This window comes from Spirillospora albida, from assembly GCF_000718255.1.
Classification (GTDB): domain Bacteria; phylum Actinomycetota; class Actinomycetes; order Streptosporangiales; family Streptosporangiaceae; genus Spirillospora; species Spirillospora albida.
In genome coordinates this window covers 341,265-454,835 of sequence record NZ_JOFJ01000005.1, presented here as the reverse complement: position 1 = coordinate 454,835, position 113,571 = coordinate 341,265, and the positions used below count along the sequence as shown (strand labels likewise).

Genomic DNA, 113,571 nt, shown 5'->3' with positions numbered 1-113,571 from the left:
GCCATCGCGCTCCTGCTGTCCCTCTTCGCCCCCTACACGGCCGAGGAGGCGTGGGAGGTGCTGGGCCGCACCGCCCCGGTCATCACCGCGGGCTGGCCGTCCGCCGACCCGGCCCTCCTGGTCGAGGAGTCGGTCACGTGCGTCGTCCAGGTCGCCGGCAAGGTCCGCGACCGCCTGGACGTGCCCCCGTCCGTCGCGGCGGACGAACTGGAGCGCCTCGCCCTGGCGTCCCCCAAGGTCCAGGAGGCCCTGGGCGGCGCCGGCATCGCCAAGGTGATCGTCCGGGCCCCCAAGATCGTCAACATCGTCCCGCAGCGCTGACCGGGCCCTGAACGGCGTCAGGCCGCGTCCCGGACGGGACGCGGCCTGACGGGGACCCGGAGGTCACATCTTGCGGAGCACGGCCACCACGCGGCCCAGGATGGACGCCTCGTCGCCGGGGATGGGCTCGTAGGCCGGGTTCTGCGGCATCAGCCAGATGTGCCCGTCCTTGTGCTTCAGCGTCTTCACCGTGGCGTCGCCGTCGATCATCGCGGCCACGATGTCGCCCTGCTCGGCGACCGGCTGCTGGCGGACCACGACCCAGTCGCCGTCCGCGATCGCGGCCTCGATCATCGAGTCGCCGGTGACCTTGAGCAGGAAGTGGGTGCCCTCACCGACGAGCTGCTTCGGAAGCGTGAAGACGTCCTCCACGGCCTCCTCGGCCAGGATCGGGCCACCGGCCGCGATACGGCCGACCAGGGGCACGTACGCGGGCGCGGGGCGGCCCGGGGCCTCGGGGACGCCGGGCTCGTAGCCGTCGCCGTCCGTGCGGACCGGGGTCGCCCCCGGCACGCGCACCTCGACCGCGCGCGGACGGTTCGGGTCGCGCCGCAGGTAGCCCTTGCGCTGCAGAGCCCGGAGCTGGTGCGACACGCTGGAGGTGCTGGTCAGGCCGACCGCCTCTCCGATCTCGCGCATCGAGGGCGGGTACCCGCGGCGCTGGACCGAGTCCCGGATCACCTCCAGCACCATGCGCTGCCGCTGTGTCAGGCCCGCCTCGTCATGGGGACCGTCGGGCAGCTCCCGGACCTTGCTCATCGCTCGTCGCCTCCCGGGCGCCTCGATCCGTCACTCCTTGTCATGGCACGATATCGCGTTCCGTCCCGATGATCAAACAATTGTTCGAAGATGCGCCCCGTGTATTCGCCGCCGCCGGATCCCATCGTACATGCGTTCGATCGAAAATTCGTTCGCCCAGGCGAACGTGGGTGAGTTGTCATGAATTGCCCCGCGTGACCGGGTTTTGCCGCAGCGTGCCGGGGCGACACGCCGGGCCGGTGCGCCGGACGTCCGATGTGACCTGGCTCTACGCGAGGGGCCTGCGATCCGGGTTGCGCAGCCCTCCGCCGAGCCCTACGGTTGGACCACAACATCTAGTAGTTACACCGGTGGGATTATCCACAAGTTGTGTGTGACGGGATTTTGACCGGGGAGAGGTGAAGCGTGCACTGTCCGTTCTGCCGCAACCCCGACACCAAAGTGATCGACAGTCGCTCGACCGATGACGGCAGCGCCATTCGCCGCCGCCGGTCGTGCGCCGAATGCGGCAAGCGATTCACCACGCAGGAGAATGTGCTCGTCATGGTCGCCAAGCGCAGCGGCGTCACCGAGCCGTTCTCCCGGGAGAAGATCATCGCCGGGGTCCGCAGGGCCTGCCAGGGCCGTCCGGTCGACGAGGACGCGCTCGCGAAACTGGGGCAGCAGGTCGAGGAGGCCATCCGGGCCTCCGGCTCCGCCGAGATCCCCTCGCACGAGGTCGGCCTCGCGATCCTCGGACCGCTCGGCGAACTCGACGAGGTCGCCTATCTGCGATTCGCATCCGTCTACCGGAGCTTCGAGTCGCTCGACGATTTCGCGCGGGAGATCGAGGCATTGCGGTCGTCGGGGGCACATGGCGCGTCCACCTGAGGCGCGCGAAAAAGCACAAAGAAGAAGAACGCCACCGCGCGGGCAGCGCCCGTGCGGCGGCGGAGTCGTTCCTGGAGAGGGCCCCGCACGGGGGCGGAGAGAGGGAAGGTCATGACGGAGACGGTGAGTGGCTCGGCGGCCCGGCGCGGCAAGGGGAGCCGCAAGGGCCTGAAGATGGAGCGGATCTTCACCACGCCCGGCGTGCATCCGTACGACGAGATGCGCTGGGAGCGTCGTGACGTCGTCATGACCAACTGGCGCGACGGCTCCATCAACTTCGAGCAGCGCGGCGTCGAGTTCCCCGACTTCTGGTCGGTGAACGCCGGCAACATCGTCACCTCGAAGTACTTCCGCGGCGCCGTGGGCACCCCGCAGCGCGAGTGGAGCCTGAAGCAGCTCATCGACCGCGTCGTGAACGTCTACACCGAGACGGGCGTCAAGGAGGGCTACTTCGCCTCCGACGCCGACGCCGAGATCTTCGACCACGAACTGAAGTACGCCCTCGCCCACCAGCTGTTCAGCTTCAACTCCCCGGTCTGGTTCAACGTCGGCACCAAGTCCCCCCAGCAGGTGAGCGCGTGCCAGCCCTACGACGCGCTGGTCAGCACGCCCGCCGGGCTGATCCCGATCGGCAAGCTGGTCGAGGACGACGCCGTCGGAACCAAGGTGTACGACGCTCAGGGGCTCACCCGGGTCGTCGCCACCAAGGCCAATGGCGTGAAGGACGTCCTGCGCCTCCACACCAAGGCCGGCTACACGCTCGACGTGACCGCCGACCACCTCGTCTGGAAGGCCACCGGCATGGGCACCGGGCGTTTCGTGCCCGCCGGTGAGCTGAAGACGGGCGACCGGCTCGAATGGCACCGGCGCGACGCTTTCGGCGAGGCTGAGATCACCTCCCGCGAGATGGCGGAGGCGGCGCTGGCGGGCTGGCTGCAGTCCGACGGCTTCGTGGGGCGGTACGACACCGGCACCAACCGCTCGCTGACCATTGAGGCCATGACGGTCACCGACGCCGAACTCGAGTGGGTCGGACGCCAGCTGAACACCGTCTTCCCGGACGTCCACCGGCACGAGCGCACGGTGGAGACGCAGGACCCCGCACTCGACTGCCGTCGAACCCGGCTGTACGGCAAGGTCCTGGAGCAGTACGTCGAGGACTGGGGCCTGATGGCCCGCGGCGTCGATATGGACGTCCCGGCGCGGCTCTTCACTGCGCCGCTGCCCGTCGTCGCGGCCTACCTGCGGAGCGTATTCCAGGCCGAGGGGTTCGTTTCGGTCCGCGAGTCGTCCACCCTCGTCGAGGTCGACATGATCTCGGAGAAGCTGATCCGCGGCATGCAGCGCCTGCTGCTGCGTTTCGGCATCTTCTCGCGGGTCGGCTTCAAGGCCGACGCCCGCCCCGACCGCCACGGATGCTGGACGCTGCGCATCCAGAATGCCGGGGACCGCCGCATCTTCGCCGATGAGATCGGCTTCATCGACCGGGTCAAGGCGGAGAAGCTGCACAAGGGCTTCGAGACGGCCGGTCGCGGCGCGCACGCCACCAAGCAGCTCGAGATCTCGCGCATCGAGGCACTCGGTGCCATGGAGGTCTACGACATCCAGACCGAGAGCGGGGAATACCTCTCCGGCAACCTCCGCGTGCACAACTGCTTCATCCTGTCGGTGGACGACACGATGGAGTCGATCCTGGACTGGTACAAGGAGGAGGGGGTCATCTTCAAGGGCGGCTCCGGTGCCGGCCTGAACCTCTCCCGGATCCGGTCCAGCAAGGAGCTGCTGTCGTCCGGTGGCACGGCCAGCGGGCCGGTCTCCTTCATGCGCGGCGCCGACGCGTCCGCCGGGACGATCAAGTCGGGCGGCGCCACGCGGCGGGCCGCGAAGATGGTCGTCCTCGACGTCGACCACCCGGACGTCGCCGAGTTCATCCAGACCAAGGCGCGCGAAGAGGACAAGATCCGCGCGCTGCGGGACGCGGGCTTCGACATGGACCTCGGCGGCAAGGACATCGCCAGCGTCCAGTACCAGAACGCGAACAACTCCGTCCGCGTCTCCGACGAGTTCATGCGCGCGGTGGAGCAGGACGGCGAGTTCGGCCTGCGCGGCCGGATGACCGGCGAGGTCATCGAGACCGTCAAGGCCAAGGACCTGTTCCGCCTGATGGCGAAGGCCGCCTGGGAGTGCGCCGACCCGGGCATCCAGTACGACGACACGATCAACGACTGGCACACCAACCCGGAGAGCGGACGCATCACCGCGTCCAACCCGTGTTTCCCCGCCGACCAGCGGGTCGTGACCGACAAGGGTCTGGTCCGCATCGGGGACATGGTGCGGCGCGCCGCGGGCGGTGAGACCTACGGGATCTACACCAACGACGTGACGTCCGAGTCGGACGCGCAGGACCGGATCGTCGCGACCGACCCCGTCCGGTACATGGTGACCGGCACCAACGAGATCCTCGAGCTCCGTTTCTCGGACGGTTCCCGGCTGCGGTGCACACCGGGCCACCGGGTGTGGACGGCCAACCGGGGCTGGGTCCACGCGGAGGAGCTGACCGGGGACGACCGCGTCGTGCGGTCGTTCCACCGCGCGAGCCGCGGCGCCGTGACCGGCGAGATGCCGATGGCCGCCCACCACGCGGCGCAGGCGGCGGTGTCCCGTCACGAGCTGGAACTGCCGGAGAAGTGGGACGAGGAGTTCGCCCACTACCTGGGCTGGCTGATCGGTGACGGCTGCGTCACCGACGCCAGTGCGGTGACCGTCTACGGGACGGCGGTGGAGCAGGCGACCGTGATGCCGCGGCACGAGGCTCTCCTGCGGCGCATCACGGGGACCGACCGCAAGCCCAGCGTCCAGGCGAACGGCACGCAGCAGCTCCGGGTCGGCCACGAGGCCTTCCGGGCCTTCCTGAGCGGCCTGGGCGTCTCCACGGGGCGGGCTCCGGAGAAGACCGTTCCGGCCGCCGTCTACGAGGCTCCGGAAGCGGAGCTCGTGGCGTTCCTGCAGGGCCTGTTCGACGCGGACGGCTGTGTCGCCGACCTGTCGAACGGCACCCGCTACGTGGGCCTGGCCGGCCGTTCGGAAGAGCTGCTCCTCGGCGTCCAGGAACTCCTCGCCTCGCTGGGCATCGCGGGTCGGATCTACCGCTCGGAGGCCAAGAGGGAGTCCTTCCACCACACCCGCAAGGACGGCACGGAGGTCACTTACGGGTCGGACGGGCCGAGCTTCGACCTGCGGATCAGCGGCCAGTCGATGGTCGCGTTCGCTGCGGAGGTCGGTTTCACCCTGTCCGCCAAGCAGGAGGCGCTGCTCCGCCTCCTCGACACGACCAAGCGGTACCAGAAGGACCTCTCGGTCACCCTTGTATCGCGGGAGTCGAAAGGCTTCGAGACGACTTACAATCTGACCGAGCCGCGGAACCACTCCTACATCGTCAGCGGGTTCGTGGTCGCGAACTGCTCGGAGTACATGAGTCTGGACAATTCGTCCTGCAACCTGGCGAGCATCAACCTGCTCAAGTTCCTCACGGACGCGGGCACGTTCGATGTCGAGCGGTTCGTCAAGCTGACCGAGCTCATCATCACGGCGATGGACATCTCCATCACCTTCGCCGACTTCCCCACGGAGAAGATCGCCCGGACGACGCGCGACTACCGCCAGCTGGGCATCGGGTACGCGAACCTGGGCGCGCTCCTGATGGCGACGGGGCACGCGTACGACTCGGACGGGGGCCGGTCCCTCGCGGCGACCATCACGTCCCTGATGACGGGCGTCGCCTACCGGCGCTCCGCGGAGCTCGCCGGCGTCGTCGGCCCGTACGAGGGGTACGCGCGCAACGCGGACGCCCACAAGCGGGTCATGCGCAAGCACGCCGCCGCGAACGACGAGGTCCGCACCCTCGACGACATGGGCAAGTCGGTCCACGTGGCCGCGACGAAGCAGTGGCAGGAGTGCCTGAAGGCCGGCGAGAAGAACGGCTACCGAAACGCTCAAAGCAGCCTATTGGCCCCCACTGGGACAATTGGGCTGATGATGGACTGCGACACGACAGGCATCGAGCCCGACCTGGCGCTGGTCAAGTTCAAGAAGCTCGTCGGCGGCGGGTCGATGCAGATCGTCAACCACACGGTCCCGCGCGCCCTGGAGCAGCTCGGCTACCAGCAGGAGCGGATCGAGGCGATCGTCGAGTACATCTCCGAGAACGGGCATGTCGTGGACGCGCCCGGGCTGCGCCCGGAGCACTACGAGGTGTTCGACTGCGCGATGGGCGAGCGGTCCATCAGCGCCATGGGGCACGTCCGGATGATGGCGGCCGTCCAGCCGTTCCTCAGCGGGGCCATCAGCAAGACGGTCAACATGCCGGAGAAGGCCACCATCGAGGACATCGAGCGGGTGTACTTCGAAGGGTGGAAGCTGGGGCTCAAGGCCCTGGCGATCTACCGGGACAACTGCAAGGTGGGCCAGCCGCTCTCCGCCGCGGGCAAGAAGGAGGAGCCCAAGGCGGAGGCCGCGCCGGTGGAGGTCGTGAAGCGGCCCGTCCGCAAGCGGCTGCCGAAGCAGCGCCCCGCGACCGTGACGCGGTTCTCCGTCGCCGGTGCCGAGGGGTACATGACGGCGTCGTCGTACCCGGACGACGGCCTCGGCGAGGTCTTCCTCAAGCTGGGCAAGCAGGGCTCCACGCTCGCGGGTGTCATGGACGCGTTCTCCATGGCCATCTCCATCAGCCTCCAGTACGGGGTGCCGCTGGAGACGTGGGTGGAGAAGTTCACCAACATGCGGTTCGAGCCGGCCGGCATGACGGACGACCCGGACATCCGCATGGCGACGTCGGTGATGGACTACATCTTCCGCCGTCTCGCCCTGGACCACCTGCCCTACGAGGAGCGCGCGGGCCTCGGCATCTTCACCGCCGACGAGCGGGCGATGCAGGCCAACGGCGAGGACCCGGCGTCGCTGCACGGCGATGAGGAGATCGAGCACGAGACCCTCGCCCAGTCCGCCGCGATCACGAAGCCGGTGGCGCCCGCCGCGGTGCCGGCCCCGGCGCGGGCGCAGGAGGCGCACTCGTCGATGGAGGTCATCGAGAGCCGGCAGGGCCGCACGGCGGACGCGCCGCTGTGCCTCACCTGCGGCACGAAGATGCGTCCGGCGGGCAGCTGCTACGTCTGCGAGGGCTGCGGCTCCACCAGCGGCTGCAGCTGACGGGAGAAGCGGGCAGCGGGGGGCGCCGGGGCGCCCCCCGCTTTCGTTCCCGGTCGGAACCTCTCGTGTGCGTCGCGCGTCCTCCTCTCGGAGCGTGCGCTTAGGTTGGTGGGACGTCCGACGATGAGGAGCGGTCATGTCGATGCAGAAGGGCGCCAACACGGGGGTGCCCGTCCCGTCGGTCCGGGTCGAGCTCGGCTGGCGGGGAGGTATGGGGGTGCCGGACGCCGACGCGTCGGCGCTGCTGGTGACGGAGGCGGGGCGCGTCCGCTCGGATGGCGACTTCGTGTTCTACAACCAGCCCGCGCACGCCTCCGGGGCGGTCCGTCACGAGGGCAAGCAGCGGGGGCCGACCATCGTGGACGTCCTGTCGGTGGATCTGGCCCGCGTGGAGCCGGACATCGACAAGGTCGTGATCGCGGCGTCGGCGGACGGGGGGAACTTCGGGGAGTTCCAGGGCCTCTACGTCCGGGTGGTGGACGCGGCGGCCGGGACGGAGGTCGCGCGGTTCGACAGCGTGGGCGCGACCACGGAGACGGCGTTCGTGCTGGGGGAGCTGTACCGGCGCCAGGGCGCGTGGAAGTTCCGCGCCGTCGGGCAGGGGTACGACTCTGGCCTGGCGGGGCTCGCGACCGACTTCGGGATCTCGGTGGATGAGCCCGCGCCGGCTCCGCCCCAGGCGCCGCCCGCGCAGCAGTACACGCCGCCTCCGCCCGCGCAGCAGTACGCTCCGCCGCCGCCCGCGCAGCAGTACGCTCCGCCGCCGCCCCCGCCCGCGGCGCAGTACGCGCCGCCCCCGCCCCCGCCCCCGCCCCCGCCTCCCGCGCAGCCCGCCGCGCCGCAGGGCGGGATGATCTCGCTGACGAAGAGCTCGCCGTCGGTCTCGCTCACGAAGCACGGCGCGACCAAGGGGAACATGCGCGTCAACCTGAACTGGACGGCGCGCGAGGGGGTCGCCAAGGGGCTGCTGGGCAAGCGCAGACGGGGCGTGGACCTCGACCTCGACCTGTGCTGCCTCTGGGAGCTGCGGGACGGCCGCAAGGGCATCATCCACGCGATCGGCGACATGGGCGCGCTCGACCGTCCGCCCTACGTCAAGCTCGACAAGGACGACCGGACGGGCGCGGTCGCGACGGGCGAGAACCTGACGATCAACCTGGACCACACCGCGGAGTTCAGGCGCATCCTCGTGTTCGCGGAGATCTACGAGGGGGCGGACGACTTTCGCGGGCTGGACGCGACCGCGACGCTGTTCCCGCTGGGGTCCGCGCCGATCGAGATGCGGATGGACGACTGTGTGGACGCGTCCCGGGACGCGGTGCTCGCGCTGATCGAGAACGTCGGCGGCGAGCTGGTGGTGCACCGCGAGGGACGGTTCGTGCCGCCGCCTCCGGGGCGTCCGCGCTGGGGGAAGATGGCGGTCGACCAGGCGTACGGGTGGAACCTGGAGTGGGTCGCCTCGCGCGGGAAGGACTAGAGCAGGCTGAGCTGCCCCTCTCCCGCGAGGGGGTCGCGGTGCCTCTTCATGTGCCGCCAGCGGGGCAGGTCGTCGAGGTAGGACCACGACAGCCGGTGGTGGGGCGTCGGCCCGTGCTCCTGCAGGGCCGCCTGGTGGACGGGTGACGGGTAGCCGGCGCTGTCGGCGAACCCGTACCCCGGGTGGTCCCCGTCGAGGGCGGCCATGAGGCGGTCGCGGTGGACCTTCGCCAGGACGGACGCGGCCGCGACCGTCACCGACCGCTGGTCCGCCTTGATCTCGCACCGGACGCGCCAGGGGCTGCGCAGGAAGTCGTGCTTGCCGTCCAGGATCACGATGTCGGGCGGGTGGGGGAGCGCCTCCAGGGCGCGGACGGCGGCACGCCGCAGCGCCTGCGTCATCCCCAGTTCGTCGATCTCGGCGGGGGCGGCGGCTCCGATCGCGTGCCCGGCGAGCCGGCCGGGGAGGAGGGCGGCGAACGCCTCCCGGTGGGCCGCGGTGAGGAGCTTGGAGTCGGTGAGCGCGATCGTCCGCCCGCCGCGGCCCGGGAGGACGGGCGGGGCGCCGAGGTCGGTGACGGCGGCGCAGACGACGACGGGTCCGGCCCAGGCGCCGCGGCCGACCTCGTCCACTCCCGCGATCCGGATGGGGCGTCCCCGGACGGGGACGGCGGCGCGGAGCTCGTCCTCGATCTCGTAGCCGGCGGCCCGGCGGGGCGCGTTGGGCGCGGCCGGGTCCAGGCCGGGCAGGGCGCCGGTCGGGTCCGTCAAGGATGCTCCCTCAGGATGGCGGCGATGGCATGGCCGAGGCGTTGCCACGCGTCCTTCCGCGGGCAGACCCGGCCCCTTCGATCGTAGGGTGCGCGCCGCGCCACAGCGCCGCGTTCCGGGCGGGCCGGGACCCGGGAATGGTCGGGGTGGTCCCGTTCGGGCGGGTCCTGCGCTTTACTCGCTCTTGATGGCTCTGTTCGGCAGATCCCGCTCCCGTCCGGTGAGGACCGCCGCCGCACGGGATCTCTTCGAGCGCTCGCGCTGGCGGTACTTCCAGGTCGCGGCCGGGTTGCGCTTCCTGGGCGGGGTGCTGGCGGTCGCCCTCGTGCTGGCCGTGACGGTCGTGCTGGACGGCCCGGTCCTCGCGGCCGGCGCGTTCGCGGTCCTCTTCCTGGTCGTCGTCCACCTCACATTGCGGTCACCCACGGGTATGGCGGTCGTCGCCCTGGTGGCGGCTTGGCTCGGCGTGTCGGTGCCCCTCGGGCGGCTCTATCCGGACGGCGGCCACCCTTTCTGGCTGCGGCCGGAGGCTCTGCTGGCGGCGCTCGCGCTGCCGGTGCCGACGGCGGCGTTCTGGTTGCGCGGCTACGCGCCGTGGCGGACGACCGCACTCGCGTTGGGCGGTGCCGGGGTGGTGACGGCCGCCGCCGCGCACACCGTCCCCGGACTGAGCGTCACGCCGGGATGGGCGGCGGCGTTCGGCGTCCTCGCGTACCGCTGGGTGCAGGCGAGGCGTACCGTCCCCGCGGAGGAGTACGAGACCGGGTGGGTGCAGGAACAGCCGGGAGCGAAGGACGTCCCGTCCGGTGGGGGCGACCCTGCGCCGGCGGGGGTGGAGGCGGGCGCGGAGCAGCGCGCCGCCGTGCGGGACACCGCGCCGCCCGTTCCGGTGCAGAAGGCGGAGCCGGTGCGGAGATCCACCGCACCGGGCATCTCGGTCGCGGAGGCTCTCGCGGAGCTGGAGGCGATGATCGGGCTGGAGCCGGTGAAGCGCCAGGTCCGCTCCGTTGCGGCCTCGATCGAGGCGGCGCATCTGCGCGCCGCCGCCGGGGTGCCGACGGAGAAGCCCATGCGGCACTTCGTGTTCGTGGGCCCGCCGGGGACGGGCAAGACGACGGTGGCCCGCGTCCTGGCCAAGATCTTCCACGCGTTCGGGCTGCTGCCGGAGCCGGCGGTCGTGGAGGCCCACCGGGCGGACCTCGTCGGGGAGTTCCTGGGCGCCACCGCGGTGAAGACGAACCGTCTCGTCGACTCCGCCTTGGGCGGGGTCCTGTTCATCGACGAGGCGTACGGGCTGGTCAACTCGGCCGAGGGGCAGCCGGACCGGTTCGGGGACGAGGCGGTGCAGACGCTCCTGAAACGGGCCGAGGACGACCGCGAGGACCTCGTCATCATCCTCGCCGGGTACGACGCGCAGATGGCGGAGTTCCTGGACTCCAATCCCGGCCTCGCGTCCCGTTTCGGGACGCGGGTGCGCTTCCCGTCCTACAGCCCGGACGAGCTCCTGCGGATGGCCGAGTACCACACCGGGCTGCGCGAGGACCGTCTCGAACCGGAGGCGCGCAGCCGTCTCGCGGCCCGGTTCGAGGAGGTCGTGCGGCGCGGCATCGTCGACGAACTCGGCAACGGGAGGTTCGTCCGGTCGCTGATGGAGGCGGCGGCCCGCGCGCGGGACATGCGGGTCGTGGACGCGGCCTCGCAGTCGTCGCCGGGGCCCACCGCCGACGACCTGGTCACCCTGCGGACCGCCGATGTCGAGGCGGCGTTCGCCGAGGTCACCGAGCGGTTCCGCGGGTACGCGGAGACGCCGACGCTGGACGAGGCGCTCGGTTCGCTGGACGCGCTGATCGGGCTGGAGCCGGTGAAGCGGCAGGTCCGGGAGATCGCTGCGCAGCTGCAGGTCGCGCGGATGCGGGCCGAGCAGGGCCTCGTCACCCGCCCGCCGACCAGGCATTTCGTGTTCACCGGCCCGCCGGGGACCGGGAAGACGACGGTGGCGCGCGTGCTCGGCGGCATCTTCGCGGCGTTCGGGCTGCTCGCCCGCCCGGAGGTGGTCGAGGCGCAGCGCGCGGACCTGGTCGGCGAGCATCTGGGCGCGACCGCGCTGAAGACGAACAAGGCGGTCGATTCCGCGCTCGGCGGGGTCCTGTTCGTGGACGAGGCGTACGCGCTGAGCAATCCGGGCTATTCCGGAGGGGACGCGTTCGGGGCGGAGGCCGTCCAGGTGCTGCTGAAGCGCGCGGAGGACGACAGGGACCGCCTCGTCATCGTCCTCGCCGGCTACGAGGCTGACATGGACCGCTTCCTCGGGTCCAACCCGGGGCTGGCGTCGCGGTTCGACGTCCGCGTCGACTTCCCCTCCTACGGGCCGGACGAGCTCCTCCGCATCGCGCAGCTCATCGCCGAGCAGGGCGGCGACCAGTGGGAGGAGGAGGCGCTCGACGACCTCGCCCTGCTCTTCCAGAGGGCGTGCGGGACGAGCCGGATAGACGAACTGGGCAACGGGCGGTTCGCGCGGTCGGTCTACGAGAAGGCGTGCGCCCGCCGCGCGCTGCGGGCCGCCGGCCTCGGGGCGTCCGCGACGGCGGCGGACCTGACGGTGCTCACGAAGGAGGACGTCCGCGAAGCGGTGGCGGAGCTGGCGCACAGGCTGCCGTGAGAATGTCGGCGGCATCGGCTGTAATCGGGGGCATGGTCTCGGTCACGTGGGCGCAGGTCCTGTCCTGGCGGATGCGGCGGCAGTTCATCGATCCCGTGGGCGCGGGGTCGGCGGTGGACGTGGTGCGGCGGCTGGCGGGGGTCCAGGCGCAGGTCGCGTCGGCGGCGGAGCTCGCGGTCGCGGTGCGCCGGTCCGCTGCTGTTGCCGGGGACGTGGCGAGGGCGCTGCTGGACGACCGGACGCTCGTCAAGACCTGGAGCATGCGGGGCACGCTGCACCTCCTGCCCGCCGACGAGGCCGCCGCGTACCTCGTGCTGTGCGGGGCGGTCCGCACCTGGGAGAAGCCGAGCTGGCAGAAGGCGTTCGGGGCCACCCCCGCCGATCTGGAGGCGATCGCGGAGGCGGCGGCGGAGGCGCTCGCGGGCGGGGCGGCCCTGACCCGTGAGGAGCTGGTGGCGGCCGTCATCGACGCGACCGGGTCGCGGCATCTCGCCGAGGTCCTCGGCTCCGGCTGGGGAACGCTGCTGAAGCCGCTGGCCTGGTGGGGCGTCCTCTGCCACGGCCCCGCGCAGGGCACCCGCGTCACGTTCACGTCGCCCGCGGCGTGGCTGCCCTCCTGGACGGGGCTGCCGCCCGCCGACGAGGCCGCCCGGACGGTCGTGCACGCCTACCTCGGGGCGCACGGCCCGGCGACGCTCGACGCGTTCGACACGTGGCTGATGCGCAAGGGGAACCGCAAGGGAGACCTGCGCAGCTGGTTCGCGGCGGCGGAGGACGGGATGGCGACGGTCGAGGTGGAGGGCGTGCCCATGTACGTCCTGGAGGAGCATCTGGACGAGCTGGCGGACACGGAGCCGAGCGGGGCCGTCCGGCTGCTCGGGGCGTTCGACCAGTACGTCCTGGGCGCGGGCACGGGGGCGGGCTACCTCGTCCCGCAGGAGCATCGCGGTGACGTCAGCCGCAAGGCGGGCTGGATCTCCCCGGTCGTCCTGCACGAGGGCCGGGTGGCGGGTGTCTGGGAGGCCGTGGACGGTGACCTCGCCGTCACCTCGTTCGCCGACCTTCCTGAGGGGCCGCTCGAGGACGCGGTCGCGCGCGTCCGGCCGCTGGTGACGGGCGCGGCGCGCTAGACGCGGAACCGGATCCGCCCGCCCGGCCTCAGCTGGGCGGCGGCGGGGACGTCGGCGGAGTGGAGGACGCCGATGACCGGGTAGCCGCCGGTGGTGGGGTGGTCGGCGAGGAAGATGATGGGCTGTCCGCTCGGCGGCACCTGCAGCGCGCCCGTGACCATGCCCTCGCTGCCGAGCTCGCCGGTGCGGGCGCGTTCCAGGCGCGGCCCGCTGAGGCGGACGCCGACGCGGTTTCCGTCGGCCGTCACCTCGTAGGGCGCGGACGTGAGGACGGCGAGGGCGCCGTCGGCGAACCAGTCGTGACGCGGCCCCGGCAGGACGCGCAGCACCGGCGGGTCGGGAGCGACGGGCGCGACGTCCACGAGGATGTCGCCGAGCCCCTCGGCCGGGCCCACGGGGAGCCGGTCGCCGGATGCCAGGGGAGCGGGACCGAGGCCGGACAGCAGATCGGTGGAGCGGCTGCCCAGCACCGCTTCCGCGTCCACGCCCCCGCGCACCGCGAGATAGCTGCGGAGGCCCGTCGACGGTGCGCCGAGTTCGACCACCGCACCCGGAGCGATATGGCAGGGGGCGTTGATCCCGTGCCCGCGTCCCCCGACGCTCAGGGGGACGGGTGCGCCGGTGACGGCGATCCAGGCGGGGCCCGCGAACCGCAGCGCGCCGCCGCCGAGCGTGAACTCGATGCCCGCCGCGCCTTCGGGGTTGCCCACGAGGCGGTTGGCCAGGCGCAGGGCGCGCTCGTCCGCCGCGCCGGAACGCGGGACGCCCAGATGGGCGAGCCCGGGACGGCCGAGATCCTGGACGGTCGCGAGCGGCCCGGGGCGGACGACCTCGATCACCGCGTCCCTCCGGGCGTGAAACGGACCCTCGTGCCGGGGCGCAGAAGCGATGGCGGGTCGCGCGCGACGTCCCAAAGGACCAGGTCGCTGTGCCCGAGCAGCCGCCAGCCGCCCGGCGACGGCGACGGGTAGACCGCCGCGTAGGGGCCCGCGATCGCGACCGACCCGGCCGGGACGGTGGTCCGGGGCGACTCGCGGCGCGGCACGTGCAGGACCGGGTCGAGACCCGTGAGGTAGCCGAAACCGGGAGAGAACCCGAGATACGCGACCGTGTAGGACGCGGCGCAGTGGCGGGCGGCGACGGCCTCGCGGGAGAGGCCGGTGAGGGCGGCGACCTCGTCGAGGTCCGCGCCGTCGTACACGACGGGGATCTCGACCGGGCCGGCGCCGGCCTCGGCCTCCGCCGGGAGCGGCAGCCCCGGGATGCGGGCGGCCAGCGCGCCGAGGTCGGTGCCGGGATCCGCGACGACGAGGACGGTCCGCTCCCCGGGAACGACGTCGACCACGCCGGGCGGGTCCGCGTCGCGCAGGGCGGCGTCCAGCCGGTGCGCGGTCGCCAGGTCGCCGGTCTCCACGAGCAGCGCCGCGTCGCCGGCGCGGAGCACCCTCACGCGAACGCCTCCAGCGCGACGCCGGCCGCCGACAGCGCCGACCGGACGGCCCGCGCCAGCGTCACCGCGCCCGGCGTGTCTCCGTGCACGCACAGGGAACGCGCGTTCAGGACGACCTCGCCGCCGTCCACCGCCTCGACCGTGCCCTCCACCGCCATCCGCACCGCCCGCTTCACCACGGCGGCTGGATCGTGGACGACGGCCCCCGGCCGCCGACGGGACACCAGAGCGCCGGACGGCGTGTAGGCGCGGTCGGCGAAGCACTCGGCGACCACGGTGAGCCCGTCCGCGACGTCATGGACGGCGGACCCGGGAAGGGTCAGCAGCGGCAGCGCGGGATCGTAGGCGCGCACCGCCGCGGCGACGGCGGCCGCCTGCTCCGGGTCGCGGGCGACGCGGTTGTAGAGCGCCCCGTGCGGCTTCACGTACGCGACCCGCCCGCCCTCCGTCCGCGCGATCCCGTCGAGCGCGGCGAGCTGGTAGAGGACCTCCGCGGTCAGCTCGGGCGCCGCGACGTCCATCTCCCGGCGGCCGAATCCGGCCAGATCCCGGTAGGACACCTGCGCGCCGATCGTCACCCCGCGCGCCACCGCCGCCGCGCACACCCGCCGCATGATCAGCGGGTCGCCCGCGTGGAACCCGCACGCCACGTTCGCGCTCGTGATGACGTCCAGCAGGGCCAGGTCGTCGCCCAGCTCCCAGATCCCGAAGCCCTCGCCCAGATCGGCGTTGATGTCGATGACCGCCATGGTCAAGGACTACCACCGCGCGCGGCGGACGGTCATCAGGCGCTCTCCTCGCGGACGTCCCGCAGCTCCGCGCGCGGCGCCCACGCCTGGTACACGCCCCGGTCGAACTGCTCGAGGCCGAGCTCCTCCGCGACGGGGACCCTACCGCCGGTGTACTCCACCCGCGCCCAGCCGTCGTGCTCGCCGAGCACCACGAACGGCTCACCGCGCCATGTGCAGTGCGTGCTGACGTAGGTGAGGCGCTCGACGTCCGCCAGGGGCACGACGCGGACGTACCGGTCCGGCGTCGCCTGGTGGAACCCGTCGGCCGGCCGGGCGGCGTACAGGCGGACGCCGTCCCCGTCGGGGCTCGCCTCGTACTCGGCACCGCGCCAGCCCGCGTAGTAGCCGTGCCGGATGGTCATCCCCGCCCTCCCGGGAGCTTCACGCGCCAGGCCCGCAGGTCGGCGTCGTACACGGCCACGAGGGCCTCCGCGCCTTCCGCGTCGAGCCGGTACAGCTCCGCCCCGTGCGGGAGGCGCTGGCTGTCGATCTTGTACTCCGGGATGGCGGGCCCGTCGCCGGGCGCGTACCCCGACCCCGGGAACGGCGCCTTCTCGATGACCCAGCCGCCCGGGATGATGCCCATGCTCCACTCGTCGATCCCGCCGAGCGGCCGCCGGAACAGCGCGGGCTTCGCCGCCGCCCACCGGATGACGAAGATCTCGTGGGCGGCCGCCGTGAACGGCGACGCCTCGTAGACGAGGCCGAGCGCGCGCACGAGCGCGGCGGGGGTGGTCAGCGTCCGCACGTCCTCGAACCGGTGCACGTAACCGGAGACGAGGTCGTACCCGCCTTCCAGGTAGTGCTGGACGTGCGAGGGCCGCAGGACCTTCTGCATCACGACCGCCGCTCCCGGCGGCTCGGGCCGCGGGTCGTGCTCGGCGGCCTGCGCGATCGGGGTGTCCGGGGGTGTGGGCGAGACCGGGCGCGCCGGTGCCCTTCGCCGGTCCGACGGGGGCTGCGGGGGCTTCAGGTGCTTCGCGACGATCTGCTCGGCGGCCGGGTTCGACGGTGCCGGTGGCGCGGCGCGGCGCGGCGCGCGGGGCGGCTCCGAGGCGCTCCGTGGACGGTCGGGAGCCGTGCGCGCGCGGCCCGCTCCGGCGGCGGGCCCGCCCGGCGCCCTCGGAGGCGCGGGAACCGTCCGAGGCGCGGCGGGTGGTGCGGCGGACGGTGCGGTGGGCGGAACGACGCCGGCCGCCGCTGCCGGCGGGGTGCGCGGTGCCGCGGGCGGCGGGCCGGGCGGCACGGCCGACCGGGCCGCCGGTGGGGAGGCGGGGGCCTTGGCGCGGGGCGGTGCCGGCCGTTCGGCGGCCGGGCGGCGGGACGGGCGCTCGGGAGCGGGAGGGGCGGGCGCCTTCCGGGCGCCCGCGACGCGCACGTCGTCCGGATCCGGCGGGGCCGTCTCCCGGTCGGGCTCGAAGAGCGCGTTGGCGTCGAGGTAGGAGGCGCTCGGCAGCCCGGGGTTGATCGCCAGCTGCCACTCGGGGTTCGGCCAGCGCCGCGACAGCTCGGCGAGCGTCGCCCGGCGGTGGTGGACGGCCTGCCCTTGCAGGGAGCGGTCCATCGCCTCGGGGGAGGTGAACGCCAGGATGAACGTGCCGTCCCCGAACCGGGCCGTGGCGTACCGCTGCCCGGCCGCCGCCGGATCGCCCGGCGAGGGCAGGTAAAGGACGGCGCGCGCGAGCAGCCGCAGGTACGCCTGCTGGTCGCCGCCCTCCCTGGCCTCCGCGAGCGCCCGCTCCAGAGCCGAGCCCGACGGCTGCGCGGGACGGGACGGCTCGGCCGGGCCGCCGCGCTCGCTCTCGGGGATCGCGAGCGGGATCCCGAGTCCGGGCAGCGCCAGCGGGCCGCCCTCGGGACCCGCCTGGCTGGCCTGGTAGACCAGTTCGAGCGGCGAGTCCATCCCGTACACGTCGCGGAACGCGCCCACCATCAGCCCGGCGAGAAGGGCGGCGGCCTCGAGGTGCTCGGCGGCGGCGCGGTGCCCGCCCCGGTCCCGGAGGGGGAACCGGCGCCACCAGTTCTGGCGCTCCTCCTCGTCCGGCGGCTCCCAGCCGATGGACCGCAGCCGCCGTTCCTGGCGCGGCGCCAGCGGGCGGGGCAGGAACGCGCTGCCGACGGCCTCGGCGTCGAGCAGCCCTTCGGACCGCATCGCCTGGACGTAGGGGAGGCCGCTCGGCCCCTGCACGATGAGGAACGACCTGACCGGGAGCCGGGAGAGCTCCAAGGTCAGACGTTTGGCGAAGTCGTTCCAGTCCAATCCGGATCCACTTTCACGTCCGCGGGGCGGGGGTGTACTCGACGGTAGCCGACGAGCGGGGGGCGGGGCAGGGGAGGTCAGTCCGATCCGCGGACCGGGATCGCCTCCGCTCCGGCCGGAGTCCAGAAGCCGCCCTCGGCGTCGTACACGGCGAGGGGGAGTTCCCGCCCGTCGTCGGTCACCTGCCACAGGCGGGTCCCGTGCACCGGCCGGATCGCCGGTCCGGCCGGCCGCGGCGCCGGAACCGGCGGAGGGACGGGCGCGGCGGCCACCGGCGGCGCGGGCGGCACCGTCGGCGGGGGCGGCGGCGGGAGCTGCGCGGGGGGCAGGCGCGGCTCGGGCGGTACGGGCTCGGGCCGAATGAGATCGGGCTGTGCGCTCTCGTGCCTGACCGGCTCGGGCCGTGGCGGTTCCGGCAGTGCGGGCTCGGGGAGCGCGGGCTCGGGGAGCGCGGGGTCCTGCGCCAGGGGGTCGGGCTGGACGGGCTCGGGCCGGGACGGATCCGGCAGGCCCACGCCGCCCGCCCTCAGCGCCGCTTCCAGCTCGTCCGTGGTGAAGGCGTCGACGGCCGTGTGCGCGTCGTCGTACGGGAGCCCGTGCGGGACGGATCCGTTGACGAGCCCGTTCCCCGCGGGGAGGGCGCCGCCCGCCACCGGGTTCGGCCCCGCCAGCGCGTTGGGGTCGACGGTCCCGTACGGGTTCGTGACGTCCTCCACGGGGAGTTCCGGCCGGGAGGCCGACCGGCGGTGGGCGATCCGGGACGGGTCCGCGTTCTCGATCCCGAAGTCGAGCAGCTCGATCAGGCCGGTGCCCTGCCGGTGGAACGACTCGTACACGAGGTCGGAGGGGCGCCGGACGCCCTGCACGTCGCGGAGCGCGGTGACCATCACCTCCGCCAGGCGCGCGTAGTCGGCGGGGGGCACGGCGTGGATCCCGCCGGGCGCGCCGGAGTGCGGCAGCTCGGTCCACCAGTTGAGGGGCGCGGGGTCGTGCGGCGGACGCCAGCCCGCGTCGCTCATGACCTCCTCGTCCGCCGGGGTGAGCAGCAGCGGTCCTTCGAGGAAGTTGTTGCTGACCGCCTCGGCATAGAGCCGGTCGGGCTCCCGCATGGCCTGGACGTAGTGCCGGCTCTCGTCGCGCTCGCGCACGATGAGGATGGTGTCCCGTTCGAGAACCGCCAGCTCACGTCCCAGCCGGCGCGTGAACTCGGACCACTCCAACACGATCACTCCCTACATCCGGGGCGCGGCCCCCGGCCCCCGCGAGACCGCGTCGGGGACCGATGATTGCCGCCGCCGTCGCCGCGCGCAAACCGGGAGTTCACCCGGGCGGAGGTTCATGACGCAGCGCACGCAGGGCCTCGCGGAGGGCCTCCGCGCCGTCGCCGCAGTGGTCGAGGACGCTGATCAGGCGGTGCAGGATGTCGTGGCGCTCGTGCCCGGCGTCCAGCATCGCCTGCGCGGTCTCCCACAGCTCGGGCGGGTCGCCGTCCCAGAGCCGCGCCGTGAGCCGCTCGTGCGCGTCCAGGTGCTCCCCGTCCGCGCCGGGGTGCTCGAACTCCAGCATCGCCCGGCGGTCGGCGGGGTCGGACGGGTCCAGCCCGGAGAGGTCGACGGACTCGGCCCGCCCCGGCACGCGGTGGGTGCCGGACAGGAACGGCAGCGCGAACGCCCGGCGGGGGAGCGCGTCCAGCTCTCCGTCCGGAAGGAGCCGGGCGACGAGGGCGCGGTCGAGGCCGAAGGAGGACGGGTCGCGGTAGGCGTCGGCGAACTCGGCCGTGGCGTCCCAGACGGCGTCCAGGGTGGCCCTGACGCCTTCGTCGGGGAGGCTGGTCCGCTTCCCGGCCCAGCGCACCCAGGCGGCGAGGACGTGGGGGACCGCCTCCTGCTCGGCGGGGGACAGCAGTACCTTGCGGGGCAGCCAGTCGAGCAGGAACATCTCGCACTTGATGGGGCTGACCCGGAGCGGCCGCCCGAAGTCGTGGGCGCATCCGTAGTCGATGATGCGGTCGACGCACGTGCTGGCGGCGGACCGGTCGGACAGCTCCTCCGCCTCGTCCGACGCCAGGAAGCGCGCGGCGATCGTGGCGCGCCGGTCCCGCCCGTAGACCGGCGGCTGCGGGAGCCGCCCGCCCGGCGGCAGGATCCCGACGCGCGCGCGGACGAACGCGTGGTAGGAGCCGAAGTTCTCGTTCACCGGCGGGTCGCCGGTCTCGTCGGTGAGCTCCAGTGCGCTCCGCAGCAGCGCCCGGGTGTCACGGGGGTCGACCTGCTCGAACCGCATCAGCGGGTTGTCGCGCCCCTCCCGGCGGCAGTGGTCCATGAGCTTGTCGACCTGGGAGGAGACCCAGGCGTCGCGGACCATCCCGCACGCGGGCGGGCGACCGGTCGCCGCGTCCGGCACGGCGCCCGCCTTGTTGCGGTCGACCAGGACGACGAGCGCGTGCCGATCCGCCCCGCCATAGGAATAGGTGCAGACGAGGGACTCCTGGTCGCCGTAGACGTCCCGGGAGACGAAGCACTCCTCGGCGGTGACCATGCCCACGCGGTCGGCCCATCCGGGTCGCGCCACGCCGTTCTCCATCAGCTCCAGGGCGGCCCGCTCCGCCCTGGACGCCTGCCGCAGGGTGCCCAGATGGGCGATCCCCGTGAGCAGCGCCAGCGCGGCGGGCGTTCCGGCGCGTCTCGCGTAGCCGACCAGGGCCTCGCCGATGACCTCCTCGACGTCGCCGCCCGGGACCCGGTGGCCCCACCAGGAGCCGAGGATCTCGCTGACGATCAGTTCGGCGTCGAGGGGGCTGCGCACGGCGAGGAGCTCGCGGGCGTGCCGCAGCATCCCGTCGAAGATCGCGGAAACCTCCGCGGAGACGTCGTCGGGGCGCTGCGCTCCGTCCCGGGCCGGTTCCCCGGAGGAGCGGTGACGGCTGCGGGGGCTCACGCCTCTAGCTTCTCAGATGCGGCGCGTGCCCCGTCCAGGAGACGGCAGGTCCGGGCGTCCGGTTCAGCCCTCGCGGACGTACGCGGACGGCGGCCTCGATTTCTCCATCCCCACGAGATGCTCGCGGGCCATCCGCTCGACGAGCGCGGGCGTGGCGTCCAGCCCCAGGTGGGTCGCGCACGCCAGGACGTCGGCCACGCAACGGTGCACCGTCGCCGAGGGGACCGCCGTGAACTCGCCCGAGAGCCGCCGCGTGACGACCTCGCGCGTGTCGCTCCGCTGATCGGTCAAAACCGGCATCTGACCCATCCCTCCGCTCGGATGACGCCTCGATGTCATTTCAGCCGTTTTACGCAGAGAGTCAAGACATTTAACGACGATGTTGCATAAATTTGGGCCCCGGCTCACCGTCCGTCCCCGGCGCGGCGCCGGGACGCTCGCGCGGCTCCGCCGCCCAGCCCGCGTGGTGGCGTGCCGCCCAGTCCGGATCGACCTCTCCGGTGAGCATCCCCGTGAGCGCCCCGCGGTCCCTGAACGCCTCCCACAGATGCCCCATGGTCACCACGAGGACGAGGAGGAACAGCCAGTCGTGGACGAACGTGGCGCCCGTCCGCCACCGGTCCGGCCACGGACCGGGGAACGTCAGGATCTCCCCGGTCGCGAGCATGACCAGGATCGCGCCCAGGGTGAACGCGGCGTTCAGCTTCTGGCCGCCGTTGAACTTGCCGACCGGCAGGATCCCGCGCCCGTTCCGCACCGCCCTGCGGTCCCGCCGCCGGAGCCACTCCCAGTCGGACGGCGCGAACCTGTTCAGGCGCCGCACGTCCGCGCGGAACGCGCGCGACGCGAACCCCAGGAGGATCGGGACGGGCAGCCCGAAACCGCACCAGACATGGACCGTCTTGACCAGCTCCCTGCGCCCCACCAGCGTCGCGAGGGCGGGCAGGTACAGCAGCGCGGCCGTCACCAGGCACGCCAGCATCAGCACGGCGGTCGCATGGTGGACCGCGCGCTCCGCGGCCGTGAAGCGCCGCAGGCGCGCGCCCGCGCGATCAGGCGATCGGCGCATCGTCCCGGCCGTTCGACCGCCCCACCCAGGCGTCCACGTCGTAGCCCCGGCGCTCCCAGTACCCCGGGCGGACCTGCTCGGTGAGCTCGATGCCGCCGAGCCACTTCAGCGACTTGTAGCCGTACATGGGGGCCACGCAGAGGCGCACCGGCCCGCCGTGGTCGTGGGTGACCGGGACGTCCTCCATCCGGGTCGCGATCAGGACGTCCCGGCGCCGCGCCTGCCCCAGCGTGAGCGACTCGGTGTAGACGCCGTCGAACGAGGTGAACCGGACGGCCCGCGCCCGCGGGGACACCCCGATCACGTCCAGCAGATCGGGCAGGGCCACCCCCGCCCACCGGACATCGGGCACCCGCCACCCGGTGACGCACTGGAAGTCCTTGTCGAGCACCGTCTGCGGGAGCCGCGCGAGGTCGTCCACGCCGATCTGCCGGGGGCGCTCCACCAGCCCGCCGACCGTCATGCGCCATTCCCGCGGGCTCCGCCGCCGTACGCTTCCGGTGACCGTGTAGTAACGGAACCCTCCCGCCGCGGGAAGGACGTTCCCGAGACCCCCGACCGGCGCCAGGACCTCACCGACCTCGCGCTGGAGGGAGGCCCCCACGGCCACCCCCGCGGCGCCGAGGCCGAGCATCCCGAGCACGATCCGGCGCCCCACCGGGGCGCCTTCCGCGCGTCCGTTCTGTTCCACCCCTCCATTCGAGCACCGCGCCGCACCGTCCGCCAGGGGACCGGGCGCCGCCGTAAGGGTTCCGTCAGATCTAAGCTGGCCCCATGCCCACGAAGGTTCATCTCGCACAGCGGCCCGAGGCCGACGAGCTGCTGGGACGCAGCCCGCTCGCCGCGCTGATCGGCATGCTGCTCGACCAGCAGATCCCGATGGAGTGGGCCTTCTCCGGCCCGTACACGATCTGCCGGCGCATGGGCACGGACGACCTGGACGCGCACGAGATCGCCGCCTACGACCCCGAGCGGTTCGCGGCCCTGCTGTCGGAGAAGCCGGCGGTGCACCGCTACCCCGGTTCGATGGCCAAGCGCGTCCAGCAGCTGTGCCGGTACCTGGTGGACAACCACGACGGGGACGCGGAGAAGCTCTGGAAGGGCGTGGACGACGGCAAGGAGCTGTTCAAGCGCCTCAACGCCCTCCCCGGGTTCGGCAGGCAGAAGGCGCAGATCTTCGTCGCCCTGCTCGGCAAGCAGTACGGGGTGCGGCCGGACGGCTGGCGCGAGGCCGCCGGGGACTACGGCGAGGAGGGGTCCCACCGCTCCGTGGCCGACATCACCGGGCCGGAGTCGCTCGCCAAGGTGCGGGCGTTCAAGCAAGAGATGAAGGCGGCGGCGAAGGCGGGCGGGTGACCCGGCGGGCGGGCGGAACTCGCCGAACGCGGCGGAGTTCACAGTGCGGGACGCCGCGACGCCGTAATATCTCCAACTCGCACGGCCCGAGGAGTGCCGCCGGGGCCGCCGGGACAAGGATGTCCGGCGGGGGTTCCGTAGGCGGCGAACCCTCGGGATGATGAGAACCTGACTCGGACCGGTGTTGTGATGGAGGCGGGAGCGCTAGCCTGCTCCCATTCACTCATAGTGATGAAAACTTGCCGCGCGGTACGGGACCTTCTGGGGCGGAGGTGGTGTCCTTGAGCACCGAGACGTCCGTTCCGCATCCTCGCGTCTCAGGGGTGGAGGGGCAGCCCATGGATGCATCCGACGCCGCGTTGTACGCGACCTTGCTGAGGGAGGCGCCCGGCGGGCTGGCGTTCTTCGACACCGAGCTGCGCTGCCGAAGGGCCAACGACGCCCTCGCCGCGCTGCTCGGCGTGCCCGTGGCCGAGCTGCAGCGGGGACGCCCCGCCGAGGTGCTGCCGGACGCCCTGGCCGCCGCGTTCGAGAGCGCCCTGCGCACGGTGCTGGCCGAGGACCGCCCGATCAGCGACCTCGACCTGGTCGTCCCGCGCGGGACCGGGCCCGACGACGGCGATGTCGCCGTCGCGCTGGAGGAGCGGATCCTGGCGTGCACGTGGCTGCCCGCCAGGGGCGCCGACGGCGCGTCCCAGGGGGTGGTCCTCACCGCCCTGGACGTGACCGAGCGGCGCCGGGCCGAGGAGGTCATCCGCCGCAAGGAGCAGCGCTACCGCTCCCTCGTGGAGGCCAGCGCCCAGGTCGTGTGGGTCGCCGCCGCCGACGGGGGCGTGATCGACGACGCGCCGGAGTGGCGCGCGATCACGGGCCAGACGCCCGACGACTACGCGACCGGCGGCTGGCTGGCGGTCGTGCACCCCGAGGACCGGCCCCGCATCGAGAGCGCCTGGCGGGAGTGCGTCCAGGACGACCGCGTCTTCGAGAGCAACTACCGCGTCCGCACCAAGTCCGGCACGTACCGGCACTACGACGTCCGCGCCGTGCCCATCTGGCAGGGCGACGCGGTGATCGAGTGGGTGGGCGCCAACACCGACGTCACCGGTCAGCGCGAGGCCGAGGAGATGCGCGGCCGGCTGACCGAGCAGCTGTCGGCGGCGGCGCTGCGCACGGCCCGGCTCCAGCAGGCCACGTCGATGCTCGCGGAGGCGCTCACCGTCTCCCAGGTCGTCCAGGTGATCACCGAGGTCGGCCGGTCGGCGATCGGCGCCGACCACTCCGCCGTCGCGCTGCTGGACGACGACAAGCTGCGGCTGAGCGTCGTGGCCCCGTCCCAGCCGGGGGCGGACGCCGAGATCCGGCCGGGCTCGCGGGACGGCATCAAGGTCAGCGACCAGACGGTCATGTCCGTCGCGGTCCGCGAGAGCCGGCCGTTCCTGGCCGAGCACCCCGACAGCCTCCGCCTCCAGCTCGGCGGCGACGAGCACGGCGTGTTCGCCCGGCACACCGAGGAGCGCGCGTGGGTGGGCCTGCCCCTCCTCGCGGCGGGCGCCCCGATCGGCGCGCTCCGCTTCTCCTTCACCCGCCCCAGGGAGATCACGGAGGAGGAGCGAGTCTTCCTGGAGGCCCTCGCCGGCCAGTGCGCCCTCGCCGTGGAGCGCGCCCTGCTGTTCGAGCGGGAGCACAAGACCGCCGAGGAGCTCCAGCGCAGCCTCCTGCCGAGCGACCTGCCGCAGCTGCCCGGGATGGTCCTGGCCGCCCGCTACAACCCCGCCACCCGGCACGTCCAGGTGGGCGGCGACTGGTACGACGTGTTCCGGCTCCCGGACGACCGGCTCGCCGTCGCGGCGGGCGACGTCATGGGCAAGGGCGTCCTCGCCGCGGCCGGAATGGGACGCGTCCGCAACGCCCTGCGCGCCCTCGCGCTCAACGACCCGCGGCCCGCCGCGGTCCTCGCGGGGCTGGACCGGTTGTTCAGCGCCACCGAGGATGAGGAACAATTCACCACGGTCGCGTACGCGGTGATCGATCCCGAGACCGGCCGCGGCGCGTTCAGCAACGCCGGCCACCCGCCGCCGCTGCTGATCGCGCCGGACGCGTCCCCGCGCGTCAGCGACCGCGAGCCGGGGACCCCGCTCGGCTGGCCGAGCCAGCGTCAGCAGACAAGTTTTTCCATCGAGACCGGCAACACTGTGGTCTTCTATTCCGATGGACTTGTGGAGAACCGTAGGCGTGGGGTGGACGCCGGGCTCGAGGAGCTGGTCGCCGTGGCCGCGGACGCCCCACCTGAAGTGGTAGGAGATCCCGAGAGACTCGTCGACTTCCTGGTCGATCGGATGCTTGCCGGGTACGAGCAGGTAGACGATGTGACCGTGCTCGCCCTGCACGTCCCGCCCAAGCCCGCGTGATCCCTCCACGGGAGGGCGCGAAGTCGGTCTGACGCGTACGAAGGACCGCTCCGCTCCCTCTAAGGTGGAGTGTTACCGGGCAGGACTCCAGAGCGGAATGCGCAGCTGTGCCAGAATGCTTGACCCTAGTGAGAGCGGGTACGCTGCGGTGTCGCACCTGGAGGACCCGCCCAGTGTGAGGTCCCACCCGGAGTGAGGCCGGGCCCGTCAGGGCACTTGGGTCAACCAAGCCACACGTTCGTTCGAGAGGTATTTGTGTCGCCTGCTAGCTCGACCTCGAAAGCGTCAGATCTGCACGAGCACGTCATCGCGCAACTGATCGAGCGTGGACGGTCCCAGGGTTACCTCGAAGCCGACGACGTACGACGTACGTTCGAGGAGGCCGACATCCCTGTGTCGAAGGCCTCCAGCATCCTGCGGAGCCTCAGCGAGAAGGGTGTGACCGTCATGGTGAGCGCTGCCGACTCTGCGGCGCCGAAGCGTCCGCGCAAACGCGCGGCGCCCCCGGCGCGCAGGCCCAGGACGGCCGCCGCTGCGAAGGAGCAGCCCGACACGGTGACCGCCGTCGTGAGCGACGACGAGATCACCGGGGAGACCGTCGCGGAGGCCGTCGCCGCCCCGGCGCCCGCCCCGCGCAAGCCCGCGGCCAAGCCGGCCGCGGCGAAGACCGCCAAGCCGAAGAAGGCCGCCGCGAAGAAGCCGGCCGCACCGAAGACCGCCGCCAAGAAGGCCGCTCCAGGGAAGGCCGGGGACGACCCCGAGCTCGAGGACGAGGTCGACGTCGACCTCGAAGCGGACCTGACCGACCTCGAGGTCGACCTCGCGGACGACACGGCCGCCGAGGCGGACGAGACGCCCGAGGCGCCCGAGACCGAGGACGAGGAGGAGGCCGCCGCGCCCGCGGCGAAGGCCCCCGCCCCGGTGCCCGGCAAGCCGGGCGCCACCACGTCCGAGGAGGAGTCGTTCACCCTCGGCGACGATGACGAGGACGCGCCCGCGCAGCAGATCGCGGCCGCCGGCGCCACCGCCGACCCCGTCAAGGACTACCTGAAGCAGATCGGCAAGGTCCCCCTGCTCAACGCCGAGCAGGAGGTCGAGCTCGCCAAGCGCATCGAGGCGGGCCTGTTCGCCGAGGAGCGCCTGGCGGTCGACGGCCCGGCGATGTCCGAGGAGGACCTCGAGGACTTCGAGTGGATCGCCGAGGACGGCCGCCGCGCCAAGAACCACCTGCTGGAGGCCAACCTCCGGCTCGTGGTCTCGCTGGCCAAGCGCTACACCGGACGCGGCATGCTCTTCCTGGACCTGATCCAGGAGGGCAACCTCGGCCTGATCCGCGCGGTCGAGAAGTTCGACTACACCAAGGGCTACAAGTTCTCCACGTACGCCACCTGGTGGATCCGGCAGGCGATCACCCGCGCGATGGCCGACCAGGCCCGGACGATCCGCATCCCCGTCCACATGGTCGAGGTCATCAACAAGCTGGCGCGCGTCCAGCGGCAGATGCTCCAGGACCTGGGCCGCGAGCCCACCCCGGAGGAGCTGGCCAAGGAACTCGACATGACCCCGGAGAAGGTCGTCGAGGTCCAGAAGTACGGCCGCGAGCCCATCTCGCTGCACACCCCGCTGGGTGAGGACGGCGACAGCGAGTTCGGCGACCTCATCGAGGACTCCGAGGCGATCGTCCCGGCCGACGCGGTGAGCTTCACGCTCCTGCAGGAGCAGCTGCACTCCGTGCTCGACACGCTCAGCGAGCGGGAGGCGGGCGTGGTGTCGATGCGCTTCGGCCTGACCGACGGCCAGCCGAAGACCCTGGACGAGATCGGCAAGGTGTACGGGGTCACCCGCGAGCGCATCCGGCAGATCGAGTCCAAGACGATGTCGAAGCTGCGGCACCCGTCGCGCTCCCAGGTCCTCCGCGACTACCTCGACTGATCGGCGAGCACTCTCGACAGGTCGAACGCAGAGGCGGTCCGTCCGGTTCCCGGGCGGGCCGCCTCTCGCGTGCCGGCCTCCCTGATCAGCCGGGGAGGACGATGTCCAGGTTCGGTCCGTTGAGCTCGGCCGCGTACCCCAGGCCGGCGACGGTCTTGAGGAGCTGCTCAGGCGTGCGGGGGCGGGCGCCCGACGCGATCAGCGCGTGCGCGATCTCGCCCCGGGTCGCCTTGGCCATGTGGCTGACTACCGTCCGCTTCGCGACGCCGGCGACGACGCGCTCGCGGAAGACGCGGACGGCCACGGCGCCGGGGGCCTTCCAGGCGGCGGCGTAGGGCCCGGAGCGCATGTCGACGATCAGGCCGTCCGGGCGCAGGGCCTCCGTCAGGGCGGGGCGCCACAGGGTGGAGAGGCGCCCGTGCCTCGGGAGGGACGCCGCCATCGACAGGCGGTAGGGCGGGATCCGGTCGGTGAGGCGGAGCGCGCCCCAGAGACCGGAGAACACGAGGATCCGCTCGCCCGCGGCCGCGGGGTCCAGGGACGGCAGGTCGAGGTTGTCGTAGAGCACGCCGGTGTAGAGCTCCGCCGCGGGCAGGGTGGGTGCTTCACGGAGAGCGAGGTTGCGTCGCAGAGCCTCCTCCGCCTGGCCGGCGGGCAGCGCCAGGACGTCTCGCGCGTCGGGGCGGCGGCTCGTCTCCTGGAGCGCGGCCAGGACCCGCTCGCGGGTGGCGGTCAGCTCCGGATGACCGAGCGCGGCCAGGTCGAGGGCCGGGCCTTCCGTCGCGGTGGCCTTCTTCTCCGAAGGGGGCAGCAGAATGAGCACGGTCCAGAATTTTCGACTACGAATAGTGGTCGGTCAATTACGTTCCGACGTTTCACGGGAAAGGGAGCGGCGGCCACCGTCTCCGGTGGCCGCCGCTCGCCGATCTATTCCGATCCCTACCGCTCGTCGTCCATGGCGGGGGTGGGGGTTTCGTGAAGCCTGTCGGTCTCGTCGTGGATGTCGGCCCCGTTGGCACGGAGGGCCTCTGCGTACCTGCGGCCGTGGTGGGCGCAGAACAGAAGGTCGCCGCCGCCTACAAGGACTGCTCGGACGTAGGCCTGGGCGCCGCAGCGGTCGCAACGGTCGGCGACGGTCAGCGGCTTGGTCGGGGCAAGGGCTCCGGTCACGGCACCTTCCTCATTGCTCGGGGTCGGTACTTAGGACAACATCTAACCCGACCAGGACGTTCCCAACCTGTTTCCGCGTACGCCCTCAGCGGAATGGCCTCGATTAGTGACCGAGGTCACACATTCGAGCGGCCCGCGCGGAGGGTCCGGAGACGGGCGCGAAGTGGTCAGGTGACGTCCCAGCGGAACAGGCGGGCGGCGATCAAAGCTCCGACCACGGCGACGCCGAGAAGGATGCCGATCTGCGGGAGTGCGGACATCGGGCCCAGGCCGCGCCCCATCACGTTCAGCATCGCCTCGTTGAGGTAGCGCAGAGGGAACACGTAGGAGACCACCTCCATCCAGCGCGGCATCGCGTCCAGGGGGAAGAACGAGCCCCCGAGGAACGCCATCGGCAGGACGATGATCTGCGTGGCCGCCTGGGCCGTCTCCTGCGACTTGGCCCACGCGCCGACCACCATGCCGATCGACAGGAACGCCAGGACGCCCGCCAGGACCGTCGGGATCGCCATCCACCAGGCGTGCCCGAGCCGGAGCCCGAAGAACGGCAGCTGCGCCACCAGCACGAAGAGGCCGAACTGGACGAGCGCCACGGCGAGACTGACCGCGATCCGCGCGGCGAACACGGTCGGGATGGGGGCGGGCGACAGCTGGAGGCGCCGCAGGATGCCCTTCGTCCGCCACGACACCAGGGTCTGGGACGCGCCGAACACGCCGGCGGAGGCGAGAGCCCATCCGAGCAGGCTCGGGGTGAAGAACTGGATCGCGTCCAGTGACTCGTCCTCCACCTGCTGCGCCTCGAGGGTGTAGGCCGGGGGCTTCCCCGCGGCGGCCTGGTTGGCGGACTGCACGAGCGCGTTCATGAGCCCCCGCACCGTGCCCGCCTTCACCTGGTCGGCCATGGAGAAGTGGACGATCAGCCGGCCGTCCCGCTGCTCCACCGCCGCGTCCGCGTCGCCCTTCTCCACCTTGCCGAGGGCCGCCGCCCGGTCGCCGGATCGGGTGACCTCCATGACCTCGGACAGCTCACCGGAGTCGTGCGCGAGGGCCTGCTGCAGGACGGAGACCTGCCCGACCTGGACGACGGTCACCTTGGCCGTGCTCTGGTTCCCGAACACCCCGCCGAAGATGACCAGGAACATCAGCGGGAACAGGATCGTGAAGAAGAGCGCGCCCCCGTCCCGCTTGAACCCGAGGAACATGGCCCGCGACAGGCTCTTGAAGCTGGCGAAGGCGCTCATGCGCGGAACTCCCTTCCGGTGAGGTCCAGGAAGACGTCCTCCAGGGTCGCGCCGCGGATCTGGACGCCGTCCAGGGCGTCCTCGGCGGCCATCGCGGCCACCACCGCCGACGGGTCCCTGGAGATGATCGTGAGGGAGACGCCGTCGTCGCCGGCCTCGTCCGCGCCGGGCAGGCGCCGGGCCTCCTCGGCCGTGAGGACCCCGCTCGGCACGCTGATCCTGGCGGGCGCCTCCAGCCCGCGCACCAGCACGGCCGGAGCGCCCAGACGCAGGACCCTGCCCTCGTCCATGATCGCGACCCGGTCGCAGAGCGCCTCCGCCTCGTCCATGTAGTGCGTGGTGAGGACGATCGTGCGGCCCTCGGTGTTGATGCCCCGCAGGATGTCCCAGAGGTTGCGGCGTGCCTGCGGGTCCAGGGCGGCCGTGGGCTCGTCCAGGAACACGACCTCCGGGTCGTGGACGAGCGCGCACGCGATCGACAGCCGCTGAGCCTGGCCGCCCGACAGCTTCTCGACGCGCACGTCGGCCTTGTCGCCCAGCCCCACCGTCCCCAGCATCGCGTCCGCCTTGCCGGCCGGGACGCCGTAGAGGGAGCCGAACGTCCGCAGCTGCTCGCGCGCCGTGAGCCGCTCGAAGAACGACGACGCCTGCAGCTGCACCCCGATCCGGGGCAGGAGCCGGTCGTTGCGCGGCCAGGGGGCCATGCCGAGCACCGACACCCCGCCCCCGTCGGGCCGTCGCAGCCCCTCGATGATCTCCAGGGTGGTCGTCTTGCCGGCGCCGTTCGGCCCGAGGATCCCGAAGAACTCCCCCTCCTCGACGTCGAAGGTGACGCCGTCGACCGCTCGGACGTCGCCGTACCGCTTGCGCAGGTCCTTGACCTGGATCGCCTGTGCCATGATCGGAACGATAGGGAGGCGGCACCGCCTTCCGCACCCACCGGCGGATGGACTCCGCGGGCTCCACCCCGGGGGCCGGGGCGGCGAGCCCTGCGGTGGAATGTCGGCGGCCGGGGGTACCCTTCTGCCGAATGTCCTACCCCCGAGGAGCGCACGCACCTTGACCGCCGCGACCGCCGAAGCCACCACCGACGACCAGCACGGCTACTCCGCCCGGCACCTCTCCGTGCTGGAGGGGCTCGAGGCCGTCCGGAAGCGACCCGGCATGTACATCGGGTCGACCGACAGCCGGGGCCTCGCGCACTGCCTCTGGGAGATCGTCGACAACTGCGTCGACGAGGCCCTGGCCGGCCACTGCACGCACATCAGCGTGATCATGCACCCCGACGGGTCGTTCGAGGTGGGCGACAACGGCCGCGGGATCCCCGTCGACCTGGAGCCCAAGACCGGGCTGCCCGGGGTCGAGCTGGTCATGACGCGGCTGCACGCGGGCGGCAAGTTCGGCGGCGTCTCCTACACGGCGTCCGGCGGCCTGCACGGCGTCGGAGCGTCGGTCGTGAACGCCCTGTCGGCCCGCCTCGACGTGGAGGTCGACAGGGAGGGGCACACGCACGCGATCAGCTTCCGTCGCGGGCTCCCCGGCGAGTTCGCGGACGAGGGCCGCCCGAACGCCCGGTTCAGGAAGAAGTCGGGGCTGCGCCAGATCCGCAAGGTCGCGAAGAAGGTCACCGGCACCCGCGTGCGCTTCTGGCCGGACTTCCAGATCTTCCTGAAGGACGCCACGGTCGAGCGGTCGCTCGTCATGGACCGCATGCGCCAGACCGCGTTCCTCATCCCCGGCCTCACCATCGACGTCCGAGACGAGCGCGGCGACGAGGTCGTCGAGGAGACGTTCCGGTTCGACGGCGGCATCGGCGAGTTCTGCACCTACCTCGCCAAGGACGCCCCCCTGATCGACGTCCTGCGCCTGCGGGGGCGGGGCCACTTCACCGAGACGGTCCCGGTCCTGGACGACCAGGGCCACCTCACCCCCACCGACGTCGAGCGCGACCTCGAGGTCGATGTCGCACTGCGCTGGGGCAACGGCTACGACACCGTCACCCGCTCCTTCGTGAACGTGATCGCGACGCCGAAGGGCGGCACGCACGTCCGCGGGTTCGACCGCGCGGTGCTCCGCGTCCTGAACGAGCAGCTGCGCGCCACGAAACTGCTCAGGAACGGCGACGAGGACGTCATCAAGGAGGACGTCCTCGAGGGCCTCACGGCCGTCGTCACGGTGCGCCTGCCGGAGCCGCAGTTCGAGGGCCAGACCAAGGAGATCCTCGGCACGTCCGCCGCGACCCGGATCGTCTCCCAGGTCGTCGCCCGCGAGCTCAAGGCGATCTTCGAGAACCCGTCGCGCGGGCAGAAGCAGCAGCTGCGCACCGTCCTGGAGAAGGTCGCCGGCGCCGCCAAGACGCGGATCGCCGCCCGCACCCAGCGCGACAACCAGCGCCGCAAGAACGCGCTGGAGAACTCGGCGCTGCCGGCGAAGCTCGTCGACTGCCGCTCCGCCGACGACCGCAGCGAGCTGTTCATCGTCGAGGGCGACTCCGCGCTCGGCACCGCCAAGCTCGCCCGCGACTCGGAGTTCCAGGCGCTGCTGCCGATCCGCGGCAAGATCCTGAACGTGCAGAAGGCGTCCGTCGCCGACATGCTCAAGAACGCCGAGTGCGCGGCGATCATCCAGGTGCTCGGCGCCGGCTCGGGCCGCACCTTCGACGTCGACGCCGCCCGGTACGGCCGGGTGGTGATCCTCGCGGACGCCGACGTCGACGGCGCCCACATCCGGTGCCTCCTGCTGACGCTCTTCTACCGCTACATGCGTCCGATGCTGGAGGCGGGGCGCATCTTCTCCGCCGTCCCGCCCCTGCACCGCATCGAGCTGGTCAGGCCGAAGCGCGGGCAGGACAAGTACATCTACACCTACTCCGACGCCGAACTCCGCCGGCGGCTCGTGGAGCTGGAGCGCAAGGGCCAGAACTGGAAAGAGCCGATCCAGCGCTACAAGGGCCTCGGCGAGATGGACGCCGACCAGCTGGCCGAGACGACCCTCGACCCGCGCCACCGGGTGCTCCGGCGGATCCACATCCAGGACGCGGAGGAGGCGGCGGGCATCTTCGACCTGCTGATGGGCAGCGAGGTCGCCCCCCGGCGCAAGTTCATCACCGCGGGAGCGACGGAACTCGACGTCGAGCGCATCGACACGTGAGAACCCCCGGTGACGGGCGGCCCGCGACCGCCCTCCACCCGGGGGTGGAGAGCCGGTCTCCAGCCGGGCTCTGATCCCGCCGGCGGTCCTCGGCGCATAGCGTCGCGGCATGAGCGATATGAGCGCCGTCCGGTGAGGGTCGGTTCCTGCCATGTGGACGAGCGGCACGCCCGCGCCGGGGTCTTCGCCGTCCTGCTGGTCTGGGCGGTCGTGATCTACGTGCGCGGTGTGCTGCACTCCTCGCCCGCACCCGCCCCGCACGGCGCCGGGCTCGCCGTCGTGGTGCTGAACGTCGTGACGTTCGCGCTGCTGGCGACGGGGCTCCGGATCGGGCACTGGAAGGGGCGGCGGTGGCGGGCGCCGGGCACCGTCCTGCTCCTGGCGGCCATGGGGACGTCGCTGTCGCTGTACGGGGTGTCCCCGCACGGCGGCGGAGTCTGGCTGTCCATGGTGGGCCTGTGGGTGCTGGTGACGCGGCTGCCGCTCCCGGCGGGCCTCGCCGTGGCCACGGCCGCCGTCGTGTCGATCGGCCTGATCGGCGCGGCGTTCCGCGACGGGGGCTCCGACCTCGGGGTGATGGCCGCGTTCATGGGCCTCACCCTCGGCGCGCTCGCCACCCGGCAGGGGATGATCGCGCAGGAGGCGACCCGGCGCGCCGAGGCCGCGAGCACCGCGCTGGCGGAGCGGTCCCGGATCGCGCGGGAGATCCACGACATCCTCGCGCACTCGCTGTCGGCGCAGATCGTCCATCTGGAGGGGGCGCGGCTCCTGCTGTCGAGGGACGGCGACCGTGTCCAGGCGCTCGACCGGGTCGAGCGGGCGCGCCGCCTGGCCCGCTCCGGGCTGGACGAGACGCGCCGCGCGCTCGCGGCCCTGCGGGGCGAGCTGCCGGAGCCGAAGGAGGTCATCGCGGAACTCGCGGAGGAGTTCCGCGCGAGCACGGGACGCCCGTGCGAGGTCCAGGTGCTGGGAACTCCCCGGGAGCTGCCGCCGCAGGCCGGGCTGGCGGTGGCGAGGACCGCGCAGGAGGCGCTGACGAACGTCCGCAAGCACGCGCCCGGCGCCCGCGCCCGAGTCGTCCTGCGCTACCTGGACGACACCGTCGAGCTGGAGGTCACCGACACCGGCGCGACGGAGCCCGTCGTGAACCTGGGAGGCGGCGGGTACGGCCTCGTCGGCATGAGGGAGCGAGCCGAGCTGTTCGATGGGACCCTGGAGACCGGGCCGGACGGCGAGGGTTTCCGTGTGTCGCTCCGGGTTCCGGTACAGGACGGGGCGCTGTGAGCGACATGACGAGGATTCTGGTCGTCGACGACCAGACGGTGGTGCGGGAGGGGCTCGTCCTCCTGCTGAACCTGCTGCCCGGTATCGAGGTCGCCGGCTCCGCCGAGAACGGTGAGCGGGCGGTCGCGCTGGTGGAGGAGCTCCGGCCCGACGTCGTCCTGATGGATCTGCGGATGCCGCGGACGGACGGTGTGGAGGCCACGCGGCGCATCAAGGCCCTACGCCCGGAGGTGGAGATCGTCGTCCTGACCACCTACGCCGACGACGAGTCGATCTTCGCGGCGCTGCGCGCGGGTGCTCGCGGCTACCTCACCAAGGACGCGGGCGCCGATGAGATCGCCCGCGCCGTCGACGCGGTCCGGGGCGGTGCGGCGCAGCTCGATCCGGCCGTGCAGCGGCGTCTCGTCGAGGCCGTCGCGGCGGGGGAGCGGCCCCGCCGGGCGCACGACGGCCTGCCGGACGGGCTGACGCGGCGGGAGGCGGAGGTGCTCGCGCTGATCGCCCGCGGCCGGTCCAACGCGGAGATCGCGGGCGAGCTGTTCATCGGCGAGGCGACGGTCAAGACGCACATCAACAACCTGTTCGCCAAGGCGGGGCTCCGGGACCGCGCGCAGGCCGTCACCTACGCGTTCCGGCACGGCCTGGCGGGCTGATGCCCACAGGAACTCATTGATCGGGCAAAGCACGGCAAGGTGTACGCCAAACTCCCCGCGCCGCCAGGCCGGGCTGACCAGCATGGACAGGGCCTTGTAACCCGAGAGGACCGCCGTGCTGAAAATCCCCGTGCTCCGCACCGCCCCGAAGAACCGGATGGTCGCGGACTACCTCCGTCCCTACGCCCAGTGGAGGATCAACCGGGCCGATCCCCGCGACGACGGGCGCAACGCCCGCGCCGCGATCGCCCTGATCGACGCGGCGGCGTACGCGCTGCTCCTGGAGGAGGACGAGCGCGTCATCGTCCGGATGGCGATCGCCGGCTGCTTCGCGTCCGGGCGCTTCGACCCGGGACCGGAGGGTGAGCGGCTCGTCCGCTTCTGGCATTACGACGAGGTGGACGGCTCCGCGGCCGACCTGCTGGAGGCCGTCGCCGCCTGCGCGGAGCGCGGTCTGCAGGCATGCCGCAGCGCGGTACCGGCGACGGGCGCGGGCCGGGGTCCGCTCCTGCGCCGGCCCCGCGCGGCGGCGCTCGCCTGAGGGGACGGCGGCAGGTTACCTTCCGGTAGCCAAGCGGGCGCTTGCTAGGATCCGCCCATGCCCTCCGCAGAGCACATGAAGAAGGCGCTTCAGGCGTACATCGACCACTTCAACGCCGGTGACGCCGCGGCCATCTCCGCCCTCTACGCGGACGACGCCGTCGTCGAGGACCCCGTCGGCACCCCCGAACTCCACGGCCGGGCGGCGATCGACGAGTTCTACACGAACGCCATCGCGTCCGGCGCGAAGCTCAGGCTGGAGGCGCCCATCCGCGGCTCCCACGGCAACCGCGCCGCGATGGCCTTCACGGTGGAGATGCCCGGCATGCTCCTGCGCGCCATCGACGTCATGACGTTCGACGAGGACGGCCTGATCGTCCGCATGGACGCCTTCTGGGGCCCGGACGACATCGAGCAGTGACCCTCGCGCCGGCGGTCTCGGCAGGCCGCCGGCGCACGGAACCGCCTCCGCACCCGGCCGGCCGCACCGGCCGCCGAGCGGGGGCGCGCGACATCCGCAGGCCCGGGACCGGCGTCCCGGGCCTCCGCGGTCAGCCGTCGGCTCCGGTCTCCTCGGGCGTCTCGTCCAGCGGCGGGGCGCCGAGGGGGCCGCTGATCGTGACGATGCGGGTGTCCAGCGGCTCACCGGAGCCGTCGCGGCGGCCCAGGGCGGCGTTGAGCGTCACCGGCTTGCCGTTCGCGCCGCTCGCCCGCAGCGGGGTCGGGGCCGCCCATGCCTGCAGAAGGACGTCCTCGCCCTTCAGGAAGCGGTGCGAGCGGACACCGCCCGTCGCGCGGCCCTTGGGCGGGAAGTCGGCGAAGTCGGCCACCTTGATCGCGCCGGCCTGGGTGCCGGGCAGCGCCGACGACGAGCCGGAGACCGTGATGACGCGGGCCTCGCGGGACGGGTCGAGAGCGCCGAACCACAGCACGCGGGCGCCCGCGGCGAGCTTGATGCCGGCCATGCCGCCCGCCGCGCGGCCCTGCGGGCGGACGTTCGCGGCGGCGTAGTGCAGCAGCTGGGCGTCGCTGGTGATGAAGACGAGGTGGTGGGCGTCGGACGGCAGCTGGACGGCGCCGACGACGCGGTCGCCCTCCTTGAGGCCGATGACCTCGAACTCGTCGCGGTTCGCCGGGAAGTCCGGGACGACCCGTTTCACCACGCCCTGCTCGGTGCCGAGGGCCAGTCCGCCGCCGCCGTCGTCCAGGGCGGCGATGCCGACGACCGTCTCGTCCGGCGCGAGGTCGACGTACTCGGTGACCGGTGCGCCGCCCGCCAGCGACGGGGGCGACGCGGAGGGCGGCAGGGTCGGCAGATCGAGGACGTCGATCCGGATCATGCGGCCCAGGGTCGTGACGGCGCCGATCTGGGACCGGGCCGTGGTCGGCACCACCGAGGTGAGGACGTCGTGGGCGGCGCGGGGGCCGCTGTCGGGCAGCGGTCCGGCGCCGTTGCTGCGGGCCAGGAGGCCCGTGGCGGACAACAGGACCGTGCACGGGTCGTTTGCGACCTCCAGCGGGACGGTGGCCGCCATCGTGTGCCCGGACGACTCCAGCAGCACCGTGCGGCGCGGCGTGGAGAACTCCTTGGCCACCTCGCCGAGCTCCTTGGACACGACGCCGCGCAGCTTGCGCTCCGACTCCAGGATCGCGGTCAGCTTCGCGATCTCCTTGGTGAGCTGCTCCTTCTCCTTCTCCAGCTCGATCCGGTCGTAGCGGGTGAGGCGGCGCAGCGGCGTGTCGAGGATGTACTGCGCCTGGATCTCCGACAGCTCGAAGATCTGCATGAGGCGCTGCTTGGCCTGGGACGCGTCGTCGCTCTGCCGGATGACCTGGATGACCTCGTCGATGTTCAGGAGGGCGACCAGGAGGCCCTCGACGAGGTGGAGGCGGTCCTCGCGCTTCCTGCGGCGGTGCAGGGAGCGGCGCCGGACGACGTCGATGCGATGGTCGACGTAGACCTGGAGCAGGTCGCGGAGCCCGAGCGTGCGGGGCTGCCCGTCGACGAGCGCGACGTTGTTGATGCCGAAGGTCTCCTCCATCGGCGTCAGGCGGTACAGGTCCTGGAGGACGGCCTCGGGGTTGAACCCGTTCTTGACCTCGATGACGAGGCGGAGGCCCACGGTGCGGTCGGTGAGGTCCTTCAGGTCGGCGATCCCCTGGAGCCTCTTGGCGTTCACCAGCTCCTTGATCTTGGCTTTGACCCGCTCCGGGCCGACGGAGTAGGGGAGCTCGCTGACGATGATGCCCTTGCGGCGGGGCGTCACGTTCTCGATCGTCGTGGTGGCGCGGGTGCGGAAGGTGCCGCGGCCCTTCTCGTAGGCGTCGCGGACGCCCTCCAGGCCGACGATCTTGCCGCCGGTGGGCAGGTCGGGGCCGGGGACGAAGCGCATCAGATCGTCCAGCGACGCGTCCGGGTGGTCGATCAGGTGCCGGGCCGCGGCGATGACCTCGCCGAGGTTGTGCGGCGCCATGTTGGTCGCCATCCCGACGGCGATCCCGGACGCGCCGTTCACCAGCAGGTTCGGGAACGCGGCCGGCAGCACCTCCGGCTCCTGCTCCTGGCCGTCGTAGTTGGGCCGGAAGTCGACGGTGTCCTCGTCGATGGAGGACACCAGGAGCATCGCCTCGCGGGACAGGCGCGCCTCGGTGTACCGCATGGCGGCGGGGAGATCGTCGCCGCCGAGCGACCCGAAGTTGCCGTGCCCGTCGACGAGCGGCATCCGCATGGACCAGGGCTGCGCCATGCGGACCATGGCGTCGTAGATGGCGCTGTCGCCGTGCGGGTGGAGCTTGCCCATCACCTCGCCGACGACCCGGGCGCACTTGACGTGGCCGCGGTCGGGCCGCAGCCCCATCTCGTTCATCGAGTACAGGATCCGGCGCTGGACGGGCTTCATGCCGTCGCGCGCGTCCGGGAGCGCCCGCTGGTAGATGACCGAGTAGGCGTACTCGAGGAAACTGCCGCGCATCTCTTCGGAGACATCGACGTCGACGATGTTCTCTTCGAAGTCGGGCGGCGGGGGAGTGGACTGCGATCCGCGTCGTGCCATGCCCCACATTGTGGCCGGTCCCGCCGACATCTTCGGCCAGCCCCACCGGGAGAGCCCGCTATGTCCCAGGTCGCGGCGCATGGGAGATTGTTGTCCGACGTTTTCCCCACACGTCCGGAGGCTCACCGTGGGCGCGCTCGCCGACTTCCAGAACTCGATCTACCTGCAGGGGCTCGGCGACGTGCTGCCCGCGCTGCCGACCGACCTGACGAAGCTGGAGGCGCTCGCCGAGGGCGTCCTGTCGGCGCAGGCGTTCGGATACGTGGCGGGGTCGGCGGGCAGCGAGGCGACGGCACGCGCCAACCGCGCGGCGCTCGAGCGGTGGCGGATCGTCCCCCGGATGCTGCGGGACGTGGCGGAGCGCGACCTCGCGGTGGAAGTGCTCGGCACGCGGATGCCCGCGCCCGTCCTGCTCGCCCCCATCGGCGTCCAGTCGATCTTCCACTCGGACGGCGAACTGGCCGTGGCGCGCGCGGCCGCGGCCACCGGAGCGCCGATGGTGCTGAGCACCGCCGCGTCGTTCTCCATGGAGGAGGTCGCGGAGGCGAACGGGGACGGGGCCCGCTGGTACCAGCTGTACTGGCCGAAGGACCGCGACCTCGCCGTCAGCTTCCTGGAGCGGGCCAAGGCGGCCGGGTACACGGCCCTGGTCGTCACCCTCGACACGTTCACCCTGGCATGGCGCCCGCGCGATCTGGACCGGGCCTACCTGCCCTTCCTGCGCGGCATCGGGGTCGCGAACTACTTCTCCGACCCCGTCTTCCAGAAGGCCGTGGGCGGACCGGTGACGGACGCCAACCGTGACATGGCCCTCCTGCACTGGATCGCGAACTTCGGCGACCCGACCCTCACATGGGACGACCTGGTGTTCCTCCGCGAGCACTGGGACGGCCCCATCGCCCTCAAGGGCATCCAGCACCCGGACGACGCCCGCCGCGCCGTGGACGCCGGCATGGACGGCGTCATCGTGTCCAACCACGGCGGCCGGCAGGTCGACGGGGCGATCGCGTCGCTGGACGCCCTGCCCGCCGTGGCCGAGGCCGTCGCCGGGCGGGCCGCGGTCCTGTTCGACAGCGGCATCCGGACGGGCGCGGACATCGTCAAGGCGCTCGCCCTCGGCGCCGAGGCCGTCCTGGTCGCCCGCCCCTACGCGTACGGGCTCGCCCTCGGCGGCGAGGCGGGCGTGCGGCACGTCCTGCGGTGCCTCATGGCGGAGCTGGAGCTGACCCTGGCGCTGTCCGGCGTCACGCGGCCGGGCGAGCTGACCCGGGACGTGCTCATGGGCTGAGTACCGGTGACATTTGTCATGGGTGCCCCCCGCACAATTCACGGGCGGTTCCTGACGTGCGTGACTGCACGTCAGGGCCGCCCCTTGGAAGCATGGACGCCATGAGGGCATCCGTGATCGAGGTACGCGACCTGCAACTGGGCGAGGCTGCCGCCGACGTCTCGTTCACCGTGGCCGAGGGCGAGGTCTTCGCCCTGCTCGGCCGCCACGGATCCGGAAAGACGACCGTGCTGGAGGCCCTGGCGGGGCTGCGCCGTCCGGCCGGTGGCACGGTCCGCGTCCGCGGCGCCGATCCCCACGGGGACCGGGACGCCGTCCGGACCGGGGCGATCTGGCGGGAGGGCGGCCTGTTCCCCGGCCTGACCGTCGCCGAGATCGTGGACGCCTGGCGCCGCTGGACGCTCGACCCGCTGACCCGGGACGACGCCCTGCGCCTCGCCCGCCTCCATGACGTCGCGGACGTGCCGTTCGAGCGCCTGGCCCCGGGCCGGCGCCGGCTGCTCGACCTCGCGCTCGCCCTCGTCGGGCGATCCGACGTCCTGTTCCTGGACGAGCCCACCGCCGACCTGGACGACGCGTCCAGCCGGGAGGTGTGGGAGGTCCTGCGGGGTGTCGCCCGGCACGGCGTGACGGTCGTCGTCGCCACCCGCGACCCGGACGAGGCGTGCCGCGCCGACCGCGTCGGCGTCCTGGACGCGGGGCGGCCCACCGCGTCCGGTCAGGCCGCGCGCGACCTGCCCCGCGCCCGCGCGGCCTGACCGGACGTGGCATCCGGCGCATACGCTGGGCGCGTGCAGCCCAGGCTTCCGCGCCCGACGTACATCGCCCGGATCATCGTGGGGATGACGCTGCTGACGCTGGCCGGGTTCCTGCTGCCCGCGCTCTGGTACGAGCTCGTCCAGCGCCACCATCCGGGACGGACCGCCTTCGCCCTGGCCGGTTCCGGGGCGATCCTCGCCCTGTACGCGCGGCTGCTCTGGCTCAACCTCATGCGGCGCACCCGCCCGATGCACCGGTTCGGGCTCGCGGCGATCTTCGTCGTCTGCTGGGCGCTGCCGCTGCTCCTCGGCACGGAGGAGGGCTGGGGCAACGCGCTGCTGATCCCGGCCGGGCTGATCGCGGTCGTCCTGCCGTTGCGGCAGGCGGTCGTGACCGGCGCGGCCGCCGCCCTCCTGACCCCCGCCTACGGACTGCTTCTCGGCCTGCCCCCGCTGAGCGTCGTCTATGAACTGGCCGGGGTGCCGCTCGCCGCGTTCTCCGGATACGTGCAGGTGTGGTTCTTCCACGTCGTCCAGGAACTGCGGGAGGCGCGCGCGGAGCTGGCGCGCTCGGCGGTGGGGGAGGAGCGGCTGCGGTTCGCGCGCGACCTGCACGACGTCCTCGGGCACAGCCTCCAGGCCGTCGCGCTCCGGGCCGAGGTCGCCGAGCGCTACCTGGACCGCGACCGGGGGCGCGTCCGCAAGGAGCTCACCGAGATCCAGACGATGGCGCGGGACTCGGTACGGGACGTGCGGGAGGTCGTCCGCGGCTACCGGGCGACGTCGCTGCGGACGGAGCTCGACGGGATGTCCGCCGTGCTGCGCGCGGCGGGGATCCGCTGCGCCCGCCCGGAGTTCTCCCCCGAGCCGCCCTCGCACGTCCACGAACCGCTCGGATGGGTCGCCCGGGAGGCAGCGACGAACGTCCTGCGGCATTCCAGCGCCACCTGGTGCGAGATCGCCGTGCGGGTGGACGGCGACCGCGTCGGGGTCGAGATCGTCAACGACGGGGCGGCCCGCCGGTCGGCGGGCCCGGCGGGCAGCGGGCTCGCGGGCCTCGCCGAGCGCATCCGCGCGGCGGGCGGGGAGTTCGCGGCCGGGCCGGGCGGTGACGGGACGTTCCGTGTGGCGGCCGCGGTGCCGGTGAGGGGAGACGCGTGATCAGGGTGCTGCTGGCCGACGACCACCTCCTGATCCGGGAGGCGCTCGTCCTGCTGCTGGAGACCGAGGACGGCATCGAGGTCGTCGCGGACGTCGGGCGCGGAGACGAGGCCGTCGACCGGGCGCTCGCCCTGAAACCGGACATCGCGGTCCTCGACATCGACATGCCGGGCCTGGACGGCCTCGCCGCCGCCGAGCGCATGGCCCGCGATCTGCCCGGCTGCCGGCTCGTGATCGTCACGGCGCACGGCCGGCCGGGCAACCTGCGCCGCGCGATGGCGGCGGGGGTGCGAGGCTTCCTCGGCAAGGACGCGCCGGGCGCGCGGCTCGCGGAGGTGATCCGGCAGGTGGCGGGCGGTGCCCGGTACATCGACCCGCAGCTCGCCGCGGACGCCCTCGCCGTCGAGGAGTGCCCGCTCACCCCGCGTGAACTCGACACGCTGCGCGCGGCGGCCGACGGCGCCCCGGTCGCCCGGATCGCCCGCTCGCTGGGCCTGTCGGAGGGCACCGTCCGCAACTACCTGTCCGCCGCGGTGACGAAGCTGGGCGCCGACAACCGGCACGCCGCCGTCCGCGCCGCCCGCGACCTGGGCTGGCTCTAGCGGCGCGCGGTGACGAGCGCTCCCCGCCCGGTGACCGGCAGCGGGGTGCGCGTTCAGAGCGCGGCGGACGCCGCCGGGTGGTGTTCCAGGTCGAGGGAGTCCAGGACGGTGCCGTCGGCGGCGAGCGCCTCCAGTACCGGCGCATGGCGGGCGCCCCACACCACGGCGACGTGCCCGTGCGGGGGGACGTCCACGGTGCGCTTCCCGATCCGGACGGCGGCCACGTCGGACGACGCCCGCAGCCGCGCGTGGTTCACGAACTTCGCCCCCCATGGCAGCAGCCGGCCCGCGTTGCGGACCGTCCGGCCGGACCCGTACCGGCGGAGGTGGCCGCCCAGCTCGGCGGCCGAGCGGCGCGCGAGCGGCTGCTCCGGCACCGCGCCGCCCCCGCCGCCGAGCTCCATCCACTCGCCGTCGCGCAGATGGAACGTCCAGCTCTCGATATAGGCCAGATGCCCGGACAGGGGGTCCCCGCCGCGATGGAGGAACGTGACAACGGCGATGTCGCCGTCCTTGTCGACGGAGAGCGGAAGGCTGTCGAGTCCCTCGTCGAGGGTGTCGGGCAGGCCGTCCCGCAGGAGCCGCAGGCACTCTTCGTGCAGCTCGTAATTGTTCATGTCCGGGACCTCTGGATCGTGCAGAAGGGGGGTGCACAGGGAAAGGCCCTCCCGCGAGAGGGGGCCCTGTGTCCGTCAACTGTAGAGGGTCCGGCCCGCCTCATCTCATCCCGCGCCGGGACCGGGCGCGGGACGCCTCGGCCCTGTCCGGCGCACCTGAGGAGAATCGGGATGATGAACGACACAGTGCCGGGATTTGCATGATTCGCCGGTGTCCGGGTTAACTGAAGCGCATGACCGCCGAACACCTCCGCCGCGAGTGCGCCCCGCTGGTCCAGCGGGCCATGCCGTGCGCGCCGGGGTGTCCGTGCCGGTGTCGAATGTGTGACCGCTGAGGGCCCCCGCCTGAGCCTCGCGCCCCAAAGCGAGCCGATCCCGAGAACCCCGGTCGCACCATGACGCCATTCGAACGGCATCTTCTGAGCCACGCCCCGTACCCGCCCGGCCGGTCCTGACGCGCGCGCCCTGACAGGCCGGGCTCCGCCGTGGAGCCGTCCGGCGGCTTTCTCCGACGCCGATCCGCCCATCGCCCCGCGCGGTGGCGCCCCTCTCCATCGGATGTATTTCCTGTGATCCAGATCGAAGAACTTCGGAAGACCTACCGCGTCCGCGGACGCGAGGTCACCGCCGTCGACGGCGTGGACCTCACCGTCCGCGAGGGCGAGATCTTCGGCGTCCTCGGCCGCAGCGGCGCCGGGAAGAGCACCCTGCTGCGCTGCGTCAACCTGCTGGAGCGCCCCGACTCCGGACGCGTCGTCGTCGACGGCGAGGACCTGCTCGCCCTGGGCGGCGCCGGGCTCCGCCGGGCGCGGCAGCGGATCGGGATGATCCACCAGCACTTCGGCCTGCTCGGCAGCCGGACCGTCGCCGGGAACGTCGCGTTCCCGCTCGAGGTCATGGGCGTCCCGCGGGCCGAGCGGGCGGAGCGGGTGGCCGAGCTGCTCGACCTCGTCGGGCTCGCCGGCCACGCCGACGCCCACCCGGCGCAGATCTCCGGCGGGCAGAAGCAGCGCGTCGGCATCGCCCGCGCGCTCGCCGGGCGCCCGAAGGTGCTCCTGTCGGACGAGGCGACGTCCGCGCTCGACCCCGACACCACCGCCTCGATCCTGCAGCTGCTCCGCGACCTCAACCGGCGGCTCGGCCTCACCGTCCTGCTGATCACCCACGAGATGGAGGTCGTCAAGCGGATCTGCGACTCCGCCGCCGTGATGCGCGACGGCCGGTTCACCGAGTCCGGCCGGGTCACGGAGCTGCTCGCGCGGCCCGGCTCCGAGCTCGCCCGCGGCCTGTTCCCGCTGCCGCCCGCCGAGCCCCGCCCCGGCACGACGCTGCTGGAGGTCACCTTCGCCGGCGACAGCACCGACCAGCCGTTCGTGTCGGCGCTCGCCCGCAAGTACTCCCTCGACGTCAACATCCTCGGCGGCGCCATCGAGACGATCGGCGGCGAGCGCGTCGGGCGGCTGCGGCTGGAGCTGCCCGGCGGCCCCGAGGCGAACGCCGCCCAGATCGCCTTCCTGCGCGACTCCGGCCTGACCGTCGTCCTCACCGCCCCCGCGACCGACCAGGAGGACGCCCGATGAACTGGGACGAGGTCACGCCGCTCCTGTGGCCGGCCACCCGCGAGACGCTCTACATGACCGGTGTCGCGACGCTGTTCACCGCCGTCCTCGGCCTGCTGCTCGGGGTGCTGCTCGTCGTCACCGAGCGGGGCGGGCTGCTGTCGGCGCCGCCGGTCAACCGGGTGCTGTCGTTCGCCGTCAACGTCGGCCGGTCGCTGCCCTTCCTGATCCTGATGGTCGCGATCATCCCGTTCACCAAGGTCGTCGTGGGCACCAGCATCGGCAACGCGGCCGCGATCGTGCCGCTCACCGTCGGCGCCATCCCGTTCTACGCGCGGCTGGTCGAGATCGCCCTGCGCGAGGTCGACACGGGCGTGATCGCCGCCGCGGAGGCGATGGGCGCCACCCGCCGCGAGATCGTCGGCAAGGTCATGCTGCGCGAGGCCCGGCCGGGCCTCGTGTCCGGGCTGACCGTCACCGTGATCGCGCTGATCGGCTACACCGCCATGGCCGGGACGGTCGGCGGCGGCGGCCTCGGCAACCTCGCGATCGTCTACGGCTACCAGCGTTTCGAGGGCAAGGTCATGCTCGCCACCGTGGTGCTGCTCGTCCTGATGGTCCTGATCATCCAAGCGGCCGGCGACCTCGTCGCACGCCGCCTCACCCACCGGTAGACACCACCCGAGAAAGGCACTCTTCGTGCTTCGAAAGATATCCATCGCGCTCGCCTCCCTCGGCCTGCTCGCGGGCCTGACCGCCTGCGGCTCGTCCGAGGCGTCCAACGACGAGGGCGCCCCGCTGAAGGTTGCGGTCAACCCCGTGCCGCACGGCGACATCCTGAAGTTCGTCAAGGACGAGCTGGCGGAGAAGGCCGGGCTCGAGCTCGAGATCGTCACCTTCAACGACTACGTCCAGCCCAACAACGCGCTGAAGGAGAAGCAGGTCACGGCCAACTACTTCCAGCACGTGCCCTTCATGCGGGAGTTCGAGAAGAGCTCCGGCACGACGCTGGCGTTCGTCGCGCCCGTCCACCTGGAGCCGCTCGGCGTCTACTCCAGGAAGGTGAAGGGGCTGCAGGCCGTGCCGCGGGGCGGGACCGTGGCCGTGCCGAACGACCCGGCCAACCAGGGCCGCGCGCTGAAGCTGCTGGCCGACAACGGCCTGCTCACGCTGAAGCCGAACGCGCCGACGACCGCCACCGAGAAGGACATCGCGGCCAACCCCAAGGGCCTGAAGATCAAGCCCCTGGAGGCGGCGCAGCTGCCCCGCTCGCTGGACGACGTCGACCTGGCGGTCATCAACGGCAACTACGCCATCGAGGCGGACCTCGCGCCGAACAAGGACGCCCTCGCGGCGGAGAAGGCGGAGGGCAACCCCTACGCCAACGGCGTCGTGACCCTGCCGGAGAACAAGGACGACCCGCGCGTGAAGAAGCTGGTCGAGCTGCTCCAGGGCCCCGAGGTGAAGAAGTTCGTCGAGGGCGAGTTCAAGGGGTCCGTGCTCATCGCGACCTCCTGACGCTCTGCGCGGAGCCCCGGACGGCCGTCCGTCCGGGGCTCCCGCGCGTTCTGGTGCGGACTGTCGGCCGCCCCTGATAGGACATGGTCCCGACGAAACAGCGAAAGGGAACTCATGGGCGTCTATCAGCACCTTCAGGGATTCGCCGGGCTGCCGGTGTTCGGGTTCGGCCCGGACACCGACCCGAAGGAGGAGACCCTCCCGGCCGCGGGCGACGCCGCCTGGCGCGTCGCGACGGAGTACGACTCCGTCTCGTTCGCCGAGGTCTTCGAGCGGTTCCGCGGGGCGGTCGACACGCGTGAGGTGTCGGCGCTGATCGTCGGCTACTGGGGTGCGGACTACGACGAGCACTACACCGACCCGGCGCCGCTGCTGGTCGAGGCCGCCGGGTCCTTCCCGAAGCTGCGCTCCCTGTTCTACGGCGACATCACCGGCGAGGAGTCGGAGATCTCCTGGATCGAGCACGGCGACATCTCTCCGCTGTTCGCCGCCTACCCCGATCTGGAGCGGTTCGAGGTGCGCGGCTCCATGGGGCTCGGGCTCGACCCCATCAAGAGCGACGCGCTGAAGCGGCTGCGGTTCGAGTCGGGCGGCCTGCCCGCCGCGATCGTCCGCGCCGTCGCGTCGAGCGACCTGCCGAACCTGGAGCACCTCGACCTCTGGCTCGGCACCGACAACTACGGCGGCGACGCCACCATCGCGGACCTCGCCCCCATCCTCAGCGGCGAGCGGTTCCCCAGCCTGCGCCACCTCGGCCTGGAGGACTCCGAGATGCAGGACGCGGTCGCGGCCGCCGTCGCGGGCGCACCGGTCGTGGCGCGGCTGGAGTCGCTCAGCCTCGCGATGGGCGCGCTCACCAACGAGGGCGCGGAGGCGCTGCTGTCCGGCCAGCCCCTCACCCACCTGCGCAACCTCGACCTCCACCACCACTACCTCACCGACGAGATGATGGAGCGGGTCCGGGCCGCGCTCCCCGGGGTGAACGTCGACCTGGACGAGCAGGAGACCGCGGACGGGGAGTGGCGCTACATCGCGGTCTCGGAATGATGTTCAGTGTCATCGCGTCCCCCGGTGACCGGCGTCCCGCCCTGTTCGCGGAGGCGTGCCGTGCGGCCGGCCTGCCCGAGCCCCACCTGATCCCCTGGCAGGAGGTCCTGCGCGGCGCGGAACCGCGGATCGGCGCGGGGGACCTCGTCCGTATCGACTCACCCGGCTCGGATCCCGAGGTCGACGCGCTGCTGCGCGGTCCCGGGAACCCGGCGCGGGTGGGCGGCGGGGCGCGCTGGTACCGGACGTTCACCGCCGCGCTGCGCCGGATCGAGGAGGCGGCGGGGCCGCGCCTGCTCGGCGACGCCCGCGAGATCGCGGTGATGTTCGACAAGCGGCTGGCGCACGCGCGGCTGGAGGCGGCCGGTGTACCCGTCCCGGACGCGCTGCCGGCCGTCCGCGACCACGCCGAGCTGCGCGACCGGATGGCGGAGGCGGGCGCGCGGCGCGTCTTCGTGAAACCGGCGCACGGGTCGTCGGCGTCCGGGGTCGTCGCGCTGCAGACCGCGCCCGGCGGCCGGGTCCGGGCGGTCACGTCCGCGGCCCTCGCCCCTGGCGGCCCGGTCAACTCGCTGCGGGTCCGCGCTTACGAGACCGAACGGGAGGTCGCGGCGCTGATCGACGCCCTCGCTCCGGACGGCCTCCACGTCGAGCGGTGGCTGCCCAAGGCGTCGCTGGACGGCCGCGTGTTCGACCTGCGCGTCGTCGTCATCGGCGGCGAGCCGACCCATGCCGTCGTCCGGACGAGCCGCGCCCCCATGACGAACCTGCATCTGGGCGGCGCCCGGGGATCGCTGCCCGCCGTGCGGCGCGCGCTCGGCCCGGACGGGTGGCGGCGGGCCCTCGCCGTGTGCGCGCGGGCCGCCGCGTGCTTCCCGCGCAGCCCGATGGTCGGCGTCGACCTGCTGATCGGCCAGAACCTGCGGCGGTTCGCGGTCGCGGAGGTGAACGCCTTCGGCGACCTGCTGCCCGGCCTCACCGGGCTGCCCGGCGGGACCGCCGAAGGGCTCGGCACCTACACTGCCCAGGTCAAAGCCGCCCTGCTCAGGAAAACGCCCGCATGTACGACATGAACGAGATCATCGGCAGCCATGACGTGCTGCTGGTGACGCTCGACACGCTGCGCCACGACGTGGCCTCCGAACTGGCCGAGGCGGGCGACACCCCCACCCTCTCCGCCCTGCTGCCGGACGGCCGGTGGGAGCGCCGCCACACGCCCGGCAGCTTCACGTACGCGGCGCACGCCGCGATGCTGGCCGGGTTCCTGCCGACACCCGCGTCGCCCGGCCCGCACCCCCGGGCGTTCGCCGGCCGGTTCCCCGGCAGCGAGACGACCGCCCCCGGGACCTGGACGTTCGACGCCGCCGACCTTCCCGCCGGTCTCGCCGCCGCCGGCTACCACACGGTCTGCGTGGGCGGCACCGGCTTCTTCAACAAGCTGACGCCGCTCGGCTCGGCGCTCCCGTCCCTGTTCGCCGAGAGCCACTGGGAACCGGGGTTCGGCGTCGCCGACCCCGCGTCGCTGCCGAACCAGATCGGCCGCGTCGGCGAGGTGATGGCGCGCCTGCCCGCGTCCCGCCGGCTCTTCCTGCTGCTCAACGTCGCCGCACTGCACCAGCCCAACTGGTTCTATCTGGACGGGGCGTCCCGCGCGGACGGCGACACCCGCGCCAGCCATGCCGCCGCCCTACGCCACGTCGACGCGCACATCGGGCGGCTGTTCGGCCTGATGCGCCGTCCCTGCTTCGTGATCGTGTGCTCCGACCACGGGACCGCCTACGGCGAGGACGGCCACACCGGCCACCGCATCGGCCACGAGGTCGTGTGGACCGTTCCGTACGGGGAGTTCGTCCTTTGCTGACCACGACCGGCGCCTACCAGGCGTACGTCTACGCCTACCCGCACAAGACCGCCTACCGGCCGCTCCCCGGCGCGCCGTCGCTGCGGAAGGTCTGGGAGCGGGAGCCCCTCGACGCGCTCTTCCTCTACATGCACATCCCGTTCTGCGAGATGCGCTGCGGGTTCTGCAACCTGTTCACCCGCACGGGCGCGCCCGAGGAACTGGTGGGCGCGTTCCTGGACGCCCTCGACCGGCAGGCGACCACCGTCCTGGACGCCCTCGACGCCCCCCGGTTCGCCACGACGGCGTTCGGCGGCGGCACCCCGACCTATCTGACCGCCCGCGAGCTGGAGCGGCTGTGCGACATCGCCGCGCGCTTCCCCGGCTTCGGCGCGGTCCCCCTCGGCGTGGAGACCTCGCCGGCGACCGCCACGACCGACCGGCTGACCGTCCTCGCCGAGCGCGGCACCACGCGGATCTCCATCGGCGTGCAGAGCTTCCTGGACGGCGAGGCCCGCGCGGCCGTCCGTCCGCAGAAGCGCGCCGAGGTGGAGGCGGCCCTGGACAGGATCCGCGCGGTGGGCTTCCCGACCCTCAACATCGATCTCATCTACGGGATCGATGGCCAGACCCCCGTGACGTGGCTGCACTCGCTCGACGCCGCCCTCGCCTGGCGTCCGGAGGAGATCTACCTCTACCCCCTGTACGCCCGGGAGAAGACCCCGCTGGAACACCGCGCCGCCAACTGGGACGACCACCGGCTCACCCTCTACCGCATCGGCCGCGACCACCTCCTTGCCCAGGGCTACGAGCAGGTGTCGATGCGGATGTTCCGGCTGCCGTCGCCCGCCGCGGGCGGCACGGAGTACTGCTGCCAGACCGACGGGATGGTGGGGCTCGGGTGCGGGGCGCGCTCCTACACGTCCGGTCTGCACTACTCGTTCGAGTACGGGGTGGAGGCCCGCGTGGTCCGGGGCATCATCGACGACTACGTGCGGGAGACCGACTTCGGCACCGCCCGCGTCGGGTTCGAGATGGACGACGGCGAGCGCCGCCGCCGCCATCTCGTCCAGTCCCTCCTGCAGGCGGCGGGGCTCGAGCGCGGCGCGTACCGCGCGCGCTTCGGGAGCGATCCGCTCACCGACTTCCCCGCCGAGCTGTCCTCGTTCGAGGACAGGGGCTGGCTCGAGACGACACCCGGGGCGCTGAGGCTCACCCCGGAGGGGCTGGCCCACTCCGACGCGGTCGGGCCGGCGCTGTTCTCCCGGCGCGTCCGCGACCTCATGGACGCCTACGAGGCCCGGTGATGGACCACCTCACGATCCTCTACCGGGGGCCACTCTCCAGCTGCGACTACGACTGCCCGTACTGCCCCTTCGCCAAGCGGCGCGACACGCCGGAGCGGTTGCGCGCAGACCGGGCCGCGCTCGAGCGCTTCACGTCCTGGGTCGCCGCACGCGACCACGGGGTGTCCGTGCTGTTCACGCCGTGGGGGGAGGGGCTCGTCCGGTCCTGGTACCGCCGCGCCCTCACGGAGCTGAGCCACCTGACGCACATCGGGCGCGTCGCGATCCAGACGAACCTGAGCCACCGCGTCGCGTGGACGTCCGACGCCGACCCGTCCCGGCTCGCGTTGTGGGCGACCTACCATCCGGGCCAGGTGCCCTACGAGCGCTTCCTCGGCCGCTGCCGCGACCTCGCCGAACGCGGTGTCCGCTACAGCGTCGGCATCGTCGGGCAGCCCGAGCACCTCGACGCGGCCCGCCGCCTCCGCGCCGACCTGCCGTCCGGTACCTACCTGTGGGTCAACGCCGCCGAAGGCCGCACGTACACCGACGCGGAGGCGGCGTCCTGGACGGAACTCGACCCCCTGTTCCCCGTCAGCCGCCACCCGCACGCCAGCCGCGGCCTCCCCTGCCGGACCGGCGACACGGTCGTGTCCGTCGACGGCGACGGGACGGTGCGGCGCTGCCACTTCGTCCCCGCCGTCCTGGGTAACCTCTACGACGGCACCTTCCGCGACGGCCTGGCGCCGCGCCCCTGCCCGCTCGACACGTGCGACTGCCACATCGGGTACGTCCACCTTGAGCCGCTCGGCCTCTACGCGACGTTCGCGGGCGGTGTCCTGGAACGCATCCCGGCGCTCCTCACCTCGGGGTGACAGAAGACTGGCCCGCTCGCAATGAGGCGGGCGCGGGAGCGGACATCCCGCCTTTACCCCCTCAACGGGTTGGGTCCTCGCGGTCAACCATCTGCATAACCATGGTTTGTCACTGACTGAAGTTGAGCAACTACTCTCCGTGTCGAATTTTGATCGCGATCCCATCCCGGCCGCCGGCGTGACGGCCGGACCCGACCTCGTGCGCGTCCGCCGCCGAGGGCGCATGCTGGCGGTAGCCGGACTCCAGCGGAACACGGGCGACCGGCCGTCCTCCTCCCGGGGCGGCCGGGAGGCGGTGTCCGGCGCACTCCAGGACGCGGCGCGCCGCGGCGCCGTGGCGGAACGATAGGCGGGATCAGTGGACTTCCTCGACCGACCCCACTTCGTCCTCGCGCTGCGCCCCGTCGACACGGCGGTCCGGGCGGCCCGCGAGATCGTCCGCACCGCGCTGGAGAGCTGGGACCGCCCCGACCTCACCGGAGACGTCGAGCTCATCACCAGTGAGCTCGTCACCAACGCCGTCCGCCACGCCCAGAACATCACGCTCGTGCTGTACCTGCCCGACGAGAAGACCGCCGTCGTCGAGGTCTGGGACGACAACCCTGAGGGGCCGAGGGAGGCGACCCCCGATCCCCAGGCGGAAGGCGGGCGGGGGCTCCAGCTCGTGGGCGCCCTCGCCCGCTCCTGGGGGTGGCGGGCCACCGCCGCGGGCAAGGTCACCTGGGCGAAGACGGCGACGGCCTTCGCTCCGGACGCGCCGCCGGTGTAGCGGAGAGCGGGACGGGCGGTTCTCGGAGACGTGGGAGGCGCATCCGGGAACCGCCCGTCCCGCTACGGTGCCGTCAGGTCTGCTTCTCGGGGTGGTAGTCGCCCTCGTCCACACCGAACGTCCAGGCCACGCCCTCGCGCGCGGTCCGGGTCGTGGGCGGGACGCGGAGGTAGTACGTGCGGTACGTCCCGTCCGGCTCCGGGGTCGAGTTCACCACCTCCACCATGACGACGGGCTCGTCGCCGAGAAGCTCGATCGACCACAGCACGCCGGTCTCGTCCCGGTGCAGCGGCTTCGCCCCGGTCTCGGCCAGGTAGCGGTCGTAGCCGAAGATCTCCAGCATCACCCGGCGCAGCTCCGCGTTCTCCTCGCTGGAGATGCGCTCGTGGGTCAGCCCCGTGAGGGACTGCACGAAATCGTGGGGGATCGGCATTCCGCGCCAGGCGTGCAGGGCGAACCCGTCCGGGTAGGCGAGGGCGGGACCGTCGCCCCGGTGCAGCCGTCCGGGCTCGTCCCGGTGCAGGTCGCTCGGCCGCTCCGAAAGGATCACCAGCCGCTCGTACGGCCACCACCAGCCCGCCGACCGAGCCGCCTCCGCCAGCCCGGCGAGCGGCCCGTCCAGCCGCCCCAGCGCCTCGAACAGCGCCAGCCACGGCGCGTCGTGCTGCCCGAGGACGGCGTCGAGGGTCGCCGAGCGCAGGAGCGACTCGGCGGCGTCCTCCTCCCGCGACGGCGTGTCGTCGGCCCCGGTCAGCGCCTCCGCGCCGATGGCGGCCCGCACCCTGGTCACCAGGGACTGGACCTGGTCCCAGAGGAGCCCTCCGGTCTCGGCCCAGACGCGCGGCCACTGCTCCGGCCCCTGTTCGGAGCAGGCGGCGGCGCGTTCGGCCTCCCACGGGCGGGTCCGGACGGTGGTCAGCACGCTCGCCCCCGCGTCCCCCGCGCCGAGGTCGCCGCGGGCCCGCTCGACGGCGTCCGCGAGCCCGGCGGCGGTCAGCGCGTCCGCGTGCCCCGCGACCACGGCCGCCGCGACGGCCCCGCGAGCGGGGGAGGGCACCCATACGAACCGTTCGGGCGCGGGCAGCCCGGCGGCGATGTAGGCGTCGGTGACGCCCGCCTCCGCGCGTGCGCGGTCGGCCGGCCCGATGCCGAAGGCGATGGCCTGCCAGTCGGCGACCACGAAGTGCGTGCCGCGCCGGATGTCGTTCTCACTGATCACGGTGTTCATGCCGGGCCTCAGTCCGCCACGACCCGGACGGCGCCGGGCACGTACTCGCGCTGCCGGATCACCCGGTACCAGCCCTTGGGAAGGGTGATGGGCGCGTGCTCCTCGTGCATCAGGCGCCCGCCGGTCTCCAGGTGCATGTGGTCCGGCGTGAGCGGGTCCGGAACCCGCAGCAGCACGCCGGGCGAGCTGATCGCGTGCGCGTGCCCGGTGGCCTCGCCCAGCGCGAGGACCATGCGGCCCCGCCCGTCGCGGGGCGCCGGCGGCAGGTCGCGCACGGACTGCGGGACGGCCTCTTCCGGCACGGGCAGGATCAGGATGTCTCCCTGTCGGTACATGCGGCGAACGTAACGCGCGCCACTGACAAAGCCGGCTCTGGCGAACCGGTCCCGGGGGCAATCCGGCGCGGGCGGGCTCAGTAGCCGCGGGTGCGGCGGGCGGCGGGGCGGGCCCAGCGTCCGGACGCGCTGAGGCCCACGCGCTGGAACGCGCGCACGAGCTCCGTGCCCAGGTTGACGCCGGCCCCGAGGGCGAGCGCGACGGACAGGGCGCCGATGAGGCGGAGGACGCCTGTCTCCGGGGCGCCCGTGTTCAGCTCCACCATGCCGCCGTAGAGCATCATCCCCGGCAGGAGGGGGCAGATGGCCGGGACCGCGTACGGCATGACGGGGGCGCCGCGGTGCCGTGCGATCGCGCTCGCGAGCGCGCCGACGACGGTGGCCGCCACCGCCGACGACAGGACGGGCGGAACGTTCCACCCCTGCAGCACCACGTACATCGCCCAGATCAGCGCGCCGCCCACCGCGGACCAGCCGAGGACGTCCCGGGGCGCGGCCAGCGCCACCGCGAACGTCACCGAGATCGCCGCCGCGGCCAGGATCGGGACGGGCGTCAGCCTCACCGCGACCGGCGGGAGCTGGCTGACGTCGATCGCGACGCCCAGCTGCACGGCGACGTAGACCGTCACGCCCATCCCCGACACGATCGCCGCGATCATGTAGAAGACCTCCAGCAGCCGCGCCCCCGCGCTGACCAGGTCGCCCGTGATGCCGTCCTGGATGCTCGCCACGAGCGGGCGCCCCGGCAGCAGCGCCACGATCGCGCCGGTGACGAGCGTGGCGGCCTGCGTCGGCCGCCCCCACGCCACCACCAGCGCCGCGGCGGTCGCGCCGATCGCGGCCGCCACCGCGAGCTGGAAGAACTCGGCGATGCCGCGGCGGGCCAGCGCGGCCGCCGTCCGGTCGCCGAGGAGCGTCGCGACGAAGGCCGTGGCCACAGCGAGCGCGCGGCCGCCGCTCAGCAGGCTCGCCGACGCGGCGATGAGCCCGAGCGACAGGACGATGAGCCACGGCGGATAGGGCGCCGTGCCGCGCTTGATCTCCACCAGCCGCGCATGGGCCTCCTCCACGTCGGCGATTCCCAGGGACACGTCCCGGACGAGCGCGTGCACGGCGGTGAGCCGCCAGTACGCGGGCAGGCGCCGCCTGATCGCACGGGTCGCGGTGACGGGCGGGCCGCCGTCCGGATGGGCCGACACCATCATGCTCGTCAGCGAGACGTGCACCTCGCTCCGGGGCAGATCGCACACCACCGCGAGGCTCAGCATCGCCTCGGTGACCTGCTCGGTGGTCTCGCCGCTGGCGAGGAGCAGCTCCCCGACCCGCAGGACGAGATCGAGCGCGCGGGGATCGACGGTCTCGCCGGGGACGGGCTCCGGTGGCTCGGGCGGCGCCACGTCCATGAGGACCCGCCACGTCCGCCGCAACCGTTCCGCCGCCCCCATTCCGCGCCCGCGTCCCTTCCCTCGGCGAAAACGATCGTGGTGGGCAGGTACCCACGCCGGCACTCGCGTATCACCCGTCACACCTCCATCCACAGAACGAGGTTCGGGTGCGGGTGGTCCGCGGCGCTGGTACCAAAGGGGCATGAGCGATGACGAAGGGCTCCGCGCCGAAGCCGAACGCTGCCTCCGCGACCTCGCCGGCGACCACGCCCGGCTCCGCGACGACCAGTGGACCGCGATCGCCGCCCTGGTCGTGGACCGGCGGCGCGCCCTGGTCGTTCAGCGCACGGGCTGGGGCAAGTCGGCCGTCTACTTCGTCGCGACCCGGCTGCTGCGCGCCCGCGGAGCCGGCCCGACCGTGATCGTCTCGCCGCTCCTCGCCCTGATGCGCAACCAGATCGCCGCCGCCGACCGCGCCGGCATCCACGCCCGGACGATCAACTCCGCGAACACCGACGACTGGGACCGGATCTTCACCGAGGTCGAGGCGGGCGAGGTCGACGTCCTGCTGGTCAGTCCCGAACGCCTCAACAATCCGGACTTCCGCGATCTCGTCCTGCCGAAGCTCGCCGCCGGGGCCGGGCTCGTGGTCGTCGACGAGGCGCACTGCATCTCCGACTGGGGCCACGACTTCCGCCCCGACTACCGCCGCCTCCGCACCCTCCTCGCGGACCTGCCTTCGGGCATCCCCGTCCTCGCCACCACCGCCACCGCCAACGCCCGCGTGACCCAGGACGTCGCGGAGCAGCTCGCGGGCGACGACGCCCTCGTCCTGCGCGGCGCCCTGGAGCGCGAGTCGCTCCACCTGGCCGTCACCGAGCTCCCCACCGCCGAGCAGCGCATCGCCTGGCTCGGCGAGCACCTCGCCGACCTCCCCGGATCCGGGATCATCTACACCCTCACCGTCGCCGCCGCGAACGAGATCAGCGGCTACCTCCGCGACCGCGGCCACGAGGTCGCCGCCTACTCCGGCCAGACCGACCCGGCCGAACGCCTCCAGGCCGAACAGGACCTCCAGGAGAACCGCCTCAAGGCCCTGGTCGCCACCAGCGCCCTCGGGATGGGCTTCGACAAGCCCGACCTCGGCTTCATCGTCCATGTCGGCGCTCCCCAGTCGCCGGTCGCCTACTACCAGCAGATCGGCCGCGCGGGCCGGGGCGTCGACCGCGCCGAGGTGATCCTGCTGCCCGGCCGCGAGGACCGCGACATCTGGGCGTACTTCGCGAGCCTGGCATTTCCCCCGGAACCGATCGTCCGCGCCACCCTTGAGGTCCTGGACGCCGCCGGCCGCGCCCTCTCCACGAGCGCTCTGGAACCCCGCGTCGACCTGAACCGCGCCCGCCTGGAGATGATGCTGAAGGTCCTGGACGTCGACGGCGCCGTCCGCCGGGTCAAGGGCGGATGGGAGTCCACGGGCCGGTCCTGGTCCTACGACCGGGACCGCTACGAGCGCGTGACCGCCGCCCGCCGCCGCGAGCAGCAGGCCATGCTCGACTACATCACCGCCACGTCCTGCCGGGAGGAGTTCCTCCGGGCCCAGCTGGACGACCCGGCGGCCGCGCCCTGCGGGCGCTGCGACAACTGCACGGGCCGCCATTGGCCGGCGACCGTCACCGAGCACGGCGCCGCCGAGGCCCGTGCCCGCCTGCACCGCCCCGGCGTGGAACTCGCCCCCCGCCGCATGTGGCCGACCGGCGTCAAGGACGACCTGGGCGTCTCCGGCCGCATCACCGCCACCGAGCAGGCCGACCCCGGCCGCGCCCTGGGCCGCCTGACCGACATCGGCTGGGGGAACGGCCTGCGCGAGCTGTTCGCCGCGCCCGACACGGAGGCCCCCAAGGCCATGCTGGACGCCGTGGTCGAGGTCCTCGCCGCCTGGGACTGGCCGGCCCGCCCCACGGCGGTGGTCTCCATCGGGTCCCGCACCCGCCCCCGCCTGGTGGCCAGCCTCACCGAGCACATCTCCCGCCTGGGCCGCCTACCCCATCTGGGCGAGCTGGCCATCCCCGCCCCGCCCGAGCCCCGCCGCCACAACAGCGCCCAGCGCCTGCGCCAGGTATGGCCCCTGACCATTCCACCGCATCTGGCGGATGCCCTGAAAAGCCATTCCGGCCCCATCCTCCTGATAGACGACCGCACGGAATCCGGCTGGACTCTGACCGTCGCCGCCAGGCTTCTGAGACAGGCGGGAGCCCAAGCGGTCCTGCCCCTGGTCCTGGCCACCCCCAACTGACCATCCGCCAGAACGAACGGCCCCGCCATGCGGGGTGGGGCGCCCCGGCCGGGGTGAGGGGAGGCTCCGGGCCGGGGGAGGAGGACGGTGCGGCCGCCCGCGCGCCCCTGTGTTGCGCGGGCGGTGCACCGTCTTCTCCTGCGGTCGGCCCGTGCGCGCGGCCCCGCGCACGGGCCGACGAGGTGCCCGCGCGCCGCGGCGGAGAAGGGCCGCGGCGATCGGGGGTTCGTGACGGCCCCGGAACGGGCGCCGAGCGGTTGGCCGGGCGCCCGGCGGAATGATGGCCGGGTGAGGGAGTGAGCCGTCAGCGCGCGCGGCGCGGGTAGACGAGCCTGTCGCCCGGATCGACCCTGACGACCACGCCGGGATCCGTGGGAGGCACGGCCACGACGATCTTGGCGGGGGCGGCCGGGCGCGCCGGTTCGGCGGGGGTCGGGTGGCTCACGGATGCACTTCCTCGGTCGGTACGGACGAAGGAAGTGTTCTAGAGGACACAAATGCGTGTCCAGCTGTTTGTAAGAACATCTTGAGATAAGTTGAACGGGAAATGTCATCATTTCCCGCCTGGATGAACCGTCGGCCATTTCTGGAACAGGTAGTAATGTCCCTCCCCGTGTCCCCCTCCCTCGACGCACTCCTGGACTGCCCGTCCGGGCTGCTCGACACGACGTTCGACCAGCTGCGGACGTTGCTCGTCGTGCACGAGACGGGGTCGGCGCTGCGGGCCGCCAGGGTCCTCGGACGCGAGCAGTCGAGCGTGCAGAAGCAGCTCGACACCCTGAACCGCAATAGCCAGGCCCTGTGCGGGGAGGTCCTGACCATCCGGCAGGGGCGCGGCAAGGACTTCCTGTTCACGCCGACGGGGGAGTCGACCGTGGAGCTCGCCCGGACGACGTTCGCCGCCTGGCTCGAGTCCGTGCATCTGAGCCGCCGGCGCCTCGGCCGCATGCTGACCGTGGGGACGACCGAGTTCACGCTGCCGATCGTGTCGCGGGCCTGGCGGCGGGTGTCGGAGGAGTTCCACCAGCGGGAGGTCGAGTTCAAGGTCGCCCACGTCCGGACGAAGGACCTGTGGTCACGGCTGGAGACGCGGCAGGTCGACCTCGTGTGCGGCAGCATCGTCAGCACGCCGGAGGGCGACCTCCGGCTGAAGGAGTACGAGGTCATCGAGTACGCGCGGGGCCGCGCGCTGCTGCTGACGAACCTGCCGGAGGGGGAGCTCCCGGACACGCCGGTCGAGACCAGCCGGCTCGCCGGAGTGCCGCTGGTCCTGCCGCCCGCGGGGCTCGTCGCCGACCTGCTCGGCACCTGGTACGGGCCGAACTACCGCGAGCGCCTGAACGTGGTCGCCGACATCGACGACGTCCGGTACGGGCTGTCGCTCCTGAAGTCGGGCTTCGTCCGCGGCTGCATGATCGTCACCGGCTCCATCGGGCGCGGCATGGCCGGACGGGACGACCCGGACGGGCCGTCCCTGCGGACGATCGCCCTCCACGACGACCTGGAGCCGAAGGCGGAGCTGATGACGGGCGCCTTCGTCCGGCGGGCCGACCTGGAACGCTACGACGCGGGCCACCCGCTGAACCGCCTATGGGCGGCCGTCCAGGAGGACGTCCGCACCTACACCCCCCTCGCCTGAACCGGACCGGGCCACCGGTCAGGGGGCTCGAGGAGCGCCCGCGGGCTGAGCTAGCTCTTGATCTGGTTGTCGACCACGTCGAGGGTGGGCCGCGCGCCCAGGTGCTGCATGGCGCGGGCGGAGAGGCGCAGGCCGGCGGTCAGGGCGTCGGCGGGCTGCTTGCCGTCCAGCCACGGGGGCAGGAAGCCGGCGACGAACGCGTCCCCGGCGCCGGTGCCGTCGATGACCTTCTCGACCGGTTCGGCGGTGACCGTGACGGGCTCGGGGCGGCCGTTGGTGTACCAGTGGGCGCCGTCCTCGGCCGTGTTGATCACGACCTGGGGGTACCAGGCGGTGAGCACCTTGGCGGCCTGGTCAGGCGTGTCGCGGCCGGTGAGGACCTCGGCCTCCTTCAACGTGACCACCAGCAGGCGGGCGCCCTGCGTCCACTCCAGGAACGGCTCGGCGCCCATCCGCTTGAGCGGGGAGGACGAGCCGCCGTCCACGGAGATCGACATCTGGGCCTTGCGGGCGATGTCGAGGGTGTGGGTGGCCGCCTTGCGTGACCCCTCGTTGATCAGCGAGTAGCCGGAGAGGTGCAGGTGGGTGCCCTGCGAGAAGAGGTCCTTGCAGCGCTCGATGTCCTCGGGGAGGAGCGCGGCGTTGGCGCCCGGGTCCGACAGCATGGTGCGGTCGCCCTTGTGGGTGACGAGGACCACGCAGGTTCCGGTGGGGCGCTCCTGGTCCATGACGAGGCGGGCGTCGACGCCGTACCCCATCAGCTCCATGTCCCTGTTGCGGCCCGCGATGTCGGAGCCGCGGCGTCCGACGAAGGCGACGTCGATGCCCTCGATGGCGAGCCAGGACGCCACGTTGGCGCCGGAGCCTCCTCCATGGGTCGTCACGGCGGCGGGCGTGTCGCTGCCCTTCGCCAGGGGGTACGCGGCTCGCGCCACGGTGTCTGTCATGAGATCGCCGACCACGACCACGCGCGTCATGGAGTCATCACCTCGATCAACACGGCCCGCGCGAGCGGCATCCTGGACTGTGGACGACCGTAACAGCTCTTGACCCCCGATTAGGTCTCGAACGCGCAGCGAAACCGCGGAAGCCGCGTTTTTCGAGGCACGGGCCCGCCACGCGGTGTGCTCTACCCTCGGTTGGGTGACCGAGGGTTATCCCGACCAGTGGGAGGCCGACGTCGTCCTCAGTGACGGCGGAACGGCCCATCTGCGGCCGATCAGGCCCGAAGACGCCGACCTCCTGCGCGTCTTCTACGCGCGCCTGTCGCCCGAAACGATCTACTACCGGTTCTTCTCGCCGCGGCCGCGGCTCACGGAGCGTGAGATCGAGCACTTCACGTCCGTGGACCATGATCGGCGGGCGGCGCTGATCGCGACGATCGCGGGGGAGATGGTGGCGGTCGTCGGCTACGAGACGCTGCCGGACCGCCCGCGGACGGCCGAGGTCGCGTTCCTGGTGGAGGACGCGCACCAGGGCCGCGGGCTGGGCGCGGTGCTGCTGGAGCACATCGCGGCGGCGGCGCGGGAGCGGGGCCTGGCCCGGTTCGTGGCGAGCGTCCTGCCCGACAACCGGCGGATGACGCGGGTGTTCCGGGACGCGGGGTACCGGGCGGAGCAGCGGTTCGAGGAGGGCGTGATCGAACTCGTCCTCGACCTGGAGCCGACGGAGACGTCGGTGGAGGTGACGTCGGCGCGGGAGCACCGGGCGGAGTCCCGCTCGATCCAGCGGCTGCTGTTCCCCCGGTCGGTGGCGGTGATCGGCGCGAGCCGCGCGGAGCACAGCGTGGGCCAGACCGTGCTGCGGAACCTGCTGGGCGGCGACTTCACGGGCCCGGTGTACCCGGTGCATCCGACGGCGATCGCGGTGGCGGGGGTCCGGGCGTACGCGTCGGTCCTGGAGATCCCGGACGATGTGGACCTCGCGGTCGTGTCGGTCCGGAAGGCCGCCGTCCAGGACGTCGTGGAGCAGTGCGCGGGGAAGGGCGTGCGCGGCCTGGTCGTCGTGTCGTCCGGCTTCGGCGAGACGGGCGCGGAGGGCCGGGCGAGCCAGGAGGAGCTGGTCCGCCTCGCCCGCGCGTACGGGATGCGGGTCGTCGGCCCCAACTGCCTCGGCATCGCCAACACCGACGCGGACGTCCGGCTGAACGCGACCCTGGCGCCGACCATGCCCGGACGCGGCCCCGTGGGCTTCTTCTCGCAGTCGGGCGCGCTCGGCATCGCGATCCTCCAGCGGACGGCGGAGCGCGGCCTCGGCCTCTCCACGTTCGTGTCCGCCGGGAACCGCGCGGACGTCTCGGGCAACGACCTGATGCAGTACTGGGAGGAGGACCCGGCCACCAAGGCCGTCCTGCTCTACCTGGAGTCGCTGGGCAACCCGCGCAAGTTCGCGCGGCTGGCCCGCCGGCTGGGGCGGCGCAAGCCGATCGTCGCGGTCAAGAGCGGGCGCAGCACGCAGGGCATCCCGCTCGGCCACGCCGCGCAGGCGCTGAGCCTGCCCGACCACGCCGTCAGCGCGCTATTCGCGCAGGCCGGCGTGATCCGGGTGGAGGACCTGTCCGAGCTGTTCGACGTCGCGCAGCTGCTCGCCTACCAGCCGCTCCCGGCCGGCGACCGCGTCGCGATCATCGACAACTCCGACTCGCTGGGGCTCCTCGCGCAGGACGCCGCGGTCGCGCACGGCCTGGCGGTGCGGCCGCCGGTCGACCTGGGGCCGAGCGCGGGCGCCGACGAGTTCGAGGAGGCGCTGGCGAAGGCGCTGCGCGACGACGAGGTCGACGCGGTCGTCGTGCTGTTCACCCCGCCGACCATCGGCGGCTACGACGTCCGGGTCCCGCAGCAGATGCTCCGGCTCGCGGCGTCCGGCGACAAGCCGATCGTCGCGACCTATCTGGGCCTCAAGGGGATGCCCGCCGAGCTGCGGGTCACCGGGCCGGACGGGATGCCCGCCGAGGGGTCCGTGCCGTCCTATCCCGCGCCGGAGGACGCCGTCCGCGCCCTCGCGTACGCGGTCCGGTACGCGCAGTGGCGGCAGCGCCCGTCGGGGCGCGTCCCGGAGCACGAGGACATCGACCGGCACCGCGCCCGCGCCCTCGTCACGGGCTGGCTCGCGGACGGCGGGCCGGTGGAGGCCACTCCCGCGCAGGCCGCCGAGCTCCTCGCCTGCTACGGCGTCGAGGTCGTGGACGCGCCGCGCGGCGGCGTCCCGATCCGCGTCGTGGCCATGGAGGACCCGTCGTTCGGCTCGATCGTCTCGTTCGGCCTCGCCGACGAGACCGCCGCGCTCCTCGACGACCGGGCCTACCGGCTCGCGCCGCTCACCGACGTGGACGCGGCGGAGCTGGTCAGGGCGATCCGCACGGCGCCGCTGCTGCTCGGCCATCGCGGCGCCGAGCCGGTCCACGTGCCCGCCCTGGAGGACCTCCTCCTGCGCGTATCGCATCTCGCGTACGACCTGCCGGAGACCGCCCGCCTGGAGCTCGACCCCGTGATGGCGGACGGCTCGGGTGTCACCGTCCAGCGCGTGCAGCTGACCCTGAAGCGCCCCCCGGGTCCGCGGACGGAACTGGCGCCCCGCCGCCTCCGCTGAGCGGGGGCGTCCGGGCAAGGGCCGGGCGCAGCCCTCTCAGCTGGGCGGCCCCGGGGAGGGCGCCGGCGTCGGCGGGACCGGGTCCGGTGCCGGTCCCGGCGGTGTGGGCTCGGGTGGCGGGCCCGGTGGAATCGGATCGGGTGCCGGGCCGGGCGGCACCGGGCCGGGAGGCTGCGGCGCGGGCTTCGGCGGCTCCATCGGCGGCACCAGGGGCTCCGGGGCGGGCGCCGGGTCCGGGGTGGGCGGCGGCACCGGGCGCGGGTGCGGCAGCGGATCTTTCTCCATGTCCTCCCCCTACCCCGGGGAACGCCCCGGCCATCACACCGTGTCCGGGGCCGTCATGTGCGCGGCCCGCCCCGGACAGGGCAGGATGGGACCATGAGGGAAACCCGAGCGACCGGCCACGGCCTCCGCACGGCCATCGAGCGCAGCGGCTACTACCCCGCCCTGGTGGCGGACGCGGTCGAGTCGGCCATCGAGGACGAGCCCGTCGTCGCGTACGTGGTGCACCACGAGGCGACGTTCGATCCCGCGATGGAGGTGCGCCGGCACGTGACCGTGCTGGTGCTGACCGCGGGCCGGCTGCTGGTGTGCCACACAGACGAGCACCCGCCGGGCGAGGGGGTGGCGCAGCCGCACGCGTCCACGACGACGGAGGCGGTGAAGCTGCACCGGGTCCAGTCGGTGGCGGTGACCCGCGTCGTCCCCGACCCCGCGTCGTACGTGCCGGGGATGCCGCCGACGGAGGTCGTCCTGACGATCGGGTGGGGCGCGATCGCCCACATCGACCTTGAGCCCGCGACCTGCGGCGACGAGAGCTGCGACGCCGACCACGGCTACACCGGCAGCGTGACCGCCGACGACCTGTCGCTGCGGGTCAGCGAGGCCGCCGACGGCGCCGAGGCGGTCGCGAACGTGCTGGCGTTCGCGCGGGAGCTCTCCGCGGCGACGGCACGGTGACGGCCGCGCCGGAGGCCCCCCGCTACGGGACGGGCGCGCTCGCGGACCTGTCCGCCTCGGTGCTGGGCGCCCTCGGGGTGCCGGACGCCCGGAACGTCCTCGACCTCCCGGTCCTGCCCCGCGTATGCGTCCTGATCGTGGACGGGCTCGGCTGGGAGCAGCTGCGCGCCCACCCCGACGAGGCGCCGTTCCTGAACGGCATGGACGGCACCTCGCTGACGGCCGGGTTCCCCGCGACGACGGTGACGAGCCTGGGGTCGCTCGGGACGGGCCTCCCGCCGGGCGGGCACGGCCTCCTCGGCGTCCAGGTCGCGCTTCCCGGCACCGGGCGGCTCATCAACTGCCTGCGCTGGGAGGGCGAGGTCGACCCGGCGGCGTTCCAGCCCGCCCGGACGGTGTACGACCGGGCCGCGGCGGCGGGCGTCGAGGTCGTGTACGTCGCGAACGGCCTGTACCGGGGCACCGGGCTGAGCGTCGCCACCACCCGCGGCGCCGCGTACGAGCCCGCGAACACCCTCGGCCAGCTCGTGGGCCGCGCCGAGGCCGCCCTGCGGCGCGGCGACCGCGCCTACACGACCGTCTACCACGCCGACCTCGACTCGACCGGGCACCGGTACGGCGTCGCGTCCGCCGAATGGCGGCACCAGCTCCGTTTCGTGGACGTCCTCGCGCAGCGGCTCGCGGCCGTCCTGCCCGCCGGGTCCGCGCTGCACGTGACGGCCGACCACGGCATGATCGACCCGTCCGAGCGCGTCGACGTCGACACGACGCCGGAGCTGGGCGCGGGCGTGGCGCTGCTCGGCGGCGACGCGCGCTGCCGGTACGTGTACGCCGAGCCGGGCGCGCGGGACGACGTCCTGGCGGCCTGGTCGGCTCTCCTGGGCGACCGCGCGTGGGTCGTGTCGCGGGACGAGGCGATCGGCGCGGGCTGGTTCGGCCCGATGGCGCCCGGGATGGCGGAGCGGATCGGCGACGTCGTCGCCGTCCCGCACACCGGCCTCGCGATCGTCGCGACCGAGCGGGAGCCGTGGCTGACCCGGATGGTCGGCATGCACGGATCGCTCGTGCCGGCGGAGCTGCTCGTCCCGCTGCTGACCGTGACACGCCCCTGACGCGTGCCCGGCCGGCCGTCTTCCGCCGCGTAAGCTGCGGACTCGTGATCGACCCGACTTCGCCCCTCCCTAATCGGGGCGACCCCGGTCAGACTGGCGATGTGCACCCTCTCATCGAAGCGGCCGCGCTCGCCCCGCTGCTCCGGCGGCGGCCCGTGCCGGTCCTGCTGGACGTGCGGTGGCATCTGGCGGGGCCGCCGGGGATCGAGTCCTACCGCAAGGGCCATCTGCCCGGCGCGGTCTTCATCGACCTGGACCGGGACGTGGCCGGGCCGCCCGGCCGGGGCGGGCGGCATCCGCTGCCCGAGCCCGCCGTGTTCGAGGCCGCGATGCGCGGCGCCGGCGTGTCCGCGGACGATCTCGTGATCGTGTACGACGACGCCGACTCGACCGCCGCCGCGCGGCTGTGGTGGACGCTGCGGTACTTCGGGCACGACCGCGTCCGCGTCCTGGACGGGGGCTACCGCGCCTGGTCGGGCGCGGGCCTGCCGGTGACGACGGCGGAACCCGACGTGAAGCCGGGCTCGTTCATCGCGGCTCCGGGCGGCCTTCCCGTCCTCGACGCGGACGGCGCCGCGGCGGTCGCCGCCGCCGGGGTGCTGCTGGACGCCCGCGCCGCCGAGCGGTACCGGGGCGAGCAGGAGCCCGTCGACCCGGTCGCCGGGCACGTGCCGGGCGCGAAGAACGCCCCCACGTCCGGCAACGTCGGGGTGGACGGGCGCTTCCTGCCCCCGGAGCTCCTGCGTGAGCGCTTCGCCGGACTCGGCGCCACCGACGCCATCGACGTCGGCGCGTACTGCGGCTCCGGGGTGACCGCCGCCCACGAGATCCTCGCGCTGACCCTGGCCGGCATCCCCGCCGCCCTGTACGTGGGTTCGTGGTCGGAGTGGGTGGCCGACCCGAACCGTCCCGTCGCCGTCGGAGACGGCTGATCAGTACGCCCGTCGGAGACGGCTGATCGGTACGCCCGTCGGAGACGGCTGAAGTCACCGTCAGCCCGCGCCGAACGGGGCGAAGCCCGCCACGCCGTGCGAGTGCGGTGCCGCCGCCAGGGCCCGCGCCGGGCTCTCACCGCGGCGGAGGGCGGTGTGGAAGGCGGTCATGAACGCCGGGGTCGCGGCGTCCCGGACGGGGGTGACGCTCGCGATCACCGTGGCGGTGCCCAGGGACAGCAGGACGCCCGCCATGCCGAGGAGCGCGTCGCCCTCGTCGGCGCGCCCGGTGTCGCAGGCCGACAGGACGATCAGCTCCGGCGGGCGGGTCACGGCCTCCAGGTCGTGCACCATCAGCGGGCCGTCGGCCAGGTGGAGGCGGGAGAAGAGCGCGTTGCCCCGGTGGAACTCCCCGTGCGCGGCGATGTGCGCGACGGACGCGCCGTCGAGGGCGTCCCGGACGGTCTCGGCGCGCGCGGCGGCGCCGTCGAGGACGCGGGCCGCCGGGTAGAGGGCGCGCAGGGCCGCGATCTCGCGGTCGGCGTGGTGGAGGCCCGGACCCGCGACCAGGACGGCCTCGCCCGCCGGAGGGCGCGCGGCGCGGGCGTGGAGCCACGCGGCCGCGGACGGCGTGAGCGTGAAAGGCCGCCCCGCCAGCGACGGCAGGACCGCCCACGGTAGCCCGTGCAGGGGGCCGGTGGGGGCGATGACGAGGTCGCGGTCGCCGATGTCCCGCGCGAGGGGGCCGAGGAGCATGCCGTCCAGGTGGGCGGCGGAGTGCGCGAGCCCGGCGGCGGCCTGCCGGTCGTCCCGCGCGGCCAGGGCGCGCAGCGCGAAGCGGAGCGTGGCGATCGCGCGGACCGCCGGGGCGGCCGGGCCGAGCTCGTGGCGGCGCATCCGGCCGCCCGCGAGCGTCACCGCGTGCAGGGAGGCGCCGACGGAGATCAGCTCGATCAGCGCGCGGCCGTCCAGCGCCGCCAGCAGCTCCGCCGCGCGCAGCGGCCGGCGGGACGGGCGGCCGGGGCGGAGCCGCGTCCTGGCGGTGACCCGCTCCTCCAGCCGGGCGATGTCGGCCGCGAGGAGGGGAGGCCCGTCCCGCCCGCTCAGCACGCGCAGGGCGGTGAGCGCGGCGGCGCGCTCGGGGTCCGCGGGCGGCCGGACGGCGGTGGGCCGCAGCACCGCGCGGCGGTGCTCCTCGACGGCGAGCAGCTCCAGCGGCGACCGGGCGAGGCCGAGGCCGAGCGCGGCCAGCTCGCCGGCCAGCCCTGCGGCGCGCGCCCGCAGGTCGAGCGCGCCGAGCGCCTCCGCGTGCTCCTCGGTGACCCGCAGACCGGCCCGGACCGCCGCGACCGCGCCCCGGCCGTCCCCCGCGACGGCGCGCTCCAGCGCGAGGGCGTGCCAGGACGCGATGCGCGTCGCGGCCGGGCCCGAGTCCCGCCGCACGGACGCGAGCAGATGCCCCGCCGGACGGCCCGTCTCCAGCGCGACCCGCGCGGCGATGATGCGGGCCTCCGCCGCGGCGTCGGGCCGGCCGTGCGCGGCGAGCCGCCCGGCCGCGGCGGTCGCGGCGGCGAGCAGGTCCGCCGACCGCTCCCCGGCCGCCCAGCGCGCCTTGAGCCGGACGTGCTCGCACAGCGGCACCCACCCGGCGCGGTCCTGCGCGGCGAACGCGGCGCGCGCCCGCTCCGCCGTGGCCGCCGCCCGCGCCGGTTCCCCGTCGGCGAGCTCGGCGTGCGCGAGCAGCAGCAGGCCGTCGGCGACGTCGCAGCCGTACCCGTGCGCCGCGACCTCGTCCAGGGCCCGCCGCAGGACGGGCCGCGCCTCACCCGGCAGGCCAGCCGCGATCAGCGTCTCGGCCCGGTCGAACCGGCACTGCGCCAGCCGCTCCCCGCCGAGCACGGCCTCGGCCTCCGCGTGCAGGCGCAGCGCGCGCGGGACGTCCCCGCGCCGCGCCACCACGAACGCGAGGTTGCCGCGCGCCATCGCCGTCTGGTGGTGCAGGCCCGCCGCCTCGCCGACCGCGACAGCCTCGGCCAGGGCCTCCTCCGCGCCCGCGTGATCGCCGCGCAGCGCGCGGGCCAGCCCGAGGTTCGACAGCAGCCCGTTCAGCGCCGCCGGATCGTGGCCGCGACGCAGCCGGGGCAGCGCCCGCACCGCGACCTCGTGCGCCTCGTCCAGGCGGCCCGCGCGGGCGAGCGCGCACGCGGTGTTGGCCGCCAGCCGGTCCGCGTCGGGTCCGCGCAGGACGTCCCGCGCCCGCGCGGCCTGCGCCAGCGCGGACGCGACGTCGCCGCGCGCCGTGAGCAGGCCCACGAGGTTCATCCGCACCTGCGCCGCCGCGTACCCGGCGGCGAGGCCGAGGGCGCGGTCGAGATGGGCGATGCCCTCGTCCAGGCGTCCGAGCTCCTTGGCCGCGAGGCCCGCGACGCGCAGCGCGATGACCCGCTCGCCGCGGGTCGCGGCGTGCTCCAGCAGTGTCAGCGCCCGGACGTGGGCGGTCGGCGGGTCCATGGCGGCCAGCCACAGCAGCGCCCGCTCCCGGGGATCGGTCACGGGGCCGCTCACAGGCGCAGCCAGCTCGTCACGGCCGACGACCCGTCCGGCAGGGCGAACGCGAGGCTGACCAGGCCCTCCGGCACGCTCGGCAGGTGGAACAGGCCGGCCGGGTCGGCGCCGGTCCGCACCGCGCCGAGGCCCAGCCGCGGATGCCGCACGCTCACCTCCGCCGCCGCGCCCGGCACCAGCCGTCCGGTGATCTCCCGCATCCGGCCGATCGCGTCCACCTCCAGCTCGACGGCGACGTCCGCGCACGTGAACGTCAGGACGCGCGACCGCCGCCCACCGCGCAGGCCCGCCGTGCTCGGCGGGCGGTCGCCGGACAGCTCCGCCAGCGCCGCGTCCGGCGTCCGCCACGCGAGGGCCCGGCGCCCCGCCGCGAGGACGGCCGCGGGTACGGGGTCGAGGGCGTCGAACGCGGCGCGCACGGCCGCGAGGTCGCCGTCATCGTTCACGGGTGAGCCTCCGCAGCGACATGAGGCAGCGCTGCCGCGTCGGCCCGACGCTGCCGGGAGGGATCTGCAGCGCCGCCGCGAGCGCGGCCTGGGTCGGCGCGACCGCCGACAGCCGCAGCAGCACCCGGCAGCGGTGGGGGAGCGCCTGCAGCGCGGCCGCGACCCGGGCGACCCGGTCGCGGGCGAGGACGACCTGGTCGGGCCCCAAGGCGGACGGCGTGGACGGCACCGGACCGGGCAGTGGCGCCCGGCGCGCCGCCGCCAGCCGCCGGCTCTCCCGGCGCGCCGTCGCGGCCAGCCACCGTCCCGTCGCGGACGGGTCGCGCAGGGTGTCGATGCGTTCCACCAGCCGCAACCACGTCGTCTGCACCGCGTCGCCCGCGTCGGCGTCGCCGAGGCCGTGCGCCCGCGCGATCGCCCACAGCAGCGCGCTGTACCGGTCGACCAGCCCGGCCCACGCGGCGTCGTCGCCCGCGCGGGCCCGAGCGGTCAGCTCGTCCGTGTCGTCATCCTCCGGTCCCACGACGCATCACCCTAGAGCCGCGTGACCTTCTGGACACGGACAGTTATCACATCGTGCTCAACCGAGGACGACGACCCCGAGGCCGGGCAGCGCCCGCCCCGCCGGATCGAGGACCCGGTCGGCCGCCGTGACCGCGTCGACGTCCCCGCACGCGATCTCCCGCGCGATGCGCCCCGCGACGACCGGCGCCGCGAACGACGTCCCGCTCCACACGGCGAACCCGTCGAAGCGCTCTCGCCCCGCCCCCGCGGCCCCTTCCGTGCCATCCGCTCCTTCCGCGTCCACCGCCCCATCCGCGTCCACCGGTCCCTCCACGTCCTCCGCGCCATTCGGGTCCGCGGCGCCCACCGCCGCCCCCGCGGGGCGGTTCGGGTCGTCGAAGTGGACGAAGCTGCTCGTCACGTCCACGCCCGGCGCGCAGGCGTCCACCCACCAGCCGTGGTTGGAGAAGGCGGCGCGGTCGCCGCCGTCGAGCGCCGCGACGCCGACGGCGTGCTTGAGCGCGGCGGGCCAGAACGGGCGGTCGGTCCCCGTGTTGCCCGCGCACGCGACCACGGCCGTCCGCCGGCCGAGCCGCGCGATCGCCTGCGCGAGGACCGGGGACGGCCGGTCGTCGAAGGTGTGGCAGCCGAGTGAGAGGTTGATCACGTCCACCGGGCCGAGGGACGCCAGCGCCGCGATCACCCCGGCCTCGTCGCCGACCCCGTCCCCGCCGAGGACGCGCCGGATCCGCAGCCGCGCCGACGGGGCGTGCCGCAGGACGACGCCCGCGACGAACGTGCCGTGCCCGGCCTGGGCGTCCAGCGCGAAGTCCAGATCGGCGTCAAGGACCTCCGCCGCGCCGGCGGGCACCTCGGCGAACCACGGCGTGTCCGCGAACCACGGGTGCGGCGCGAGGCCCGTGTCGAGGATCGCGACGGTGACCGCGCGCCGCGCGGGCGCGGCCCGCGGTCCCGGCACGGGCGCCGCCGGGCGCGGCCGGTCGGCGGGGCCGCTCCACCACATCGGCTGGCCGTGCACGAGATGGTTCGGCGCGACGCTCAGCCGCCGCCGCCGCCCCTCACCGCCGAGCGCGGCGGCCAGCTCGCACACGTCCACCTTCGCGGGCGGCCGCAGCCGCAGCCGCGTCATGCCGTGCTCGTCGTGCCGCGCGTCGCACCACCGGCGCACGCGCTCCTGCGCCGTGTCCGCGTCGTGCGCCGCGACGAGGATCTGGTCGCGGCGGATCAGCGCGGGACGCCCCGGCAGCGGCTCCACCACGACCGCGTCGGGGTGCCGCGAAAGCAGCCGCTCCAGCCGTGCCTGCTGATCGAACATCCGGTCCTCGCTCTCGCGTGCGGTGACCGCTCCCGCACCCATGGTGCCCGGGACGCGCCGCCGCGGCGGAGGGAACGGGAACACCCGGCCGCTCTCTCCCGCGCGCTCGCTCCGCCGGGGCGGGAGCCCTCAGTGTGGACCGCCGGGTGGTGCGACCGGGGCCGATGATGCACAATGAGGGACGCGGACGCCGACTCTGGGACGTACGAGGCCGTAGGGGAAGACGAGCCTCGGTACAGATCCAGGAGGTCCGGTGACCGCACGTGGCGTTTTCTACGTCCACTCCGCGCCACCTGCGCTGAGCCCGCACATCGAGTGGGCGGCCGCAGGTGTTCTCGGCGTGCCCGTTTCCCTTGAGTGGGCCGATCAGGCGGCCGCTCCGGGGACGCTGCGCGCCGAGCTTCATTGGGAGGGCAGGCCGGGCACCGCTGCGGGCATCACCTCCGCGCTGCGCAACTGGAAGATGCTGCGCTTCGAGGCCACCGAGGACCCGACTCCGGGCAGCGACGGCGCCCGGTTCAGCTTCACGCCGTCCCTCGGCGTCTTCTCGGGCGTCATCGGAGCCAACGGCGACATCATGATCCCCGAGGACCGGCTCCGCTCCGTCATGGCGAACGCGGCCGTCGGCAAGACGACCCTGGAGCACGAGCTCGACCGCCTCCTCGGCACCCCGTGGGACAACGAACTCGAGCCCTTCCGCCGCGCCGGCGACGGCGCCCCCGTCCGCTGGCTCCACGCGGCCGTTTGAACGCGGTACCGGCCCACTGCGCTCGCCCGGCGGCTCGCTTCGTGACCGTTCCCGGGCGAACGCGGCATCGCTTCGCGCGGGGCTGAGCAGCTTGGACAGGGCTTGGTGCAGGTGTCCGTCCGGCCCGGCCCTGAACGCGGACGGCCCGGTGATCCCTCGGGGGATCGCCGGGCCGTCCGCTTCGTGGTTACAGCGCTCGCTCGAAGGCGACGGAGACGTTGTGGCCGCCGAAGCCGAAGGAGTTGTTCAGGGCGGCGGCGGGGCCGTCGGCGAGCTTGCGGGGCTCGCCGCGGACGATGTCCAGGTCGGCCTCGTCGTCGAGGTCCTCGAGGTTGGCGACGGCGGGGATGACGCCGTCGCGCAGCGCGAGGATCGTGAACAGCGACTCCAGGGCGCCGGCGCCGCCGAGCAGGTGCCCGGTCATCGACTTGGTGGCGGTGATGGCGGCGCCCGCGGCGGCCTCCTCGCCGAGGCCCGCCTTGATGGAGGCGAGCTCGGCGACGTCCCCGGCGGGCGTGGACGTGGCGTGCGCGTTGATGTGGACGATGTCGGACGGCTGGAGGCCCGCGTCGACGAGCGCGCGGCGCATCGCCTTGGCCTGGCCGGCGCCGGTCGGGTCGGGCAGCACGATGTCGAACGCGTCGCCGGAGTAGCCGCAGCCGGAGGCGATGCCGTGCACCTTGGCGCCGCGGGCGCGGGCGTGCTCCTCGGATTCGAGGATCAGCACGGCGGCGCCCTCGCCGAGGACGAACCCGTCGCGGTTCTTGTCGTAGGGGCGGGACGCGCGGGTCGGCTCGTCGTTGCGGGTCGACATGGCGCGCATCGCGCCGAACGACGCCATCTGCAGCGGGTGGATGCAGGACTCGGTGCCGCCGCAGATCACCACGTCGGCGCGGCCGGTGCGGATCATGTCGATGGCGTAGCCGACGGCCTCGCCGCTGGACGCGCACGCGCTGACCAGGGCGTGCGAGCCGGCCATCGCGCCGAACTCGATGCCGACGTGCCCGGACGCGCCGTTCGGCATCAGCATCGGGACGGTGAACGGCGAGACCCGCGACCAGCCCTTCTCGCGGTACACGTCGTAGCTGTTCAGAGCGGTGTGGAGGCCGCCGATACCGCTGGAGACGACGACGCCGAGACGGTCGCCGTCGACGAGGAAGCCCCCCTCGACCCCGGCCGGCTCCTCGCCCTTCTTGGGCTTGCGCACGGTCGGCGGCGCGAAGCCCGCGTGCGTCCACGCCTCGCGGGCCGCGATCAGCGCGATCGACTGGTTGCGGTCGAGACGGCGCAGGACCTGCTTCGGCATGACCTCGGACGGGTCGACCTTCAGCGTCGCGGCGAACCGGACGGGCAGCTCTTCGACCCCCTCCCATTCGAGCGGGCGGACACCGGACTCGCCGGCGAGCAGGGCGGACCAGGTCGACGGCACGTCCCCGCCGAGCGGGGTGGTGGCCCCGAGGCCGGTCACGACGACGGTGGTCTTGCTCTTGCTCATGCTGGGTGCTCCTTGCGAACGGAGGGGGGAGGTGGAACGGCGCGCCGCGGCCCCGGGCGGTGGCGCGCCGCCCCCGCGTCTCAGCCCTGCAGCTTCTGGACGAAGTTGATGACGTCCTGGACCGTCTTCAGGTTGCGCAGCTCGTCGTCCGGGATCTCGACGCCGAACTGGTCCTGGGCGGCCACCGCGATCTCTACCATCGACAGCGAGTCGATGTCGAGGTCGTCGATGAAGTTCTTCTCCGGCGTCACCTCGGACTTGTCGATCCCGACGATGTCGTCGATGATCGCGGCGAGGCCGTCGAGGATTTCCTGCTCGGTGGCGACTGCCATTTCTCGGGTTCTCCTTCTGGTGGGTTGGTCCAGAGCAGCGGGCGCGGGCGCCTACGGGATCTGGATGACTTGGGCAGCGTAGGCCAGCCCGGCGCCGAAGCCGACCAGGAGGGCCGGGGCGCCGGACGGCACGTCGCCGCGTTCGATCATGCGGGACATGGCGAGGGGGATCGAGGCTCCGGAGGTGTTGCCGGAGTGGACGATGTCGTCGGCGACGACGGCGTTGGTCGCCTTCACCTTGCGGGCGATGGCCTCGATGATCCGCAGGTTGGCCTGGTGCGGGACGACGGCCGCGAGCTCCTCGGGCCGGACGCCGGCGCGCTCGCAGGCCTCCAGGGCGACGGGCGCGATCGCGCTGGTCGCCCACCGGAACACGGCCTGGCCCTCCTGCCGGATGAACGAGTGCCGGTCCGCGATGGCGATCTTGTCGGACTGGTCGCCGGCGCTGCCCCACACGACGGGGCCGATGCCGGGCGTCTCGCTGGCGGTGACGACGGCGGCGCCCGCCCCGTCCGCGAAGATGATGCAGGTCGACCGGTCGGTCCAGTCGATCCACTGGGACATCTTCTCCGAGCCGATGACGAGCACGTTGCGGGCCGTCCCGGACCGGATCGCGGCGCTGGCGGTGCCGAGCGCGTAGCAGAACCCGGCGCAGGCGGCGTTGAGGTCGAACGCGCCGGGCGCGTGGATGCCGAGGCGGTGCGCGACGATCGCCGCGTGGGCGGGCATCGGCGTCTCGGCGGAGCACGTCGCGAGGATGACGAGGTCGATGTCGGACGGGTCGAGCCCGCTGCCCGCGAGGGCCTTGCCGCCCGCGTGGACGCCGAGTTCGACGATGCCCTCGTCGTCGCCGGCGATGCGGCGCTCGGCGATGCCGACGCGGCTGCGGATCCACTCGTCGTTGGTGTCGACGGCGGCGGCGAGATCGTCGTTGGTGACGACGCGGGCCGGCTGGTAGTCGCCGAACGCGAGGATGCGGGCACCGCCCACGGTCTCGGGGACGCGCAGTCCGCCGCTCACGACGCGTGCGCCTTGATCAGCTCGCGCGCCTTCTCGAGGTCGTCCGGGGTCTTGAGGGCGAGCAGCTCGACGCCCTTCAGCTCGCGGCGGGCGAGGCCGGTGAGGGTCCCGGCGGGCGGCAGCTCGATGATCGCGGTGACGCCGATCTCCCGCATCGTGGCCATGCAGGCGTCCCAGCGGACGGGGGCGCTGACCTGCTCGACGAGCCGGGCGACGAAGTCGCGCCCGGACGTGACGACGGCGCCGTCCCGGTTCTGCAGCAGCGTCGCCCTCGGGTCGGCGACGGGCGCGCCGGGCGCGAGCCGCCGGAGGGTGTCGACGGCGGGCGCCATGTGCTCGGTGTGGAACGCGCCCGCGACCGACAGCGGACGCAACCGGGCCTTCGCGGGCGGCTCGTCGGCGAACGCGGCGAGCCGGTCCATCGAGCCGGCGGCGACGACCTGGCCGGCGCCGTTGACGTTGGCGGGGGTGAGGCCGTGCTTGTCGATCGCGGCGAGGACCTCGTCGGCGTCGCCGCCGAGCACGGCGGTCATGCCGGTCTCGGTGACGGCGGCGGCCTCGGCCATGGCGCGGCCGCGCTCCCGGACGAGCACCAGCGCGGCCTCGGGGGTCAGCACCCCGGCGATGGCGGCGGCGGCGAGCTCGCCGACGCTGTGACCGGCGACCGCGTCGGGGGCGCCGTCCTCGAACAACGCCTCGGCGGCGGCCAGCGCGGCGGCGACGAGCAGCGGCTGCGCGACGGCCGTGTCGCGGATCTCCTCGGCGTCGGCGGACGTTCCGTACCGGACCAGGTCCAGACCCGTGACGGCGGACCACCAGGCCAGCCGGTCGGCGACTCCGGGTAGCTCTGACCATGGCTGCAGGAAGCCGGGGGTCTGGGCGCCCTGGCCGGGCGATGCGAGGAGGATCACGCCGCCCAGCCTGCCGCCAACGCCACCCCCGTGCCGATGCCGTGCAGTACGAACTTTCGCCACAAGGGTTTGTGAAAGACCTACAAGGCGCGTCCGGCGAACCGGCCGAGGGCCAGCGCGATGCGGAGGGTGAACGCGTTGCGGCCGTCCGTGGGCGCGAGGCCGGTCAGCTCGCTGACGCGGCGGAGCCGGTACCGCACGGTATTGGGGTGGACGAACAGCAGCCGCGCGGTGGCTTCCAGCGACGACCCCTGCTCCAGGTACGTCGTGAGGGTGTCGAGCAGCGGCGCGCCCGCGGCGAGCATGGGGTTGTAGACACTGTCCACGAGGTAGCGGCGCGCCTCGGCGTCGCCGTCGAGGGCCCGCTCCGGCAGCAGCTCGGCCGCGAGGACGGGTCGGGGCGCGTCCGGCCAGCCGGCGGCGGCGCGCAGCCCGGCGACGGCGGCGTGCGCGGAGATGGTCGAGTCGTACAGGTCCGCGACCCGGGGGCCGACGACGACGGGACCGGGCCCGCACTTGGCGGCGATGGGGCGGGCCGCCTCCAGCGGGTCGGTGTCGCCGCCGACGATGACGATGACCCGGCGGCCCTGGACCCCGGCGAGGACGTCGGCGCGGGCGCGGCGGGCGGCCAGCTGCATCTGGTCGATGGTGACCTCGGGCTCCTCGTCCTCGGGCGTGAACCCGGCGATGACCGTGACCGGCTTGGACGACCAGCCGAGCGCGGCGGCCCAGGAGTGCATGCCGTCGTCGACCTCGCCGCGCAGGACGGCGTTGACGACGAGGGCCTCCAGCCGGGCGTCCCAGGCGGCGCGCGTCTCGGCGGCGCGCGCGTACACCTGGGCGGCGCCGAACGCCACGTCCCGCGTGTAGCGGAGGATCGCCACGCGGAGCTGCTCCTGCCCGCCGGGCGCGGCGAGCTCGTCGAGCCGCGTCTCCACCACCTCGATGATCACCCGGATCATGTCGATCGTGTGCTGCAGCTTGATGGAGCGCAGCAGCTCGCGGGGGGCGGTGCCGAACACCTCGCCCGCGATGGCGGGCCGGGTCTTCTCGTTGTTCTTGAACCACTCGACGAACGCGGCGATGCCCGCCTGCGCGACGAGGCCGATCCAGGAGCGCTGGTCCGGCGGCATCCGGCGGAACCAGGGAAGCTGCTCTTCCATGCTGGTCAGCGCGGCGGTGCCGAACGTGCCCATCGCCTTCTCCAGGCGCTGGGTCGTCAGCTCTCTGATCTCGGCCTCAGTCGTGGTGTCCACCCCCACAGAGTGCCATCCGGGGCGCGGTGACCCGTCCTGGAGTGACAAAAAGCGTCAGTGGTCCATTACCTTGACGGGTGCGCCGAGGGCGATCCCGGCGAGGTTGCGCAGCGCGGTGGACCCGGGGCGCAGGTAGCCGCTGTGGGGGCCCTTCCCGGCATCGAACCGCAGGGCGCCGAACCCGGGGGAGACGGGGTCCGCGCCGAGGCCGAGCCCTGCCACCCGGACGTGCGGGACGTGCGCGATCCAGTCGCCGTCCGACCGGCCGGCCCAGACGCGGGCGCCCGCGCGGAGGGCGGCGGCGCTGGGGAACGTGGTGCCCGGACTGCCGAACAGGGCGATGTCGTCGACCGGCAGGGACCGGACGTGCCGCGCCGCCTTCCCGCACACGACCCCGCCGTAGCTGTGGCAGAGGAGCGCGAGGCGGGCGTTCCCGTTGACGCGGTGCACGCCGGTGAGGAACCGGGTCAGCGCGCGCGAGCCGTCCGCGGCGGCCGAACCGGTCAGGACGCGCGTGCTCCGCGTGGACGGCGACGCGTACCCGAGCCACGCGACCACGGCGAGCCGCGTCCCGCCGCCGGCCTGCCGGTGGAGCGCGCGGGCGCCGCCGCCGGCGAACTTCGCGTCGTCGAAGACGGTGATCGTGTTGTCCGCGCCGGGCACGAGGACGGCGATCCGGTCGGCGCGGGCCAGGTCGCCGATGACCTCGACGACCCGTCCGCCGCCGCGGGCGTCGAACGCGAGGAACCGGCGGCCGGGCGCGCGGAGGGCCGCCAGCGCCCGGACCCGCGCCGTGTCGCCGATCCGCTCCGCGGTCGCCTCCGCGCGGCCGATCTCCCGTCCGGCGGCGGCGTAGCGGGCGTCGAGCGTCGCGGCCGACAGCTCCGGCACGGGCGCCGGCGGCGCGTACGGCTCGTCCCGGCCGGCGCTCCCGTTGGCCGATCCCACCGCGAGGAGGACGACGGTGGTCACGATCCTGCGCAGGCTCGGCATCGGCGGAGGCCCTCCCCTGGTCGGTGTCTGCCCCTCAGAAAGTTAGAGGCCGGAAACCCGGCAGGAGATCACTCTGCGGAGCGGTCATTTTCGTACCGCCCCGGTATGACGCGGGCGCGGGCCGGGATGACACCGGGGCCGCCCCGTCCGGGTACGGTGCCGAACGTGGAGCCTGTCGAAGCGCTGCGCCGCATCGCGTTCCTGCTGGAGCGCGCGCACGAGCCGACCTACCGCGTCCGCGCGTTCCGGACGGTCGCGGGCGTCGTCGAGGGCATGTCCCGGGACGAGCTCGCCGACCGCGTCCGGGAGGGCACGCTGACGGCGCTGCCCGGCGTCGGGAAGGTCACCGCCCTGGTCATCGAGGAGGCGCTGCGCGGCGAGACCCCCGTCTACCTGCGGCGCCTCGAGGCCACCGAGGACGAGCCGCTGGACGAGGCCGCGGCCGCCCTGCGCGCCGCCCTGCGCGGAGACCTGCACACCCACAGCGACTGGTCGGACGGCGGGTCCCCGATCCGCGAGATGGCCGAGGCGGCCCGCGCGATCGGCCACGAGTACATCGCGCTCACCGACCACTCGCCCCGGCTCAAGGTCGCGAGCGGGCTGTCGGCCGACCGGCTGCGCCGCCAGCTCGACGTCGTCGCGGAGCTGAACGGGGAACTGGCTCCGTTCCGCATCCTGACCGGGATCGAGGTCGACATCCTTGACGACGGGTCCCTCGACCAGGACCCCGACCTCCTCGGCCGGCTCGACGTCGTCGTCGCGAGCGTCCACTCCAAGCTCCGCATGGACCGGGTCGCGATGACGAAGAGGATGGTCGCCGCGATCGCGAACCCGCACGTGAACGTCCTCGGCCACTGCACCGGACGCATCGTCAAGGGCGGCGGCCGGCGCGGCGCCGTCCGCCCCGAGTCGGAGTTCGACGCCGAGCTCGTCTTCGACGCCTGCGCCGCCTACGACGTCGCGGTCGAGATCAACTCCCGCCCCGAGCGGCTGGACCCGCCGAAGCGGCTCCTGCGCATCGCCTACGAGGCGGGCTGCCGATTCTCCATCGACTCCGACGCGCACGCCCGCGGCCAGCTCGACTGGCAGCCGAACGGCTGCGAGCGCGCCGCCCGCTGCGGCGTCCCCGCCGACCGCGTCGTGAACACCCTCCCCGCCGACGACCTCCTCGGCTGGACGAGGGGCTGACCGCGCCGGGACTGTCGGAGGCGGGGCGTACGGTCGGCGCGTGAACCGCACCGACCGCTTGTACGCACTGGTGGAGGAGCTGCGCGCCCGTGCGCCGCGCCGGGTGAGCGCCCGGGAGCTGGCGGCCCGGTTCGAGGTGAGCGTCCGCACCATCGAACGCGACATCGGCGCCCTCCAGCAGGGCGGCGTCCCGATCTTCGCGGACGTCGGCCGGGGCGGCGGGTACACGCTCGACAAGAGCCGCACGCTGCCGCCGCTGAACTTCACGCCCGCCGAGGCCGTCGCGGTCGCCGTCGCGCTCGGCCGCGCCGACGGCGCCCCGTACTCGTGGGCCGCCCGCACCGCGCTGCAGAAGATCGTCGCGGCGATGTCGGCGGCGGACGGCGCGTCCGCCCGCAGCCTCGCCGGCCGGATCCGGTTCGTGACGCCGCTGGGCGCGCAGGCGCCGCCCTCGGTGCCCGCCGTCCTGGAGGAGGCGGTGACCGCGCGCCGCGTCGTCCGCCTCGGGTACGTCGACGGGGAGGGCCGGGAGACCGAGCGCGACGTCGAGCCGATCGCGTTCACGTCCCTGAACCTGAGCTGGTACCTGGCGGGCTGGTGCCGGCTGCGCGAGGCCCGGCGGATCTTCCGGATCGACCGCGTGGCCCGTGCCGCGCTGCTCGACGAGCACGCCCCCGAACGCGTCGTCGACGACCCCGGGGACCGCCTCCGCGACTACGCCGTGCGACCGCTGGAATTCGTCTAGAAAGCCCCGGAAACACCGACACAGGGTTGTCGCGGACCTCCCGGAAGCTGGCTCCCGTACCCGAACGGCACACCATCTCCGCAGGAGGAACGCCATGACCGTCCCCGCCTTCAACACCGTCGCCTGGTTCCAGGTCGGCACCGACGCGCCTGCCGAGGCCCGCCGCTTCTACGGCGAGATGTTCGGCTGGAACATCTCCGTCGACCCGGACGTCGACGGCTACGACCTCATCAACTACCCCGGTTCGCCCGAGCCGGTGGGCGGCATCCAGCACAACGCCGACGCGTCCGACAACCACGCCATCTTCATCGTGCTGGTCGAGGACGTGGACGCCGCCTGCGCCGAGACCGAGCGGCTCGGCGGCAAGGTCGCCGTCCCGACGCAGAGCAACCAGAACGGCCTCCGCTTCGCCTACCTGGACGACCCGTCGGGCAACCGCTTCGGCGTCTTCACCCCTCCTCCGGCCCAGGGGTAGCGGCCTCCTGGAACCCCTCGTCACAGTCGAGGGCGTCCTCACCGCGCGCGCCGGCCGCCTGCTCCGTCCGCGCGGTCCCGTCGTCCGGCGGGTCGTGCGGCCTGCGTGCCCTGGAGGGCGCGCAGGCCGCACCACCCGTGACCGGGGTCGGGCTTCCCGGGCGACTACGCCTCTCCGCCCGTGTTGCTCTCCCGGCTGCCGACTCCGCCTGCGAAGACGGCGCTGACGTCGGCGTCGAGCCGGTAGCGGTCGATCGCCTGGTTGAGGGTCTCCGGCTTCACCTCGCCCTGGCGCGCCAGCCGCGTGAGGACGGCGAGGACGATCGACGCCGCGTCCACGTGGAAGAAGCGGCGGGCGGCCGCGCGGGTGTCGGAGAAGCCGAACCCGTCGGTGCCGAGCGCGGTGAAGTCGCCCTGCACCCAGGGGGCGATCTGGTCCGGCACGGCCCGCATGTAGTCGGAGACCGCGACGATGGGCCCCGGCGCGCCGTCCAGCGCCTGTGTGACGTACGGGACGCGCTGCCCCTGGTCGGGGTTCAGCATGTTCCATTCGTCGCAGGCGCGCGCCTCGCGGGCGAGTTCGTTCCACGAGGTGGCCGACCACACGTCGGCGGCGACGCCCCAGTCCTCGGCGAGCAGGCGCTGCGCCTCCAGGGCCCACCGTCCGCCGACGCCGGACGCGAGGATCTGCGCGCGCGGCGCCTGCTCGTTCGCGGCGACGGCGTCGGGCGCCGCCCGGTACCGGTAGAGGCCCTTGAGGAGGGCGTCGACGTCGAGGCCCTCCGGCTCGGCGGGGTGCTGGTACGGCTCGTTGTAGACGGTGAGGTAGTAGAAGACGTTTTCACCGTCCGGGTGCTCCTCGGACGAGCCGTACATGCGGTTCAGCGCGTCCTTGACGATGTGGGCGAGTTCGAACGCCCAGGTCGGGTCGTAGTGGACGCAGGCCGGGTTGGTCGCGGCGAGCAGCGGGGAGTGCCCGTCGGCGTGCTGGAGGCCCTCGCCGGTGAGCGTGGTGCGTCCGGCGGTGGCGCCGAGGAGGAAGCCGCGGCCCATCTGGTCGCCGAAGGCCCACATCTGGTCGCCGGTCCGCTGGAACCCGAACATCGAGTAGAAGATGTAGACCGGGATCATGTGCTCGCCGTGCGTCGCGTAGGCGGTGCCCGCGGCGATGACGGAGCCCATCGAGCCGGCCTCGCTGATGCCCTCGTGCAGCATCTGGCCCTGCTCCGACTCCTTGTAGGAGAGCAGGAGCTTGCGGTCGACGGCGTCGTAGGTCTGCCCGTGCGGCGAGTAGATCTTGGACGAGGGGAACAGCGAGTCCATGCCGAACGTCCGGTACTCGTCCGGGGCGATGGGGACGAACCGGGCGCCGATGTTCTCGTCCTTGATCAGGTCCTTGAGCAGCCGGACGAACGCCATCGTCGTCGCGATGTTCTGCTTGCCGGACCCCTTGCGCAGCTCGGAGTAGACCGGGTCGCCGGGCAGCTTCAGCGGCTTGGCGCGCACGACGCGCCGCGGCAGCACGCCGCCCAGCGCGGCCCGCCGCTCGCGCATGTACTGGATCTCGTCGGAGTCCTCGCCGGGGTGGTAGTAGGGCGGCAGCGGCGCCTCCAGGGCCGAGTCGGGGATCTCCAGGTAGAGGCGGTCCCGGAACTCCTTCAGCTCGGCCTTGGTGAGCTTCTTCATCTGGTGGGTGGCGTTGCGGGCCTCGAAGTCGGAGCCGAGCGTCCAGCCCTTGATGGTGTGCGCGAGGATCACGGTCGGCTGGCCGACGTGCTCGCGGGCCGCCTTGAACGCGGCGTACACCTTGCGGTAGTCGTGCCCGCCGCGCGACAGCTTGCGCAGGTCGTCGTCCGACAGATGCTGGACGATCTTGCGCAGCCGGGGGTCGTCCCCGAAGAACTTCTCCCGGATGTACTCGCCGGACTCGACGGTGAACGTCTGGAACTGGCCGTCCGGCGTGGTGTTCATCTTGTTGACGAGGACGCCGTCGACGTCCTGGGCGAGGATCGGGTCCCAGTCGCGGCCCCAGATGACCTTGATCACGTTCCAGCCGGCGCCGCGGAAGAACGACTCCAGCTCCTGGATGATCTTGCCGTTGCCGCGGACCGGGCCGTCCAGCTGCTGGAGGTTGCAGTTGACGACGAACGTGAGGTTGTCGAGCTCCTCGCGGGCGGCCAGGCCGATCGCGCCGAGCGACTCCGGCTCGCCCATCTCGCCGTCGCCGAGGAACGCCCACACGTGCGAGCGGGACGTGTCCTTGATCTTGCGGTTGTAGAGGTAGCGGTTGAACCGCGCCTGGTACACCGAGTCGATCGCGGTCAGGCCCATCGACACCGTGGGGAATTCCCAGAAGTCCGGCATGAGCCGCGGGTGCGGGTACGACGACAGGCCGCCGCCGGGATGCGACCGCTCCTGCCGGAAACCGTCCAGGTGGGTCTCCTGCAGGCGCCCCTCCAGGAACGCGCGCGCGTAGATGCCGGGAGCGGCGTGCCCCTGGATGAACACCTGGTCGCCCGACTCGCCGTGGTCCTTGCCGCGGAAGAAGTGGTTGAAGCCCACCTCGTACAGGGACGCGGCGGACGCGTAGGAGGCGATGTGCCCGCCGACGCCGAGCTCGGGACGGTTCGCCCGCGACACCATGATCGCGGCGTTCCACCGGATGTACGCGCGGATGCGCCGCTCGACGTGCTCGTCGCCCGGGAACCACGGCTCGTGCTCGGGCGGGATCGTGTTGATGAAGTCGGTGCTGCGCAGGCCGGGTACCCCCACCTGCAGCTCCCGGGCACGTTCCAGGAGCCTCAGCATCACGTAGCGCGCCCTGCCGCGGCCCTCGGTCTTGATGACCGTGTCCAGCGATTCCAGCCACTCCCGGGTCTCGTCCGGGTTGATGTCGGGCAGCTGGCTCGGCAGGCCGTCGCTGATGATCGAATAGCGTTGACGTCCGGAAGCCACGGGATCCCCTCTGCGCTCACGGTGGTGCCGGCGGGACCCGCGGCCGCCGCTCGGGGGGCCGGTCCCGTCCCGCGGACGGCTGGTGGCCGTCCTCCTCGTTGATCCATCGTCGCCGTTCGTGGCGGCTAACGCATCTCTACCCCTCGGTAACCATTGTTCCCGCCAGAGCGGGTACCGAGCGGATGAGACGCGCTCGTACCGGACGCGCCGAACACGCCGGTTGGGGGAGTGATGAACGCGGACATCGGAGACCGCCTGCACGTCCACGGCACCGTCGTCGGACAGGCGGATCGGCTGGGCGAGATCATCGAGGTGCGGGGGCCGGACGGCGACCCGCCCTATCTGGTCCGGTTCGACGACGGCCACGAGGCCCTGATCTACCCGGGCCCGGACGCCGTCGTCGAGCACGCGGGGGGCCTGTCGCGCTAGCCCGTCCGGGCGCGGCGATCCGCGCACCGCCGTCCCGGGGTAGGCGGGCCCGTACCGGGGTACACCGGTGATCATGCAGAGCACCGTGGTCCGGGTGACCACCGGTCCACAGGAGACCGTGCACGACGTCACCGCCGAGTGCGCGCGGTTCGCCGCGTCCGCCTGCGGTGACGGCGTGCTGCACGTGTTCGTGCCGCACGCCACCGCCGGCGTCGCGATCCTCGAGCTCGGCTCCGGCAGCGACGACGACCTGCTCGCCGCGCTGCGGGAGCTGCTGCCCGCCGACGACCGCTGGAGGCACGCGCACGGCTCGCGTGGCCACGGCCGGTCACACGTCCTGCCGGCGCTCGTCCCGCCGTACGCGACCGTCCCGTTCCTGGACGGGCGGCTCGCGCTCGGGACCTGGCAGTCGATCGCGCTCGTCGACCTCAACGTCGACAACCACGACCGCGAGGTCCGGCTCTCGGTGCTGCGGGGGTGAGCGTGGCATCTCACAGTGTGCGAAGGTACGGAGACGTTCTTCTCCGTATTCGGGCCAATGGGCCCACCAAAAGCCGTGCAGACACTTGCGCTGGAGGCACTTGCTTGTGTGGACTGTCCCGCAACGACGTGCCCGCGAGAACGAGCGAGGCGCATGCCGAACGACCGACCATGGGAGGAATTTCGTGAGCGCGACCGCGGGTCAGGCGCAGTCTGAGCGCAGCCTGGCCGAACGGCTCGGCCTGAAGGCGGGCCAGGTGGTGCAGGAGATCGGCTACGACGACGACGTGGACGAGGAACTCCGCCGATCCGTCGAAGAGATCACCGGCAACGAGCTCGCCGACGAGGACTACGAGGACGTCGTGGACGTCGTGCTGCTGTGGTGGCGCGAGGACGACGGCGACCTGTTCGAGGGCCTCACCGACGCGATGGTCCCGCTCACCGGCGGCGGCAACATCTGGCTGCTGACGCCGAAGGCGGGCCGCGACGGGCACGTGGAGCCCAGCGACATCGGCGAGGCCGCGCAGACCGCCGGCCTGTCCCAGACGAGTAGCATCAGCGCCGCAAGGGAGTGGTCCGGGACGCGGCTCGTCGCGCCCAAGGTCCGCAAGTAGCCCCGGAGAACCCGTCCGGGGGGCGAACGGCGGGAGACTCATGGCGGTCGAGGTGGGCGACGAGGCGCCCGACTTCGAGCTGAGGGATCAGCACGGCACTCCGGTGCGGCTGTCGGATCTGCGCGGCGCGAAGAACGCCGTGCTCGTGTTCTATCCGCTGGCGTTCAGCGGAGTGTGCACCGGCGAGCTGCGCGCCCTCCGGGACGCGCTGCCGGATCTCGGGGACGACGTGGTGGTGCTCGCCGTCTCGGTCGACTCCATGTTCGCGCTGCGCGCGTGGGCCGACCAGGAGGGTTTCCCCTTCCCGCTGCTCACGGACTTCTGGCCGCACGGGAAGACGGCGCGGCGCTACGGTGTGTTCGACGAGGAGCGCGGCGTCGCCCTGCGCGGCACGTTCCTCATCGACCGGCGCGGTGTCGTCCGCTGGAAGGTCCGCAACGCCCTTCCCGACGCCCGCGATCTCGACGAGTACCGCAAGGCGCTCGCCGCCCTCTGAGCGACCCGGGCCGACCCGGTCGCGCGGCCCGCATCCGTGGCCGGATCCGGCCCCGCACCCCTGGAGGAGTGATGCCCTGCTTCCGCTGCGGGGCGCGGCAGACCGATCCCGTGCGCGGCGCGAGCCCGTGGCGGCGCGGGGTCCGCGCCGACCACCAGGTCCTCGTCTGCCCCGGCTGCCAGGCCGGCGGCGACTGGGCCGCCATCCTGGACCGCTGCGCCGTGTGCGGCTCGCCGGCCCTGGTGTGCCGGCTGGGCGAGGTCGAGTGCCGTGATTGCGGCCACACCCGCGACGCCGTCCGGGACGAACCGTCGCCGGCCGGCCTGGTGCCGTCCGGCGCGCACGGCCTCTCGGAGGAGGTCGCGGCGGCGCTCTCCCGCGTCCTCGGACCCGGCACCCCCCGGACCTCACCGCGAACCGATCGCGCCGACCGGCTCTGACCTCGCCTTTCGGCTCTTGACTCCGATGTCCCCGCCCTGGGACGCTGCGCGCCATGCCGGTTCTCCTGCTGCAGCTCCTCCACGGGATCACGTCGCGGTCCTGGCGGGTGCCCGCGCTCGTCCTGGTGGGCGCGTTCATCACCGGATGGGCGCTGATCGCGGTCTTCGAGGAGCCCGGCGCCGACATCAAGGAACCGCACGAGTACCTGTGGTACTTCTTCGTCAGCGGCACCACGACCGGCTATGGCGACCTGTCCCCGGCGACGCCGGGCGGCCGGGTCGGCGGGGCGCTCGTCATCCTGTCGGGGGTCACTGCGGGCCTCGTGCTGTTCGCCGAACTGACGCTCTGGATGGCGAAGGGCAGGACCATGAAGGCCAACGGGCAGGCCCGCCTGCACCACCGCCGCCACCTCGTGGTGGTCGGCTACGAGCGCGACGGGCTGCGCGCCGTCATCGGCCAGCTCCGCGCCGACCCGAAGTTCGAGAAGACGTCCGTCGTGACGGTCTTCTGGCCGGACCAGCTGGCCGGCGAGAACCCCGACCCGAAGCTCTACGACGTGGTGGCGTTCGACGACACCGCGTTCGAGCGGGCCTGCCTCGAGGCGGCCCGCACAGTGCTCGTGGTGGGCCGCAACGACGACGAGACCGTCCGGGTGATGCTGCACGTCGTGGCGTACCTGCGGCGCAGCGGCGAGCCGTCCGTCCATCTGCTCGCCGGGGTCAACGACGGCGGCCGCCGGGCCGAGATCACCGAGGCGCTCGGCCTCGTCGACCCGGACATCGAACCGGTCGACATCGACGACCCCGCCGTCGTCGCGGTCGCGATCCGCAACCCGGGCGTCGGGTCGATCTACCACAATCTCGCGAGCACCCTCGACGCCGACTCGACGCTGTTCCGCGTGGACGTCCCGGCGGACGCGGGGGAGTGGTCCCGCCTCGACCTGGCGATCCACCTGCTCAAGCAGGGCAGGACCCTGCTCGCGGTCGGCGAGTCGCACCGGCCGAACGCCCGCTTCCGGCTGGCGTCGGAACCGGACGAGCGGATCCGCGGCGGCCAGTCCCTCGCGATCGTCTCGCAGGACCGCCCGGAGATCCCCTGGCACGACCTCACCGTCTGACCTCTCCGCGGAGATGTGGTCAGGAGGGCATCCTGGCTTTCGCCGGGATGCCCTCCTGACCGCCGCGCCGCGTGCGGCCCGGGGCACAGGTCCAAGCCCCGGGGCCTCCCCGCACGCTCGCGGAGCCCTACGCCGCCTGTCTCTGGTCGGCGTCCAGCAGGTGGTACAGGAGGAGGAGCTGGGTGATGGCCAGGGGGTCGCTGGTGGCGGTGTCGCCCAGGCGGCCGAGGGCTCCGGGGTCGGGCAGGGTGGCGCCGGCGCGGGGGCCGAGGCGTTCCCAGATGGCCTTCTTCACGACCTGGGACTCCTCCGGCGAGACGTAGCCGTGGACGTGGAGGGCGTCCACGGGGCGGCCGTCGGTGTCGCGGTGCAGGCGCAGGTGCATGGCCGTCTCGCGGTCGCCGGGGGCGGTGCCGTCCAGGACGCCGTTCAGCTCGGGGTGGTCGATCGTCGGCCGCAGCAGCAGCTCGGCCGACAGGGGGGTGCCGGGCGGGTCCATGCGGCCCGCGACGGGGGCGAACCGGACGACGATGTCGGCCCAGCGGCGCTGCGGGCGGATGTAGGCGGCGCTCTCGGGCTCGCGCCGGTGCAGCTCGGCCCGCACCTGGCCGGGGGTGTAGCCGCGCTTGTCGCAGTCGCGGCGGATCTTCCAGGCGTGCCGCAGCGGCTCGGGCGGGTCGAGGTAGACCGTGATGTCGAAGCAGGCGCGGGCGAGCCGCGTGTGGAGGGGCAGGAGGCCCTCCACGATGACGAAGTCGCGCGGTTCGACCAGCTCGGGACGGACGAGCTCGCCCGTCGCGTGGTCGTAGACCGGCTTGAGGATCGGCTCGCCCATCGACAGGAGCTGGAGGTGCTGCTCCATGATGTCGATGTGGTTGCAGTCGGGATGCAGCGCGGTGAACGGCCTGCCTGCCCGTTCGGAGCGGTCGTAGCGGTGGTAGTCGTCCACGCAGACCGCGGTCATGCGGTCCGCCCCCAGACACTGCACAAGCCCCCTGGTCAGTGTGGTCTTGCCCGCCGCGCTGTCCCCGGCGATGGCGAGCATGACGGGGCGGCGGCCGGTCCCGCGCGCCCGGAGCATATGCACGATCCGATGGGGCACCTCGCTCCTCCGTCCTGCGGAATTCCGTTTTCGTGATGAAGCGTACGGGGGCCGGTGGCGGGGGGCGTCCCCCAATCAGGTGAGTCGGTGGGGGAGAAGCGGAATGCCCCGCCACACGGGGGCTACTGGCCAGTAGCCCCCGGTTGTTATCGTGCCGGGATGAGCGCCCCCGTACGCGTCGTCCTGGTGGACGACCACGAGATGATCCTCGCCGGGCTGCAGGCGATGCTGGCCGGTTTCGCGGGACGCGTGCGGGTGGTGGGCCAGGCGGGGACGGGGGACGAGGCCACCCGGCTCGTGACCTCGCTGCGCCCGGACGTCGTCCTGCTCGATGTGCGGCTCGGCCCGGAGAGCGGGCTCGACCTGTGCCGGTCGCTGACCGGGCGCGTACCGGAGGCGCGCGTGGTGTTCCTGTCGGTCTACGACGACGAGCAGTACGTCTTCGAGGCGCTGCGCGCCGGCGCGGGCGGCTACCTGCTGAAGCGCGTGGACGGCCCGGAGCTCGTCCGGCGGCTGGAGGAGGTCGCCCGCGGCGAGACCGTCGTCGACCCCACGCTGGCCGGGCGGATGGCGGTGACCGCTGCCCGGCTGACCCGCGGCGAGTTCTGGCCCGGTGCGAACCGGGGCCTCACCCAGCGCGAGAGCGAGGTGCTGTCGCTGCTGGTCGGAGGGCTGTCGAACAAGGCGATCGCGGCGCGGCTCGTACTGAGCGAGGAGACCGTCAAGAGCCATCTGCGCGCCCTCTACCGCAAGCTGGAGGTGACCGACCGGTCGGCGGCGATCGCGGTCGCGCTCCGCGAGGGCCTGTTCCGGTGACGCTGGAGATGCTCGCCGGGCGCGGCACGGACCTGCTGCTGCGCGTCGTCGCGGTCGCGTGCTCCGACCGGGAGCTGCCTCGCATGGCGGAGGACCTCGCGGAACTGGTCGTCCGGTCCGCGCGGGCGCTGACGTTCTGCGACGTGTACGTGCTGGACGAGGAGGAGCGCGCGCTGGAGTGGCCGGGGCCGCCCGTCCCGCTGGGCGAGGGCGACGTCGGCTGGGTCGCCGCCCACGGCCGGGTCCGGGTGCACGCCGACGGGCGCGGCGCGGCCGTCCCTGTCCTGGCGGGCGGCACCGCGATCGCCGTCCTGGACGTCCGGTCGGCGGGGCCGTGCGCGGCCGCGGACATCGCGCTCGTCACCTCGCTGGCCGGGCTGTTCGCGCCCGTCCTGTGCTCGTGCCGGCGGCTGCGGACGGCCCGCGAGCGCGAGCACGCGGCGGAGTGGTTCGCCGAGCGGGCGGTCGAGGCGCAGGAGGCGGAGCGGTCCCGGCTCAGCCGGGAGATCCACGACGGCATCGCGCAGCGTCTCGCCAGCCTCGGCTTCCACCTGTCGGCGGCGGAGCGGGCGCTGCCCGAGCACCACCCGGAGGCCCTCGCGCAGATCATGATCGCGCGGGAGCTGTGCGAGCTGGCCGCCGCCGAGACGCGCGCCGCGATCGGCGGGCTGCGCCCGCCCGTCCTCGACGACCTCGGCCTGTCGGCGGCCCTCGCGACCCTCGCCCGCGAGGCGGGGGACGGCCACGGCCCGGCCGGGGCCATCGAGGTGAGCGTGACCATCGAGGGGGAGCTGGAGGAGGAACTGCCCGACCATGTGCAGACGGCGCTGTACCGCATCGCGCAGGAGGCCGTCGGGAACAGCCTGCGGCACGCGTCGGCGAGCTGTGTCGACCTGCTGCTGGAGCACGGGTCCGACCGCGTCCGGCTCAAGGTGACCGACGACGGGACGGGCTTCTCGCTGCGCGACGTGTACGCGCAGGGGGTGCGCGGCGAGCGGAGCGAGCGAGGCGGGCAGGGCGAGCGGAGCGAGCGAGGCGGGCAGGGCGAGCGGAGCGGGCGAGGCGAGCGGAGCGAACGCCGCGGGCGGTCTGAGTCCTACGGGTTGCGCGGCATGGCCGAGCGGGCGGAGCTGCTCGGCGGCCGGGTCTCGGTGACGAGCCGGCCGGGCGTCGGGACGACCGTGGAGGCCGTGATCCCGATGCCCGGCCGTCGCCCCCTGGGCGCCTGAGAAACGCCCCCTGGGCGCCTGAGCACAAGCCCCCTGGGCACCTGACGCCGCGTCAGCGCTTCGTCGGGCCCTGCTCGATCACCCGGAAGGTCAGCCCGGCCCGGACGAGCCGCGCCAGCAGCGCGTCGCCCATCGCGGCGGCCGTGGTGACCTGCCCGGACGTCTCCGGCAGGTCGTCGTGCGCGAGGCACAGCGCCGACTCGGCGAGCATCTTCGCGGTCTCGTCGTAGCCGGGGTCGCCGCCCCTGACCTCCGTCACGACGCGCTCGCCGCCGCCCTCGCCGACGAACTTCACGCTGAACCAGTGGCGGGCGCGGCGCTCCGGCGAGGGGCCCTCACCCGGCGTCGCGATCCGCAGCAGCAGCGCGCGCGTCGGCGGCAGCTGGGCCAGGGCCAGCACGGCGCCCGACCCGGCCGCCATCGCGGCGGCGACGGGGAACCGCTTGACGGCGACGTAGTGGCCGTAGGTGAAGTCGGGGCCGTACCGGTCGAGCGCGGCGGCCGAGCGGGTGACGATGGCGGGGTCGATGGTCGGCATCGGCAGCGTCCAGCCGTCCCCGACCTTGGCCTTCGGGACGGGACGGCGCGAGATCCTGACGCGGCGGCCCGCCGGGCGCTCCACCAGAGCGCGCCGCTCCCGCTCGGCGCGCAGCACGCCCGACGCGTCCGAGAAGACGCCGACGGCCGAGTGGAGGGTGCCGCCGGAGAACGTCGCGTTCACCCGGACGAACCCCTCCACGTGGAGCGGGACGTCCTCGGGGAGCTGCTTGACGGTGTAGTACACGCCGAGGTCGTGCGGGATGGAGTCGAACCCGCAGGCGTGGATGATCCGGGCGCCGCTGCGCACGGCCTCGGCGTGGTACTTCACGTACATCCGGTCGGCGAACTGGGGTTCGCCGGTGAGGTCGACGTAGTCGGTCCCTGAGCGCGCGCACGCGGCGACGAGCGGTTCGCCGTACTCGGCGTACGGGCCGACGGTCGTGATGACGACCCTCGTGGACCGCGCCATCTCCTCGATGGAGGCGGTGTCGGTGGTGTCGGCGTGCAGCAGCGGCAGCTCGGCGCACGCCGGGTCGATCTCGGCGAGCCGGTCGCGGACCGCCTCCAGCTTCTTCCGGTTGCGCCCGGCGAGGGCCCATCGGGTGCCGGGGTCGGCGTGCTCCGCCAGGTACTCGGCGGTGAGCGCGCCGGTGAAGCCGGTCGCGCCGAACAGCACGATGTCGTAAGGGCGGGGGTGGTGGGCGGTGGCGTCGGTCATCAGATTCCTTCCGTGGATACCCCTGCCTTCAGGCAGGGGAGGAAACGGAGTTCTTGCGGATCAGGCCAGGACGGTCGGTACGCCGCTCCGGGCCGGCGGGGAAATTCGGAACACGCGGACCCGGTTCGAACAGGTGTGCTAGCTTGCCGTCCGTGACCAGATGTGTGCAGCGGGCGTTCAAGTGCCGCTTCTACCCGACTCCGGAGCAGGCGGATCTGCTGAACCGGACGTTCGGGTGTGTGCGCAAGGTCTACAACCTGGCCCTGGAGGCCCGCACCACGGCATGGTTCCAGCGCCGGGAGCGGATCAACTACAACGCCACCTCGGCGATGCTGACGGGGTGGAAGAAGACCGAGGACCTGGCCTACCTCAACGAGGTGTCCTGTGTGCCGCTGCAGCAGGCGCTGCGGCATCTGCAGGGCGCGTTCACCGTGTTCTTCGACAAGCGCGCCGGGTATCCGCGGTTCAAGTCCAAGCACAAGTCGCGGGCGTCGGCCGAGTTCACCGCGTCGGCGTTCCGGTTTAGGGACGGGCGGCTCACCCTGGCTAAGATGACCGACCCGCTGCACATCATCTGGTCCCGGCCGCTCCCCGTCGGACAGGTCCCGTCCACGGTGACGGTGTCGCGCGATGCGGCGGGCCGCTGGTGGGTGTCCCTGCTCTGCCAGGACACCATTACGCCTCTCCCGGTGTCCGGGAATGCGGTAGGTGTCGACGCCGGCCTGAACCACCTGGTGACCCTGTCGACCGGGGAGAAGGTCACCAACCCGCGGCACGAGCGCGCCGACCGGGACCGGCTCGCCCGCGCCCAGCGGAACCTGGCCCGCAAGCAGAAGGGGTCGGCGAACCGGGCCAAGGCTCGCGTCCAGGTCGCGCGGATCCATGCCCGGATCGCCGACCGGCGCCGGGACTATCTGCACAAACTGTCCACGAGGCTCGTGCGTGAGAACCAAACGCTCGTGATCGAGGACCTGACCGTCCGCAACATGGTCAAGAACCACACGCTGGCCCGTGCCATCAGCGACGCCGGCTGGCGCGAGTTGCGGACCATGCTGGAGTACAAGGCCGGCTGGTACGGGCGGGACCTGGTGGTGGTCGACCGCTGGTTCCCCTCGTCCAAGACCTGCTCGGCCTGCGGTGCGCTCGCCGAGAAGATGCCGCTGAACGTCCGCAAGTGGAGGTGCCGGTGCGGCGTCGTCCACGACCGTGACGTGAACGCGGCGCGCAACATCCTGGCCGCCGGGCTGGCGGTGACGGCCTGCGGAGCCGGTGTAAGACCTCAACGGGACTCCTCCCGGACGGGGCGGTCGGCTGTGAAACAGGAACACCCGAGGGCGACCAAGGGAATCCCCGCCCTTCCAGACGGGGAGGATGTCAAGGAAGCCCCTTTCGCGGTTGCCGAATCAGATTCTGTCGCGCCGGGGCGGGGCGCGCGACGCCGCCCCGGTGTTCTGTCCTCATAAATGCGAATTGAATGCCCATATTCGGCAATAAGGGGCGAGTTGGAAAAGGGGCCCGGCGCAGATGGGCTCCTCGCGAAAATCCGCGCCGGGGCACCGGCATCCATGCTCTACGCTGGGCTTTTGACGAGGGGGGATGCCGGGCGTGATCGGGCTCGCCATTGTGATGGACGTCATCGCGCTGGCATTTCTGTGGGGGTTCTCCGCCGTGCTGCGGCGGCGCCGGACGGTGCCGTCGGCGGGCGACTCCGGGCAGCCCGCGGGCCTCGCGCTGATGGCCGTCGGCCTCACGCTCCTGTCGATCCCGCTCTGGTGCCTGGCCTGAACGCTCGGCCCCGCGCTCCGGGCGCTCCGGTCGCGGGGGTCCAGCCGGGCGCCTCCAGGAGGTGCCGGACGAAGAGCAGGGTGGTCGCGGTCGGCGCCGGTCCCGCGACGGCGTGCCAGGGCCGGTCGAGCGGCATTCCGGGCGCGTCCACGACGACGAGGTGCCCCGCGTCCAGTTCCGCGCCGACCGCGTCCCGGGACACCAGCGCGACGCCGAGGCCCGCCGCCGCGCCCGCGACGACCGCGCCGTTCGACCCGAGCACCAGGCGCGGCGGCGCCACCTCCCGCTCCGCGAGGTAGGCGTCCGCGGTCGCGCGCGTCCCCGACCCCGGCTCGCGCATCACCCATGGCGTGTCCGCGAGCGCGAACCGGGCGGCGACGTCCGGCGCGCCCACCACGACGAGGTCGTTCGGGCGCCGCGCCAGCACGGTCGCCGGGACGCCCGCCGGGGGCCGCCCGGCCAGTACCAGGTCGGCCTCGTGCGCGGCCAGACTGCTCCACACCCGGCGGCGCGGCCCCACCTCCAGCGCCAGGTCCACCTCCGGCCACCGCGCGCGGAACGCGGCGAGCAGGCCGGGCAGGAGCTGGTCGGCGGCCGTCGTCACCGCCGCGAGCCGCAGCGGCCCCCGGGCCGGGTCGGCCGCCCCCCGCGCCGCCGCCCGGCCCTCCTCCAGGAGGCCGAGCACCTGCCGCGCGTACCCGGCGTAGACCGTCCCGGCCGGGGTCAGCCGCACCCCGCGCCCCTCCCGCCGGACGAGCGGAACACCGAGTTCCCGGGTCAGCGCCGCGACCGCCGCCGACACCGCCGACTCCGTCACGTACAGGCTCCGCGCCGCCGCCCGCACCGAGCCGGCCTCGGCGAGCGCCACGAACGTCCGCAGCCGCGCCTCCGTCACCCGACCTCCAGGTTCAACCGATCGCTTGAGGATCACCGCAAAACACTTGATGGACATCACAAGTATCGGCGGGCGAACCTCGGAACGTCCACGGTTCACGTGGCCGGGACGCGGCGCCCGTGCCCTCCCCTGGGGCATGCCGTCCTTCGCGGGACGGGCGCCGCGGCCCCGATCCGGCACCCGAAGGAGAGCGGCGATGAGCGCGGGCAGATGGTCGGCGGGCGTGATCCCCTACGCGGAGATGGGCTACTGGAGGCCGGACTACGTGCCGAGGGACAGCGACGTCCTCGCCGCCTTCCGCATCACGCCCCAGCCGGGCGTGCCCCCGGAGGAGGCGGGCGCCGCCGTCGCGGGCGAGTCGTCCACCGCCACCTGGACGGTCGTGTGGACGGACCGGCTCACGTCCTACGAGAACTACCAGGCCAAGTGCTACCGGGTGGAGCCCGTCCCCGGGCAGGACGGCCAGTTCATCGCGTACATCGCCTACGACCTCGACCTGTTCGAGGAGGGCTCGATCGCGAACCTGACCTCGTCCATCATCGGGAACGTCTTCGGGTTCAAGGCGCTCAGGGCGCTCCGCCTGGAGGACATGCGGATCCCGGCCCACTACGTGAAGACGTTCCAGGGGCCCGCGCACGGCATCGTGATGGAGCGCGAGTACCTCGGGAAGTTCGGGCGCCCCCTGCTCGGCGCGACGGTCAAGCCGAAACTCGGCCTGTCGGCCCGCAACTACGGACGCGTCGTCTACGAGGCCCTGCGCGGCGGCCTCGACTTCACCAAGGACGACGAGAACATCAACTCGCAGCCGTTCATGCGGTGGCGCGACCGGTTCCTGTACTGCATGGAGGGCGTCCAGCGCGCCCAGGCCGCGTCCGGTGAGATCAAGGGCCACTACCTCAACGTCACCGCCGCGACCATGGAGGACATGTACGAGCGCGCCGAGTTCGCCAAGGAGCTCGGCAGCGTCATCGTGATGATCGACCTCACCGTCGGGTACACGGCGATCCAGTCCATGGCGAAATGGGCGCGGCGCAACGGCGTCCTGCTCCACCTGCACCGCGCGGGGCACTCCACGTACACGCGGCAGAAGAGCCACGGGGTGAGCTTCCGCGTCATCGCGAAGTGGATGCGGCTGGCGGGCGTGGACCACATCCACGCCGGCACGGTCGTCGGGAAGCTGGAGGGCGACCCGAACACGGTCGCCGGCTTCTACGACACCCTCCGCCTCGACCGCATCCCCGCGGACCCCGTGAAGGGCCTGTACTTCGACCAGGAGTGGGCGTCGCTGCCCGGGACGATGCCCGTCGCGTCCGGCGGCATCCACGCCGGGCAGATGCACCAGCTCCTCCACTACCTGGACGAGGACGTCATCCTCCAGTTCGGCGGCGGGACGATCGGCCACCCGATGGGCATCGCCGCGGGCGCCGCCGCCAACCGCGTCGCGCTCGAGGCGATGATCAAGGCGCGGAACGAGGGCCGCGACTTCCTCGCCGAGGGCCCCGACATCCTCCGCTCCGCCGCCAAGCACAGCCGTGAGCTGGATGTCGCGCTCTCCACCTGGGGCGACGTGACGTTCAGCTACGAGTCCACCGACACCCCCGACGTCGTCGAGACCCCCGTGTTCTCACCGACCCCCTGACGGGCCCGCCCCCGACCTCGGAGCATCTGATGCGGATCACCCAAGGCACCTTCTCGTTCCTGCCCGAGCTGACCGACGACGAGATCGCGAAGCAGGCCGCCTACGCCCTCGACCGGGGCTGGCCCTGCTCCGTCGAGTTCACCGACGACCCGCACCCGCGCAACTCCTACTGGGAGATGTGGGGCCTGCCGATGTTCGACCTCACCGACCCCGCCGGCGTCCTGTACGAGGTGAAGGAGTGCCGGAAGGCGTACCCGGACCACTACATCCGGCTGAACGCCTACGACGCCCGGTACGGGCGGCAGACGACCGCGCTGCAGTTCATCGTCCAGCGGCCCCGCCGCGAGCCCGGCTTCCGCCTCGACCGCGAGGAGACGTCGGACCGGCGCGTCCGGTACACGCTGCACGCGTACGCGCTGGACCGGCCGGAGGGCGAGCGCTACGGGGACGCGCCTTGACCGGACGGCCCGGCTTCGGGATGCGTCCCGCCGAGAACGGTTCCCCGGCGCCCGACCCCGCCGCCGGGGAACCCCTCGCCCCGCTGCCGCCCGACGCCCGCGTCGACCTCGCGAGGGAGCGCTCCGACGCGCAGGCCGACGAGGTCCTGGACGCCCTCGACGCCGACCTGGTGGGGCTCGCCCCGGTGAAGACCCGCATCCGCGAGATCGCCGCCCTGCTGCTCGTGGACCGCGTCCGCGCGCGCTTCGGCATCGACTCGGGACGCCCCAACCTGCACATGTGCTTCACGGGCAGCCCCGGCACGGGCAAGACGACCGTGGCCGTGCGGCTCGCGGAACTCCTCCACCGCCTCGGCTACGTCCGCAAGGGGCACCTGGTCTCCGTCACCCGCGACGACCTGGTCGGCCAGTACGTCGGCCACACCGCGCCCAAGACGAAGGAGGTGCTGAAGCGCGCGATGGGCGGCGTCCTGTTCATCGACGAGGCGTACTACCTCTACCGGGCCGAGAACGAGCGCGACTACGGGCAGGAGGCCATCGAGATCCTGCTTCAGGTGATGGAGAACCAGCGCGACGACCTCGTCGTGGTGCTCGCCGGCTACAAGGACCGGATGGACTCCTTCTTCGCGTCCAACCCCGGCATGAGCTCCCGCATCGCCCACCACATCGACTTCCCCGACTACGAGCCGGACGAGCTGGAGGCCATCGGCCGCCTCATGATGCGCGACGAGGGCTACACCCTCGCGCCCGAGACGGAACCCGTCTTCCGCGCCTACCTCGACCGGCGCCGCGCCCGGCCGCGCTTCGCCAACGCGCGCTCCGTCCGCAACGCCATCGAGCGGGCCCGGCTCCGCCACGCGAGCCGCCTCGTGGCGGAGTCCGGCGAGGTCGACCGCGCGGCGCTGACCACGCTGCTCCCGGACGACTTCCTCGCCAGCCGCGTCTTCTCGTAGCTCAGGCGGCGGCCTCGGACGCCGGGTCGGCGAGCTCGATCCGGTTCCGGCCGAGCCGCTTGGCCGCGTACAGCGCCTCGTCGGCGGCGTGCAGCAGGTCGTTGGCGCCGGGATGCACGGCCGCCGAGGCGACACCCGCGCTGAACGTCACGGGGATGTACGGCTCCTCGACGCGGCTGACCTCGGCGATGTGCTCCCGCACCTGCTCCATGCGCGCCCGCGCGTCCTGCGGCGTGGCGCCGACCATCACGACGACGAACTCCTCGCCGCCGTGCCGCACCACGGTGTCCTCCAGCCGCACGCGCCCGGTGAGGTGCCGCGCGACGAGCTTGAGCACCGCGTCGCCGGCGTTGTGCCCGTACGTGTCGTTGACGCGCTTGAAGTGGTCGATGTCCAGCAGGGTCAGGCTGAACGGCCGGTCCTGGTCGTAGAGCTCGGCCAGGATCTCCATGAGGCGGCGGCGGTTGTAGAGGCCGGTCAGCGAGTCCCTGACCGCCTGCTCCGCAAGGTCGGCGCGGAGCGCCTCGATGGTGGCGAGCTGCTGCTGCAGCTTCTCGTTGGCCTCCTCGGCCTGCCGGCGGCGGTCGTTCAGCTCCGTCGTGTCGCGGGCGACCAGCGCCCACCCCAGCGCGGCACCCCGCCGGTCGGGCAGCGTGTCGATGGACAGGTCCAGGTCCAGGGCCACCCCGCGCGCGTCGGTGAGCGTCAGGCTCCGGATGGCGCCCTCGGCGAGGTCGACGTGGACACCGAACAGCTCGGCGGCCGACCGTCCCTGCACCTCGGCGGAGGCGCCCGGCCGCAGCCTTCGCAGCAGCCGGTGGGCGGCCGGGTTGGCGTCCAGGACGAGCCCGGCCCGGTCCAGGACGACGACGGCGTCCTGGATGGTCTCCATGACCCGCTGCCGGGCGATCGACACCTGCGCGGGCAGCCCCTCCTCGATCAGCGCCCGGTAGTTGATCACCGCGGTGATCGCCATGCCGATCGGGGCGAGCTCGTAGCTCAGGCCGAACACGAGGGAGACCAGTCCCGCGATGACGGGGCACAGGGACGAGATGAGGATCCAGCTGTAGATCCGCCGCTGGTCCCGCGGGTTCTGCAGCCATGCCCGCCCCAGCCGGACGAGCGCGGTGCCGACGATCGTGTACAGGTAGATCGTGTGCAGGGTCAGCGCCGGGCCCGGCTCCCCGAAGGGCTGCCCCGGATGGGGCATCACGGCGTAGTAGGTGTGATGCCAGCCGTTCGTCACGAGCAGCGCACCGGACACGACCGGTTCGACGGCCAGCAGCAGGAGCAGGCGCCGGGACGGCCGCCAGGCCCGGTCGATCAGCAGCAGCGCCAGGCACAGGAACGCCGACACGACGGCGACGTCCGAGACCAGCAGGCCCGTCAGCACGGCCACCCGGCCCGGACGGTCGTCCCACACGATGACCAGCAGGTTGATCAGCACGTACCAGGAGCACATCAGGAGCATCACCGCGGTCGCGGCGAAGGCCGGCGCCACCCGCCGCCGCCCCCAGGCGCCGACGGCGAGCAGGAGGTTGACCCCCGCCGAAACGCCGTAGACCGCGACCCAAGGCCACATCATGCGACTCTCCACCCTTGTACGTTTTCTCGGCTCCCTCCGATCGGCAGGAGCGCGGCCCACCTGAGAACCCCGCCCGCGCCCGCGGCGAGCGCGGTGTCAGGGGCATTGCAATAGGCTGGGAAAGTCGGATGACTTAGTGGGGGAGACGTTGCTGAACCCTGAGGACCTGTACGAGCTGGACGGCGATCTGCCGACGCTGACCGAACCGGTGCTGCTGCACAGCCTCGACGGCTTCGTGGACGCGGGGTCGGCGGGGCAGCTCGTCCGGGAACACCTCCTGGAGGGGCTCGAGCACCGCGTGATCGCCCGCTTCGACGTGGACGCGCTGATCGACTACCGGGCGCGGCGCCCGATGATGACGTTCGACCGCGACCACTGGGCGTCCTACGACGCCCCGGAACTGGTCGTGCGCCTCCTCCATGACGACGTGGGGACGCCGTTCCTGCTGCTGTCCGGCCCGGAACCGGACCGCCTGTGGGAGGGGTTCACGGCCTCGGTGGTGGACCTCGTGAAGCGGCTCGGAGTCGGGCTGACGCTCGGATTCCACGGCATCCCGATGGGCGTGCCGCACACGCGTCCGGTCGGGATCACCGGGCACGCCACCCGGCCCGAGCTGGTCGCCCGCGGCGGCTCGTGGTTCGACAAGGTCCAGGTGCCCGGCAGCGCCTCCGGCCTGCTGGAACTGCGGCTCGGCGAGGCGGGCCACGACGCGGTGGGGCTCGCCGTCCACGTCCCGCACTACCTGTCGCAGTCGGCGTATCCGGCGGCGGCGGTCGCGACTCTCGAGGCGATCATGGAGGCGACGGGCCTGGTCCTGCCGTCGGAGCGGCTGCGCGAGGCCGCCGCCCGCACCGACGCCGAGATCGCCGAGCAGGTCGCCGGGAACGACGAGGTCGAGAAGGTCGTGCAGGCCCTGGAGCAGCAGTACGACGCGTTCGCGGGCGCCGCCGAACGCGAGAACCTGCTCGCCGAATCGCAGGACATGCCGACCGCCGAAGAGCTCGGCGCCCAGTTCGAGCGGTTCCTCGCCGAGCAGGACGGCCCCGACACGACATAAAACGCCTCACTCCGGGTAGTCGGACCCCGTGACCCAGAAGGTGAACGAAGTGATGACGCCGGCGCCCGTCACGGTGCCGCCGGACACGCCTTTGACCGAGGTCGGAGACCTGATGCGGCAGCACGGCATCGGGGACGTCCTCGTCGTCCACGAGGGCAGGCTGCGCGGCCTGGTCACCGACCGTGACATCGTCGTCCGGGCGGTCGCCGCCGGCCGCGACCCGGCCGACACGTCCGTCGCGGAGATCTGCAGCACGAACCTGATCACGATCGACTCCGCCGAGGACGCCGACGCCGCCGTCGGCCTGATGCGCGAGCACGCGATCCGCCGCGTCCCCGTCGTCGAGGGCGACCGCCCGATCGGCGTCGTGTCGATCGGCGATCTCGCCGTCCAGCGGGACGAGCGGTCGGCCCTCGCCGACATCAGCGCCGAGCCGCCGAACGTATGAACCCGTCGATCCCCGAGAACGCGACGGGCGTCGTGCTGCTGGCGAACGCCGAGGAGTCCGTGGCCGCCGCGCTGAACACCGCGGGCCTCGGCACCGTCCTCCTGGACGTCCCCGAGGAGGACATGGAGCCCCTCACCATGACGCTCCTCCACGCGATCGACGAGGTGACCGAGGGCCTCGAAGCGGCGCCCCGCACGGCCGGTCTGCCCCTCGGCCTCTACGGCGCCGGCACCACCGCCGCCGGAACCCTCGCCGCCGCCGCCGCCCGCCCGCACACGGTGGCCGCGGTCGTCTCCCGGTCGGGCAGCACGGACCTCGCGCTCCCCTGCCTGCCCCGCGTCCGCGCACCCGTCCTGCTGATCACCGGGGACGACACCCACGCCGCCAACCAGCGCGCCGCCGACCTCTTGGAAAGCGCCGAACTCCACGTCATCGACGGCGCGGCCGACGACCTCACGGAGGTCACCACGCAGGCCGCCGACTGGTTCAACCGCCATCTCCCGCGCTCGGCCCTCCGCCACTGACCCCGCGTCAGTTGATCGTGAGGCCGCCGTTGACGTCGCGCAGCTGGACGACCTTCTCAGCCGTCCCGTTGAAGACGTTGCTCACGCCGTCGTCGCTCACCTGCGTCTGCCGACGCCGGTCGAGGACCTCGGCGCGGAACTCCGGGTCTTCGTCCATGGCCAGCCGGAGCGCGGCCTGGAGATCGTCGGCGAAGGCCGGGTCCTCCTCCATGGCGCGGCGCAGAGCCTCGGCCAGACGCGTGATCCGGGAGTCGTCCGGATCGGCGATCGCCCCGCCGAGGACCTCCTCCTCCGCGGCCTGCCCGCGGAACCGGCCGCGCACCATCCGGCCGAGCGCGGCGATGCCGTCCCGGACGGGCCGGCCGGACAGCTCGACCGCCTTGCCGGCCGCCGCCGCGGCGATCGCCAGAGTCAACGGATCAGCCATGGATCACTCCTGAACGCGAGGGGATGAGGTCACGGCACGGGGCCAGTCCATCACGCGTCGGCGCGATGTGTCAGCCCCGCTCCTCGACGCGTCCGTGACCTGGATCGTTGGCGCTCCCGGAAGGCCGCTGGCACACTCCCCTTGCGACTGCGGGAAATCGATCATCATGACCTGGCGGGCGGTGCCGGAGTGGCTGGCGACAACGGGGACGGAAATCGCTACGAGGGCCGGGCGCGCAACGTCGTCCAGGCGCACAGCGTCGAGGTGATGAACGTCTACGCGGGGCCCGGCGAGCGGGCCCCGGAGCCGCCGTGGTCGCTGCCGCCCGGCGCGAACCCCTTCCTCGACCGCGAGTCGCCGCTGCGCGAGGCCACCGTGGCCGTGGGGAGGAGCCAGGGGCGCGGCAATCCGGCACTGGTGATCGTGGCGGGCCTGCGCGGCGTGGGCAAGACCGCGATGGCCGTGCAGTGGGCGACGTCGGAGCGAGAGCGTTTCCCCGACGGGCTGCTCTACGCCGATCTCGGCGGCGGCTTATCCAGGCGCGCTCTGGGCGGAGGGCTCGGCGAGACGGCCACGGATCTCTTGGAGCAGCTCGGGATCGCGGGCGAGCACCAGCCGCACAGCGATCAGGGACGGCTGGCGCTGCTGCGATCCCAGCTGGCCCGGCGGAAGGCATTCCTTCTGCTGGACAACGTCCGGCTGGTGCGCGACGTGGACGCGTTCGTGCCGCCGTCCCCAGGCTGCGTCGTCTTCGTGACGACCGACGGTGAACTGACCGAAGTCGGCGATCTGGCCGGCCGCCACGACGCCGAGGTCATCCCGCTGCGCGGCCTGCCGGAGAGGGATGGCCTCGACCTGCTGCGCATGCTCCTTCGCCCCGACCGTGTCGACCACGATCCGGAGGGGGCGCGGGCGCTGCTCCGCCTCTGCGGCGGCTGGCCGCTGGCGATCCGGATGGCCGCGGGCCGGTTGAAGACCCGCCGGAACCTGTCTCCGGCGGCTCTCGCCGCGAGGATGGGGGCGGACCACGGCGACGCTCGTCCGGCGGAGGGGGAATGGGCCGTGCGCGTTCTCGGCGACGAGGGGTACGAGGCGATGCCCGCGGAGGTCCGGCGCGCCTACCGGCTGCTCGGCCTGCACCCCGGGGGCGGCGACCGGCCCACGGCCGTGCCGCGCGGCGCCCGGGGACCCGCGATGGTCTTCAGCGCCGAGGCCGCGGCCGCCTTGCTGGACCGCCCGGACGCAAACGTCCTCCTGGAAGCGCTCGTGGAGCGGCACCTGCTCGATGAGGACGGCGACCGCTACATCCTCCATGACCTGATCCGTGCGCACGCGCGGGCCAAGGCCGAACGCGACGAGGACGCCGATTCCCGGGACGCCGCCGTCCGGCGTGCCATCGCGTGGTACCTGCGGTTCGCGGCCGAGGCCGATCTGGCGGTCAATTCGCACCGCCCGACGACCGGCCCGGTGTACCGGGAACTGCGCGTCCGGCCGTCGCCCTACGGGACCGGACGCGAGGCGGTGGGACGGGCGCTCGCCGCGCTGCGGGGCGAGCACCGGAACCTGTGCGCGGCCGTCCATGCCGCCGGCGAACGCGAGTGGCACGACCTCGCCTGGCAGCTGTGTGAAGCGCTGTGGGGTTTCTTCTTCTCGCTCAAGCACTATGACCAATGGATCGACACGCACCGGGTGGGGCTGCGCGCGGCCGAGGCCTTGGACGACCCGGGCGCCCGGTTCCGCATGGGCATCCAGCTCGGCCGGGCGCTGTACGAGACCCGCCGGTTCGCGGAGGCACACCAGGTGCTGGGCGCGACGCTGGACGTGGTGACCGAGCCGCTCGACCGTGCCACCACGCTGGAGTTCATCGGCCGCGCTCACCTGGACGCCGGCGAGCCTGCCAAGGCCGTCGACCACTTCCACCAGGCGCGGGACCTGGAGGAGGCGAACGGCCGGGTGCGCGGGGTCGCGATCAACCTGCACCACCTGGCCCGCGCCCACCTCATGCTGGACGCCGAGGACGAGGCCATGGCCTCCCTGTCCCGCGCCCACGAGATCTTCGCGTCCATTCCCGACCCCTACAACCGGGGCCGGGTGCTGCACACGCTGGGCGTCCTGCACTTGCGAGCGCGCCGCACCGAGCCCGCCGCCGATGCGCTGGGCAAGGCACTGGAGGTCATGCGGGACGAGTCGCGCACCTACCAGGTCGGCCAGATCAGCGAGTCGCTGGCCGACTTGTCCGCCCTGATGGGTGATGCGACGCGGGAACGGCAGCATCGGGAAGCGGCGATCACCGCTTACGAGCAGGTCGGCAGCGCTCGGGCCGCCGAGCTCCGCGCCGACTCATCCTGAGGCCACGTCGCAGCTGAACGGCACCTCGATCCGTCCCACGCGGAGGACGAGACGTGGGGGCAGGGCCGCGATCGTCCGGCCTTGGGCCGACCAGGCATGGACGGCCGAGGCCAGCAGCCCGCAATCGACGTCGGGCGTTGCCCGCAGCCGGACGACGCCCCCGTCGGGCAGGCGCACCCGGCATTCACCGTCGCTCGCCTCGGCCACCGTGGGTACATCGCCGGGCTCGGGGCCGCTCCCGGCCCGATGGAGGACGATGTCGGCGATCTCCCTGAGCCGATGGTCGGTCTCGGTGCCGTCCACCACCAGGTGGCGACCGCCGTGCAGAGGAACGGAACGGAGATCCACCATCTCCGCCGGGACGCGTTCCACGACGAACTCCGCCCGCCCCGCGGACTCCTTGATCGTCACGGCCGCGATCAGGGCAGGACGCTCGGCGTCCTCCCAGGTGCGCGGCTCGGGAACCGGCGGCGGTACGGCCGTCACACGAACGCGCCTGGACGGCTGGTCGAGCCGCATCAGCCGGTACATCTCCGCCCGCAAGATCTCGAGGCTGCGCCCTTGGAAGGCGAACGCCTCCTCCGCGATACGCCGTCCGGCCTTCGGATCGTGCCCGGTGATCACGGAGTCGATCCGCCCGGCGAGCGGCCCGTCGCCGATGACCTCCGCGCGCCGCGCCATCCGGGCCAGGGCCGTGCGCGGGTCGACCTCGTCCCAGGGAAAGCCGTCCAGCAGTACCGGACGCCCGAGCGCAGCGCCGTAAAGGGTCACCGAACCGTGGTCGCCGATCACCACGTCGGCCGCGACGAGTGCGGCCCGCCACCCTTCACGCGGTGGAATCAGAAGCAATCCGGCCCGCCGGCAGTCCGCCAGCCAGGCCCGCAGCTGCCAGGGACCGTGATGGTGCCAGACATTGGGGTGGACGACGGCCGCCACGGCATATTCGTCGACCGGCAGTTCACCGAGAAGCCGCGCAAACAATTCGGGCCGCCGTCCGAGCAATGAACTCGGTCCCCAGGTGGAGGTCGCCAGCACCAGCCGCTGCCCCTCACCAAGCCCGAGCGCCGCCCGGTAGTGCCGCCGCCACGGAACGCTCGCCAGCAGCCGATCGAAACAGGGATCTCCCACGACCACCGCCCGGGGCAAGGCCTCAGGGCACTGGTCGGCGAGCTGCTCCAGCTGCTCTTGATGCGAAACCGGCGTCCCGGCGTCCCGGCGTCCCGGCGTCCCGGCGTCCCGGCGTCCCGGCGTCCCGGCGTCCCGGCGTCCCGGCGTCCCGGCGTCCCGGCGCAAGTATTTATTGTATCCAGCGCCATGCGGAATGGCAATCAATGGCGCATCTATTTCATATAGCGGTCCACTGCTTCCTGCGGCGACGGCAAGGTCGAACTGGTATTGCGTGGCCGCCTTCCAGGAAACGGTTTTCATTGCGAGGTCGCCGATAAATTCCTTAACACCCTCCGGAATGGTGGTCCCGGGAATGGTTGTGAGGAAGATCTGCAAGCAAGAGTCGTTTTGGAGGGCGGCCAGGACGTCCAGGAGCCGGGTCATCGAGGTGACCGTGTGGGCGACGGCGAGGACCGAGCGGTCTGCGCGGACTGTCGCTCCATGGATGGGACGCATGGGTGGGCTTCGGTGCTTCCTGAATCCGGTTCGGCGCCTGAGGAGCCCACACTCTACCCAGGCAAACCAGGACAACAGCTACAGGGCGGTCGGGACGCGTTGCGGACGGACGACGGTAGGCAGCTGTGCTGGAAAGCGGACCGGCTCGCGTGCCTGACCCAACCGCTTCCCGGAGTGACTCGGGCCCCTGCGCGCCGTGCGGTGAGGGCGTGAGCAGATCCAGTCTTTCGTCAGGTGACGGTGTGTCGATCGTCCTTGGTCGGGTTTTTCCAGATTCGTACATACGTTCGATAGTAGGTTCGTTGCGTGTGGTTCCGGGAGGGGTTCGGTGACGCGGTGTGGGCCGGTTCGACGGCCTGCACAGCCGGGCTGCCCTGCACGACGGCAGCGAAGCCGCTGTGCTTCACAGGAGCCGGGCATGCCTAACCTGCCGAGCAGGCGGTTGCGGGAGATCGCCCGGCCGTTCGTGGCCGACGGTCCGTCCTGGGTGAGGTCTATGGAAGTGCGGCGGCGGAGTTGCGCGCGAGGCAGCGCCAATGGTTGAGGACGGTGGTGGCATGGCACACAGTAGGAGGCGCCATAGCCGCCACCGAGGATGCGGCGCCTTACGCTGCCTGAGTGACATACCCAGAGCGTTCTTTGGGTGGGGCTGGCCGGGCTCGAACCGACGACCTGCGAGGTGTAAGCTCGCTGCGCTTCCAGCTGCGCTACAGCCCCTTGACCGGGAAGAGGATACCGTCTCCGGCGCTGCTTGCGGTACGTGGCTTTGGAGCGACTACGGTGGACAGCGGCCGACTCCAGGGCCTGCTTTGCAGCTCAGGGTATGCGCAGAGGCGGGTTGATCTTGCCTTGTAAGCGAGAGTCGGCGGAGCGTGCGGCGTGGGCGCCGGTCACCGGACGGCCGCGCCGGGCCGGGCATCGCGACGCCTTCGCCACGGTCGCCAGGTGCCGGCGGTCACCGGGGCACGCCGCCGCCCAACGAACTCAGTTGGGCGGTATCACCGCGCGTGCCAGGATGCCCGCATGGCCAGCGAGCGGGAGCCTCTCGACAGGCTGATTGTCGAACGTCAGATTCTGCGGGCTGTCAGGTGGCTCATGTCGACGTTCGAGTGCGGTTTGCAGGAAGCTGCGCAGGTTCTCTATGCGCGCTACGACGATCTACGCCGGAGCCGTCCGGACGACTTCACCACAAGTCATGAGGAGTGCTGGGAGGGCGTCTACACCTGACGAACGCATGCCTCCGGCGGGGGCACTCCGGCTCTGGGAAGTCAGGGATGCGCGCGTGACTGTCGTCAGGGGTTGAGGTGGGAAGCCTCAGGCGGGCGACCGGTGTGCGTGCCACGCGGCAAGACGGCCCCGTGCCACTTGCGTGCAGTTTGATGATCACGGCTCCTTGCAAGCGAGGAGTCGGCGGCTCGAAACCGTCCGCGCCCACCCGGCTCAGGGCCATGATCCGCAGAGATGGATCATGGCCCTTCGTCATGTGGGCGCCTCACTGCGTGTCCCACCCGTGCGCCGGACGGCGTAGGCGCGGATACCTCCCCGAGACGATGTGCGCGCTTTCCCGTATGTAACACGCTGGCCCGCATGACTTCTGGAACGCGAACGCCTTCGGACCGGAAATGCGGGTACGCGGTCTGCGGCGCGCTGGTATTGGCCGCCGTCGGTGATGCGGGACCTGAGGTCGTGAAGTCGGGGAGTCTCATCGCCGGCTACGACGGACCAGGACCCCTGATCTACCTTGCTCTTGCCGCGTTCGTCGTCGGTGCTCCGTGGCGTTTCGCGCCACTGGCGGCGGGCGCCGTTTCGGCCTTGTTCGTATTCGGGGGCCTCTCCGATCCCGGATTCCGGGATCGGCTCGTCACACCGGGCGAAGCGATCGACTTCGGTGCCGGGTGGCTGCAAATGCTGGCATTCGTCGCCGCGATCGTCTTCGGACTCGCGGCCATGTGGTCGAAGCCGCGTGACGCGGCGGATGGCTGACTCCGGCCCAGCGACGAGGACTCTCACCATGGGAAGAAGGAACAGCAGGATGAACGGAATCGTTGAACCCGCCAAGGAGAACCTCGGCCTGCCTCTGGGCGGCCTGGGGCTGGCGATCCTCGGGCTGATCGTCCAATGGATCTCCAAGCCGTCGATCTTCGAGGCGCCCGACTGGGGCGCCCTGCCGGGGAACTTCCCACCGGGGGTCCTGGTCATAGCCCTGTTCGGGGGGATGGCGGCGGTGTGCGCGCGCTGGTGGTGGTCCTCGGCCTTCGCCTCGGCCATCGGCGTGTGGATCTTCATCGGTGGCATCGGCACCGGTGAGATGGCCAACGCCTTCAGGAAGGGCAACGCGGGGTCCGTCTTCGGCCTGCTGGTCATGTCGGTGGGCCTCGTCATCGCGATCGTTGCGGGGATCTTCGTCATGTATCGACGGCGACGGTCGAGCCCCAGGTCTTGACGACCGCTCACCTGCGGGCCGGGGGTTTCGGCCAGGGGCCGCGGGCAGGGTGGGACGGGGGCCGGCTGGACGGGGTGACCAGGGTCTCAAGGCGTGTTCGCGCAGGTCGAACGGCGGTTTACATGGCGTTCACATATGGGCAACAGGTGTGAAATGCCCTATTGGGACTCTCCTTGAGGCCGGAACCGGCGGGGCCGGCAGTGACGAAGGGATCGACGTTGAGCTACAAGGCCGAGTACATCTGGATCGACGGCACCGAGCCCACCGCGCGGCTGCGCTCGAAGACCAAGATCCTTCCCGACGGCGCCGACCTGCCGGACTGGGGTTTCGACGGCTCCAGCACGAATCAGGCGCCCGGCGACAAGTCGGACTGCGTGCTCAAGCCCGTCTTCGTGTGTCCCGACCCGATCCGCGGCGGTGACAACAAGCTCGTGCTGTGCGAGGTCTACCTCGTGGACGGCACGCCGCACCCGACGAACCTGCGGGCGCAGCTGCGTCCGATCGCCGAGAAGTACGCGGCGCAGGAGTCCTGGTTCGGCATGGAGCAGGAGTACACCTTCTTCAAGGACGGCCGCCCGCTCGGCTTTCCGGAGCGCGGCTTCCCCGCCCCGCAGGGCTTCTACTACTGCGGCGTCGGCGCGGACGAGGTGTTCGGCCGCGAGATCGTCGAGAAGCACATGGACGCCTGCCTGGAGGCGGGCCTCCAGTTCTCCGGCATCAACGCCGAGGTCATGCCCGGCCAGTGGGAGTTCCAGATCGGCCCGGCGGGCCCGCTGGAGGTCGGCGACCACATGTGGATCGCCCGGTGGCTGCTCTACCGCATCGCCGAGGACCACAACGTGTCCGCCACGCTCGACCCCAAGCCCGTCGCCGGGGACTGGAACGGCGCCGGCTGCCACACCAACTACTCCACCAAGGCCATGCGCGAGGGCTACGACGCCATCGTCACCGCGTGCGAGGCGCTCGCCGGCAAGGCGCAGGAGCACGTGGCCGGCTACGGCGCCGACATCGAGCGCCGCCTGACCGGCATGCACGAGACGGCCCCGTGGAGCGAGTTCAGCTACGGCGTGTCCGACCGCGGCGCGTCGGTGCGCATCCCGTGGCAGGTCGAGGTGGACAAGAAGGGCTACATCGAGGACCGCCGCCCCAACGCCAACTGCGACCCGTACGTGGTGGCCCGCCTGATCACCGGCACCGTCTGCGAGGCCCTGGAGAAGGCCGGCCAGGTCTGATCCGTCGTTGAGCCTGAGAGGATCCCGGGGGGGGCGCCCCCCCGGGATCCTCTTTTACGTGCCCTGCGTGTCCCTGTCGGGGCGGGGTTTCCGTATGCCTCGCAGGGGGTTCGTCCACCTCCGTCCCAAGGACTCCGGTGGGGCCGCGGCATTGCCGGACGGTGCGGGCAAACGTCGGCAAATTGTCTCGGCCGTGGGAGTTCCTCCGATCAGCTCCGGGTAGCACCTAGCTGTTCGCAGCGGGGGAGGGAACATGCCCGACACGCCATTCGGGCGGTATTCGGGGGGCTTGCCCGGAAGGCAGGCCGGCCGTCCGATGCCACGGCCCTGGGAACGGTCCTACCGGTGTCCCGCCACGGCGCGGCGGCGTCCGGCGGAGGCCCCGGCGCAGCGCTACCAGGACTTCATCGCGCTGCACCAGGAGATCGCGGCGGAGTTGCGGCTGCCGCTGCGCCCGCTGTGGTGCGCGGGCGCGGCGTTCGCGGTGCTCGCGGCCGGGACGGTGTTCCTCGCGGTGGTGGTCTTCCGGCTGATGTTCGCCGTCCAGGTGCCGGTGTTCGCGGCCCCGGACGTTCCGGTCGGGGCGGCGGCGACGAGCTACGCCGTGTGCGCGCTCGCCGCGACGATCCAGGCGACCGCGCTGATGCACCTGCTGCTCGCGACGGCCGCGCGGCCGATCCGGACGTTCGGCTGGATCTCCGGCATCGCGGTCGGGCTGCTGACCGCCCTGCCCCTGGTGGTGGACGGGCCGCTGGACGCGGCGCTCGCCACGTCCGCGCTCAACCTGGCCGGCGGCGCGAGCGTGTGCACGCTGATCGCGGCCGTCGTGACCGCCTCCCATCGCGGCCTCTAGGCGCGGGCGAAGCGGTTCAGCAGATCGTCCAGGCTCACCGAGCCGGACGCCAGCGCGCCGTACATCTCGTCGATCTCGGTGAAGCCGAGGTCGCGTGCCACGGCGAGGGAGTCGCCGCGGGCCTCGGCCGCCAGCAGATCGACGCGGCGCCCGGCGAGCGCCCGGACGAGCCGCCGCCGTCCCGCGTCGGCCGCCTCCTCCGCGTCGCGCCGCGCCACCGCCCGCTGGATGTGGACGCGGGTCGGGACGGTCGCCGCGAAGTCGAGCCAGTCGGCGGACGGGACGGCGCCGGGATCGGTGAGGATCTCCACGACGTTCCCGCTGCGCACCTCGGCCGACAGCGGCGCCAGCCGGCCGTTGATCACCGCGCCGATGCTGCGGTGGCCGGTCTCGGGCGCCAGCGCGTACGCGAAGTCCAGCGCGGTCGCGCCCGCCGGCAGCGGGACGATCTCGCCGTCCGGGGTGAACACCGCGACGTTCCCGGCGGCGAGGTCGGCGCGCAGGCCGGCCAGGAAGTCCGCGGACGGCGCGTCGGACTGCCAGGCCAGCAGGCGGCTCAGCCACACCAGGTCGCGGCGGCCCGCCACGGCGTCGGCGGTGGCGGCGCCGTCGCAGGCGGCGCGGATGTGCGCGACGATGCCGTACTCGGCGACCGGATGCATCGCCCGGCTCCGGACGATCGCCTCGAACGGGTCGCCGGCCGGGCTGATCACCCGGGTGTGCAGGGACTGGTACAGGTTGTCCTTGGGCAGCGCGATGTGGTCGCGGACGCGCCCCGGCACCGGGTGCAGGGCCGCGTGGACGGCGCCGAGCGCGATGTAGCAGTCGCGGTCCGTCCCGTCCACCAGGACGAGGAGCCGCGCGGCCTCGCCGGGCCGCAGCCCCGCGAGATCACCGCCGGACGCCTGGTGCACCGCGTACAGGTGCGACGGGCGGAGCCGCACCTCGGCCTCGACCCCGTGCCCGGCGAGGGACGCGCGCACCAGCGCCATCGCGGGGCCGAACACCGGCCCGGCCTGCCGCAGCGCCGTCCGGACGGCCCGTCCGGTGGCGTCGTGCGCGGCGGGGTCGCTGGCGGCGAACGCCAGGTCGTCCATCTCCCGCTTCAGGACGTGGATGCCGAGCCGCTCGGCGAACGGCACGAGCAGCTCGTGCGACGCGGTGGCGTACCGGGCGCGCTTGTGCGCGGGGTAGTGGCGCAGCGTGCGGAGGTTGTGCAGGCGGTCCGCCAGCTTGATCACCAGGACCCGCAGGTCGGCGGCGGCGGCCAGCACGATCTTGCGGAACGTCTCGGCCTCGGCGCGGTCGCCCCACCGCTCGCCGTCCAGCTTCGTGACCCCGTCGACGAGGACGGCCACGTCCTCGCCGAAGTCGGCCCTGACCTCCCCGATCGTGTACGGCGTGTCCTCGACGGTGTCGTGCAGCAGCGCGGCGACGAGGGTGGTGGTGTCCAGGCCCATGCCGGCGAGGATCATCGCGACGGCGAGCGGATGCGTGATGTAGGGAGCGCCGGAATTGCGCAGCTGGCCGCGGTGCATCCGCTCCGCGACCGCGTAGCCGCGCCTCAGCTCGCCGGTGTCGGCGTTGGGGAAGGCGGTGCGGTGCGCGTCCAGCAGCGGGGCGAGGGCGGGCCGGACGGGATCGCCGCGGGCGGTGCTCCGGCGCAGCCGCAGCGTTCGCATGGCTGTGGAGTTCGCGGGATGAAGGATCGCCATCACGCATCCGCCTGGCGGCCGGCCCGTGGCGCTTCTGCTACGGGGTGTAACTGGCATTATGCGTGATGTCGCGGGCGAGGCAAGCGACGGGGCCGCCGGTGCGCCCCCGGGCCGCCACGCTGGGTGACCCCCTGGTCGTTCCGGACGGCCCATTACGCATCGGGCCCGCCGCGTTGTCAAGGTTTATTAACACGCGTTTCACCGGGCCGACTCATGGCGGCGCGGCTGACCTGGGTATCAATGTGCGAACACGGTGGGACCGCCTTTGGTCATTGTGCCCGCCGGGACGCCGACCAAGAGAAGGGGATAATGGCGAAATGATGCTCTCCCCGCGCCCCCTGCTGTCCGCCGCCGCCAATGCGGCCCACCTCGCCCGGTACGGCCACCTCGCCGATCTGCGGCCGATGCCGACGGTGCCCGTCGGGGGCGGCGCGGCGGGGGAGGGGGCGGCGGTGCGCCGGTACCGGACGGCGCGCGGCCTCGTCCCCGCGGGGCCGCCGGTGCTGTTCGTCCCGCCGCTCGCCGCGCCGGCCCGCTGCTACGACCTTCGCCGCGGCTGCAGTCTCGCCGAGCATGTCGTCGGCCGGGGCCGCCGCAGCTACCTGCTCGACCCCGGCGCGGCCGGAAAGGGCGCCCGTGAACAGGGCATTCGCGAGTGGATCGGGGAGGTGCTGCCCGCCGCCGTCCGCGCCGTCAGCCGGGACGCGGGCGGCCAGCCCGTCCAGCTCGTCGGCTGGTGCCTCGGCGGGCTCTTCGCGCTGCTGGCCGCCGCCGACGCCCCCCGGCTGCCGATCGCGTCCATCGCGGTGATCGGCACTCCGGCCGACGCGCGCGGGGTCCGCCTCACCGGGAGCGGGCTCGCGCCCCGCCGGCCCGCGCACGGCGCGGAGTCGGACGTCCTGGCGCTGATGTTCGGGGGCCTGTCCCGGCCGCTTTTGGGTCGCGCGTCGACGCTGGCCGGATTCGATAAATACGTGCTGCGTCCCTCGACCCTCCTGGCGCATCTGCATAATGCCGATTTTCTTGCGCAGATCGAAGCGCTCGATCATTTCGCCAACGCGCTGCTCGAATATCCGGCATGTGCCGCCAGGGAGATTTACCGATTGCTTTCCCGGAGCACGGAGCCGGCGGGCGGCGGGATGGAACTCGGTGACCGGCGAATCGACCTCGGGCGCGTCCGGGTGCCGGTTCTGGCCATCGCCGGACGCGGTGACGCGATCGCCCCGGCGCGGGCGGTCCGGCCGCTGACCCGGCTGCTGAGCGGCGCCCCCGAGGTGCGGGTCGCCCTCGCCGAGGGCGACCACCTCGGCGTCCTGACGGGCCGCTCGGCCAAGGCGGGCACCTGGGCGCACCTGGACCGCTGGCTGGACGAGGGCACCGTCCGGCACGGGATCCGCCCGCACCGACGCGAATCCGCCGTCTCCGTCTGAGGGGCGGTTCAGAGCTTGGGGGTGAAGGGGCGGCGGTGGTCGGGCTCATCGGGGTCCGCCCGGCCGCGCAGGGCGGTCTCGACGAGCTCGACCGCGCGCAGGACGTGCACCAGGCGGGCGCCCTCGCGGCGGTAGGTGTCGAGGACGGCGTCGACCCCGTGCGGCGGGACGAGCTCCCCCAGATCGACGCGGGCCGTGCGGAACCCCTCGCGGGCGGCCTCGATCGACGCGGCGACATGGTGCCGGGCCATCCGGGCGAGGACGATCGGGTAGCGGCGCAGCACGCCGTAGCGGCGGTACTCGGGCGGGACCAGCTCGAGCAGCCAGGTCAGCGCCGTGTCCTCGAAGCGCTCGCTGCCCGGCGGGTGGACCCGGGACGGCCAGCCGGGCGGGACGTACGTGCTCACACCCTCACGATAGCCCGAAAATCGAACGGATGTTCGAGTGGATGTCAGTTGTCGGAGTCGGCGTTCGCGCGGCGGATCCTGATCTTGCCGGAGTCGAGATCGTCGCGTCCGGAGCCCCCGGCCACGCGGTGGTCGTCCTGGCGCAGCAGCTTCTCCCGCGCCTGCTGCTCCTGCTTGATCTTCTTGGAGCCCTCGAACGCCGACGCGAGATCCTCGAACATGCCGCCGCCGAACCCGGCGCCGGTCTCGCCGTCGCCGCGGATGGCGCCCATCAGGGACGTTCTGCCGGTGCCCTCGGTTGGCCACTCGACGGGCTCGTGCTCGGCCGGACGGGACCGGTTCCCCAGGGGACGGCCCTTGACGCGCTTGCGGCGGCGAAAGGGTGACTTCACACACACTCCAACGCGTTGAGTGGTCGACTGATTCCGGGCGAGGCGGTCGCCTCCCGGCCCGCGCCGTCCACACGATAGCCGGTGGGCAGGCCGGAGGGCCGTTTCCGCCGCCGGGGTTTCGTGGCGAACCCGCGGCGGCCGCCCGGCGCGATAGCCTGCGGGACGTGCGCCTGTCCCAAGTGATCGCGGCTCTCGAGGAGCTGTACCCGCCGTCGTGGGCCGAGTCCTGGGACGCCGTCGGACTCGTCTGCGGCGACCCCGCCCAGGAGGTCCGCCGGGTCCTGTTCGCGGTCGACCCGGTCGGCGCCGTCGTCGACGAGGCCGTCGCCTGGGACGCCGACCTGATCGTCGCGCACCACCCGCTGCTGCTGCGGGGCGCGACGTCGGTCGCCGCGACCACTCCGAAGGGCCGCCTCGTCCACCGGATGATCAAGGCCGGGGTCGCGCTCCACACCGCCCACACCAACGCCGACGTCGCCGACCCGGGCGTGTCGGACGCCCTGGCCCGCGCGGTCGGGCTGACCGGCGCCCTCCGCCCGATGGTCCCGGCCGACGGCGACCCCCGCCGCGGTCTCGGCCGCATCGGGGACCTGCCCGAACCGCTCACCCTCCGGGAGTTCACCGCGCGCGCCGCGGCGGGCCTCCCGAAGACCGCATGGGGCGTCCGCGCCGCGGGCGACCCCGACCGCACCGTCCGGACCGTCGCGGTCTGCGGCGGCGCCGGCGACTCCCTGCTCGACACCGCGCGCGCCGCCGGCGTCGACGTCTACCTCACCGCCGACCTGCGGCACCATCCCGCGTCGGAGTTCGCCGAGCACGGCGGTCCCGCCCTCGTGGACGCCGCGCACTGGGCGACCGAGTGGCCCTGGCTCGCCGACGCGGCGCGGCGGCTCGCCGCGGCCACCGCCGCCCCGCTGGAGACCCGGGTGTCCACGCTGGTCACCGACGCGTGGCGCCTGCATCACGAAGGAGCACATTGAAAGCCGCACCGCAAGCCCAGCTGCGACTGATCGACCTGCAGGACCTCGACAGCTCGCTGGACCGCCTGGCGCACCGCCTCCGCACGCTGCCCGAACTCGCCGAGATCGCGAGGCTGGAGGCCCGCGTGACCGAGCTGCGGGACGCGCTC

105 protein-coding genes and 1 tRNA gene (2 of these 106 running past the window's edge) are annotated in these 113,571 nt (G+C 73.0%); 62 read left to right on the top strand and 44 right to left on the bottom strand.

Annotated features, from left to right (window positions below):
- On the top strand, window positions 1-321 hold the end of the coding sequence (gene leuS, locus IE99_RS0110085; RefSeq protein ID WP_030167187.1) for a leucine--tRNA ligase. Its footprint begins 2,148 nt before the window's first position; 321 of the gene's 2,469 nt are visible here — the last part of the coding sequence; its start codon lies off the left edge, out of view; it ends in the stop codon at window positions 319-321.
- Window positions 322-384: 63 nt separating this feature from the next.
- Here the strand turns inward: leuS and lexA are convergent, their stop codons facing one another.
- Window positions 385-1,080: a transcriptional repressor LexA gene (lexA, locus tag IE99_RS0110080; protein WP_030167184.1), complete on the bottom strand. Its 696-nt coding sequence runs from the start codon at window positions 1,078-1,080 to the stop codon at window positions 385-387.
- 405 nt (window positions 1,081-1,485) lie between these two features.
- Here lexA and nrdR point away from each other — a divergent pair, with 405 nt between their 5' ends.
- The 3 genes from nrdR (at window position 1,486) to IE99_RS0110065 (ending at window position 8,632) form a co-directional block, all read left to right on the top strand.
- Window positions 1,486-1,950 carry a transcriptional regulator NrdR gene (gene nrdR, locus IE99_RS0110075; RefSeq protein ID WP_030167182.1) on the top strand — a complete coding sequence of 155 codons (465 nt, stop codon included), beginning with the start codon at window positions 1,486-1,488 and terminating at the stop codon, window positions 1,948-1,950.
- A gap of 111 nt (window positions 1,951-2,061) precedes the next feature.
- The gene (locus IE99_RS31090) at window positions 2,062-7,155 is read left to right on the top strand and encodes a vitamin B12-dependent ribonucleotide reductase (protein ID WP_084219402.1); all 5,094 of its coding nucleotides are present in this window, start codon (window positions 2,062-2,064) and stop codon (window positions 7,153-7,155) included.
- A gap of 136 nt (window positions 7,156-7,291) precedes the next feature.
- Window positions 7,292-8,632, top strand: coding sequence for a TerD family protein (locus IE99_RS0110065; RefSeq protein WP_030167178.1), 1,341 nt, complete (start codon window positions 7,292-7,294; stop codon window positions 8,630-8,632).
- Here the strand turns inward: IE99_RS0110065 and IE99_RS0110060 are convergent.
- A complete protein-coding gene (locus tag IE99_RS0110060; protein ID WP_051712359.1) occupies window positions 8,629-9,372 on the bottom strand; it encodes a ribonuclease HII in 744 nt (247 codons plus the stop codon). The two genes, IE99_RS0110065 and IE99_RS0110060, sit on opposite strands and share 4 nt — an antisense overlap.
- 217 nt (window positions 9,373-9,589) lie before the next feature.
- On the opposite strand from IE99_RS0110060, the gene IE99_RS0110055 reads away from it, so the two are divergent.
- Window positions 9,590-12,061 carry an AAA family ATPase gene (locus tag IE99_RS0110055; RefSeq protein ID WP_030167172.1) on the top strand — a complete coding sequence of 824 codons (2,472 nt, stop codon included), beginning with the start codon at window positions 9,590-9,592 and terminating at the stop codon, window positions 12,059-12,061.
- A gap of 32 nt (window positions 12,062-12,093) precedes the next feature.
- Entirely contained in the window at window positions 12,094-13,191 is a 1,098-nt protein-coding gene (locus IE99_RS0110050) for a winged helix DNA-binding domain-containing protein (protein ID WP_030167169.1), read from the top strand.
- Here the strand turns inward: IE99_RS0110050 and IE99_RS0110045 are convergent.
- The 10 genes from IE99_RS0110045 to IE99_RS0110000 all read right to left on the bottom strand — a co-directional run bounded on the left by IE99_RS0110045 (window position 13,188) and on the right by IE99_RS0110000 (window position 22,389).
- Entirely contained in the window at window positions 13,188-14,030 is an 843-nt protein-coding gene (locus IE99_RS0110045; protein WP_030167166.1) for a 5-oxoprolinase subunit C family protein, read from the bottom strand. The genes IE99_RS0110050 and IE99_RS0110045 overlap by 4 nt on opposite strands.
- Window positions 14,027-14,641 (bottom strand): 5-oxoprolinase subunit PxpB, encoded by a 615-nt coding sequence (gene pxpB, locus IE99_RS0110040; RefSeq protein WP_030167163.1) that lies wholly within the window; start codon window positions 14,639-14,641, stop codon window positions 14,027-14,029. Before pxpB ends, IE99_RS0110045 begins: the two co-directional genes overlap by 4 nt.
- Complete coding sequence (locus IE99_RS0110035; protein ID WP_030167161.1) at window positions 14,638-15,390, bottom strand: LamB/YcsF family protein; 753 nt, start codon at window positions 15,388-15,390, stop codon at window positions 14,638-14,640. Before IE99_RS0110035 ends, pxpB begins: the two co-directional genes overlap by 4 nt.
- A gap of 35 nt (window positions 15,391-15,425) precedes the next feature.
- Window positions 15,426-15,794 (bottom strand): hypothetical protein, encoded by a 369-nt coding sequence (locus tag IE99_RS0110030; RefSeq protein WP_030167159.1) that lies wholly within the window; start codon window positions 15,792-15,794, stop codon window positions 15,426-15,428.
- Entirely contained in the window at window positions 15,791-17,692 is a 1,902-nt protein-coding gene (locus tag IE99_RS0110025; RefSeq protein WP_030167156.1) for an SseB family protein, read from the bottom strand. The genes IE99_RS0110030 and IE99_RS0110025 overlap by 4 nt, the downstream gene beginning before the upstream one ends.
- 77 nt (window positions 17,693-17,769) lie before the next feature.
- Entirely contained in the window at window positions 17,770-18,915 is a 1,146-nt protein-coding gene (locus tag IE99_RS0110020) for a TY-Chap domain-containing protein (RefSeq protein ID WP_245623138.1), read from the bottom strand.
- Window positions 18,916-19,012: 97 nt separating this feature from the next.
- Window positions 19,013-20,527: a hypothetical protein gene (locus IE99_RS0110015; protein WP_037559029.1), complete on the bottom strand. Its 1,515-nt coding sequence runs from the start codon at window positions 20,525-20,527 to the stop codon at window positions 19,013-19,015.
- Between the two features lie 165 nt (window positions 20,528-20,692).
- A complete protein-coding gene (locus IE99_RS0110010; RefSeq protein WP_030167147.1) occupies window positions 20,693-20,929 on the bottom strand; it encodes a hypothetical protein in 237 nt (78 codons plus the stop codon).
- A 70-nt stretch (window positions 20,930-20,999) separates the two neighbouring features.
- Window positions 21,000-21,698 (bottom strand): cytochrome b/b6 domain-containing protein, encoded by a 699-nt coding sequence (locus tag IE99_RS0110005; RefSeq protein ID WP_051712331.1) that lies wholly within the window; start codon window positions 21,696-21,698, stop codon window positions 21,000-21,002.
- On the bottom strand, window positions 21,682-22,389 hold the full coding sequence (locus tag IE99_RS0110000; RefSeq protein WP_211258767.1) for a molybdopterin-dependent oxidoreductase: 708 nt from the start codon (window positions 22,387-22,389) through the stop codon (window positions 21,682-21,684). The genes IE99_RS0110005 and IE99_RS0110000 overlap by 17 nt, the downstream gene beginning before the upstream one ends.
- A gap of 83 nt (window positions 22,390-22,472) precedes the next feature.
- Between IE99_RS0110000 and IE99_RS0109995 the strand changes: the two genes are divergently transcribed.
- The 3 genes from IE99_RS0109995 to IE99_RS0109985 all read left to right on the top strand — a co-directional run bounded on the left by IE99_RS0109995 (window position 22,473) and on the right by IE99_RS0109985 (window position 27,394).
- Window positions 22,473-23,054 (top strand): HhH-GPD-type base excision DNA repair protein, encoded by a 582-nt coding sequence (locus IE99_RS0109995; RefSeq protein WP_030167138.1) that lies wholly within the window; start codon window positions 22,473-22,475, stop codon window positions 23,052-23,054.
- 338 nt (window positions 23,055-23,392) lie between these two features.
- Window positions 23,393-25,462, top strand: a complete 2,070-nt coding sequence (locus IE99_RS0109990) for a SpoIIE family protein phosphatase (RefSeq protein ID WP_245623137.1) — start codon at window positions 23,393-23,395, stop codon at window positions 25,460-25,462.
- Between the two features lie 255 nt (window positions 25,463-25,717).
- A complete protein-coding gene (locus tag IE99_RS0109985; protein WP_084219400.1) occupies window positions 25,718-27,394 on the top strand; it encodes an RNA polymerase sigma factor in 1,677 nt (558 codons plus the stop codon).
- 85 nt (window positions 27,395-27,479) lie between these two features.
- On the opposite strand, the gene IE99_RS0109980 is transcribed toward IE99_RS0109985, so the two are convergent.
- The 4 genes from IE99_RS0109980 to IE99_RS0109965 all read right to left on the bottom strand — a co-directional run bounded on the left by IE99_RS0109980 (window position 27,480) and on the right by IE99_RS0109965 (window position 30,704).
- Entirely contained in the window at window positions 27,480-28,217 is a 738-nt protein-coding gene (locus IE99_RS0109980) for a YaaA family protein (protein ID WP_030167124.1), read from the bottom strand.
- Window positions 28,218-28,333: 116 nt separating this feature from the next.
- The gene (locus IE99_RS0109975; RefSeq protein ID WP_030167121.1) at window positions 28,334-28,564 is read right to left on the bottom strand and encodes a DUF7455 domain-containing protein; all 231 of its coding nucleotides are present in this window, start codon (window positions 28,562-28,564) and stop codon (window positions 28,334-28,336) included.
- Window positions 28,565-28,731: 167 nt separating this feature from the next.
- Complete coding sequence (locus IE99_RS0109970; protein ID WP_030167118.1) at window positions 28,732-29,805, bottom strand: ABC transporter permease; 1,074 nt, start codon at window positions 29,803-29,805, stop codon at window positions 28,732-28,734.
- Complete coding sequence (locus IE99_RS0109965) at window positions 29,802-30,704, bottom strand: ABC transporter ATP-binding protein (RefSeq protein ID WP_030167115.1); 903 nt, start codon at window positions 30,702-30,704, stop codon at window positions 29,802-29,804. The genes IE99_RS0109970 and IE99_RS0109965 overlap by 4 nt, the downstream gene beginning before the upstream one ends.
- 160 nt (window positions 30,705-30,864) lie before the next feature.
- Here IE99_RS0109965 and IE99_RS0109960 point away from each other — a divergent pair, with 160 nt between their 5' ends.
- From IE99_RS0109960 to IE99_RS0109940, 5 genes are all read left to right on the top strand, one after another.
- Complete coding sequence (locus IE99_RS0109960; protein WP_030167113.1) at window positions 30,865-32,955, top strand: DNA gyrase/topoisomerase IV subunit B; 2,091 nt, start codon at window positions 30,865-30,867, stop codon at window positions 32,953-32,955.
- Window positions 32,956-33,087: 132 nt separating this feature from the next.
- On the top strand, window positions 33,088-34,239 hold the full coding sequence (locus tag IE99_RS28995) for a sensor histidine kinase (RefSeq protein WP_211258766.1): 1,152 nt from the start codon (window positions 33,088-33,090) through the stop codon (window positions 34,237-34,239).
- 5 nt (window positions 34,240-34,244) lie between these two features.
- On the top strand, window positions 34,245-34,892 hold the full coding sequence (locus tag IE99_RS0109950) for a response regulator (RefSeq protein ID WP_030167110.1): 648 nt from the start codon (window positions 34,245-34,247) through the stop codon (window positions 34,890-34,892).
- A 115-nt stretch (window positions 34,893-35,007) separates the two neighbouring features.
- Entirely contained in the window at window positions 35,008-35,433 is a 426-nt protein-coding gene (locus IE99_RS30190) for a hypothetical protein (protein WP_051712330.1), read from the top strand.
- A 57-nt stretch (window positions 35,434-35,490) separates the two neighbouring features.
- Window positions 35,491-35,853, top strand: a complete 363-nt coding sequence (locus IE99_RS0109940) for a nuclear transport factor 2 family protein (RefSeq protein ID WP_030167106.1) — start codon at window positions 35,491-35,493, stop codon at window positions 35,851-35,853.
- Between the two features lie 130 nt (window positions 35,854-35,983).
- Here the strand turns inward: IE99_RS0109940 and IE99_RS0109935 are convergent, their stop codons facing one another.
- Entirely contained in the window at window positions 35,984-38,485 is a 2,502-nt protein-coding gene (locus IE99_RS0109935; RefSeq protein WP_037558954.1) for a DNA gyrase/topoisomerase IV subunit A, read from the bottom strand.
- A gap of 127 nt (window positions 38,486-38,612) precedes the next feature.
- Here IE99_RS0109935 and IE99_RS0109930 point away from each other — a divergent pair, with 127 nt between their 5' ends.
- The 4 genes from IE99_RS0109930 to IE99_RS0109915 all read left to right on the top strand — a co-directional run bounded on the left by IE99_RS0109930 (window position 38,613) and on the right by IE99_RS0109915 (window position 42,294).
- Window positions 38,613-39,773: a lactate 2-monooxygenase gene (locus tag IE99_RS0109930; RefSeq protein ID WP_030167102.1), complete on the top strand. Its 1,161-nt coding sequence runs from the start codon at window positions 38,613-38,615 to the stop codon at window positions 39,771-39,773.
- 101 nt (window positions 39,774-39,874) lie between these two features.
- Entirely contained in the window at window positions 39,875-40,531 is a 657-nt protein-coding gene (locus IE99_RS0109925) for an ATP-binding cassette domain-containing protein (protein WP_030167100.1), read from the top strand.
- A 33-nt stretch (window positions 40,532-40,564) separates the two neighbouring features.
- Window positions 40,565-41,692 carry a sensor histidine kinase gene (locus tag IE99_RS0109920; protein ID WP_030167097.1) on the top strand — a complete coding sequence of 376 codons (1,128 nt, stop codon included), beginning with the start codon at window positions 40,565-40,567 and terminating at the stop codon, window positions 41,690-41,692.
- Entirely contained in the window at window positions 41,689-42,294 is a 606-nt protein-coding gene (locus IE99_RS0109915; RefSeq protein ID WP_030167096.1) for a response regulator transcription factor, read from the top strand. Before IE99_RS0109920 ends, IE99_RS0109915 begins: the two co-directional genes overlap by 4 nt.
- A gap of 53 nt (window positions 42,295-42,347) precedes the next feature.
- On the opposite strand, the gene IE99_RS0109910 is transcribed toward IE99_RS0109915, so the two are convergent.
- Window positions 42,348-42,911 (bottom strand): hypothetical protein, encoded by a 564-nt coding sequence (locus IE99_RS0109910; protein WP_245623136.1) that lies wholly within the window; start codon window positions 42,909-42,911, stop codon window positions 42,348-42,350.
- A 569-nt stretch (window positions 42,912-43,480) separates the two neighbouring features.
- On the opposite strand from IE99_RS0109910, the gene IE99_RS0109905 reads away from it, so the two are divergent.
- The 9 genes from IE99_RS0109905 to IE99_RS0109860 all read left to right on the top strand — a co-directional run bounded on the left by IE99_RS0109905 (window position 43,481) and on the right by IE99_RS0109860 (window position 51,805).
- Entirely contained in the window at window positions 43,481-44,491 is a 1,011-nt protein-coding gene (locus IE99_RS0109905) for a methionine ABC transporter ATP-binding protein (RefSeq protein WP_030167092.1), read from the top strand.
- Window positions 44,488-45,144 (top strand): methionine ABC transporter permease, encoded by a 657-nt coding sequence (locus IE99_RS0109900; protein ID WP_030167090.1) that lies wholly within the window; start codon window positions 44,488-44,490, stop codon window positions 45,142-45,144. Before IE99_RS0109905 ends, IE99_RS0109900 begins: the two co-directional genes overlap by 4 nt.
- A 25-nt stretch (window positions 45,145-45,169) precedes the next feature.
- Entirely contained in the window at window positions 45,170-45,988 is an 819-nt protein-coding gene (locus IE99_RS0109895) for a MetQ/NlpA family ABC transporter substrate-binding protein (protein ID WP_030167088.1), read from the top strand.
- A gap of 114 nt (window positions 45,989-46,102) precedes the next feature.
- A complete protein-coding gene (locus tag IE99_RS0109890; RefSeq protein WP_030167085.1) occupies window positions 46,103-47,035 on the top strand; it encodes an STM4015 family protein in 933 nt (310 codons plus the stop codon).
- The gene (locus IE99_RS0109885) at window positions 47,032-48,108 is read left to right on the top strand and encodes an STM4014 family protein (RefSeq protein ID WP_051712328.1); all 1,077 of its coding nucleotides are present in this window, start codon (window positions 47,032-47,034) and stop codon (window positions 48,106-48,108) included. The genes IE99_RS0109890 and IE99_RS0109885 overlap by 4 nt, the downstream gene beginning before the upstream one ends.
- Window positions 48,096-48,896 carry an STM4013/SEN3800 family hydrolase gene (locus IE99_RS0109880; RefSeq protein ID WP_030167080.1) on the top strand — a complete coding sequence of 267 codons (801 nt, stop codon included), beginning with the start codon at window positions 48,096-48,098 and terminating at the stop codon, window positions 48,894-48,896. The genes IE99_RS0109885 and IE99_RS0109880 overlap by 13 nt, the downstream gene beginning before the upstream one ends.
- Complete coding sequence (locus IE99_RS0109875; RefSeq protein ID WP_030167078.1) at window positions 48,890-50,182, top strand: STM4012 family radical SAM protein; 1,293 nt, start codon at window positions 48,890-48,892, stop codon at window positions 50,180-50,182. The genes IE99_RS0109880 and IE99_RS0109875 overlap by 7 nt, the downstream gene beginning before the upstream one ends.
- Window positions 50,182-51,036, top strand: coding sequence for an STM4011 family radical SAM protein (locus IE99_RS0109870; RefSeq protein ID WP_030167076.1), 855 nt, complete (start codon window positions 50,182-50,184; stop codon window positions 51,034-51,036). Before IE99_RS0109875 ends, IE99_RS0109870 begins: the two co-directional genes overlap by 1 nt.
- A 358-nt stretch (window positions 51,037-51,394) precedes the next feature.
- On the top strand, window positions 51,395-51,805 hold the full coding sequence (locus tag IE99_RS0109860) for an ATP-binding protein (RefSeq protein ID WP_030167075.1): 411 nt from the start codon (window positions 51,395-51,397) through the stop codon (window positions 51,803-51,805).
- A 73-nt stretch (window positions 51,806-51,878) separates the two neighbouring features.
- On the opposite strand, the gene IE99_RS0109855 is transcribed toward IE99_RS0109860, so the two are convergent.
- The 3 genes from IE99_RS0109855 to IE99_RS0109845 form a co-directional block, all read right to left on the bottom strand.
- Window positions 51,879-53,033 carry a DUF6745 domain-containing protein gene (locus IE99_RS0109855; RefSeq protein WP_051712326.1) on the bottom strand — a complete coding sequence of 385 codons (1,155 nt, stop codon included), beginning with the start codon at window positions 53,031-53,033 and terminating at the stop codon, window positions 51,879-51,881.
- Window positions 53,034-53,041: 8 nt separating this feature from the next.
- Window positions 53,042-53,368 (bottom strand): hypothetical protein, encoded by a 327-nt coding sequence (locus IE99_RS0109850; RefSeq protein WP_030167070.1) that lies wholly within the window; start codon window positions 53,366-53,368, stop codon window positions 53,042-53,044.
- 77 nt (window positions 53,369-53,445) lie between these two features.
- Complete coding sequence (locus IE99_RS0109845) at window positions 53,446-54,813, bottom strand: threonine/serine exporter family protein (RefSeq protein WP_051712325.1); 1,368 nt, start codon at window positions 54,811-54,813, stop codon at window positions 53,446-53,448.
- 142 nt (window positions 54,814-54,955) lie between these two features.
- On the opposite strand from IE99_RS0109845, the gene IE99_RS0109840 reads away from it, so the two are divergent.
- Window positions 54,956-57,046: a RecQ family ATP-dependent DNA helicase gene (locus IE99_RS0109840; RefSeq protein WP_030167064.1), complete on the top strand. Its 2,091-nt coding sequence runs from the start codon at window positions 54,956-54,958 to the stop codon at window positions 57,044-57,046.
- A gap of 304 nt (window positions 57,047-57,350) precedes the next feature.
- Here IE99_RS0109840 and IE99_RS31790 read toward each other — a convergent pair whose 3' ends face one another.
- Window positions 57,351-57,491 carry a hypothetical protein gene (locus IE99_RS31790; RefSeq protein ID WP_157610176.1) on the bottom strand — a complete coding sequence of 47 codons (141 nt, stop codon included), beginning with the start codon at window positions 57,489-57,491 and terminating at the stop codon, window positions 57,351-57,353.
- Between the two features lie 168 nt (window positions 57,492-57,659).
- Here IE99_RS31790 and IE99_RS0109830 point away from each other — a divergent pair, with 168 nt between their 5' ends.
- Window positions 57,660-58,685 (top strand): LysR family transcriptional regulator, encoded by a 1,026-nt coding sequence (locus IE99_RS0109830; RefSeq protein ID WP_211258765.1) that lies wholly within the window; start codon window positions 57,660-57,662, stop codon window positions 58,683-58,685.
- A 50-nt stretch (window positions 58,686-58,735) separates the two neighbouring features.
- Here the strand turns inward: IE99_RS0109830 and IE99_RS0109825 are convergent, their stop codons facing one another.
- Window positions 58,736-59,662 carry a carbohydrate kinase family protein gene (locus IE99_RS0109825; protein WP_030167057.1) on the bottom strand — a complete coding sequence of 309 codons (927 nt, stop codon included), beginning with the start codon at window positions 59,660-59,662 and terminating at the stop codon, window positions 58,736-58,738.
- Between the two features lie 166 nt (window positions 59,663-59,828).
- On the opposite strand from IE99_RS0109825, the gene IE99_RS0109820 reads away from it, so the two are divergent.
- The 4 genes from IE99_RS0109820 to IE99_RS0109805 all read left to right on the top strand — a co-directional run bounded on the left by IE99_RS0109820 (window position 59,829) and on the right by IE99_RS0109805 (window position 65,277).
- Window positions 59,829-62,273 (top strand): bifunctional acetate--CoA ligase family protein/GNAT family N-acetyltransferase, encoded by a 2,445-nt coding sequence (locus IE99_RS0109820; RefSeq protein WP_030167053.1) that lies wholly within the window; start codon window positions 59,829-59,831, stop codon window positions 62,271-62,273.
- Window positions 62,274-62,651: 378 nt separating this feature from the next.
- Window positions 62,652-63,233, top strand: coding sequence for a DUF5998 family protein (locus tag IE99_RS0109815; protein ID WP_030167050.1), 582 nt, complete (start codon window positions 62,652-62,654; stop codon window positions 63,231-63,233).
- On the top strand, window positions 63,230-64,345 hold the full coding sequence (locus IE99_RS0109810; RefSeq protein WP_030167047.1) for an alkaline phosphatase family protein: 1,116 nt from the start codon (window positions 63,230-63,232) through the stop codon (window positions 64,343-64,345). The genes IE99_RS0109815 and IE99_RS0109810 overlap by 4 nt, the downstream gene beginning before the upstream one ends.
- Window positions 64,346-64,446: 101 nt before the next feature.
- Window positions 64,447-65,277 carry a sulfurtransferase gene (locus IE99_RS0109805; protein ID WP_030167044.1) on the top strand — a complete coding sequence of 277 codons (831 nt, stop codon included), beginning with the start codon at window positions 64,447-64,449 and terminating at the stop codon, window positions 65,275-65,277.
- A gap of 60 nt (window positions 65,278-65,337) precedes the next feature.
- Here IE99_RS0109805 and IE99_RS0109800 read toward each other — a convergent pair whose 3' ends face one another.
- From IE99_RS0109800 to IE99_RS0109785, 4 genes are read right to left on the bottom strand one after another with little or no spacing between them, the layout of a single operon-like run.
- Complete coding sequence (locus IE99_RS0109800; RefSeq protein WP_245623134.1) at window positions 65,338-67,830, bottom strand: CHAT domain-containing protein; 2,493 nt, start codon at window positions 67,828-67,830, stop codon at window positions 65,338-65,340.
- Window positions 67,831-67,838: 8 nt separating this feature from the next.
- Complete coding sequence (locus tag IE99_RS0109795) at window positions 67,839-68,288, bottom strand: hypothetical protein (RefSeq protein WP_030167039.1); 450 nt, start codon at window positions 68,286-68,288, stop codon at window positions 67,839-67,841.
- Window positions 68,278-68,811 (bottom strand): RNA polymerase sigma factor, encoded by a 534-nt coding sequence (locus IE99_RS0109790; protein ID WP_030167036.1) that lies wholly within the window; start codon window positions 68,809-68,811, stop codon window positions 68,278-68,280. Before IE99_RS0109790 ends, IE99_RS0109795 begins: the two co-directional genes overlap by 11 nt.
- A gap of 57 nt (window positions 68,812-68,868) precedes the next feature.
- Window positions 68,869-70,128, bottom strand: a complete 1,260-nt coding sequence (locus tag IE99_RS0109785) for a S8 family peptidase (RefSeq protein WP_157610174.1) — start codon at window positions 70,126-70,128, stop codon at window positions 68,869-68,871.
- A gap of 253 nt (window positions 70,129-70,381) precedes the next feature.
- Between IE99_RS0109785 and IE99_RS0109780 the strand changes: the two genes are divergently transcribed.
- Complete coding sequence (locus IE99_RS0109780) at window positions 70,382-70,876, top strand: DUF3145 domain-containing protein (protein ID WP_030167030.1); 495 nt, start codon at window positions 70,382-70,384, stop codon at window positions 70,874-70,876.
- Between the two features lie 187 nt (window positions 70,877-71,063).
- Here IE99_RS0109780 and IE99_RS0109775 read toward each other — a convergent pair whose 3' ends face one another.
- The 6 genes from IE99_RS0109775 to IE99_RS0109750 form a co-directional block, all read right to left on the bottom strand.
- A complete protein-coding gene (locus tag IE99_RS0109775; RefSeq protein WP_030167028.1) occupies window positions 71,064-72,371 on the bottom strand; it encodes a beta-ketoacyl-[acyl-carrier-protein] synthase family protein in 1,308 nt (435 codons plus the stop codon).
- 80 nt (window positions 72,372-72,451) lie between these two features.
- Window positions 72,452-72,703, bottom strand: a complete 252-nt coding sequence (locus IE99_RS0109770) for an acyl carrier protein (RefSeq protein ID WP_030167026.1) — start codon at window positions 72,701-72,703, stop codon at window positions 72,452-72,454.
- 51 nt (window positions 72,704-72,754) lie between these two features.
- Complete coding sequence (locus IE99_RS0109765) at window positions 72,755-73,723, bottom strand: beta-ketoacyl-ACP synthase III (protein WP_425423809.1); 969 nt, start codon at window positions 73,721-73,723, stop codon at window positions 72,755-72,757.
- Window positions 73,720-74,634: an ACP S-malonyltransferase gene (locus tag IE99_RS0109760; protein ID WP_030167022.1), complete on the bottom strand. Its 915-nt coding sequence runs from the start codon at window positions 74,632-74,634 to the stop codon at window positions 73,720-73,722. Before IE99_RS0109760 ends, IE99_RS0109765 begins: the two co-directional genes overlap by 4 nt.
- A gap of 80 nt (window positions 74,635-74,714) precedes the next feature.
- Window positions 74,715-75,890, bottom strand: coding sequence for a PucR family transcriptional regulator (locus IE99_RS0109755; protein ID WP_030167021.1), 1,176 nt, complete (start codon window positions 75,888-75,890; stop codon window positions 74,715-74,717).
- A gap of 54 nt (window positions 75,891-75,944) precedes the next feature.
- Window positions 75,945-76,883 carry an alpha/beta hydrolase gene (locus IE99_RS0109750; protein WP_030167019.1) on the bottom strand — a complete coding sequence of 313 codons (939 nt, stop codon included), beginning with the start codon at window positions 76,881-76,883 and terminating at the stop codon, window positions 75,945-75,947.
- A gap of 165 nt (window positions 76,884-77,048) precedes the next feature.
- Between IE99_RS0109750 and IE99_RS0109745 the strand changes: the two genes are divergently transcribed.
- From IE99_RS0109745 to IE99_RS0109735, 3 genes are all read left to right on the top strand, one after another.
- On the top strand, window positions 77,049-78,071 hold the full coding sequence (locus IE99_RS0109745; protein ID WP_030167017.1) for a PHP domain-containing protein: 1,023 nt from the start codon (window positions 77,049-77,051) through the stop codon (window positions 78,069-78,071).
- Window positions 78,072-78,111: 40 nt separating this feature from the next.
- Window positions 78,112-78,816, top strand: coding sequence for a helix-turn-helix transcriptional regulator (locus IE99_RS0109740; RefSeq protein WP_051712323.1), 705 nt, complete (start codon window positions 78,112-78,114; stop codon window positions 78,814-78,816).
- Between the two features lie 94 nt (window positions 78,817-78,910).
- Window positions 78,911-79,291 (top strand): VOC family protein, encoded by a 381-nt coding sequence (locus IE99_RS0109735; protein ID WP_030167010.1) that lies wholly within the window; start codon window positions 78,911-78,913, stop codon window positions 79,289-79,291.
- A gap of 164 nt (window positions 79,292-79,455) precedes the next feature.
- Here the strand turns inward: IE99_RS0109735 and aceE are convergent, their stop codons facing one another.
- Complete coding sequence (aceE, locus tag IE99_RS0109730; RefSeq protein ID WP_030167007.1) at window positions 79,456-82,245, bottom strand: pyruvate dehydrogenase (acetyl-transferring), homodimeric type; 2,790 nt, start codon at window positions 82,243-82,245, stop codon at window positions 79,456-79,458.
- A gap of 231 nt (window positions 82,246-82,476) precedes the next feature.
- Between aceE and IE99_RS0109725 the strand changes: the two genes are divergently transcribed.
- The 6 genes from IE99_RS0109725 (at window position 82,477) to IE99_RS0109700 (ending at window position 85,822) form a co-directional block, all read left to right on the top strand.
- Window positions 82,477-82,674 (top strand): DUF1918 domain-containing protein, encoded by a 198-nt coding sequence (locus tag IE99_RS0109725; RefSeq protein ID WP_030167003.1) that lies wholly within the window; start codon window positions 82,477-82,479, stop codon window positions 82,672-82,674.
- A 73-nt stretch (window positions 82,675-82,747) separates the two neighbouring features.
- Entirely contained in the window at window positions 82,748-83,155 is a 408-nt protein-coding gene (locus IE99_RS0109720; protein WP_030167001.1) for a secondary thiamine-phosphate synthase enzyme YjbQ, read from the top strand.
- Between the two features lie 184 nt (window positions 83,156-83,339).
- On the top strand, window positions 83,340-83,768 hold the full coding sequence (locus IE99_RS0109715; RefSeq protein ID WP_030166988.1) for a DUF3052 domain-containing protein: 429 nt from the start codon (window positions 83,340-83,342) through the stop codon (window positions 83,766-83,768).
- Window positions 83,769-83,808: 40 nt separating this feature from the next.
- Window positions 83,809-84,264 carry a peroxiredoxin gene (locus IE99_RS0109710; protein ID WP_030166985.1) on the top strand — a complete coding sequence of 152 codons (456 nt, stop codon included), beginning with the start codon at window positions 83,809-83,811 and terminating at the stop codon, window positions 84,262-84,264.
- A gap of 71 nt (window positions 84,265-84,335) precedes the next feature.
- Window positions 84,336-84,704, top strand: coding sequence for a hypothetical protein (locus tag IE99_RS0109705; RefSeq protein ID WP_051712322.1), 369 nt, complete (start codon window positions 84,336-84,338; stop codon window positions 84,702-84,704).
- Between the two features lie 53 nt (window positions 84,705-84,757).
- Complete coding sequence (locus IE99_RS0109700; protein ID WP_030166979.1) at window positions 84,758-85,822, top strand: potassium channel family protein; 1,065 nt, start codon at window positions 84,758-84,760, stop codon at window positions 85,820-85,822.
- A 127-nt stretch (window positions 85,823-85,949) separates the two neighbouring features.
- Here the strand turns inward: IE99_RS0109700 and IE99_RS0109695 are convergent, their stop codons facing one another.
- Window positions 85,950-86,867: a phosphoribulokinase gene (locus IE99_RS0109695; protein WP_245623147.1), complete on the bottom strand. Its 918-nt coding sequence runs from the start codon at window positions 86,865-86,867 to the stop codon at window positions 85,950-85,952.
- Window positions 86,868-87,083: 216 nt separating this feature from the next.
- Here IE99_RS0109695 and IE99_RS0109690 point away from each other — a divergent pair, with 216 nt between their 5' ends.
- Together IE99_RS0109690 and IE99_RS0109685 are read left to right on the top strand one after the other, a co-directional pair.
- Entirely contained in the window at window positions 87,084-87,740 is a 657-nt protein-coding gene (locus tag IE99_RS0109690) for a response regulator (protein WP_030166973.1), read from the top strand.
- Entirely contained in the window at window positions 87,737-88,969 is a 1,233-nt protein-coding gene (locus tag IE99_RS0109685; RefSeq protein WP_245623133.1) for a GAF domain-containing sensor histidine kinase, read from the top strand. The genes IE99_RS0109690 and IE99_RS0109685 overlap by 4 nt, the downstream gene beginning before the upstream one ends.
- A 52-nt stretch (window positions 88,970-89,021) precedes the next feature.
- Here IE99_RS0109685 and IE99_RS0109680 read toward each other — a convergent pair whose 3' ends face one another.
- A complete protein-coding gene (locus IE99_RS0109680; protein WP_030166966.1) occupies window positions 89,022-90,227 on the bottom strand; it encodes a saccharopine dehydrogenase family protein in 1,206 nt (401 codons plus the stop codon).
- 164 nt (window positions 90,228-90,391) lie between these two features.
- Between IE99_RS0109680 and IE99_RS0109675 the strand changes: the two genes are divergently transcribed.
- Both IE99_RS0109675 and IE99_RS0109670 read left to right on the top strand, forming a co-directional pair.
- Window positions 90,392-91,690 (top strand): RNA-guided endonuclease InsQ/TnpB family protein, encoded by a 1,299-nt coding sequence (locus IE99_RS0109675; protein WP_425423813.1) that lies wholly within the window; start codon window positions 90,392-90,394, stop codon window positions 91,688-91,690.
- 133 nt (window positions 91,691-91,823) lie between these two features.
- Complete coding sequence (locus IE99_RS0109670; RefSeq protein ID WP_030166960.1) at window positions 91,824-92,012, top strand: hypothetical protein; 189 nt, start codon at window positions 91,824-91,826, stop codon at window positions 92,010-92,012.
- Here the strand turns inward: IE99_RS0109670 and IE99_RS0109665 are convergent.
- On the bottom strand, window positions 91,975-92,907 hold the full coding sequence (locus IE99_RS0109665; protein ID WP_037558952.1) for a LysR substrate-binding domain-containing protein: 933 nt from the start codon (window positions 92,905-92,907) through the stop codon (window positions 91,975-91,977). The genes IE99_RS0109670 and IE99_RS0109665 overlap by 38 nt on opposite strands.
- A 196-nt stretch (window positions 92,908-93,103) precedes the next feature.
- On the opposite strand from IE99_RS0109665, the gene IE99_RS0109660 reads away from it, so the two are divergent.
- From IE99_RS0109660 to cbbX, 3 genes are read left to right on the top strand one after another with little or no spacing between them, the layout of a single operon-like run.
- On the top strand, window positions 93,104-94,546 hold the full coding sequence (locus IE99_RS0109660) for a form I ribulose bisphosphate carboxylase large subunit (protein ID WP_030166954.1): 1,443 nt from the start codon (window positions 93,104-93,106) through the stop codon (window positions 94,544-94,546).
- Window positions 94,547-94,575: 29 nt separating this feature from the next.
- Window positions 94,576-95,004: a ribulose bisphosphate carboxylase small subunit gene (locus tag IE99_RS0109655; protein WP_030166951.1), complete on the top strand. Its 429-nt coding sequence runs from the start codon at window positions 94,576-94,578 to the stop codon at window positions 95,002-95,004.
- Window positions 95,001-95,957 (top strand): CbbX protein, encoded by a 957-nt coding sequence (gene cbbX, locus IE99_RS0109650; protein ID WP_030166948.1) that lies wholly within the window; start codon window positions 95,001-95,003, stop codon window positions 95,955-95,957. Before IE99_RS0109655 ends, cbbX begins: the two co-directional genes overlap by 4 nt.
- A 1-nt stretch (window position 95,958) precedes the next feature.
- Here cbbX and IE99_RS0109645 read toward each other — a convergent pair whose 3' ends face one another.
- The gene (locus IE99_RS0109645) at window positions 95,959-97,542 is read right to left on the bottom strand and encodes a diguanylate cyclase (protein WP_030166946.1); all 1,584 of its coding nucleotides are present in this window, start codon (window positions 97,540-97,542) and stop codon (window positions 95,959-95,961) included.
- 148 nt (window positions 97,543-97,690) lie between these two features.
- On the opposite strand from IE99_RS0109645, the gene IE99_RS0109640 reads away from it, so the two are divergent.
- From IE99_RS0109640 to IE99_RS0109630, 3 genes are read left to right on the top strand one after another with little or no spacing between them, the layout of a single operon-like run.
- The gene (locus IE99_RS0109640; RefSeq protein ID WP_030166944.1) at window positions 97,691-98,599 is read left to right on the top strand and encodes a proteasome assembly chaperone family protein; all 909 of its coding nucleotides are present in this window, start codon (window positions 97,691-97,693) and stop codon (window positions 98,597-98,599) included.
- 28 nt (window positions 98,600-98,627) lie between these two features.
- Window positions 98,628-99,047 carry a CBS domain-containing protein gene (locus IE99_RS0109635; protein WP_030166943.1) on the top strand — a complete coding sequence of 140 codons (420 nt, stop codon included), beginning with the start codon at window positions 98,628-98,630 and terminating at the stop codon, window positions 99,045-99,047.
- Complete coding sequence (locus IE99_RS0109630) at window positions 99,044-99,571, top strand: alpha/beta fold hydrolase (RefSeq protein ID WP_030166941.1); 528 nt, start codon at window positions 99,044-99,046, stop codon at window positions 99,569-99,571. The genes IE99_RS0109635 and IE99_RS0109630 overlap by 4 nt, the downstream gene beginning before the upstream one ends.
- Before the next feature lie 7 nt (window positions 99,572-99,578).
- Here the strand turns inward: IE99_RS0109630 and IE99_RS0109625 are convergent, their stop codons facing one another.
- On the bottom strand, window positions 99,579-99,998 hold the full coding sequence (locus IE99_RS0109625; protein WP_157610172.1) for a hypothetical protein: 420 nt from the start codon (window positions 99,996-99,998) through the stop codon (window positions 99,579-99,581).
- A gap of 189 nt (window positions 99,999-100,187) precedes the next feature.
- On the opposite strand from IE99_RS0109625, the gene IE99_RS0109620 reads away from it, so the two are divergent.
- Entirely contained in the window at window positions 100,188-102,347 is a 2,160-nt protein-coding gene (locus tag IE99_RS0109620; protein ID WP_030166937.1) for a tetratricopeptide repeat protein, read from the top strand.
- Here the strand turns inward: IE99_RS0109620 and IE99_RS0109615 are convergent.
- Window positions 102,339-103,898, bottom strand: coding sequence for a hypothetical protein (locus IE99_RS0109615; protein WP_157610170.1), 1,560 nt, complete (start codon window positions 103,896-103,898; stop codon window positions 102,339-102,341). The two genes, IE99_RS0109620 and IE99_RS0109615, sit on opposite strands and share 9 nt — an antisense overlap.
- A 716-nt stretch (window positions 103,899-104,614) precedes the next feature.
- Window positions 104,615-104,687 (bottom strand) — tRNA-Val (locus tag IE99_RS0109610).
- Between the two features lie 306 nt (window positions 104,688-104,993).
- Between IE99_RS0109610 and IE99_RS0109605 the strand changes: the two genes are divergently transcribed.
- The 5 genes from IE99_RS0109605 to IE99_RS0109585 all read left to right on the top strand — a co-directional run bounded on the left by IE99_RS0109605 (window position 104,994) and on the right by IE99_RS0109585 (window position 108,498).
- Window positions 104,994-105,197 carry a hypothetical protein gene (locus IE99_RS0109605; RefSeq protein WP_030166931.1) on the top strand — a complete coding sequence of 68 codons (204 nt, stop codon included), beginning with the start codon at window positions 104,994-104,996 and terminating at the stop codon, window positions 105,195-105,197.
- A 360-nt stretch (window positions 105,198-105,557) separates the two neighbouring features.
- Complete coding sequence (locus tag IE99_RS0109600; RefSeq protein WP_030166928.1) at window positions 105,558-105,953, top strand: hypothetical protein; 396 nt, start codon at window positions 105,558-105,560, stop codon at window positions 105,951-105,953.
- Between the two features lie 49 nt (window positions 105,954-106,002).
- On the top strand, window positions 106,003-106,413 hold the full coding sequence (locus tag IE99_RS0109595; RefSeq protein ID WP_051712320.1) for a hypothetical protein: 411 nt from the start codon (window positions 106,003-106,005) through the stop codon (window positions 106,411-106,413).
- A gap of 218 nt (window positions 106,414-106,631) precedes the next feature.
- Window positions 106,632-107,645 (top strand): glutamine synthetase GlnII, encoded by a 1,014-nt coding sequence (glnII, locus tag IE99_RS0109590; protein WP_030166923.1) that lies wholly within the window; start codon window positions 106,632-106,634, stop codon window positions 107,643-107,645.
- A gap of 316 nt (window positions 107,646-107,961) precedes the next feature.
- Window positions 107,962-108,498, top strand: coding sequence for a hypothetical protein (locus IE99_RS0109585; protein ID WP_051712319.1), 537 nt, complete (start codon window positions 107,962-107,964; stop codon window positions 108,496-108,498).
- Here the strand turns inward: IE99_RS0109585 and IE99_RS0109580 are convergent.
- Window positions 108,495-110,213, bottom strand: a complete 1,719-nt coding sequence (locus IE99_RS0109580; RefSeq protein ID WP_084219397.1) for a RelA/SpoT family protein — start codon at window positions 110,211-110,213, stop codon at window positions 108,495-108,497. The two genes, IE99_RS0109585 and IE99_RS0109580, sit on opposite strands and share 4 nt — an antisense overlap.
- Window positions 110,214-110,530: 317 nt before the next feature.
- On the opposite strand from IE99_RS0109580, the gene IE99_RS0109575 reads away from it, so the two are divergent.
- Window positions 110,531-111,643 (top strand): alpha/beta fold hydrolase, encoded by a 1,113-nt coding sequence (locus IE99_RS0109575; RefSeq protein WP_030166913.1) that lies wholly within the window; start codon window positions 110,531-110,533, stop codon window positions 111,641-111,643.
- Between the two features lie 8 nt (window positions 111,644-111,651).
- On the opposite strand, the gene IE99_RS0109570 is transcribed toward IE99_RS0109575, so the two are convergent.
- The gene (locus tag IE99_RS0109570) at window positions 111,652-112,050 is read right to left on the bottom strand and encodes a hypothetical protein (protein WP_037558950.1); all 399 of its coding nucleotides are present in this window, start codon (window positions 112,048-112,050) and stop codon (window positions 111,652-111,654) included.
- A gap of 44 nt (window positions 112,051-112,094) precedes the next feature.
- Complete coding sequence (locus IE99_RS0109565; RefSeq protein ID WP_030166907.1) at window positions 112,095-112,442, bottom strand: DUF6191 domain-containing protein; 348 nt, start codon at window positions 112,440-112,442, stop codon at window positions 112,095-112,097.
- 164 nt (window positions 112,443-112,606) lie between these two features.
- Here IE99_RS0109565 and IE99_RS0109560 point away from each other — a divergent pair, with 164 nt between their 5' ends.
- Window positions 112,607-113,422 carry a Nif3-like dinuclear metal center hexameric protein gene (locus tag IE99_RS0109560; protein ID WP_030166904.1) on the top strand — a complete coding sequence of 272 codons (816 nt, stop codon included), beginning with the start codon at window positions 112,607-112,609 and terminating at the stop codon, window positions 113,420-113,422.
- Window positions 113,419-113,571: the beginning of a zinc ribbon domain-containing protein gene (locus IE99_RS32630; RefSeq protein ID WP_030166900.1), read on the top strand. The gene runs 591 nt beyond the window's last position; only the first 153 of its 744 coding nucleotides appear in the window; it begins with the start codon at window positions 113,419-113,421; its stop codon lies off the right edge, out of view. The genes IE99_RS0109560 and IE99_RS32630 overlap by 4 nt, the downstream gene beginning before the upstream one ends.

What these genes read in the sequence shown, in the direction of transcription:
- lexA (WP_030167184.1), bottom strand. Translation starts at nt 1,080, where the DNA reads ATGAGCAAGGTCCGGGAGCTGCCCGACGGTCCCCATGACGAGGCGGGC.
- IE99_RS31090 (WP_084219402.1), top strand. Translation starts at nt 2,062, where the DNA reads ATGACGGAGACGGTGAGTGGCTCGGCGGCCCGGCGCGGCAAGGGGAGC.
- IE99_RS0110065 (WP_030167178.1), top strand. Translation starts at nt 7,292, where the DNA reads ATGTCGATGCAGAAGGGCGCCAACACGGGGGTGCCCGTCCCGTCGGTC.
- IE99_RS0110055 (WP_030167172.1), top strand. Translation starts at nt 9,590, where the DNA reads ATGGCTCTGTTCGGCAGATCCCGCTCCCGTCCGGTGAGGACCGCCGCC.
- IE99_RS0110050 (WP_030167169.1), top strand. Translation starts at nt 12,094, where the DNA reads ATGGTCTCGGTCACGTGGGCGCAGGTCCTGTCCTGGCGGATGCGGCGG.
- IE99_RS0110035 (WP_030167161.1), bottom strand. Translation starts at nt 15,390, where the DNA reads ATGGCGGTCATCGACATCAACGCCGATCTGGGCGAGGGCTTCGGGATC.
- IE99_RS0110030 (WP_030167159.1), bottom strand. Translation starts at nt 15,794, where the DNA reads ATGACCATCCGGCACGGCTACTACGCGGGCTGGCGCGGTGCCGAGTAC.
- IE99_RS0110015 (WP_037559029.1), bottom strand. Translation starts at nt 20,527, where the DNA reads ATGCTGCGGCACGCCCGCGAGCTCCTCGCCGTGCGCAGCCCCCTCGAC.
- IE99_RS0110010 (WP_030167147.1), bottom strand. Translation starts at nt 20,929, where the DNA reads ATGCCGGTTTTGACCGATCAGCGGAGCGACACGCGCGAGGTCGTCACG.
- IE99_RS0110005 (WP_051712331.1), bottom strand. Translation starts at nt 21,698, where the DNA reads ATGCGCCGATCGCCTGATCGCGCGGGCGCGCGCCTGCGGCGCTTCACG.
- IE99_RS0109995 (WP_030167138.1), top strand. Translation starts at nt 22,473, where the DNA reads ATGCCCACGAAGGTTCATCTCGCACAGCGGCCCGAGGCCGACGAGCTG.
- IE99_RS0109990 (WP_245623137.1), top strand. Translation starts at nt 23,393, where the DNA reads ATGGATGCATCCGACGCCGCGTTGTACGCGACCTTGCTGAGGGAGGCG.
- IE99_RS0109970 (WP_030167118.1), bottom strand. Translation starts at nt 29,805, where the DNA reads ATGAGCGCCTTCGCCAGCTTCAAGAGCCTGTCGCGGGCCATGTTCCTC.
- IE99_RS0109965 (WP_030167115.1), bottom strand. Translation starts at nt 30,704, where the DNA reads ATGGCACAGGCGATCCAGGTCAAGGACCTGCGCAAGCGGTACGGCGAC.
- IE99_RS0109950 (WP_030167110.1), top strand. Translation starts at nt 34,245, where the DNA reads ATGACGAGGATTCTGGTCGTCGACGACCAGACGGTGGTGCGGGAGGGG.
- IE99_RS0109940 (WP_030167106.1), top strand. Translation starts at nt 35,491, where the DNA reads ATGCCCTCCGCAGAGCACATGAAGAAGGCGCTTCAGGCGTACATCGAC.
- IE99_RS0109935 (WP_037558954.1), bottom strand. Translation starts at nt 38,485, where the DNA reads ATGGCACGACGCGGATCGCAGTCCACTCCCCCGCCGCCCGACTTCGAA.
- IE99_RS0109925 (WP_030167100.1), top strand. Translation starts at nt 39,875, where the DNA reads ATGAGGGCATCCGTGATCGAGGTACGCGACCTGCAACTGGGCGAGGCT.
- IE99_RS0109910 (WP_245623136.1), bottom strand. Translation starts at nt 42,911, where the DNA reads ATGAACAATTACGAGCTGCACGAAGAGTGCCTGCGGCTCCTGCGGGAC.
- IE99_RS0109900 (WP_030167090.1), top strand. Translation starts at nt 44,488, where the DNA reads ATGAACTGGGACGAGGTCACGCCGCTCCTGTGGCCGGCCACCCGCGAG.
- IE99_RS0109890 (WP_030167085.1), top strand. Translation starts at nt 46,103, where the DNA reads ATGGGCGTCTATCAGCACCTTCAGGGATTCGCCGGGCTGCCGGTGTTC.
- IE99_RS0109885 (WP_051712328.1), top strand. Translation starts at nt 47,032, where the DNA reads ATGATGTTCAGTGTCATCGCGTCCCCCGGTGACCGGCGTCCCGCCCTG.
- IE99_RS0109880 (WP_030167080.1), top strand. Translation starts at nt 48,096, where the DNA reads ATGTACGACATGAACGAGATCATCGGCAGCCATGACGTGCTGCTGGTG.
- IE99_RS0109870 (WP_030167076.1), top strand. Translation starts at nt 50,182, where the DNA reads ATGGACCACCTCACGATCCTCTACCGGGGGCCACTCTCCAGCTGCGAC.
- IE99_RS0109855 (WP_051712326.1), bottom strand. Translation starts at nt 53,033, where the DNA reads ATGAACACCGTGATCAGTGAGAACGACATCCGGCGCGGCACGCACTTC.
- IE99_RS0109850 (WP_030167070.1), bottom strand. Translation starts at nt 53,368, where the DNA reads ATGTACCGACAGGGAGACATCCTGATCCTGCCCGTGCCGGAAGAGGCC.
- IE99_RS0109845 (WP_051712325.1), bottom strand. Translation starts at nt 54,813, where the DNA reads ATGGGGGCGGCGGAACGGTTGCGGCGGACGTGGCGGGTCCTCATGGAC.
- IE99_RS0109840 (WP_030167064.1), top strand. Translation starts at nt 54,956, where the DNA reads ATGAGCGATGACGAAGGGCTCCGCGCCGAAGCCGAACGCTGCCTCCGC.
- IE99_RS0109825 (WP_030167057.1), bottom strand. Translation starts at nt 59,662, where the DNA reads ATGACGCGCGTGGTCGTGGTCGGCGATCTCATGACAGACACCGTGGCG.
- IE99_RS0109815 (WP_030167050.1), top strand. Translation starts at nt 62,652, where the DNA reads ATGAGGGAAACCCGAGCGACCGGCCACGGCCTCCGCACGGCCATCGAG.
- IE99_RS0109785 (WP_157610174.1), bottom strand. Translation starts at nt 70,128, where the DNA reads ATGTTCGATCAGCAGGCACGGCTGGAGCGGCTGCTTTCGCGGCACCCC.
- IE99_RS0109775 (WP_030167028.1), bottom strand. Translation starts at nt 72,371, where the DNA reads ATGAGCAAGAGCAAGACCACCGTCGTCGTGACCGGCCTCGGGGCCACC.
- IE99_RS0109770 (WP_030167026.1), bottom strand. Translation starts at nt 72,703, where the DNA reads ATGGCAGTCGCCACCGAGCAGGAAATCCTCGACGGCCTCGCCGCGATC.
- IE99_RS0109750 (WP_030167019.1), bottom strand. Translation starts at nt 76,883, where the DNA reads ATGCCGAGCCTGCGCAGGATCGTGACCACCGTCGTCCTCCTCGCGGTG.
- IE99_RS0109735 (WP_030167010.1), top strand. Translation starts at nt 78,911, where the DNA reads ATGACCGTCCCCGCCTTCAACACCGTCGCCTGGTTCCAGGTCGGCACC.
- IE99_RS0109725 (WP_030167003.1), top strand. Translation starts at nt 82,477, where the DNA reads ATGAACGCGGACATCGGAGACCGCCTGCACGTCCACGGCACCGTCGTC.
- IE99_RS0109720 (WP_030167001.1), top strand. Translation starts at nt 82,748, where the DNA reads ATGCAGAGCACCGTGGTCCGGGTGACCACCGGTCCACAGGAGACCGTG.
- IE99_RS0109710 (WP_030166985.1), top strand. Translation starts at nt 83,809, where the DNA reads ATGGCGGTCGAGGTGGGCGACGAGGCGCCCGACTTCGAGCTGAGGGAT.
- IE99_RS0109705 (WP_051712322.1), top strand. Translation starts at nt 84,336, where the DNA reads ATGCCCTGCTTCCGCTGCGGGGCGCGGCAGACCGATCCCGTGCGCGGC.
- IE99_RS0109700 (WP_030166979.1), top strand. Translation starts at nt 84,758, where the DNA reads ATGCCGGTTCTCCTGCTGCAGCTCCTCCACGGGATCACGTCGCGGTCC.
- IE99_RS0109695 (WP_245623147.1), bottom strand. Translation starts at nt 86,867, where the DNA reads ATGCTCGCCATCGCCGGGGACAGCGCGGCGGGCAAGACCACACTGACC.
- IE99_RS0109690 (WP_030166973.1), top strand. Translation starts at nt 87,084, where the DNA reads ATGAGCGCCCCCGTACGCGTCGTCCTGGTGGACGACCACGAGATGATC.
- IE99_RS0109680 (WP_030166966.1), bottom strand. Translation starts at nt 90,227, where the DNA reads ATGACCGACGCCACCGCCCACCACCCCCGCCCTTACGACATCGTGCTG.
- IE99_RS0109670 (WP_030166960.1), top strand. Translation starts at nt 91,824, where the DNA reads ATGCCGGGCGTGATCGGGCTCGCCATTGTGATGGACGTCATCGCGCTG.
- IE99_RS0109660 (WP_030166954.1), top strand. Translation starts at nt 93,104, where the DNA reads ATGAGCGCGGGCAGATGGTCGGCGGGCGTGATCCCCTACGCGGAGATG.
- IE99_RS0109655 (WP_030166951.1), top strand. Translation starts at nt 94,576, where the DNA reads ATGCGGATCACCCAAGGCACCTTCTCGTTCCTGCCCGAGCTGACCGAC.
- IE99_RS0109645 (WP_030166946.1), bottom strand. Translation starts at nt 97,542, where the DNA reads ATGATGTGGCCTTGGGTCGCGGTCTACGGCGTTTCGGCGGGGGTCAAC.
- IE99_RS0109630 (WP_030166941.1), top strand. Translation starts at nt 99,044, where the DNA reads ATGAACCCGTCGATCCCCGAGAACGCGACGGGCGTCGTGCTGCTGGCG.
- IE99_RS0109625 (WP_157610172.1), bottom strand. Translation starts at nt 99,998, where the DNA reads ATGGCTGATCCGTTGACTCTGGCGATCGCCGCGGCGGCGGCCGGCAAG.
- IE99_RS0109615 (WP_157610170.1), bottom strand. Translation starts at nt 103,898, where the DNA reads ATGACCCGGCTCCTGGACGTCCTGGCCGCCCTCCAAAACGACTCTTGC.
- IE99_RS0109605 (WP_030166931.1), top strand. Translation starts at nt 104,994, where the DNA reads ATGGCCAGCGAGCGGGAGCCTCTCGACAGGCTGATTGTCGAACGTCAG.
- IE99_RS0109600 (WP_030166928.1), top strand. Translation starts at nt 105,558, where the DNA reads ATGACTTCTGGAACGCGAACGCCTTCGGACCGGAAATGCGGGTACGCG.
- IE99_RS0109595 (WP_051712320.1), top strand. Translation starts at nt 106,003, where the DNA reads ATGAACGGAATCGTTGAACCCGCCAAGGAGAACCTCGGCCTGCCTCTG.
- IE99_RS0109585 (WP_051712319.1), top strand. Translation starts at nt 107,962, where the DNA reads ATGCCACGGCCCTGGGAACGGTCCTACCGGTGTCCCGCCACGGCGCGG.
- IE99_RS0109580 (WP_084219397.1), bottom strand. Translation starts at nt 110,213, where the DNA reads ATGGCGATCCTTCATCCCGCGAACTCCACAGCCATGCGAACGCTGCGG.
- IE99_RS0109575 (WP_030166913.1), top strand. Translation starts at nt 110,531, where the DNA reads ATGATGCTCTCCCCGCGCCCCCTGCTGTCCGCCGCCGCCAATGCGGCC.